This window comes from Gordonia sp. IEGM753 (genome assembly GCF_050321825.1).
In the GTDB taxonomy this organism is placed as follows: Bacteria; Pseudomonadota; Gammaproteobacteria; order Pseudomonadales; family Pseudomonadaceae; genus Aquipseudomonas.
The window spans coordinates 1868731-1976109 of sequence record NZ_JBNQGB010000001.1; the positions used below are offsets into that span (position 1 = coordinate 1868731).

The 107379-nt window shown below is 58.2% G+C and carries 95 protein-coding genes and 1 riboswitch (1 of these 96 only partly in view); of the genes, 48 read left to right on the forward strand and 47 right to left on the reverse strand.

Features of this window, described 5'->3' with window-relative positions; all coding sequences use genetic code 11:
• Positions 1-893, forward strand: partial view of an SbcC/MukB-like Walker B domain-containing protein gene (locus tag ACQR3R_RS08400; protein ID WP_428271548.1) — the final stretch only. Its footprint begins 2749 nt before the window's first position; 893 of the gene's 3642 nt are visible here — the last part of the coding sequence; its start codon lies beyond the left edge, outside the window; its stop codon occupies positions 891-893.
• A complete protein-coding gene (locus ACQR3R_RS08405; protein WP_428271549.1) occupies positions 890-1486 on the forward strand; it encodes a glutathione S-transferase N-terminal domain-containing protein in 597 nt (198 codons plus the stop codon). Before ACQR3R_RS08400 ends, ACQR3R_RS08405 begins: the two co-directional genes overlap by 4 nt.
• A 110-nt stretch (positions 1487-1596) precedes the next feature.
• On the opposite strand, the gene ACQR3R_RS08410 is transcribed toward ACQR3R_RS08405, so the two are convergent.
• The 6 genes from ACQR3R_RS08410 to ACQR3R_RS08435 all read right to left on the reverse strand — a co-directional run bounded on the left by ACQR3R_RS08410 (position 1597) and on the right by ACQR3R_RS08435 (position 7537).
• The gene (locus ACQR3R_RS08410) at positions 1597-1776 is read right to left on the reverse strand and encodes a hypothetical protein (protein ID WP_428271550.1); all 180 of its coding nucleotides are present in this window, start codon (positions 1774-1776) and stop codon (positions 1597-1599) included.
• 155 nt (positions 1777-1931) lie between these two features.
• Positions 1932-3101, reverse strand: coding sequence for a beta-propeller fold lactonase family protein (locus tag ACQR3R_RS08415; protein WP_428271552.1), 1170 nt, complete (start codon positions 3099-3101; stop codon positions 1932-1934).
• Positions 3094-3393 carry a DUF5629 family protein gene (locus ACQR3R_RS08420; protein WP_428271553.1) on the reverse strand — a complete coding sequence of 100 codons (300 nt, stop codon included), beginning with the start codon at positions 3391-3393 and terminating at the stop codon, positions 3094-3096. The genes ACQR3R_RS08415 and ACQR3R_RS08420 overlap by 8 nt, the downstream gene beginning before the upstream one ends.
• Before the next feature lie 86 nt (positions 3394-3479).
• Entirely contained in the window at positions 3480-5060 is a 1581-nt protein-coding gene (locus ACQR3R_RS08425) for an aldehyde dehydrogenase family protein (RefSeq protein WP_428271554.1), read from the reverse strand.
• Between the two features lie 10 nt (positions 5061-5070).
• Positions 5071-6063 (reverse strand): AraD1 family protein, encoded by a 993-nt coding sequence (gene araD1 / locus ACQR3R_RS08430; protein WP_428271555.1) that lies wholly within the window; start codon positions 6061-6063, stop codon positions 5071-5073.
• 151 nt (positions 6064-6214) lie between these two features.
• Positions 6215-7537 carry an MFS transporter gene (locus ACQR3R_RS08435; protein WP_428271556.1) on the reverse strand — a complete coding sequence of 441 codons (1323 nt, stop codon included), beginning with the start codon at positions 7535-7537 and terminating at the stop codon, positions 6215-6217.
• Between the two features lie 192 nt (positions 7538-7729).
• On the opposite strand from ACQR3R_RS08435, the gene ACQR3R_RS08440 reads away from it, so the two are divergent.
• Together ACQR3R_RS08440 and ACQR3R_RS08445 are read left to right on the forward strand one after the other, a co-directional pair.
• Positions 7730-9466, forward strand: a complete 1737-nt coding sequence (locus ACQR3R_RS08440) for a dihydroxy-acid dehydratase (RefSeq protein ID WP_428271557.1) — start codon at positions 7730-7732, stop codon at positions 9464-9466.
• A 202-nt stretch (positions 9467-9668) separates the two neighbouring features.
• Entirely contained in the window at positions 9669-10388 is a 720-nt protein-coding gene (locus ACQR3R_RS08445; protein ID WP_428271558.1) for an FCD domain-containing protein, read from the forward strand.
• 196 nt (positions 10389-10584) lie between these two features.
• Here ACQR3R_RS08445 and ACQR3R_RS08450 read toward each other — a convergent pair whose 3' ends face one another.
• The gene (locus tag ACQR3R_RS08450) at positions 10585-12969 is read right to left on the reverse strand and encodes an MMPL family transporter (protein WP_428271559.1); all 2385 of its coding nucleotides are present in this window, start codon (positions 12967-12969) and stop codon (positions 10585-10587) included.
• A 28-nt stretch (positions 12970-12997) separates the two neighbouring features.
• Complete coding sequence (locus ACQR3R_RS08455) at positions 12998-14050, reverse strand: YCF48-related protein (RefSeq protein ID WP_428271560.1); 1053 nt, start codon at positions 14048-14050, stop codon at positions 12998-13000.
• A gap of 365 nt (positions 14051-14415) precedes the next feature.
• Here ACQR3R_RS08455 and ACQR3R_RS08460 point away from each other — a divergent pair, with 365 nt between their 5' ends.
• Positions 14416-14955, forward strand: coding sequence for a dihydrofolate reductase family protein (locus tag ACQR3R_RS08460; RefSeq protein WP_428271561.1), 540 nt, complete (start codon positions 14416-14418; stop codon positions 14953-14955).
• A 152-nt stretch (positions 14956-15107) separates the two neighbouring features.
• Here ACQR3R_RS08460 and pepN read toward each other — a convergent pair whose 3' ends face one another.
• From pepN to ACQR3R_RS08490, 6 genes are read right to left on the reverse strand one after another with little or no spacing between them, the layout of a single operon-like run.
• Positions 15108-17765 carry an aminopeptidase N gene (pepN, locus tag ACQR3R_RS08465; RefSeq protein WP_428271562.1) on the reverse strand — a complete coding sequence of 886 codons (2658 nt, stop codon included), beginning with the start codon at positions 17763-17765 and terminating at the stop codon, positions 15108-15110.
• Between the two features lie 10 nt (positions 17766-17775).
• Positions 17776-18573, reverse strand: coding sequence for a DUF2797 domain-containing protein (locus tag ACQR3R_RS08470; RefSeq protein WP_428271563.1), 798 nt, complete (start codon positions 18571-18573; stop codon positions 17776-17778).
• Between the two features lie 29 nt (positions 18574-18602).
• Positions 18603-18863, reverse strand: coding sequence for a YeaC family protein (locus ACQR3R_RS08475; RefSeq protein WP_133836178.1), 261 nt, complete (start codon positions 18861-18863; stop codon positions 18603-18605).
• 31 nt (positions 18864-18894) lie between these two features.
• Positions 18895-19764, reverse strand: coding sequence for a rhomboid family intramembrane serine protease (locus ACQR3R_RS08480; protein WP_428271564.1), 870 nt, complete (start codon positions 19762-19764; stop codon positions 18895-18897).
• Positions 19761-20732 (reverse strand): metallophosphoesterase, encoded by a 972-nt coding sequence (locus ACQR3R_RS08485; RefSeq protein ID WP_428271565.1) that lies wholly within the window; start codon positions 20730-20732, stop codon positions 19761-19763. The genes ACQR3R_RS08480 and ACQR3R_RS08485 overlap by 4 nt, the downstream gene beginning before the upstream one ends.
• Positions 20732-21622, reverse strand: a complete 891-nt coding sequence (locus ACQR3R_RS08490; RefSeq protein ID WP_428271566.1) for an NAD(+) kinase — start codon at positions 21620-21622, stop codon at positions 20732-20734. The genes ACQR3R_RS08485 and ACQR3R_RS08490 overlap by 1 nt, the downstream gene beginning before the upstream one ends.
• Before the next feature lie 113 nt (positions 21623-21735).
• On the opposite strand from ACQR3R_RS08490, the gene ACQR3R_RS08495 reads away from it, so the two are divergent.
• The gene (locus ACQR3R_RS08495) at positions 21736-22686 is read left to right on the forward strand and encodes a DUF1853 family protein (protein WP_428271567.1); all 951 of its coding nucleotides are present in this window, start codon (positions 21736-21738) and stop codon (positions 22684-22686) included.
• Between the two features lie 58 nt (positions 22687-22744).
• On the opposite strand, the gene ACQR3R_RS08500 is transcribed toward ACQR3R_RS08495, so the two are convergent.
• Together ACQR3R_RS08500 and ACQR3R_RS08505 are read right to left on the reverse strand one after the other, a co-directional pair.
• Positions 22745-24028, reverse strand: coding sequence for an arsenical efflux pump membrane protein ArsB (locus ACQR3R_RS08500; RefSeq protein ID WP_428271568.1), 1284 nt, complete (start codon positions 24026-24028; stop codon positions 22745-22747).
• A 69-nt stretch (positions 24029-24097) separates the two neighbouring features.
• Positions 24098-25201 carry a DUF2855 family protein gene (locus ACQR3R_RS08505; protein WP_428271570.1) on the reverse strand — a complete coding sequence of 368 codons (1104 nt, stop codon included), beginning with the start codon at positions 25199-25201 and terminating at the stop codon, positions 24098-24100.
• A 95-nt stretch (positions 25202-25296) separates the two neighbouring features.
• Here ACQR3R_RS08505 and ACQR3R_RS08510 point away from each other — a divergent pair, with 95 nt between their 5' ends.
• The gene (locus ACQR3R_RS08510; protein WP_428271571.1) at positions 25297-25917 is read left to right on the forward strand and encodes a TetR family transcriptional regulator; all 621 of its coding nucleotides are present in this window, start codon (positions 25297-25299) and stop codon (positions 25915-25917) included.
• A 22-nt stretch (positions 25918-25939) separates the two neighbouring features.
• On the opposite strand, the gene ACQR3R_RS08515 is transcribed toward ACQR3R_RS08510, so the two are convergent.
• Positions 25940-26500 (reverse strand): NAD(P)H-dependent oxidoreductase, encoded by a 561-nt coding sequence (locus tag ACQR3R_RS08515; protein ID WP_428271572.1) that lies wholly within the window; start codon positions 26498-26500, stop codon positions 25940-25942.
• A 176-nt stretch (positions 26501-26676) separates the two neighbouring features.
• Between ACQR3R_RS08515 and ACQR3R_RS08520 the strand changes: the two genes are divergently transcribed.
• Together ACQR3R_RS08520 and ACQR3R_RS08525 are read left to right on the forward strand one after the other, a co-directional pair.
• Complete coding sequence (locus tag ACQR3R_RS08520) at positions 26677-26937, forward strand: hypothetical protein (RefSeq protein ID WP_428271573.1); 261 nt, start codon at positions 26677-26679, stop codon at positions 26935-26937.
• 88 nt (positions 26938-27025) lie between these two features.
• Entirely contained in the window at positions 27026-27919 is an 894-nt protein-coding gene (locus ACQR3R_RS08525; RefSeq protein WP_428271575.1) for a LysR substrate-binding domain-containing protein, read from the forward strand.
• On the opposite strand, the gene ACQR3R_RS08530 is transcribed toward ACQR3R_RS08525, so the two are convergent.
• The 5 genes from ACQR3R_RS08530 to ACQR3R_RS08550 form a co-directional block, all read right to left on the reverse strand.
• Complete coding sequence (locus tag ACQR3R_RS08530; protein ID WP_428271576.1) at positions 27885-28499, reverse strand: GNAT family N-acetyltransferase; 615 nt, start codon at positions 28497-28499, stop codon at positions 27885-27887. The genes ACQR3R_RS08525 and ACQR3R_RS08530 overlap by 35 nt on opposite strands.
• Before the next feature lie 14 nt (positions 28500-28513).
• A complete protein-coding gene (locus ACQR3R_RS08535) occupies positions 28514-30769 on the reverse strand; it encodes an Orn/Lys/Arg family decarboxylase (RefSeq protein ID WP_428271577.1) in 2256 nt (751 codons plus the stop codon).
• Between the two features lie 126 nt (positions 30770-30895).
• Entirely contained in the window at positions 30896-31654 is a 759-nt protein-coding gene (gene dnaQ, locus ACQR3R_RS08540) for a DNA polymerase III subunit epsilon (protein WP_428271578.1), read from the reverse strand.
• A 102-nt stretch (positions 31655-31756) separates the two neighbouring features.
• A complete protein-coding gene (rnhA, locus tag ACQR3R_RS08545) occupies positions 31757-32209 on the reverse strand; it encodes a ribonuclease HI (protein ID WP_428271579.1) in 453 nt (150 codons plus the stop codon).
• Between the two features lie 91 nt (positions 32210-32300).
• A complete protein-coding gene (locus ACQR3R_RS08550; RefSeq protein ID WP_428271580.1) occupies positions 32301-33059 on the reverse strand; it encodes a methyltransferase domain-containing protein in 759 nt (252 codons plus the stop codon).
• Between the two features lie 66 nt (positions 33060-33125).
• On the opposite strand from ACQR3R_RS08550, the gene gloB reads away from it, so the two are divergent.
• The 10 genes from gloB to ACQR3R_RS08600 all read left to right on the forward strand — a co-directional run bounded on the left by gloB (position 33126) and on the right by ACQR3R_RS08600 (position 47844).
• On the forward strand, positions 33126-33893 hold the full coding sequence (gloB, locus tag ACQR3R_RS08555) for a hydroxyacylglutathione hydrolase (RefSeq protein ID WP_428271581.1): 768 nt from the start codon (positions 33126-33128) through the stop codon (positions 33891-33893).
• Between the two features lie 99 nt (positions 33894-33992).
• Positions 33993-35432: a transglycosylase SLT domain-containing protein gene (locus ACQR3R_RS08560; RefSeq protein ID WP_428271583.1), complete on the forward strand. Its 1440-nt coding sequence runs from the start codon at positions 33993-33995 to the stop codon at positions 35430-35432.
• A gap of 174 nt (positions 35433-35606) precedes the next feature.
• Positions 35607-37439, forward strand: a complete 1833-nt coding sequence (locus tag ACQR3R_RS08565) for an ABC transporter substrate-binding protein (protein ID WP_428271585.1) — start codon at positions 35607-35609, stop codon at positions 37437-37439.
• Positions 37436-39277, forward strand: coding sequence for an ABC transporter substrate-binding protein (locus ACQR3R_RS08570; RefSeq protein ID WP_428271586.1), 1842 nt, complete (start codon positions 37436-37438; stop codon positions 39275-39277). Before ACQR3R_RS08565 ends, ACQR3R_RS08570 begins: the two co-directional genes overlap by 4 nt.
• A gap of 4 nt (positions 39278-39281) precedes the next feature.
• On the forward strand, positions 39282-40355 hold the full coding sequence (locus ACQR3R_RS08575) for a microcin C ABC transporter permease YejB (protein WP_428271587.1): 1074 nt from the start codon (positions 39282-39284) through the stop codon (positions 40353-40355).
• A gap of 1 nt (position 40356) precedes the next feature.
• Entirely contained in the window at positions 40357-41376 is a 1020-nt protein-coding gene (locus tag ACQR3R_RS08580; RefSeq protein ID WP_428271588.1) for a microcin C ABC transporter permease, read from the forward strand.
• Position 41377: 1 nt separating this feature from the next.
• A complete protein-coding gene (locus ACQR3R_RS08585) occupies positions 41378-42988 on the forward strand; it encodes a dipeptide ABC transporter ATP-binding protein (RefSeq protein ID WP_428271589.1) in 1611 nt (536 codons plus the stop codon).
• Positions 42989-43009: 21 nt separating this feature from the next.
• On the forward strand, positions 43010-43804 hold the full coding sequence (gene fabI / locus ACQR3R_RS08590) for an enoyl-ACP reductase FabI (RefSeq protein WP_008152082.1): 795 nt from the start codon (positions 43010-43012) through the stop codon (positions 43802-43804).
• A 158-nt stretch (positions 43805-43962) separates the two neighbouring features.
• Entirely contained in the window at positions 43963-47382 is a 3420-nt protein-coding gene (locus ACQR3R_RS08595; protein ID WP_428271590.1) for a hypothetical protein, read from the forward strand.
• Between the two features lie 36 nt (positions 47383-47418).
• Complete coding sequence (locus ACQR3R_RS08600) at positions 47419-47844, forward strand: VOC family protein (RefSeq protein WP_428271591.1); 426 nt, start codon at positions 47419-47421, stop codon at positions 47842-47844.
• Here the strand turns inward: ACQR3R_RS08600 and ACQR3R_RS08605 are convergent.
• From ACQR3R_RS08605 to ACQR3R_RS08615, 3 genes are read right to left on the reverse strand one after another with little or no spacing between them, the layout of a single operon-like run.
• Positions 47837-48409, reverse strand: coding sequence for a hypothetical protein (locus tag ACQR3R_RS08605; protein WP_428271592.1), 573 nt, complete (start codon positions 48407-48409; stop codon positions 47837-47839). The genes ACQR3R_RS08600 and ACQR3R_RS08605 overlap by 8 nt on opposite strands.
• A gap of 1 nt (position 48410) precedes the next feature.
• A complete protein-coding gene (locus tag ACQR3R_RS08610; protein WP_428271593.1) occupies positions 48411-50579 on the reverse strand; it encodes a molybdopterin cofactor-binding domain-containing protein in 2169 nt (722 codons plus the stop codon).
• 13 nt (positions 50580-50592) lie between these two features.
• On the reverse strand, positions 50593-51048 hold the full coding sequence (locus ACQR3R_RS08615) for a 2Fe-2S iron-sulfur cluster-binding protein (protein WP_428271594.1): 456 nt from the start codon (positions 51046-51048) through the stop codon (positions 50593-50595).
• A gap of 194 nt (positions 51049-51242) precedes the next feature.
• Between ACQR3R_RS08615 and ACQR3R_RS08620 the strand changes: the two genes are divergently transcribed.
• Positions 51243-51746 carry a VOC family protein gene (locus ACQR3R_RS08620; RefSeq protein ID WP_428271595.1) on the forward strand — a complete coding sequence of 168 codons (504 nt, stop codon included), beginning with the start codon at positions 51243-51245 and terminating at the stop codon, positions 51744-51746.
• Between the two features lie 33 nt (positions 51747-51779).
• Positions 51780-52613, forward strand: a complete 834-nt coding sequence (locus ACQR3R_RS08625; protein WP_428271596.1) for a helix-turn-helix domain-containing protein — start codon at positions 51780-51782, stop codon at positions 52611-52613.
• Here ACQR3R_RS08625 and ACQR3R_RS08630 read toward each other — a convergent pair.
• Entirely contained in the window at positions 52610-53197 is a 588-nt protein-coding gene (locus ACQR3R_RS08630) for a LysE family transporter (protein ID WP_428271597.1), read from the reverse strand. The genes ACQR3R_RS08625 and ACQR3R_RS08630 overlap by 4 nt on opposite strands.
• Positions 53198-53365: 168 nt before the next feature.
• On the opposite strand from ACQR3R_RS08630, the gene ACQR3R_RS08635 reads away from it, so the two are divergent.
• Together ACQR3R_RS08635 and ACQR3R_RS08640 are read left to right on the forward strand one after the other, a co-directional pair.
• The gene (locus tag ACQR3R_RS08635) at positions 53366-53986 is read left to right on the forward strand and encodes a LysE family transporter (protein WP_428271598.1); all 621 of its coding nucleotides are present in this window, start codon (positions 53366-53368) and stop codon (positions 53984-53986) included.
• Positions 53983-54585, forward strand: coding sequence for a DNA-3-methyladenine glycosylase family protein (locus ACQR3R_RS08640; RefSeq protein WP_428271599.1), 603 nt, complete (start codon positions 53983-53985; stop codon positions 54583-54585). Before ACQR3R_RS08635 ends, ACQR3R_RS08640 begins: the two co-directional genes overlap by 4 nt.
• Before the next feature lie 369 nt (positions 54586-54954).
• Here ACQR3R_RS08640 and ACQR3R_RS08645 read toward each other — a convergent pair whose 3' ends face one another.
• The 4 genes from ACQR3R_RS08645 to mntP form a co-directional block, all read right to left on the reverse strand.
• Entirely contained in the window at positions 54955-56052 is a 1098-nt protein-coding gene (locus ACQR3R_RS08645; protein WP_428271600.1) for an extracellular solute-binding protein, read from the reverse strand.
• Between the two features lie 2 nt (positions 56053-56054).
• Positions 56055-57179, reverse strand: coding sequence for an agmatine deiminase (gene aguA / locus ACQR3R_RS08650; protein WP_428271601.1), 1125 nt, complete (start codon positions 57177-57179; stop codon positions 56055-56057).
• Between the two features lie 100 nt (positions 57180-57279).
• Entirely contained in the window at positions 57280-58164 is an 885-nt protein-coding gene (locus ACQR3R_RS08655) for a LysR substrate-binding domain-containing protein (protein WP_428271602.1), read from the reverse strand.
• Between the two features lie 98 nt (positions 58165-58262).
• Positions 58263-58868 (reverse strand): manganese efflux pump MntP, encoded by a 606-nt coding sequence (gene mntP / locus ACQR3R_RS08660; RefSeq protein WP_428271603.1) that lies wholly within the window; start codon positions 58866-58868, stop codon positions 58263-58265.
• Positions 58831-59002, reverse strand: a riboswitch (yybP-ykoY riboswitch). Its footprint overlaps the gene before it by 38 nt.
• A gap of 150 nt (positions 59003-59152) precedes the next feature.
• Here mntP and ACQR3R_RS08665 point away from each other — a divergent pair.
• The 3 genes from ACQR3R_RS08665 to ACQR3R_RS08675 all read left to right on the forward strand — a co-directional run bounded on the left by ACQR3R_RS08665 (position 59153) and on the right by ACQR3R_RS08675 (position 60982).
• Positions 59153-59557 (forward strand): hotdog domain-containing protein, encoded by a 405-nt coding sequence (locus tag ACQR3R_RS08665; RefSeq protein ID WP_428271604.1) that lies wholly within the window; start codon positions 59153-59155, stop codon positions 59555-59557.
• Between the two features lie 46 nt (positions 59558-59603).
• Positions 59604-60092 (forward strand): GFA family protein, encoded by a 489-nt coding sequence (locus tag ACQR3R_RS08670; protein WP_428271605.1) that lies wholly within the window; start codon positions 59604-59606, stop codon positions 60090-60092.
• A gap of 101 nt (positions 60093-60193) precedes the next feature.
• Positions 60194-60982 (forward strand): MipA/OmpV family protein, encoded by a 789-nt coding sequence (locus tag ACQR3R_RS08675; protein ID WP_428271606.1) that lies wholly within the window; start codon positions 60194-60196, stop codon positions 60980-60982.
• A 14-nt stretch (positions 60983-60996) separates the two neighbouring features.
• Here ACQR3R_RS08675 and ACQR3R_RS08680 read toward each other — a convergent pair whose 3' ends face one another.
• The 3 genes from ACQR3R_RS08680 to ACQR3R_RS08690 all read right to left on the reverse strand — a co-directional run bounded on the left by ACQR3R_RS08680 (position 60997) and on the right by ACQR3R_RS08690 (position 63741).
• Positions 60997-62283, reverse strand: a complete 1287-nt coding sequence (locus ACQR3R_RS08680) for an ATP-binding protein (protein WP_428271607.1) — start codon at positions 62281-62283, stop codon at positions 60997-60999.
• Positions 62284-63030 (reverse strand): winged helix-turn-helix domain-containing protein, encoded by a 747-nt coding sequence (locus tag ACQR3R_RS08685; RefSeq protein ID WP_428271608.1) that lies wholly within the window; start codon positions 63028-63030, stop codon positions 62284-62286.
• Between the two features lie 102 nt (positions 63031-63132).
• Positions 63133-63741, reverse strand: coding sequence for a tRNA isopentenyl-2-thiomethyl-A-37 hydroxylase MiaE (locus tag ACQR3R_RS08690; RefSeq protein WP_428271610.1), 609 nt, complete (start codon positions 63739-63741; stop codon positions 63133-63135).
• 165 nt (positions 63742-63906) lie between these two features.
• Between ACQR3R_RS08690 and ACQR3R_RS08695 the strand changes: the two genes are divergently transcribed.
• Positions 63907-64770 carry a universal stress protein gene (locus ACQR3R_RS08695; RefSeq protein WP_428271611.1) on the forward strand — a complete coding sequence of 288 codons (864 nt, stop codon included), beginning with the start codon at positions 63907-63909 and terminating at the stop codon, positions 64768-64770.
• Between the two features lie 102 nt (positions 64771-64872).
• Here ACQR3R_RS08695 and ACQR3R_RS08700 read toward each other — a convergent pair whose 3' ends face one another.
• On the reverse strand, positions 64873-65343 hold the full coding sequence (locus ACQR3R_RS08700) for a DUF1289 domain-containing protein (RefSeq protein ID WP_428271612.1): 471 nt from the start codon (positions 65341-65343) through the stop codon (positions 64873-64875).
• Positions 65344-65736: 393 nt separating this feature from the next.
• On the opposite strand from ACQR3R_RS08700, the gene acnB reads away from it, so the two are divergent.
• The gene (acnB, locus tag ACQR3R_RS08705) at positions 65737-68361 is read left to right on the forward strand and encodes a bifunctional aconitate hydratase 2/2-methylisocitrate dehydratase (RefSeq protein ID WP_428271614.1); all 2625 of its coding nucleotides are present in this window, start codon (positions 65737-65739) and stop codon (positions 68359-68361) included.
• Positions 68362-68431: 70 nt separating this feature from the next.
• Here the strand turns inward: acnB and ACQR3R_RS08710 are convergent, their stop codons facing one another.
• Together ACQR3R_RS08710 and ACQR3R_RS08715 are read right to left on the reverse strand one after the other, a co-directional pair.
• Positions 68432-70081 (reverse strand): SulP family inorganic anion transporter, encoded by a 1650-nt coding sequence (locus ACQR3R_RS08710; RefSeq protein WP_428271615.1) that lies wholly within the window; start codon positions 70079-70081, stop codon positions 68432-68434.
• Positions 70082-70275: 194 nt separating this feature from the next.
• Complete coding sequence (locus tag ACQR3R_RS08715) at positions 70276-71556, reverse strand: serine/threonine transporter (protein ID WP_428271617.1); 1281 nt, start codon at positions 71554-71556, stop codon at positions 70276-70278.
• A gap of 268 nt (positions 71557-71824) precedes the next feature.
• Between ACQR3R_RS08715 and ACQR3R_RS08720 the strand changes: the two genes are divergently transcribed.
• The 6 genes from ACQR3R_RS08720 to ACQR3R_RS08745 all read left to right on the forward strand — a co-directional run bounded on the left by ACQR3R_RS08720 (position 71825) and on the right by ACQR3R_RS08745 (position 77265).
• Positions 71825-72208, forward strand: a complete 384-nt coding sequence (locus ACQR3R_RS08720) for a tautomerase family protein (protein ID WP_428271618.1) — start codon at positions 71825-71827, stop codon at positions 72206-72208.
• A 30-nt stretch (positions 72209-72238) separates the two neighbouring features.
• Complete coding sequence (locus ACQR3R_RS08725) at positions 72239-72823, forward strand: TetR family transcriptional regulator (RefSeq protein WP_428271619.1); 585 nt, start codon at positions 72239-72241, stop codon at positions 72821-72823.
• A gap of 111 nt (positions 72824-72934) precedes the next feature.
• Entirely contained in the window at positions 72935-73900 is a 966-nt protein-coding gene (locus tag ACQR3R_RS08730) for an NAD(P)-dependent oxidoreductase (RefSeq protein ID WP_428271620.1), read from the forward strand.
• A 144-nt stretch (positions 73901-74044) separates the two neighbouring features.
• Positions 74045-75112 (forward strand): phosphotransferase, encoded by a 1068-nt coding sequence (locus tag ACQR3R_RS08735; RefSeq protein WP_428271621.1) that lies wholly within the window; start codon positions 74045-74047, stop codon positions 75110-75112.
• Positions 75113-75143: 31 nt separating this feature from the next.
• Positions 75144-75911: an SDR family oxidoreductase gene (locus ACQR3R_RS08740; protein WP_428271622.1), complete on the forward strand. Its 768-nt coding sequence runs from the start codon at positions 75144-75146 to the stop codon at positions 75909-75911.
• 238 nt (positions 75912-76149) lie between these two features.
• Positions 76150-77265 carry a Gfo/Idh/MocA family protein gene (locus tag ACQR3R_RS08745; RefSeq protein WP_428271623.1) on the forward strand — a complete coding sequence of 372 codons (1116 nt, stop codon included), beginning with the start codon at positions 76150-76152 and terminating at the stop codon, positions 77263-77265.
• Positions 77266-77323: 58 nt separating this feature from the next.
• Here ACQR3R_RS08745 and ACQR3R_RS08750 read toward each other — a convergent pair whose 3' ends face one another.
• The 6 genes from ACQR3R_RS08750 to ACQR3R_RS08775 form a co-directional block, all read right to left on the reverse strand.
• Positions 77324-77545 (reverse strand): hypothetical protein, encoded by a 222-nt coding sequence (locus ACQR3R_RS08750; protein WP_428271625.1) that lies wholly within the window; start codon positions 77543-77545, stop codon positions 77324-77326.
• 167 nt (positions 77546-77712) lie between these two features.
• Complete coding sequence (locus tag ACQR3R_RS08755; protein WP_428271626.1) at positions 77713-77961, reverse strand: DUF1652 domain-containing protein; 249 nt, start codon at positions 77959-77961, stop codon at positions 77713-77715.
• A 135-nt stretch (positions 77962-78096) separates the two neighbouring features.
• Complete coding sequence (locus ACQR3R_RS08760) at positions 78097-79596, reverse strand: PAS domain S-box protein (protein ID WP_428271627.1); 1500 nt, start codon at positions 79594-79596, stop codon at positions 78097-78099.
• A 117-nt stretch (positions 79597-79713) separates the two neighbouring features.
• Entirely contained in the window at positions 79714-80616 is a 903-nt protein-coding gene (locus ACQR3R_RS08765) for a LysR family transcriptional regulator (RefSeq protein ID WP_428271628.1), read from the reverse strand.
• A gap of 6 nt (positions 80617-80622) precedes the next feature.
• Complete coding sequence (locus ACQR3R_RS08770) at positions 80623-82827, reverse strand: molybdopterin cofactor-binding domain-containing protein (RefSeq protein WP_428271629.1); 2205 nt, start codon at positions 82825-82827, stop codon at positions 80623-80625.
• Positions 82827-83291, reverse strand: coding sequence for a 2Fe-2S iron-sulfur cluster-binding protein (locus tag ACQR3R_RS08775; protein ID WP_428271630.1), 465 nt, complete (start codon positions 83289-83291; stop codon positions 82827-82829). The genes ACQR3R_RS08770 and ACQR3R_RS08775 overlap by 1 nt, the downstream gene beginning before the upstream one ends.
• 118 nt (positions 83292-83409) lie before the next feature.
• Here ACQR3R_RS08775 and ACQR3R_RS08780 point away from each other — a divergent pair, with 118 nt between their 5' ends.
• The 8 genes from ACQR3R_RS08780 (at position 83410) to ACQR3R_RS08815 (ending at position 92836) form a co-directional block, all read left to right on the forward strand.
• A complete protein-coding gene (locus ACQR3R_RS08780) occupies positions 83410-84300 on the forward strand; it encodes a LysR substrate-binding domain-containing protein (RefSeq protein WP_428271631.1) in 891 nt (296 codons plus the stop codon).
• A gap of 427 nt (positions 84301-84727) precedes the next feature.
• Complete coding sequence (locus ACQR3R_RS08785) at positions 84728-85657, forward strand: amidohydrolase family protein (protein WP_428271632.1); 930 nt, start codon at positions 84728-84730, stop codon at positions 85655-85657.
• A gap of 4 nt (positions 85658-85661) precedes the next feature.
• Positions 85662-86567: an amidohydrolase family protein gene (locus ACQR3R_RS08790; protein WP_428271633.1), complete on the forward strand. Its 906-nt coding sequence runs from the start codon at positions 85662-85664 to the stop codon at positions 86565-86567.
• Positions 86568-86915: 348 nt separating this feature from the next.
• The gene (locus tag ACQR3R_RS08795) at positions 86916-88301 is read left to right on the forward strand and encodes a UbiD family decarboxylase (RefSeq protein WP_428271635.1); all 1386 of its coding nucleotides are present in this window, start codon (positions 86916-86918) and stop codon (positions 88299-88301) included.
• On the forward strand, positions 88298-88912 hold the full coding sequence (locus ACQR3R_RS08800) for a UbiX family flavin prenyltransferase (RefSeq protein WP_428271636.1): 615 nt from the start codon (positions 88298-88300) through the stop codon (positions 88910-88912). The genes ACQR3R_RS08795 and ACQR3R_RS08800 overlap by 4 nt, the downstream gene beginning before the upstream one ends.
• Positions 88913-88947: 35 nt before the next feature.
• Positions 88948-89988: a GTP-binding protein gene (locus tag ACQR3R_RS08805; protein ID WP_428271637.1), complete on the forward strand. Its 1041-nt coding sequence runs from the start codon at positions 88948-88950 to the stop codon at positions 89986-89988.
• Between the two features lie 88 nt (positions 89989-90076).
• The gene (locus ACQR3R_RS08810; protein ID WP_428271638.1) at positions 90077-91432 is read left to right on the forward strand and encodes a solute carrier family 23 protein; all 1356 of its coding nucleotides are present in this window, start codon (positions 90077-90079) and stop codon (positions 91430-91432) included.
• A gap of 12 nt (positions 91433-91444) precedes the next feature.
• Positions 91445-92836, forward strand: a complete 1392-nt coding sequence (locus tag ACQR3R_RS08815; protein WP_428271639.1) for an amidohydrolase family protein — start codon at positions 91445-91447, stop codon at positions 92834-92836.
• A gap of 388 nt (positions 92837-93224) precedes the next feature.
• On the opposite strand, the gene ACQR3R_RS08820 is transcribed toward ACQR3R_RS08815, so the two are convergent.
• Together ACQR3R_RS08820 and ACQR3R_RS08825 are read right to left on the reverse strand one after the other, a co-directional pair.
• Positions 93225-94508 (reverse strand): allantoate amidohydrolase, encoded by a 1284-nt coding sequence (locus tag ACQR3R_RS08820; protein ID WP_428271640.1) that lies wholly within the window; start codon positions 94506-94508, stop codon positions 93225-93227.
• Positions 94509-94632: 124 nt separating this feature from the next.
• Positions 94633-96117: a cytosine permease gene (locus tag ACQR3R_RS08825; protein ID WP_428271641.1), complete on the reverse strand. Its 1485-nt coding sequence runs from the start codon at positions 96115-96117 to the stop codon at positions 94633-94635.
• Between the two features lie 552 nt (positions 96118-96669).
• Between ACQR3R_RS08825 and hydA the strand changes: the two genes are divergently transcribed.
• The 4 genes from hydA to ACQR3R_RS08845 all read left to right on the forward strand — a co-directional run bounded on the left by hydA (position 96670) and on the right by ACQR3R_RS08845 (position 102114).
• Positions 96670-98109, forward strand: a complete 1440-nt coding sequence (gene hydA, locus ACQR3R_RS08830) for a dihydropyrimidinase (RefSeq protein ID WP_428271643.1) — start codon at positions 96670-96672, stop codon at positions 98107-98109.
• Positions 98110-98264: 155 nt separating this feature from the next.
• On the forward strand, positions 98265-99632 hold the full coding sequence (locus ACQR3R_RS08835; protein ID WP_428271644.1) for an FAD-dependent oxidoreductase: 1368 nt from the start codon (positions 98265-98267) through the stop codon (positions 99630-99632).
• Positions 99633-100907, forward strand: a complete 1275-nt coding sequence (gene preA, locus ACQR3R_RS08840; RefSeq protein ID WP_428271645.1) for an NAD-dependent dihydropyrimidine dehydrogenase subunit PreA — start codon at positions 99633-99635, stop codon at positions 100905-100907.
• Between the two features lie 190 nt (positions 100908-101097).
• Entirely contained in the window at positions 101098-102114 is a 1017-nt protein-coding gene (locus ACQR3R_RS08845; protein ID WP_428271646.1) for an RHS repeat-associated core domain-containing protein, read from the forward strand.
• A gap of 44 nt (positions 102115-102158) precedes the next feature.
• Here ACQR3R_RS08845 and ACQR3R_RS08850 read toward each other — a convergent pair whose 3' ends face one another.
• Positions 102159-102779, reverse strand: coding sequence for a TetR family transcriptional regulator C-terminal domain-containing protein (locus ACQR3R_RS08850; RefSeq protein ID WP_428271648.1), 621 nt, complete (start codon positions 102777-102779; stop codon positions 102159-102161).
• 140 nt (positions 102780-102919) lie between these two features.
• Here ACQR3R_RS08850 and copC point away from each other — a divergent pair, with 140 nt between their 5' ends.
• Complete coding sequence (gene copC, locus ACQR3R_RS08855) at positions 102920-103285, forward strand: copper homeostasis periplasmic binding protein CopC (RefSeq protein WP_428271650.1); 366 nt, start codon at positions 102920-102922, stop codon at positions 103283-103285.
• Between the two features lie 3 nt (positions 103286-103288).
• A complete protein-coding gene (gene copD / locus ACQR3R_RS08860) occupies positions 103289-104149 on the forward strand; it encodes a copper homeostasis membrane protein CopD (RefSeq protein WP_428271651.1) in 861 nt (286 codons plus the stop codon).
• A 3-nt stretch (positions 104150-104152) separates the two neighbouring features.
• Here copD and ACQR3R_RS08865 read toward each other — a convergent pair whose 3' ends face one another.
• Together ACQR3R_RS08865 and ACQR3R_RS08870 are read right to left on the reverse strand one after the other, a co-directional pair.
• The gene (locus ACQR3R_RS08865) at positions 104153-105292 is read right to left on the reverse strand and encodes an HlyD family secretion protein (protein WP_428271652.1); all 1140 of its coding nucleotides are present in this window, start codon (positions 105290-105292) and stop codon (positions 104153-104155) included.
• Positions 105289-106953 carry an MFS transporter gene (locus tag ACQR3R_RS08870; protein WP_428271653.1) on the reverse strand — a complete coding sequence of 555 codons (1665 nt, stop codon included), beginning with the start codon at positions 106951-106953 and terminating at the stop codon, positions 105289-105291. Before ACQR3R_RS08870 ends, ACQR3R_RS08865 begins: the two co-directional genes overlap by 4 nt.
• Positions 106954-107379 lie beyond the last annotated feature (426 nt).

The following is a 107379-nucleotide window of genomic DNA, read 5'->3' on the forward strand; positions in this document are numbered from 1 at the left end:
CGCTGGAAACCGAAGACCATGAGCTCAGCGGCAAGATCGGCGAGTGGCGCGCCGCGCATCCAGAGCTGGATGACGCGGGGCTGGAAACACTGTTGAGCATTGACGAGCAACACCTCAACGGGTTGCGTCAGCGCTTGCAGCACAGTGAAAAAGCCACAGAACAGGGCAAGGTGTTACTCCAGGAACGCGATCAACGCCTGCTCAATCATCAGGCTCAGAACAACGGCAACCTTGATGCCGATCAGCTCGCTACCGCGCTCACCGACATGCAAACGCTGTGCACCGCAAGCGAACATCAATGCGCAGAACTGCGTGCCGAACAGGCTGAGGATCAGCGCCGGCAAAATGCCAACCAGGCGCTGGCGCAGCAAATCGCCGATGCCTATGCCCAATTCCAGCGTTGGGCGCGCCTGAGTGCGCTGATCGGTTCCGCCACTGGCGACACCTTCCGCAAGATCGCCCAGGCCTACAACCTCGATTTGCTGGTGCATCACGCCAACGTACAGTTGCGCCAACTGGTACGACGCTATCGTTTGAAGCGCGGCGGCAGCATGCTCGGGCTGTTGGTGATGGACACCGAAATGGGTGATGAACTGCGCTCGGTGCACTCGCTTTCCGGTGGTGAAACGTTCCTGGTGTCGTTGGCATTGGCCCTTGGCTTGGCGTCAATGGCGTCGAGCACGCTGAAAATCGAATCGCTGTTCATCGACGAAGGCTTCGGCAGCCTCGACCCGGAATCGCTGCAACTGGCAATGGACGCACTGGATGGCTTGCAAGCTCAGGGCCGCAAGGTCGCGGTCATTTCCCATGTACAGGAAATGCATGAACGGATTCCGGTGCAGATTCAGGTCCGTCGCCAGGGCAACGGCTTGAGCACAGTGGAGGTGAAATGAATACGCTGTACTCCTTCCGCCGCTGCCCGTATGCGATGCGGGCGCGCATGGCACTGAAGTATTCGGGGCTTGCCGTGGACATCGTCGAAGTCAGCCTGAAAGCCAAACCCGCCGAGATGCTCGCGTTGTCACCCAAAGGCACGGTACCGGTCCTGAACGCCGACGGTCAGGTGATCGATGAAAGCCTGGCAATCATGCGCTGGGCGTTGGCACAGCATGATCCACAGGACTGGTTGCTCAAGGATGATCCCGCCGGGCAAGCACAGATCTGCGCGCTGATCGAAGAGAACGATCAGGTGTTCAAACAGCACCTGAATCGCTACAAATACGCCGAGCGTTTTCCCGAGCAGCCGATGGAAGTTTATCGATCCGGCGGTGAGCTGTTTTTACTCAGGCTTGAGCAGTTGCTTGAAGGACGTGACTACCTGCTGGCCGGGTACCCTAGCCTGGCGGATGTCGCGCTGATGCCCTTCGTACGGCAGTTTGCACATGTCGACCGCGAATGGTTCGGCCAAACGCCGTACGTTCGATTGCAAGACTGGCTGCAGCGGTTTTTGCAGTCGCAGCTGTTTACCGAGGTGATGCGAAAGTAAAACCCAACAACGCGTTATGCAGGAGCGACATCACTCATGACTGCTCGACGTAATAGCTGTCGCGGTCAAAAGTGACTTCGCTCCTGCATAAAAGGTGCAGGGCTTGAATTTCAGGCTTGGGTTTTGTGATCCAGTGCTGCGTAGAAGTTGGCGCTCTGTTGCAGGTATTTCTGAGTGTAGCTTTGGGCGTGGGATTTTTTGCTGCTGATCTCGGTGTTGGCACTGGCTGGCAGGGCAACGGTGGCAGAGATAGCGGAAGCGGCGATGATGGAGAAGAGGTTGAAGTTCATGGCGGTATTCCTCGGAGTCAGTTGGCTTGCTTGCCCGGTTGGGCCGTGAAGCAAACTTAACCCCCGAGGGTCCGCGCTTGAAATCCTTTGTAGCATTAGCTGATATCAGCGTCATTAATACTAGGATGCAGGCCCCATCAATCGGGGCCTGCGGTCTATTGACGCAGCAAGAACTTCAGGTCGCTGGGGGCATCCATTGCCAGTTTTTGCACGGTTTTACCGAGCAAACCGGTTTTGGCATCACGCTCTACAACCACAATCTGGTTGCTCTTCTGGTTGGCAATCAGCAAGAACTTGCCACTCGGGTCGAGGCTGAACTCACGCGGGTGATCGCCCTCCACTGAGCGCCGTTGCAGCTCCTTGAGATGGCCGGTTGCAGGATCGATCGAGAACACCAGCATCTGATTGGCGGTGCCACGGTTGCTGACGTACAGGAATTTGCCATCGACCGAAGCATGCAGCGCCGCGCCGGCCTTGTCCGACGTCGGTTGGCCTGCCGCCAGCTCGACCATTTGCGTCTGCTCAAGCTTGCCGTCGTGATAATCGAACACCGCCACTTGCGCGCTCATTTCCATGGTCAGCCAGGCGTGTTTGCCATCGGCGCTGAACAGCAAATGACGCGGCCCGCTGCCGGGAGGCAACTGGACGAATGCCGGGTCAGCTGCAACCAACGGCAGGTCGGGATTGGCCTTGGGATCGAAGCGATAAACAAAAACCTTGTCGGCGCCCAGGTCCATCGAGAACACAAACTTGCCATCTGGCGAGGAAATCGTCGAATGCACATGCGCCGACGCCTGCCGCTCGGGATTAACCCGGCTGGAGGGGTGGCTGCTCATTTGCACCACGGTCTTGAGCTTGCCGTCGGCACCAATTGGCAACACTGCCAAGGTGCCGCCCGGGTCCTCAAGCACGCAGTAATTGCTGACGAACAGGTGACTGGCGTCGCCACTGATGCTCGAATGCGTGGGCTCGTTACCGAGGCTTTGCACCTGATTGACCAGGGTGATTTCGTGGTTTTTCGGGTTGATCGCGTAGCTGCTGACGCGCCCCACAGGATCGGTCTGGCCGGGCCCGTTTTCATTGACCACGAACAGTCGATGCTGATCCTTGGACAGGGTCAGCCATGACGGATTTTCGCTTTTTACCACTTGCAGTGGTTTGGGGTTGATCTGCCCGGTAGCGCTGTCGAAGTTCAGGCGATAGATGCCCTGGCTCTGACCTGCGGTATAGGAGCCGACCAACAATTCATGATTGTCGGCCGGCGCTGCCTGAACGCCCATTGCGCCGACGCTGCCAGCAATCAACAGCGGCCAGAGTTTACGCATCCTCATGCTCTTCTTCCTCGTCATCACCGCCGCCGAAAGCGGCCATGCATACCAACCGGTGTTCGCCGGAATCCCCGGTGATCAACCAGCTCTGAAGGGTTGAATCGTATTTCGCCGCCTCGACCTGAGCCATGCTGAACTCCGAGTGCTTGAGCACACGACCGTCCATGCACTCGATGTTGAGGCTGTCGTCTTCTTCATCGAGGAAAAAATCAGAGGCGTGCAGCCCGTCGATTTCCAGCATGTCACTGTTTTGGAGGGTCTGGAGCAAGGTGTCGGTTACGGCAGTCATGGCAGTTAATCTTTAATTGGAAAGAGCCAATGATAGCTCAATGTGGGAGCAGACCTGCTCCCACAGCCAGGCTTCATGCCGATGCTTCAGAGCGCCTCGCGCGAGGGTTGGCCGTCGACCAATCGCTGGATGCGCAACGGGTTGGCGTTTTTCAAGGCGTCCGGCAGCAGGCTGTCCGGGTAGTTCTGGAAACATACCGGGCGCAGGAAACGGTCGATGGCCAGCGTGCCGACCGACGTGCCACGCGCATCGGACGTTGCCGGGTATGGTCCGCCATGCACCATGGAATCGCACACTTCGACGCCGGTCGGATAACCGTTCAGCAGGATTCGTCCGACTTTCTGTTCCAGCAACGGCGTCAGCTCGGCGAACTGCTCGAAGTCCGCAGGCTCGCCAATGAGGGTCGCCGTCAGTTGGCCATGCAGCCCATTCAACGCAGCGGTGAGTTGCGCCTGATCCGCCACTTCAATGAAGACAGTGGTTGGACCGAACACTTCTTCTTGCAGCACTTCATCGCCGTTGAGCAGCAAACTGACATCGGCCTTGAACAATTGCGGTTGCGCCTGATTGCCTTGCTGGGCGCTGCCGGCCAAATGTTCGATGCCCGGGTGAGCCAGCAGCTTCTGCAAGCCTTTGCCATAGCTGCTCAAGGTGCCAGCGTTAAGCATGGTTTGCGGCGGTTGATCACCCATCAACTGCGCGACCTGTTGCGTGAAAGCGCTGAACTGCGGTGAACGAATACCGATCACCAAACCAGGATTGGTGCAGAACTGGCCACAACCTTGAACCACTGAAGCGGTCAGGTCACGGGCAACGGTTTCGGCTCGTGCGGCCAACGCCTGCGGCAACACGATGACCGGGTTGATGCTCGACATCTCGGCGAACACCGGGATCGGTTGTGGGCGTGCGGCCGCCATGTCACACAAAGCACGGCCGCCCTTCAGCGAGCCGGTAAAACCGACCGCCTGGATTGCCGGATGCTTGACCAGCGCTTCGCCAACGCCACCGCCGTAAATCATGTTGAAAACGCCTGCGGGCATGCCTGTTTTCTGCGCGGCGCGAAGGATCGCATCAGCCACCAGTTCGGCGGTTGCCATGTGGCCGCTGTGCGCTTTGAACACCACCGGGCAACCGGCAGCCAGCGCCGAGGCGGTGTCGCCACCGGCGGTGGAGAACGCTAACGGAAAGTTGCTGGCGCCAAACACTGCAACCGGGCCGAGGCCAATTCGGTACTGACGCAGGTCCGGGCGTGGCAACGGTTGGCGGTCAGGCAGTGCCTGGTCGATGCGCGCGCCATAAAAATCACCGCGGCGCAGCACTTTGGCGAACAAGCGCATCTGACCGCTGGTGCGTCCGCGCTCACCCTGGATACGACCGGCAGGCAATGCGGTTTCGCGACAGACCACGGCCACGAACTCATCGCCTAGCGCGTCCAGCTCATCGGCAACCGCCTCAAGAAATTGCGCACGACGCTCGGCGCTCAGGCTGCGATACGCCGGGTAGGCGGCCGCGGCCGACTTGGCGGCGGCGTCCACTTCTTCCGGTGTGGCTTGATAGAAATCGTGCGGCAGCGTTTCGCCTGTGCTGGCGTCCACGCTGTGCAGTTTGACGGTGCCAGCATTGCTGCGCTGGCCGCCAATGTAGTTGTGACCAAGAATCCGGGTCATGCTTGACTCCTTAAAGTGTGCCGACGGTGCCCGGTTCGAAAACCGCTTCGACCGGCGCGATGCCATTGATCAACGGTGCGCCAAATTCGGCCTGGCTTATTTCGAACACATCACCCGGTTGGGTGCGAATACCGTCGGCGAAGGACAGGGTCGCGGTGCCGAAGAAGTGAATGTGTACATCCCCGGCACGCAGGAACTGACTGTACTTGAAATGGTGATACTCGAGGTTAGCAAGGCTATGGCACATATTGGCCTCGCCGCTTAAAAACTCGTTCTGCCACAGCACCTCACCGTCGCGCAGGATGCGGCTGGTGCCTGCCAGATGTTGAGGCAATTCACCGACCCGAAGTTCCGGGCCATAACTGCAACTGCGCAATTTGGAGTGCGCCAGGTACAAATAATTCTTGCGCTCCATGACGTGATCAGAGAACTCGTTGCCGACCGCGTACCCAAGCCGATACGGTTTGCCATCGTGGCCAATCACATACAGACCACTGATTTCGGGCTCTTCACCCGCGTCTTCGGCAAAGGGTGGCAGCGGGAATGGCTGGCCCGGACGCACGACAATGCTGCCATCGCCTTTATAAAACCACTCCGGTTGCACGCCAGCCTGGCCTGCGGCAGGTTTACCGCCCTCCACGCCCCATTTGAAAATGCGCATGGTGTCAGTCATGGCCGCTTCATCGCCGACCTGCTGGTGCATTTTGTCCCGAGCCGAAGCGCTGCCCAAATGGGTCAAGCCTGTACCACTGACCAGCATGTGCGCGGGGTCTGGATGGTCCAGCGGCGGCAGGATTCGGAGTTGCTCCAGGAGTTTTGCATAGTCGTGACTGATGCCCAGCCCCAGGGTTTTCACCTGTTGCTGCAAATCGACGCCCGCCTCAATCGCAGCCAATGCCAGGTCTCGCACGGTAGCCGTCGCTAACACCTCGCGTACCTGATTGCCCTCGACCACGCCCACCCGGCGCTCGCCGTTACCCAATTCGAATTGAACCAAACGCATGTTTTTTCTCCTGTAAAACAAACTTGAAATCGGCATCGCACTTGGTGGGAGCGAGCCTGCTCGCGATGAGGCCATCACCCCGAACATCGATATTGAATGCGAGGCCGCCATCGCGAGCAGGCTCGCTCCCACAAGGGTTCAGGGTGGACGCTCAGGAGCGGGTAGCGCCGCGGGCGCTGGCTGCAAACTGATCCGCTGGCAGCACGTGTTTGCGCTCCAATAACCGATAAACCACGCCCGTCAACACCAGCCCGAACACCATCACCCCCGACAGGAAGTACAGGCCGGACGCCAGGTTGCCGGTGTATTCCTTCAGCGCACCGATCACGAACGGGCCGATGTAGCCACCGAGATTGCCCACCGAGTTGATCAAAGCGATACCCGCTGCCGCACTGGCACCGGCAAAGAACCGCCCCGGCAACGTCCAGAACACCGCCGTACAGGAAAACAGCGAAAACGCGACCAGGCACAGCGCTGCGAGTTGCAACACCGGCACCGTCAGCCAGGCGCTTAAAAACAAGCCGATGGCGCCCAACACATACAGCACTGCCAAATGGCCATACCGATCATTCAAACGGTCGGAACTGCGCGGAATGATCAGCAAACCAATGATCCCGAAGATATAAGGCACCGCCGAGACGAAACCGGTGGTGAGGTCACTGCCGCCAAACTGCTTAATCAGGGTTGGCAACCACAGGCCCAAACCGTAAATGCTTAACGTCACCGGCAGATAGAACAACGCCAGCAGCAGCACGCGTTTGTCTTTAAGGGCATGCAAGGGATTGCCATGGCGGGTCTGGCCATATTCTTCCAGATCCTTTTTCAGCTCACCGGCCAACCAGTCCTTCTCGGGTTGATCCATCCACTTCACATGCTGTGGGCCATCGGGCAAATAACGCAGTACCGGCCAGGTCAGCAGAATCGCCGGCGTACCGATGACGATGAACAGCCACTGCCAGCCGTGCATACCGAGTGTGCCGTCCATGCCGAGCAGGCCGCCGGATACCGGGCCGGTGATCATCATCGCAATGGGTTGGGACAGGATAAACAGCCCGAGGATCTTGCCGCGATGGCGAACCGGGAACCACTGAGTGATGTAGTAGAGAACACCCGGAAAAAAACCTGCTTCCGCTGCGCCGAGCAGAAAACGCATGACGTAGAAGCTGTGTGGGCCCTGGACGAATGCCATGCCGATGGTGATGGCGCCCCACGTCACCATGATCCGCGCAAACCAGCGCCGCGCGCCAAAGCGTTCGAGCATCAGGTTGCTGGGAATCTCCAGCAGGAAATAGCCAATGAAAAACAGCCCGGCGCCCAGTCCGTAGGCGGCGTCACCGATGCCTATATCGGCGCCCATGTGCAGCTTGGCAAACCCTACGGCGGAGCGATCCACATAGGCGATCAGGTACAACAGGATCAGGAAGGGAATCAGTTTCAACGTAATGCGGCGAATAAGCCGCAGTTCCTGGCTCATGAGGTCGGTCTCCGATTGTTGTTGTTATAGAACCTGAGGATGCCTCTCGCCAAAAATCTGCCAGGGCCATCCCTCTGTTGAAAGCGACTATATAGTAATACTAATTACCCAACAACACTTCCAAACCCGTGAATTTGCGCTTATGTTATGCCTTATCCGGAACAATATAGTCATACAATAAGAGAACCGATCATGTCTGATAAGAAACCCACCCTGCGCTCCGCCCAATGGTTTGGCACCGCCGACAAGAACGGCTTCATGTACCGCAGCTGGATGAAGAATCAGGGCATCGCCGACCACCAGTTCCATGGCAAACCAATTATCGGCATCTGCAATACCTGGTCGGAACTGACCCCGTGCAACGCGCACTTCCGCCAGATTGCGGAGCACGTTAAACGCGGGGTGATCGAGGCCGGCGGCTGGCCGGTTGAGTTCCCGGTGTTCTCCAACGGCGAATCGAACCTGCGCCCCACCGCGATGTTCACGCGAAACCTGACGAGCATGGACGTCGAAGAAGCCATTCGCGGTAACCCGATCGATGGCGTGGTGCTGTTGACCGGTTGCGACAAAACCACCCCCGCACTTTTGATGGGCGCCGCCAGTTGCGACGTGCCGGCCATCGTGGTCACCGGCGGCCCGATGCTGAACGGCAAACACAAAGGTCAGGACATCGGTTCTGGCACGGTGGTGTGGCAGCTCAGCGAGCAGGTCAAGGCTGGCACCATCACCCTCGACGATTTCCTGGCGGCCGAAGGGGGCATGTCGCGTTCGGCCGGCACCTGCAACACCATGGGCACCGCGTCGACCATGGCCTGCATGGCTGAAGCGCTCGGCACTTCCCTGCCCCACAACGCGGCGATCCCGGCCGTCGATGCGCGACGTTATGTGTTGGCGCACATGTCCGGCATGCGCGCGGTCGAGATGGTTCGTGAAGACTTGAAACTGTCTAAAATCCTCACCAAGGAAGCCTTCGAAAACGCCATCCGCGTCAACGCCGCCATCGGCGGTTCGACTAACGCCGTGATTCACTTGAAGGCTATCGCCGGGCGCATCGGTGTGGACCTGGAACTCGATGACTGGACGCGCATGGGGCGCGGCATACCGACCATCGTCGACCTGCAACCTTCCGGGCGCTTTTTGATGGAGGAGTTTTACTACGCGGGTGGGCTGCCAGCAGTGTTGCGCCGCCTGGGTGAAGCCAACCTCCTGCCGCATCCGAATGCCTTGACCGTCAATGGCAAAACCCTCGGCGAGAACACCAAGGATGCGCCGATCTACGGTCAGGACGAGGTGATCCGCACGCTCGACAATCCGATCCGTGCCGACGGCGGGATTTGCGTGCTGCGCGGCAACCTGGCGCCGCTGGGTGCGGTGCTTAAACCGTCCGCCGCCAATGCCGAGCTGATGCAGCATCGCGGTCGCGCAGTGGTGTTCGAGAATTTCGACATGTACAAGGCGCGCATCAACGACCCGGAACTGGACGTCGATGCCAACTCGATTCTGGTGATGAAAAACTGTGGGCCCAAGGGTTATCCGGGCATGGCCGAAGTGGGCAACATGGGGTTGCCGGCCAAGCTGCTGGCTCAGGGTGTAACGGACATGGTGCGCATTTCCGACGCCCGCATGAGCGGCACCGCGTATGGCACCGTGGTGTTGCACGTGGCACCGGAAGCCGCTGCGGGTGGCCCGTTGGCGACGGTCAAGGAAGGCGACTGGATTGAGTTGGACTGCGCCAATGGCCGCTTGCACCTGGATATTCCAGACGCGGAACTGGCGGCGCGAATGGCTGAACTGCAACCGCCACAACCGATGATCCTGGGTGGTTATCGTCAGCTGTACATCAACCATGTACTGCAGGCAGATCAAGGCTGTGACTTTGACTTTTTGGTCGGCTGCCGGGGGTCTGAAGTCCCACGCCATTCTCACTGACGCCATCGCTGGCAAGCCAGTCTCCTACAGATCGGTGGTGAAGCGCGGATTCATGGCGTGAACGCAGACCCGTAGGAAACCGGCTTGCCGGTGATCACGATTTCGGACATGGCGGTGTATCGAATTGGTGCTTTAGCGACCGTCCTCGTCGTGCCTGCTATCATGCGCCACATCCCCATCGCCCAGGATCGCGCCGTTTCCCATGGATTACCGTAAACCCTCCGACCGCAAAAGCATGCACTCGCGCATCGTCCAGGAACTGGGCATGCAGATCGTTTCCGGGCGCTTCAAACCGGACGACAAACTGCCCGCCGAAGCGCTGCTGTGCGAGGAATACGCGGTCAGCCGACCGGTACTGCGCGAAGCCACTCGCGTATTGGTCGCAAAGGGTCTGGTGTATTCGCGCCCACGCGTCGGCACGGTGGTCAAACAACGCCGCGAATGGCACATGCTCGACCCGGACGTCTTGCATTGGCTGATGCAGAGCAGCCCGCAAAACCAATTCTTCGACCTGTTGACCAGCGTGCGCAGCATCATCGAGCCGGCCGCCGCCGCCCTTGCAGCGCAGTTCGCAACCGACGACGACATCGCGTCCATCAGCGAAGCGTACCAGCGCATGGAAACCGCACCGACGCCGGAAGCATTGCTGCAACCGGACCTGGATTTTCACAGCCGCATCGCCGACGCAACTCACAACGACTTGTTGGCTAACTTGTGCAACATGCTGTCGGTGGCCATTGCCGAAGCGTTGAAGCATTCCAACCAAAGACCAAACCTGCATGAACTGGCGTTGCCACGGCACAAGGCGATTCTGACGGCCATCGAAAACCGTGATGCGCTTGGCGCTCGACATGCCACCCTGGTGCAGCTCGACGATGCGCGCAATGCGTTGAGTGTGGTGCTGGGCACCGATCACTCATAATCACCACAAATCCCTTAGGTTGCGTTAAGCCACGCGATGTTTGGAGCAACACGGATCCGTAGGAAACCGGCTTGCCGGTGATGAGGTTCTCACGGACGCCATCGCCGGCAGGCCAGTCTCCTATAGGGGTCTGGATGAAATTCGGGATGTAAAAAAGCCGCAACCAAGGTTGCGGCTTTTCTGTTTCAGCCAGCGGTCAGTGAGCGAACAGCGAGTTACCCTTTTGTCCGGCAAGTTTCTCCGGTTTGATCAGGAACCGCGCCAGTGCAGGCAGCAGCCACAATGCGCCGAACATGTTCCACAACAGCATGAAGGTCAGCATCAAACCCATGTCGGCCTGGAACTTGATGGCCGAGAAGATCCAGGTGCACACACCGATCGCCAGGCACAGGCCCGTGAACAGTACGGCTTTACCGGTCGACTTCAGGGTCTGGTAATACGCCTCTTGCAATGGCAAACCGGCACGCAGGAAGCTCTCAAGTCGGCTGTAGATATAGATGCCGTAATCCACACCAATCCCCACGCCCAGCGCCACAACCGGCAGCGTCGCCACTTTCACGCCGATGCCCATGAAGGCCATCAGTGCGTTGCCCAGCACCGAGGTCAGCACCAGAGGCAAGACGATGCACAACGTCGCGGCCCACGAACGGAAAGTGATCATGCACATGGTCGCAACACAGATGTAGACCAGGATCAGAATCGTCAGCTCGGATTCCTTGATCACCTCGTTGGTGGCCGCCTCGATCCCTGCGTTACCGGCAGCCAGGATGAACTCCAGGCCGTCCTTGTTGTTTTCCTTGGCAAAGTCCTGCACCGCATGAACCGCGCGGTCCAGCGTTGCGGCCTTGTGGTCGTTGAGGAAAATCAGCACCGGAGCCAGTGAGCAACTGTTGTTGTACAGCCCATCAGCCCGGGCGATGGAGTTGTTCAGCACGTCCGGGTTGCGCGACAAGGTTTCCCATTTCAGGTTGCCCTCGTTCATCCCCTTGATCATCTGCTTGGACACAGTCACCAGCGAGATCGCCGACTGCACGCCTTCGGTGTTTTGCATCTTCCACATCAGCTCGTCGATTGGCGCCATGGCTTCATAGCGCGAACAACCTTCGGGCTTGGTCTTGACCATCACCACCAACACATCAGAACTGGTGGAATAGTTGTTGATGATGAAGCTGTTGTCCTTGTTGTAACGCGAATCGGGACGCAGCTCCGGCGCGCCCTGATCGAGATCGCCGATTTTCAGGTTCTGGCTGTACCAAAGACCGCCACCAAACGCCAGCAACGCGAGAACGATGGAAACCGGAGCCACTTTTGGGCTGGCGAAATTCGACAGCAGGCGCCAGAACGGATGTTCGCGGTGCGCGTCTTTCTTGCTGCGCTCGACAGCTTTTTTACTGATACCGACGTACGAGATCGCTACTGGCAGCAGAATCAGGTTGGTGAACACAATCACCGCCACACCGATGGAGGCGCCGATGGCCAGTTCACGAATCACGCCAATGTCGATGATCAAAAGCGTAATGAAACCGACCGCGTCCGCGAGAATCGCAATCATCCCTGGCAGAAACAATTGGCGGAATGTCCGTCGTGCGGCGGTCAGTGCGTTGTCCGCTTCGCTGGACTGCAAGGCAATACCGTTGATTTTCTGTACGCCGTGGGAAATACCGATGGCGAAAATCAGGAACGGCACCAGCATCGAATAGGGGTCGAGTCCGAAGCCGAAAAAGTGCATCAACCCCAGTTGCCAGACCACCGCCACCAGCGTGGTGCTGAGTACCGCCACCGTGCTGCGCATGCAGTTGGTAAACCAGTACAACAGGATCAGGGTGATCACGAAGGCGATGCCGAAGAACATCACCACCATCACCAGCCCATCAATCAGGTCGCCCACTTTCTTGGCGAAACCGACGATGTGGATCTGGATGTTGGGGTTTTGTTTTTCAAACTTGTCGCGGATCTTTTCTTCAAGTTCATGAGAGAACTTGCGGTAGTCCAGCGCTACAAGCTTGCCTTGGTCTTGCGGGTCCGGGTAGGACTCCAACAGCGGAATATCGACAATGCTCGACTTGAAGTCGTTGGACACCAGACGCCCGACCTGACCGGACTTGAGTACGTTGTTGCGCAACAGGTCGAGGCTTTCCGGGGAGCCGTTGTAGCTCTGCGGAATCACTTCACCACCGGCAAACCCCTCCTCGGTGACCTCGGTCCAGCGCACACTTGGACTCCACAATGACTTGAGGCCGGAACGGTCGACACCGGAAATGTAGAACACCTCGTCGTTGATCTGACGCAGGGTTTCCATGTACTCCTTGGAGAAGATGTCGCCGTCGGTGGCTTCAACGGAAATGCGCACCGTGTTGCCCAGGTTCGCCAGATCGTTGCGGTGCTCCATCATCTTTTGAATGAAGGGATGCTCGAGCGGGATCATTTTCTCGAAACTGGTGGACGGGCGAATCAGCGTTGCCTGCCAGAACAGGAAAATACTGACCACCAGGCAGATGATGATGACTGCCGGGCGGTTGTTGAAGATCAGGCGTTCGAGAAACGTCGCCTTGTCTTGGTGATGGCTGCTTAGGGATGTCATAGACCCGCCTTCTTATTATGTGCCCGGCTCATTTGCCCAACTCGGCGCCCGATGGCGAAGTAGCGCGAACGCCGCCCTGTCCTGCCAGAATCAGATTGCCGTTACCTGCTGCTGTTACTGCCGAGACTGAAATACGATCCGGGCGGTTGAACACGCTGAAGGTTTCACCGTTGTCGCTGCTGCGGATCACCGAGCCGCCGTTGCCGACGATCACGATGGAGCCGTCATCGAGCAACGTGGCGCCAGACAAGCCAAATTCCAGCGCCCCGCGAGCAGCTTTTAGCTCGACAGGCTCCCACGTCGTGCCAAAGTCAGTGGAGCGAAACAGGTTGCCGCGCAATCCGTAGGCCAACAGCGTATTGGGCTGTGCGGTACCGATAACGCCGAACAACGAACCTTCATACGGACCTTCAAGTTTTTCCCACGTCTGCCCCCAATCGGAGGAGCGGAACATGCTGCCCTGCTCGCCGACAATGAACAGCCCGGCATCCTTGACTGCAGTGATTGCATTCAAGTGGTACTGGTCTTCGTTGTCGAGGCGGTCACTGACGTCTTGCCAATCTTTGCCGCCGTCGGTGGTTTCCAGCAGTGCGCCATACGCACCCACGGCAAAGCCGCTGTTGACGTCCTTGAACCAGACGTCGAGCAGCGGCGCTTCTCGTTTCAAATCTTCGAATTGCTTGGTCCAGGTGACGCCACCGTCCTCGCTGGCGAGGATCTGCGCATCATGACCGACAGCCCAACCGTGTTTGTCATCGACGAAAAACACCGAGGTCAGCAGTTGCCGGGTCGGCACTTTGGCCTGGGTCCAGGAGTTACCCTGATCATCGGAATACAGAATGTGCCCGCGGTCGCCGACCGCCACCAGGCGCTTGCCGGCGTGCACGACATCGAGCATCAGGCTTTTGCTGGCCTTGGCCGATTCAACGGCATAAACAACATCAGATGCCGGCGCCGCGGCGGCCAGCACGGGAGCCGACAACACGGCACAGCCCAACAGCGAGAGCGCTGTAGCCAGCAACGCGAATTTGCGTAATGCCGGCGGGCGGCAGATACCCACACCCATGACAGGCTCACTCATAGACCTTCCCCCATTATTATTGTTAGGTCGTTCAACCTTTCAGGGCGCCGTAAGGGTGTTCATCTTGATAGGCTGTTCTGGAGCATAGTCCTGAAATGCGCAATCTAGAGCCCCTTCGGAAGCTGGCTTATCCTATCGGGGTTTGGAAAGGTCTGACAATCGACGCCACGTTATCTTTTGTTAACTGGCGGGATAAGGGCTGGAGGTGAATGAGGAGGTATTCGGAGGAGTGATCGTGGGGGCTTGTGAGTACAGGTTCCATTGTATGAAATGTGCAGGAGCTGCGTACGAACGCCACTTTCCAAAGGAACTTTTTATTTACATTTTAGGGGCATTTGCCGCCTGAATGATGACAAGGAAAAGACATGTCGATGCTGGTCTATTACGTAGCCGCAACACTGGATGGTTATATTGCCACTCAACAACACAAACTGGATTGGCTGGAGAACTTTGCGCTAGGGGATGACGCAACGGCCTATGATGATTTTTATCAGACGGTCGGAGCAGTGATCATGGGGTCGCAGACCTATGAATGGATCATGTCGAACGCTCCCGATGAATGGCCCTACCGGGACGTACCCGCCTTTGTCATGAGCAACCGGAATCTGTCAGCCTCTGCCAATTTGGATATCACCTTCTTACGCGGCGATGCCGGGGCCGTCGCGGCCCGCGCCAGACAAGCGGCGAAGGGCAAGAATGTCTGGCTGGTCGGTGGCGGCAAAACGGCAGCCTGTTTTGCTGACGCAGGGGAATTGCAGCAATTATTCATCACTACAATTCCGATCTTTCTCGGCAGCGGCGTTCCCGTACTGCCCGTTGACCGCGCGCTTGAAGGCATTCTCAGAGAGCAACGAACGCTGCAGAGCGGCGCCATGGAATGCGTCTTGGACGTGAAAGCGGACTAACAACATCCGCAAGACGACCGCGTATCGAAACTCGCAACGTCGTATGATTTTTCTGTGATCTATAAATGCGGCGAGCCGCCAGTCTTCGCGCTACAGCGCGGCGCCGAAGACGTGGCGGCCCCTCCTACAGGTTCCTGCAATGTTCCAGGCCGTCAGGCCAGGCTTTTACTGACCACTTCGAACACATCGCTCGATAGCTGACCCGAAGCCCGAATCCGCTCCAGTTCACCTTTCATCAACGCCTGACGAGCGTCGTCGTATTTGCGCCAGCGAGTCAGCGGTGCCAGTTGGCGGGATGCAATCTGCGGGTTAAACCCGTTCAACTCAATCACCAAATCCGCCAGGAAGCGATACCCCGAACCGTCCGCCGCATGGAAATTGACCAGATTCTGCCCGGCAAACGCACCGACCAGTGCTCGCACCTTGTTCGGGTTCTTCATGTTGAACGCCGGGTGCTGCATCAGCTGACGAACCCGCTCCAGACCGCCCGGCAATGTGCTGCCGGCCTGAACGCTGAACCACTGATCCATGACCAGCGGGTTGTCTTTGAAGTGCTCGGCAAAACTGGCCAGCGCCTTGGCTTTCTCTTCGTCGAACGGTGAATTGACCAACACCGCCAAGGCCGTCAGGCGCTCGGTCATGTTGTCGCTGGACTCGAACTGTTCAAGCGTTGCCGCCAACACCTCAGCCTTGCCGCTCAACATCAAGTACGACAGCGCAATGTTCTGCAACGCACGGCGAGCGAAATGCTCGGCTTCGGCCACATACGGTGTCTTTTTCGACAGGTCGCGATTGGCCTGGTAACGCAGCCACAGCGGTTCGAAAAGGTGCTCCGCCAGTTGCTCGCGAGCAAACTCGCGGGCGATGTGGATGGCGTCAACGTCAGCCACTTCGCTGATTTCGGTCAGATACGCTTCACCCGGCAGCGAAAGCATTTCCGCGACCATGGCCTGATCCAGCGTCTCGTCGGTCAGCACCGAATGCAGGGCGGTGATCAGACGTTGATCCAGCACCAACTTCTCACCATTCTGGTGATCGGTGATCAGCTCTTGCAGCACTTGAACCGACAGTTGCTGGCCGGCATCCCAACGATTGAAACCGTCAGTGTCGTGCTGCATGAGGAACATCAATTGGTCGCGGCTGTACGGGAAGCTCAGTTTCACTGGCGCCGAGAAGCCACGCAGCAATGAAGGCAGCGGCTGTTCCACAACGTCAACGAAAGTGAAGGTCTGTTCGGCTTCGGTCACCGAAATCACCCGCGAAGTGCCCTGCGCGTTGGCTTCACCTTGCAGGCGCAGGGCAATTTCACCGCCCTTGCTGTCGAGCAGGCCCAGCTCGACCGGGATCACGAACGGCAGTTTTTCAACCTTGTCCGGGGTGGCCGGGCAGCTCTGGCGGAAGGTCAGGCTGTAGGTTTTCGCAGCCGCGTCGTAAGACTCGCTCACCGCAAGGCGTGGCGTACCGGCCTGGCTGTACCAGCGCTTGAATTGAGTCAGGTCGACACCGTTGGCGTCTTCCATGGCTTTGATGAAGTCATCGCAGGTCACCGCTTGGCCGTCATGGCGATCGAAATACAGATCGCTGCCTTTGCGGAAGCCTTCGGCGCCGAGCAAAGTGTGGATCATGCCGACCACTTCCGAACCCTTCTCATACACGGTGAGGGTGTAGAAGTTGGAGATCTCGATGAAGCTGTCCGGCCGCACGGCGTGCGCCATGGGACCTGCATCTTCGGCAAACTGATGGGTGCGCAGGTACGCCACGTCCTGGATGCGTTTGACCGTGGCCGAATTCATGTCGGCCGAGAAGCCAGAATCGCGGAACACCGTGAAACCTTCTTTCAGCGACAGTTGAAACCAGTCGCGGCAGGTCACGCGGTTGCCCGACCAGTTGTGGAAGTATTCGTGGGCAACGATGGCTTCAACACGTTGATGCGCGGCGTCGGTCGCAGTTTCGGCGCGGGCCAGTACGGCGCTGGAGTTGAAGATGTTGAGGCCTTTGTTCTCCATCGCGCCCATGTTGAAGTCGTTGACGGCGACGATCATGAAGATGTCCAGGTCGTACTCGCGACCGTACACCTCTTCGTCCCAGCGCATCGACTTCTTCAAGCTGTTCATGGCGTGCTGGCACTTATCGATGTTTTCTGGCTCGACGTAGATACGCAACGCAACCGAACGTTTGGTCATGGTGGTGAAGGTGTCTTCGACGCACCACAAATCACCGGCCACCAGTGCAAACAGGTACGCCGGTTTCTTGAACGGGTCTTCCCAGGTTGCCCAGTGCCGACCGTCTTCACCCGGCCCCGAGGCAATCGGGTTGCCATTGGAAAGCAACACCGGGTAGCTGTGCTGTTCGGCAACAACGGTGGTGGTGAACGTGCTCATCACGTCCGGGCGGTCGAGGTAATAGGTAATCTTGCGGAAGCCTTCGGCCTCGCACTGCGTGCAAAACATGCCGCTGGATTTGTACAAACCTTCCAGCGCAGTGTTGGTTTCGGGATGGATCTTGACGCTGGTGTCGACCGTGAACGTGGCGCTTTTCGGGTGCAGCGTCAGGTGACTTTCGCTTAACTGATAATCGTCGGCGCTCAACTCGCTGTCCGCCAGGTTGACCGACAGCAGTTCAAGTTGCTGACCATCCAGCACCAGCGGCGGCAAACCCGGGCCACGCGCAGGGTTGCGACGCATCACCAGTTGCGCATGAACCAGGCTGTGGTCCTCGAACAACTCGAAGGTCAGGTGCGTCTCGTCAATCAGGTATTCGGGTGCCTGATAGTCCTTCAGGTAGATCATCTTCGGTTGTTCGGTGCGCATGCTGAAGTCCTTACTGATGCACGGCGAGCTGATAGGCCGTGTATTTGCGAATATTGATCACGCCGGTGTCGAAGATCAGGTATTGGCCTTTGATCCCCAACAACGTGCCCTCGGCAATCGGGTTCTTGTCCAGGTTGAAGCTTGTGATCTTGGCCGGGTATTGCTCGACCGGAAAACTGATTTCCAAGGGCTCGACGTCGGCAATGGTCTGGATCGCCTGCAGGCCAAAACGTTCCTGCAAACCTTGCAGCCCTTCGGCGCAGCTCTCGAACAACTGATCGCGAACAGCCGCCAGGTCCACCGAAACCGCTTCGCCTTTGAGTAAAGCACGCCAATTGGTCTTGTCGGCTACCTGGCTGCGAAACAAATCTTCGACGAAACCGGACTGCTGGCGAGTTGAAACACGCATGATCGGCAAGGCTTGGCGCGCGCCTTGGTCAATCCAGCGCGTAGGCAGTTGAGTAGCCCGCGTAATGCCGACCTTCACCCCCGATGAGTTGGACAAATACACAACATGATCGGTCATGCAGAACTTCTCGCCCCACTCCGGCTCCCGACAGGTGCCAGCGTCGTAGTGGCAACGCTCGGGGCTCATGATGCACAGGTCGCACTGCGCCAATTTGGTCATGCACGGGTAGCAATAACCCTGGCTGAAACTGGTTTTGGTCTTGCGCCCACAATGGGAGCAATGAATCGCCCCCAGGTATTCAAGGCGTATAAAACTGCCGATCAACGGATTGACCGGCACCTCGACATCGTCCAGGCGAAAAGCGTATTGCACGTTAGGCCCGTCGAGACGCGCCGACATTTTGCTGATTGCACCGCGGCCAATCTCAATCAATGGATGGCATCCGACTTGAACAGAATGTTAGGCACACTGATTGATTTCGAACTGCATTCCTGCGGCCCCATGTAACCGGTGCGCTCTTCTTCGGGCAGGTTCTGGATTTCCCAGGCGATCATCGCCTGCAAAGACAACTCGCGTTGTTCTGCGGTGAGTTTGCCGCCGTCGGACCATTTGCCGATTTCCACCGCCAATTTCAGGCTCTGGTAGATATCGGGCGTAATGTTTTTGATCATTTCGTTAAAAGAGGACATCAAGGTCTCCGCGCTCTTCATTCATAACTGTTTAGACGGCCAGTTTACGGCGATTGTACAAACCGCCCAACAAACCGGTGAAGCATCCGATGAGCAGCCCGCCGACGTGGGCCGCGTTGGCAATTTCGCCGAAGCCGATCATCGAGACCAGTCCGGACAGGCACAACACCAGCCACACCAACATCATCACCAGCACCCCGCGCGGCAAGCGATAAGCCGGGTTGGGTGACAAAAGCTGGAATATCCAGCAGTGCCCGAGCAGGCCATACAGCACGCCCGACAAGCCGCCGAACAGGGTCGGACCGCCGAAATAGTACTGGGCGTAATTCGACACCAGGCTGAACAGCAACGTCAGGCCAATCAGGTTGATGCTGCCTTGACGCGATTCGATGCGTCGGCCCAGTTCCCAGTACCACATGCCGTTCATAGCCAGGTGCAGGATGCCGAAGTGGATCAGCATCGGCGTCACCAGACGCCACCACTGCCCTGCCCCGAGGCTGTCGGCCAACGGCGTGAAATGGATGTAGTCGCCGACCACTCGGAAGTCGAGGAACGTCAGCCAGCGCATTGTTTGCAGGTTTTCACCCAGCAGCGTCACTGCACCGACGATCATGCACAACAACAGCACCAGCGCAGTGGCTTTGGCATATCGCAGTTGCTCGACAATACCGGGACGGCGCTGGGTTTTCGGCACAGGAATATCGAGTTGCTGATCCGGGTCGCCGTGCGGAAAACGCGCATACAACGTGCGCACATCCTCGCTGATACTGGCCGGCACCCAGAGCACCTGTTCGCCTACCTCTTCGCTGACCCGATGCGGCACTTGCATGCGCTGCAGCAACTTGACGAACTCGCTCAAATCCACCGCCAACGGCAAGCGCAATACCTCGATATCCTTCATCGCAATGCCTCCGGCCGCTCGACATCGACCCACACAAATTTATGTGGATCGAGACGGGTTTCCTGATCCAGACGGTAAGCAACCAGTTTGCCGTACAGCACCGCGCTGTAATCCAGGCACGCCAGGTTCGGCCTGATCGGCGCCGGTTTACCGCTGCGCCAATAGTGGCCGACAAACAATAAAGGTTCGTCGGCGCCGTAACGCAACAGGGTGTTTTTTTCGGTCGACGACAGCGGCGTCAGGGCCACCGGTTCGGGCAACGCATCAGGTTGGAACACAATGTCTCCGTAGGTTTGCGGGTCGTCTTCCCAGAATTTGGTACGAAAGAACGAGCGCGTCAGGCCATCGCCGCTGGTCATGGTCAACCCATCGGGCAAGCGCATGTCGGTACCACGCAGCAACCGGTCAAACACCGTGCAGGCGAAGCTGCCAGGCACCGCCGAGGCTTGTAGAAAATGCTCATCGATGCAGCCATCCGGGAACTGCGCTCGCAGCGGTTCGATCAATCCGGCGTCCCAGCAGGCATGCACCACACGAAAGCGCGCGGCATCGACAAACAGCGGCAATTCATAAAACCATTGCTGGAAGTCGTGCCAATCCGCGGGGTGATGTTCGAACTGGCTCAGGGTTTCCCCCAGCAACCTTGCATGGCGCGGCGTGTGTTCACGCACAAACTGCTTGCCACTGCCGGGCGGTGCCGGAGTGCTCCAGCCGAGCGCGTTGAATTCATGGTTGCCCATGATGCACAAGGCCTGACCCGCATCGACCATGTCATGCACGATGTGCAACGCCTCGCGAATACGCGGGCCACGGTCGATGATGTCACCGACAAACACCGCCATGCGCGATGGGTGCCGCCAGACACCAGCGTGTTTGTGATAACCGAGTCGGTCGAGCAAGTGCTCAAGGGTCAGAGCGCAACCGTGCACGTCACCGATCAGATCGTAACTACGCGCGGGATCGAGCATCAATCGCCTCCACTACCCAAGCGGCTGCCCCAGCCGAGCTTGGTGCGGCACACTTCGTAATAGTTGTGGTCCAGCGGATGAATCAAGCGCAGCTTTTGCGCCTTTTTGCTGACGGTGATCGTGTCGCCGGGCGCGCAGGTGAAATGGTTTTGCCCGTCGCAAGAGACTTGCGGGTAAATCTGCATGTCTTTGGACACCACGATTTTCAGCTCACTGTTGCCATCGACCACAATTGGCCTGCTAGACAACATATGGGGGTACATCGGCACGATCACAATGGCATCCAGCTTGGGGTGCATGATCGGGCCGCCCGCCGACAGCGCGTAGGCTGTCGAGCCGGTGGGCGTGGCGACGATCAGACCGTCGGCCTTTTGGCTGCAGACAAACTGACCGTCGATATACAGCTCGAACTCGATCATTCGCGTCGACTTGCCGGGGTGCAGCACCACGTCGTTAAGCGCATCACCCTGGCCAATCGCCTCGCCGTGGCGGCGCACTTCGGCCTGCAACAAGAAGCGGTTTTCGACCAGGTAATGGCCGTCGAGGACCTTGGCCACTTCGACTTCCAACTCGTCCGGGCGTATATCCGTCAGGAAACCGAGGCTGCCCCGGTTGATGCCCAGTACCGGAATATTATGCCGTGCCAGCGCCCGTGCGGCGCCGAGCAGGCTACCGTCACCACCGACCACAATCACCATGTCACACACTTCGCCGAGCATCTTGCGGGACGATGTTTGCAGGCCATGACCGGGCAGCACTTCAGCGATGGTGTCTTCGAGGATCACGTGCAGGTGACGATCCAGCAAAAAGCGTTTCAGTCGGCGGACGGTATCCAGCACCTGCGAACTGCCCAGGCGACCGATGATGCCGATATTACGAAATTGCTCCATGGTGTCCCTACAGTCTGCGACGGCGAAAAGCACGATTATGGGCGAAAGCGCGCGATAGAACAAAATCCTTTCAGCTGCAAAGGTCCACTCATGTTTAGGGCTATGCTCGCAAGATGATCCTATTTCCCGATTTGCTTCAGTTACCCCATCAGTTGCGCCACCCGGAGGTGCGCGACCTGGCCTGGGTCATCCTCGCGCCGCCAATGCTTGGGGTGACGCCGTGGCCGCAACGCCATCCGTTGGCCGGCAGTGACTGGGTACAGGCGCCGGAACGCCTGGAGCTATGGCTGCGCCAACTCGATCGCGACAGTTATGATTTGCTGCATTGGTTGGCACAGGCCCGAACAAGACGCTTGGGGCTTTATTACGAGCGACTGTGGCAATACGCCGTACGCCATGCACCGGGTATCGACTTGATCGCGGCCAACCTGCCGATTCGCCGCGAGGGCCACACACTGGGTGAGCTGGACATGCTGCTGCGCGACCGCGAAGGCGTGCATCACCTGGAGTTGGCGATCAAGCTGTACCTGGGGCCGCAGGATGGCAACGGGCATGACACCGCGCAATGGCTGGGGCCAGGTTGTCATGATCGACTGGATCGAAAACTGGCGCACCTGACGCAGCATCAATTGCCGATTTCGGCACGTATCGAAAGCCGTGAAGTGTTGGCCGCACTCGACATCCAGCAGTTCAGCGCGCACTTGTGGCTGGGTGGCTATCTGCTGTATCCATGGCCCGGGCATGCCGATTCCCCCAGCGGCGCCCATCCGCAACATTTGCGCGGCAGTTGGCTGCATCAGAAAGACTGGGCGCAGTTTGTGCTGCAACGACCGTTTGGTCGATGGCAGCCGCTGCCCCGTCATGCATGGCTGGCCCCGGCGCACTACCCCGCCGAACAGACCTGGAATGCCCAACAGTTGGCGGCATGGATCGATGCACTCGAACCGCTGGCGCCTGCACAATTGCTGGTGCGGCTGGTCGAGAACGGAGATGGCGACTGGGAGGAAGCAGAGCGCTTGTTTCTGGTGGCCGATCTTTGGCCGAATGTACCGGGCAACGGCTGAGTCTGGCGGTATGGATCAACCACAGAAAGCCAACCTGTTCGCGACAGGCCCACCCGATTCAGATGGACAACCGCACCACCAGCGCCGCCAACGTGACCAACAACACGGGCACCGTCAATACAATCCCGACCTTGAAATAGTAGCCCCAACCGATCCTGATGTTCTTGCGCTCCAGCACGTGCAACCACAGCAAGGTCGCCAAACTGCCAATCGGCGTGATCTTCGGCCCCAGGTCGCTACCGATGACGTTGGCGTAGATCATCGCTTCCTTCACCACACCCGACGCCTGGCTTGCATCGATGGACAGCAAACCAATCAGCACGGTCGGCAAATTATTCATGACCGATGACAGCAACGCCGTCAGCACGCCCGTGCCCATCGCTGCGCCCCAGATACCGTAATGTGCGAACCCGTCCAGCCAGCCCGCCAGATAATCGGTGAGCCCAGCATTGCGCAAGCCATACACCACCAGGTACATGCCCAGCGAGAAAATCACGATGTGCCACGGGGCCTCTTTCATCACTTTTCGCGTGGATATCTTGTGGCCACGCGCGGCGATACCCAGTAGCAATGCCGCACACACCGCAGAGATAGCACTGATCGGAATACCTAGCGGCTCCAGGGCAAAGCAACCCACCAGCAGAATCACCAACACGACCCAGCCGGCGTAAAAAGTCGCCTTGTCATGAATGGCGGTGGCCGGATGCGCAAGCTGTTGCGGGTCGTAATCCTGTGGAATGTCGCGACGAAAAAACCACATCAATACCGCAAGCGTTGCGGCAACGCTCACCAGGTTCACCGGAATCATCACCGCCGCGTAGCGGTTGAAGCTGATATGGAAGAAATCGGCCGAAACGATGTTCACCAGGTTCGAGACCACCAAGGGCAGGCTCGCGGTGTCGGCAATAAAGCCTGCGCCCATGACAAATGCGAGCGTTGCCGTCGGCGAGAAGCGCAATGCCAGCAACATCGAAATGACGATGGGCGTCAGGATCAGTGCCGCACCGTCGTTGGCAAACAACGCCGAGACCAACGCCCCAAGCAACACCATATAAGCAAACAGCTTGCGCCCGCTGCCACGGCCCCACCGTGCTACGTGCAAAGCTGCCCAAGCAAAAAAACCTGCCTCGTCCAACAACAGGCTGATGATGATCAGCGCGATGAAAGTGCCGGTGGCGTTCCAGATGATTTGCCACACGACGGCAATGTCAGCCAGTTGCACCGCGCCAAAAATCAGCGCCAGAACAGCGCCGAGTACAGCGCTCCAGCCGACGTTAAGCCCTTTGGGTTGCCAGATCACCAGCGTAATCGTCAGCAGGAAAATCAGTGACGCTGTGATCATTTCAGATGCCGCAAGAAAATAAGGGCGACCAACATAACGCAGATTCGCCCATGCTTGCAGCCGCTGATGTCATAAACGAATCACATGCCCTTCCACGGGTGCGACTTGCCCATGAAACAGTCGAGAAATCACGCTCTGCGCCGGCTCATAACCTGTACTTTCGACCACTTCAAGCAATGGGTTTTCAACCGCTGTCACGTAACGGTAAAAGCGCAGCATGCGCTCTCCGATATGCTGGCTGACGCCTTCCGGACCCCAATCTGCATTGCGTTTACGGATCTGGATCGGGGCAAAGAAAAACACCGGTTGTGGACCTTCGATAGCGGTCAGCCGAGCTTCGTCAGTGCTTTGCGCCGATCCGGCAAAACAGCTGTACACCATCTGCCCGGCAAAATGCTGATGCACCCGATCACGCAAATCCAGATCGCCGGAAAAATCCACGTACAACGTCGGCCGATCCGCCGGCACGCTGGCCAACTGCGCGTAGGAAATCGTCCGTTCATAGCAACCAAGTTTTTCGACAAACGCCTTGTTGTTCGCCGAGGTCAGCGCCACCCGTTGTATCTCTGGATGATCGGCCAGGCAGACTGCCGTGCCATACGCGGTTTTGCTCGAAGCGCTGGAGAACACCAGCCGAGTCGCACCGAAAAACTGATGATCCTGAAGAAAATCCGCAAGCATCGATGACGTTAAAAACAGCGGCTTGAGTAGAATTTGCAGGTTCTCGGCTTCAGGGCTGTAGTACGAATCCCAACTGCAACGGGTGTACTGGTTGTAAGCCGACGTCAACGCTTGCCGATGCTCTGCCGCATCGTAAAAACCTCGTTCGCTCACCCGCTCTGGGCGCATCCACACATGGCTGGCAATCGGAAAATAACCATAAAAGCGCTCACCCACGGAAACACCCGCAACATCAGAAGCCACCACATCAGCGAAACCCCACGCGGGGATGTGGCCCCACTCCTCTAGCCCTGTAGGAAAAAAACCCCAGTAGTTCATCGAATCGCCATAGGCTGCGTAGGTAATATTGTTGGTGGTCAACGCGCATCGATCGACCTTTAAAATCACCTCTCCGGCGCCGGGAACGGCATCGCGCTGCGCGTGTTCTACCCGACTTTGATCCAGGGCGTTTTTGCGGGTAAGCAGCCGTGTTACGGTAATTGGGCTTTTCATCTTCCAGACTCCAGCTGCGCATTGAGTGGCGGGTCGCACCAGAGTAATAAAAACCAATGAAGCGTGGGTTCGGAAACGAAAAGGACGGTATATCCGTGCTCAATCCTCGCGCCAAGCCCCTGAAACGGCCTCGTCAGGCACGAGCGATTTTTACCGTAGAGGCGATTTACGAGGCATTTGTTCGGATTTGGCAGCGTGACGGCTGGTCGGCACTGACCACTCGTGCAGTGGCATTGGAGGCCGGGGTTGCTGTAGGCACGCTGTACGAATATTTCCCGAGCAAGGAGGCTTTGCTGTCCGGCTACATTCGCCATTGCCTTGAAGCGCTGTTGGTGAACCTGGATGAACAGGTTGTGCAGGCGCACCCATTGCATTGGTCAGTGCGCATCAAACGCCTGATCCGCCTGACATGCGACCCAAACGATGCGTTGCAGCCACTGTTCAATGGCGAAGTAATGGCGATTGAACACCTGATAGCCGAACCCAAACATCACCACAGGGCCTTTCAGGAACTGTCGAAAAAGTGGCACCAGGCCTTCGCGGCCTGCACCGACCTGCCGCTACCACCCTCCGCCACCAGCATCGATGCCTGGGTGATAATGGCCTGGGGCGGTCGTCGTTATTGCGTCACCGCTCAACCTTCGCCAGAGCAAACCGCTGCCTGGCTATCGGAAATGGAAACCATGATCTGTAGTCGGTTACTCGGCGCCACGTAAGCCGTGGCGCAAGGCAAACCCATCAGACCTTCTTGTGTTGCTCAACAAACTGCGCATAGGCATTGATGAAGCTTTGCAGAAACGGTTTTACCGACTCTGACAATTTGCCGGCCTCATCAAACGCTGTACCGGCCCCTCCCAGGTAAGCTTCAGGCTGCTGCATGCAAGGCACGTTGAGAAATACCATGGACTGACGCAGGTGATGGTTGGCACCAAAGCCGCCGATGGCGCCCGGCGAAACGCTGATCACCGCACCAGGCTTTGCGCTCCAGGCACTTTTGCCATAAGGACGGGACCCGACGTCGATGGCATTCTTCAAAGGGGCCGGCACGGAACGGTTGTATTCCGGCGTCACAAACAGCAACGCGTCGGATGAACTCACTTGTTGCCGGAAAGTGCTGTAGGCTGCCGGCGGTGAAGCACCGTCGATGTCTTCGTTGTAGAGCGGCAAATCGCCGATTTCGACGATATTCAGCTTGAGATTGGCCGGTGCCAGCTCGGCCAGGGCCAGAGCAACCTTGCGGTTGATCGATTCCTTTCTCAAGCTGCCGACGATTACGGCGACCGTATGGACGTTGCTCATGGAGGATTCTCGACTGTTCAGCGGAAAGAACTTGTAGTTATAGATGACGATTCAAGCAGTGGGCGACTTAAAATTTACGCTCCTGACTATTTTTTTCTTGTAGGAAAACTTACTTCGCTTAACCACGGTCTACAGAACCGCAAATTGAGTGATTTATCTCCAGAGGTTCTAAGCAGATGGCAGCAGTACTCGTCGGTCAGTTCCATGCAAGAGACGCGGAAGGCCGTGTTTATTCCGTGCATGAGTTCCAGGAATCCACCCCGTCGGCAGACGGTCTCACCGGCTCCGTGCCTGTTACCACCTACAAATTGGCCATTGGCGACCGCGTGAAGAAACTCGACGACAATCAGTTTCTGCTGATTCAATCGGACGTCACCATTGTTCGCGAGCCTGACACTTATGTCGGCAGCAAGCCGGAAACAACCATTGCCTCATAACCACGCGTTATGAGCAGAAGTCATATGCGCGCACTTGAGTTAGGATTCAGTCACTGACTCCCTCACCTGCTGAACATGGACTTCACGCATGCGTTTACGTCATATCGAAGTGATCCAGGCGCTGTTGCAGACCGGTCACCTCGGCACCGCCGCCGAATGGCTGCAGTTGCCGGTGGCCGACGTCGAAAACATTCTGCGCGATGCCGAGGATCAATTGGGTTTCATGCTGTTTGCAAGCGTGCGCGGACGCTTGCAGGCGACGCGCGAGGCGCGCCAGTTACAAGTCGAAATTGCCCACATCTATGAAGCGCTTGAGCCAGCCCTGCGCCTGGCCAGCAGCCTGAAACACTATCATGCGCCGCCTCTGAAAATCATTTGTACGCCGCCGCTGGCACAACAGTTGTTGCCACAAAGCCTTGCCGTCCTGCGTCGACGCTTCCCTGATGCACCTTGCACACTCAATGGCCAACCCACGCGCGAAATCGTCAGAAGCCTGCTGTTACGCGAAAGCGAGCTGGGATTCAGCCTGCACGATCCCGATCACGCCGACATTGATTGCCAGGTGATTGCCCAAGGGAAACTGCAATTGTTGGCGCCCCATGGCTGGCTACAACCGAAACAGAAGTACATCGCGCTGCAAGATCTGGCCGGACAGTCCATTGTGGGCCTTGAAGGTCACGACCCGTTAAATCCGGCTCTGGACAATAAACTGCACGCCTTGCGTCCCGCCCCGGTTATTCATACCCGCGTGCAAACTCACCAAATGATGCGCAGCATGGTCGAAGCAGGTGAAGGCCTGGCGATCGTCGATCCGTTTACCGCACTCGGCGCCAAATCGGCCGGGCTGGATGCATGCCCGCTGGCCCCTGCGGTACCGATCAGCCTCTACGCGTTAAGCCTGAAAAATGCCGAGCACAACCCGGCGAGCCATGCATTACTGGAAATCGTCACGGAACAAGCCTTGGCGATGCTGGCGAGCTGAACGGGGTTTCGAGAGGGTTATCGAACAGTCGATACCAAAACAGCGCCACTTCGGCGGTATTCGGGTCGATGCCGCGATAACGCAGGTAATCGATCCCGCCAACCGAATAACCGCAACGCTCATAGAGCCTGCAGGCCCCCGGGTTGTTGTTTTGAGTTTCGAGCATGATGCCCGGGAGTTTTTTCTTGCGGCTCCAGAACTGAGCCACATCCAGTAAAGCCTTGGCCACTCCATGCCGACGTGCTGGCACGTGCACCGCCAACTCATCAATGTGAGCGAAACCATTCCAGTTGGTGCTGACGACTATATGGCCAACGGGTTCGTCGTTCAGGTAGGCCATGAAAATCGCACTGTCTGGCGCATCGCGGAAACTGCTGAATTCTTCCGGATCGATGCCATAGCATTTGCGGTAAGGCGTGATGCGCGTCACCGGCCATTGTTCGACGGGTGCGCCTATTTCGGCCGATAAATACGCCGCGACTTCAAAACTGAAATCACTGCCCCAGATGTAAGCGGGGAAACCATCGTCGGCAACACGTACCGAGAGCCCTGGGTATTTCGGATTAGTGACCGGTTGCATACTGGGAAAAGTCCTCACGCCTTGATGCAATCGACGGTGTAATGCCGCCCATTGCCCTCATCATCATGTTGCAAGCCATGCACATCGGCGACAAACCCCGGAAAGCTGCTATCGAAAGTTCGGGCAAACGCCAGATAATCGATGATGGAGCGCGTTGCATCGGTAAAGCGCTCGCCGGGCATGATCAAAGGAATCCCCGGTGGATAAGGCACCAACATCACGGCGGCAATACGTCCTTGCAGGGCATCGATGGAAACCGCCTCCACTTCGCCGCGCACCAACTGATCATAGGCGTCAGACGGCTTCATGGCGATTTCCGGCAGCACGGTATACATGCGTTTGAGGTGCTTGGCCGTCGCGTTGCTGCGATAACAGGCGTGCAATTGATCGCACAAATCCCTGAGCCCGAGCCCCTTGTAACGTGCGATGTCCTGTTGCGCCACGCAAGGCAAACACGTCGCCAGACTGATGTTGGCATCGTAGCTGCGCTTGAACTCCAGTAACTCGGTGAGCAATGTGCTCCATTTACCTTTGGTAATGCCCATCGAGAACAGCACCAGAAACGAATACAGCCCGGTTTTTTCGACCACCAGGCCGCGCTCCCACAGAAACTTGCTGACCACCGCAGCCGGAATGCCACGATCGCTGAGGGCGCCGCCTGCAGTGAGCCCCGGCATTACCAGCGTTACTTTGATCGGGTCAAGCAGCACATAATCTTCAGTTACTTCGCCAAAGCCATGCCAGTCAGCATCCGGCTGCAACAGCCAGTCGCCGGTGACCACTCGCTCGATGCCCGTCACCGACGGCGGTTGCCAAATGGAGAACCACCAGTCCTCAGGCGCAATGTGCTGACGTAAATTGGCCAGCGCGCGACGAAAACTCAAAGCCTCGTCGAACATTTCCTGCAGCAGCGAGCGCCCTGCCGGCCCCTCCATCATGGCTGATGCCACGTCCAGCGAGGCGATGATGCTGTATTGCGGCGAAGTGGAGATATGCATCATGAATGCTTCGTTGAAACGATCACGGTCCAGTTGTCGCGCGCCGCCGTCCTGCACATGAATCATTGATGCCTGGCTGAAGGCAGCCAACAATTTGTGAGTGGAATGGGTGGTGAACACCAGAGGGCTGTCTTCGCTACGCGAGGTGCCCATGCCATAGCGCCCGGCGAAAAACTCGTGGAACGCTGCATAGGCGTACCAGGCTTCATCAAAGTGCAACACCTCGACACTGTTGCCCAGCGTCTGCTTGATCAGCTCAGCGTTGTAACAGAGGCCGTCGTAAGTCGAGTTGGTGACCACGGCAAGCTTGACCACAGGTGCGCGACCCTTGGTCAGCGGGCTGGCGTTGATCTTGGCCTGAATGGATTCGCGACTGAACTCACTCAGCGGAATGGGGCCGATAATCCCCAATTCGTTACGCTCCGGGCACAGGTACAACGGAATGGCACCGGTCATGATGATCGAGTGCAACACCGATTTGTGGCAGTTGCGGTCTACCAGCACCAGGTCATCGCGGGCGACCATCGAGTGCCAGACAATCTTGTTGGCGGTCGAGGTACCGTTGATGACAAAAAAGGTGTGATCGGCCCCGAAGTTTCGGGCGGCGCGGGCCTCCGCTTCCTCCAGCGGACCGGTGTGATCCAGCAACGAGCCAAGTTCGGGTACCGATACCGACAAATCCGAGCGCAGGGTGTTTTCGCCAAAGAACTGATGAAACGCCTGTCCCACCGGACTTTTGTGATAGGCCACACCGCCGCCATGACCTGGCGTGTGCCACGAGTAATTAGAATCGGCGGTGTGTTGCACAAGGGCTTTGAAGAACGGCGGCAGTAAACCATCCAGGTACTTGCGGGCGGCCCGCGCAACCTGCCGGGCAAGGAACGGCACAGTGTCTTCGAACAGGTACAAAATGCCGCGTAACTGATTAAGTTCGGCCATGGCGTCGGCCGGAGCATTTTCCAGCGTGACCTGCTCACCCAGCGCAAAGATTGGCAGGTCTGGCGCACGAACCCGCGCCAGCCCGATGAGTTCGGCCATGTTCTGGAGCAAATGGGAGTGAGCGCTGGCATCTTCGGAGGCAATCAACATGCAGGAAAGGCCGTGATGCGTCGAGGCGACCAGTCGACCTTCGGTGTAGTCCACCGCTGAAACAATGCTGAAGCCTTCTTGCTCCAACTCACGGGCGATGCCGCGCACGCGATCACCGGCCACCGTGTCGGCCTTGATGTCTCGATGGACAATCAACACCGGGAATTTCAAATCTTTATACATGGGACTCAGAATCCTGAGGCGGCGCACCAAAGTGCGCCAATAACCTCAGGGTAGAGGGTTGTAACGGATGTGGCGAGTACGCCGCCCCGATACAGGTCAGCCCACGCACCATCGTGCAGCAGAAAATCAGGCCTGGGCCTTGGCGTCCGCCAATTGCTGCCACAGCGAAGGAGCCCCGGCAGACTTGGCGATAGCGTCCAGGCGCGATACGTGTTGGGCGAGGTCGTCTTCGCTGGCGCGGATGATGCGGGTAGGTTGCCGATCCGCAGGCAAGCGACGGATTTCGGTGGCGGAGTTATCCGCGCCTTCACCTGAACCATTGCCATCGGAGGCGTTACCGGCCAGAGACAGGCTGGTCTGGCCGCCAGTCATGGTCAAGTAAACGTCAGCGAGAATCTCGGAGTCGAGCAAGGCGCCGTGAAGCTCACGGCCAGAGTTGTCGACGCCATAACGTTTGCACAAGGCATCGAGGCTGTTGCGCTGCCCCGGGTGACGCTCCCGCGCCATCATCAACGTGTCGAGGATCGAGCAGTGCTGCGTGATGTCTGCGCGATCCTGCTGACCCATCAAGGCAAATTCGTTGTTGATGAAACCAACGTCGAACGCCGCGTTGTGGATGATCAGCTGCGCACCCTTGATGAATTCGAAGAACTCATCAGCCACTTCATTGAAGCGCGGCTTGCCTACCAGGAACTCATTGGTAATACCGTGGACGCCGATGGCGCCTTCGTCACTTTCGCGATCCGGTTGCAGGTAAACGTGAAAATGCCGACCGGTCAGGCGCCGACCGATCAACTCGACACAGCCGATTTCGATAATCCGGTGGCCGTCGGTCACCGGCATGCCGGTGGTTTCGGTATCGAGTACAACGGATCTGGTGGCCATCAGTGCTCAGCTCTCAACGGGTCATTCTTGCAAAAGCGGCGATGTTAACACGCTCGCCGAGGTGTTTCAGGTGGACAGTGTTGTGCTCATCGCAAGCGCTCATCAAGCCTGCTTGTACCCGCGCACTTCATCCACGCCACGGTTGGCCAATTGGTCGGCGCGTTCGTTGCCGTGATGGCCAATGTGCCCGCGCACCCACTTCCAGGTAACGTTATGACGGTTGACCTGTTCGTCCAGCAGCTTCCATAAATCAGCGTTTTTGACTGGCTCTTTCGCGGCAGTTTTCCAGCCGCGTTTTTTCCAGTTGTCCATCCACTCGTTGATGCCTTTCATGACGTACTGCGAGTCGGTCACCAATAACACATCGCAGGAGCGCTTGAGCTCTTCCAGTCCGCGAATCGCGCCCATCAGCTCCATACGGTTGTTGGTGGTGTTGGCTTCGCCGCCCCATAGTTCTTTTTCAACGCCCTTGCACACCAGCAACGCGCCCCAGCCGCCTGGGCCAGGGTTACCTTTGCAGGAGCCGTCGGTGAAGAGTTCTACGCTATCGCTCATGCCAATCTATCCAGAAAATGCGGTGGCTCGACGATCCGACGATCGACGACGCCCGAGGCCGGGACAACCCGACCGGAAAATTAAACACTGTTTACGGCTCGATGCGACGACGATTGACCTTGGCCATCGGAAGTGGAATCAGCTTGCCCATCGGTTCGCGCCGTTCCTGACGCAAAGGTCGAAGGCCGACCACGATCTTGCGCGCAACCAATAAATAGAAGCCGCCGCCAGACAGTTGCCAGTCACCGGCCTTGCGTTCCCAGCCCGCCAGACGGGCTTGCCATGCTGGGGACGCAATCGGCGGACGATAGCATCCGAAGCGGCGTTTCTCCAGCGCAAAGCCCAGCAGGTTCAGCCAATCGCCGACGCGTGAAGGGGAAATGCAACGTGCCTTGCGCAACGCATCGTGCGCGAATACATGGCGCAATCCCCAACTGCTCCAGGGATTGATCCCGATGATCAACAGGTGGCCACCGGGGCGCACGCTGCTCGCAGCTTCACGCAACAAGCCGTGGGGCGACAGGCAAAAGTCCAGCCCGTGCTGCAACACCACGACGTCGGCGGCGTGCTCGCTCAGCGGCCAGGCCTGTTCTTCACAGACGATCTCGACGCCCGGCAGCGGTGCGCCCAATCGAACGTTACGTTGAACCTGCGGCGCCGGCGGCGGCGTCTGTGCCGAGGGCCCGTAATGCACCAGGTAGCCACCAAAAAAACGCCCCAGCTCGTCTTCGAGCATGCGGCGTTCTTCGTCCAACAAAAATTGCCCGATTGGACCAGACAGCCATTCACGGGCTGCACCGATCAGTTCGAGCCAGTCAGGATCGGCCTGAGCGAACGCTTTATCGGTCATTTGCATTCTCCAACGCGCCGGGAAGTTCTAAGATGCGCCATTGTTTTCTGCTTGGCGAATCCGACGATGATACAGATCAGTGCCCTGCCCGCCTTCACCGACAACTACATCTGGTTGCTTCAAGACCCGCAAACCCATCGTTGCGCCGTGGTGGATCCGGGTGATGCCGCGCCGGTGCAAGCCTGGCTCAACGCCAACCCTGAGTGGACATTGAGCGACATTCTGATCACTCACCACCATCACGACCATGTGGGCGGTGTTGAACAACTGAAAAAAACTACCCGAGCCACTGTCTACGGGCCGGCCAGCGAAACCATCCCTGGGCGCGATGTTGCCTTGAAGGACAACGACCGCGTTCACGTGCTGGGCTGCGACTTCGACGTCATCGAGGTGCCTGGCCACACGTTGGGACACATTGCTTTTTATCACAAAGGCCTGCTGTTTTGTGGCGACACCCTGTTCGCTGCGGGTTGCGGACGGTTGTTTGAAGGTACACCTGAACAAATGCATACCTCGCTCACCCGTCTGGCGGCCCTGCCCGACGATACGCTGGTGTACTGCACACATGAATACACGCTGAGCAATCTGCGCTTTGCGGTGGCGGTCGAACCCGGCAACGCCAACACCGTCGATCGCCTGGCCACTGTTACCCGGCAACGCGACGCCGGGATCATCACGCTACCGTCGAGTGTTGGCCTGGAAAAACGCACCAACCCGTTTTTGCGGACAGGGGAAACATCCGTTAAAGAAAAAGTGGACGAACGGAATGGGGTCGTTAACCGGGCCCCGAGCGAGGTTTTTGCTGCCCTGCGTGCTTGGAAAGATACGTTCTAAGCAGGCTACCTATTGGTACAAAAATTCTGAATGGTTGACCGCAGGGGGTGCGCTTTCTAGAATCGCCCGACATTTTTGCCCGGAACTTACTTCCAGCCAATGTCGTCATCTATTCGTAAAGCCATCAATTCAGACGCATTGACCCGCCTGGCTCAAGCCATAGCGGTGGCTGTGTCCGCCACATTGGCGGGCTGTTCAAGCCATGTGCCGCAAACCGAAGCGGCACACACGCCTAATATTGCAGCTCGAGCCAAACAGAAACCTATCTGGCTCAGCGAAAAACCCACTCCGCAAGTACCACAAGACGTTTGGGAGCGCATGCGCCAAGGCTTCCAGCTGCAAGATGGCTTGGGCGTCAACCCGCGTATCGAGCAACAGCGCTTGTGGTTTGCCAGCAACCCGTCATTCCTTGAAAACGCCAGCGAACGCGGCAGCCTCTACATCCACTACATCGTCGAGCGCCTTGAGGAGCGCAACATGCCGCTCGAACTGGCATTGCTGCCAGTGATTGAAAGCGCCTACAACCCGATGGCCTATTCGCGCGCCGATGCCGTGGGCTTGTGGCAATTCATCCCGTCCACCGGCCGCTACTTCAACCTGCGTCAAACGCGTTTCTACGATGGTCGCCGTGACATTACGGCCTCGACCACTGCAGCCATGGATTACCTGACCCGCCTGCATGACATGTTCAACGGCGACTGGCTGCTGGCGCTCGCCGCATACAATGCTGGCGAAGGCACCGTCAGCCGGGCTATCGAGCGCAATGAAAAGCTCGGCCTGCCAACCGACTACTGGAACTTGCCACTGCCCGCCGAAACCCAGGCCTATGTGCCAAAGTTGCTGGCATTGTCACAAGTGGTGTTGTCGCCGGAAGCCTACGGGGTAAACCTCAACCCGATTGCCAACGAGCCGTATTTCCAGGTCGTCGAAATCAACCAGCGCATGGACCTGTCCAAGGTTGCTGCGGTGGCGAACATCGACGAAGACGAACTGTTCCAGCTCAATCCAGCGTTCAAACAGCGCACGACCATCGACGGCCCTCAGCATTTGCTGGTGCCAACGTCCAAGGCTCAGTTGCTGACCGCCAGCCTTTCAACCATGCGTCCCGACGAGCTGATCAGCAAGAAGCCGCTGAAACCGGTCTTCGACGGTGCAGACGACGTGCGGCTTGCCAGCCTCAAGCGCTCTTATCGGGTTAAACGTGGCGACAACCTTGGCACCATTGCCAAGGCCAACAAGGTCGACGTCAAAGACCTGCAGCGCTGGAACAAACTGACCGGCAAAAACCTCAAGGTGGGCCAGACGCTGGTGATGCAGGACACCGCCAAGCGCAGCGGCCGGGTCAATACCGTTGTAGCGTCGAATAGCAAAACCGGGAAAAAGAAGCCGCAAACCCAGTACAAGGTCCAACAAGGTGATTCGCTGTACATGGTCGCCAAGCGTTTTAACGTCGAGATGCAGCACCTCAAACGCTGGAACCCGCGCGTTGGCCAAGCGTTAAAACCTGGGCAAATGCTGACGGTTTCGTCCCCGCGATAAAAAATCCCCCTGAATTCAGGGGTTTTTTTGCCTGTCTTTCGGGGCGCCTTGTGGTGAGTCGTGGATATCTTTTGATTGATCGGCATCAGCACCAGGCCCCTGTCTTTTTCCTGTCCATACAAGCTGTTACTGTACGGCGCATAAAGCCCAAGCCGCCTGGATCGGATCTCTGACTTGAAGCGTCCCCTCCTCCTGTTCCTGATCAGCCTGGCCTTGAGCTCAACCGCAAGTGCAACGATCATCGAAAGCCATGGTTATGCGCAATTCGGCACGCTCAAGTACCCGGCCAGATTTACCCACTTCGACTGGGTCAACCCGCAAGCGCCCAAGGGCGGCACATTGCGGGTGATGGCGTTTGGCACCTTCGATACGCTCAATCCTTACACTTTCAAGGGTACGAGCCCGGTTACCACCGCTAATTTCCTGCAATACGGCATCAACGAGCTCAATGAGCCGTTGATGGTCGGCACCGGCCAGTACGCGCCCTCCGGCGATGAGCCTGCCTCCAGCTATGGCCTGATCGCGCAGACCGTCGAATACAGCGAAGACCGCAGTTGGGTGGTGTTCAACCTGCGCCCCGAAGCGCGCTTTCACGACGGCACGCCGATCACTGCCTACGACGTCGCATTCTCCTATCGCTTGCTGCTCAAGGAAGGGCATCCGCTGTACCGCACCAATCTGCAAGAAGTGCTGCGCGTGGACATTCTCAACCCGCATCGCATTCGCTTCGTCTTCAAACGTGCCGGTAATCCGTTGCTGATCCTGCGCCTGGGCGAATTACCGGTGTTGCCGCAGCATTACTGGAAAGGTCGCGACTTCAAGGCCACCACCTTCGAACCGCCACTGGGCAGCGGCCCCTACCGCATCACTTCGGTAACACCCGGGCGTCAGATTGTGTTCGAGCGCGTCAAGGATTACTGGGGCAAGGATTTGGCCGTCAACAGCGGCAAATACAACGTCGATCGCATGGAAGTCGAGTTCTACCGGGACAGCGACGTCGCCTTTGAAGCGTTCAAGGCTGGGGAGTTCGACATCTACATCGAGCATCAGGCCAAGAACTGGGACAACGGCTACAACTTCCCGGCGGTCACCCGCGGCGATGTCATCAAGGCGCAAATCGCGCATAAGATCCCGACACAAACCCAGGGCCTGTTCATGAACACCCGGCGCGCGACCTTCGCAGACACCAGGGTCCGTGAAGCGCTGGGGCTAATGTTTGATTTTGAGTGGACCAATCGCGCGCTGTTCAGCGGCGCCTACAAACGTGCGATGAGTTATTACCCCAACAGCGAATTCGAGGCGACCGGGCTACCGGTGGGCCATGAATGGCTGATGCTCAAGCCCTATCGCGAACAACTGCCCGCCAAACTCTTTACCGAACCTTTCAGCTTGTCGCAGACCGACGGCCGTGGAATCCCCCGGGAAACCCTGCGTAAAGCGCTTGGTTTGCTCGCCGAGGCGGGCTGGAAGCTCAATGGCCAGCGCTTGCAGAACGCTGCCGGGCAACCGTTGCGCCTGGAAATCCTGCTGGTCAATCCCAATCTGGAACGCATTCTTCAGCCCTACGTCGAAAACCTTGCGAGCATCGGCGTTGACGCACGGCTGCGCACCGTGGATCGAGCCCAGTACAAACAGCGCCTCGACCAGTTCGATTTCGACATGATTCTGATGACGCTCAACCAGACACTCAGTCCGGGCCTGGAGCAATGGCAGTATTTTCATTCGAGCCAGGCCGGGGTCAAGGGCAGCAAAAACTATGCAGGCATTGCCAATCCGGTGGTCGATCACTTGCTGGAACAACTGCTGAGCGCCCAGACCCGCGATGAGCAGGTTGCGGCCGGCAAAGCCTTGGACCGGGTGCTGTTGTGGCAGCACTACATCATTCCCAACTGGTACCTCAATTATCACCGACTGGCTTATCGCAACCGATTCGCCTTTGTCACCACGCCGCCCTACACCCTGGGCCTGAGCGCGTGGTGGTTGAAATCTTCGGAGAAAGATCAATGAAGCCCCTACATTCCCTGCTACTGCAGGCCAGCGGCCTGCTGTTTGCGGGCCTCGCCTGCGCGGCGCCGCAACATGCATTGACGCTTTACAACGAGCCGCCGAAATACCCGGCCAATTTCAAGCATTTCGATTACGTGAACCCGGATGCACCCAAGGGCGGAATTTTCCGCCAAGCCGGTTTTGGTGGCTTCGACAGCCTCAACCCGTTCATCAGCAAAGGCGTGGCGGCTGACGACATCAGCATGATCTACGACACGTTGGCCAAACAGGGGCTGGATGAACCGTTTACCGAGTACGGGCTGATTGCCGGCAAGATCGAAAAAGCCCCGGACAATAGCTGGGTACGTTTCTACCTGCGGCCCGAAGCGTATTTCCACGACGGCCATCCGATACGTGCCGAAGACGTGGTATTCAGCTTCGACACCTTGATCAAACAAGGTGCGCCGCTTTATCGCGGCTACTACAGCGACGTGTCCGAGGCCATCGCTGAAGACCCGCTGACCGTGCTGTTCAAGTTCAAGCACAGCAACAACCGCGAACTGCCGCTGATTCTGGGTCAGTTGCCCGTGTTGCCCAAACATTGGTGGGCCACCCGCGACTTCAACAAGGGCAATCTGGAAATCCCGTTGGGCAGCGGTCCTTACAAGGTCAGCGAGGTCAAGGCCGGGCGGTCGGTGCGCTATGAGCGGGTCAAGGATTACTGGGGTAAGGATTTGCCGGCCAACGTCGGTTTTTACAATTTCGACGTGATGACCACCGATTACTTCCGTGACAACACGGTAGCGCTGGAAGCCCTGAAGGCCGGGCAGTTCGATTACTGGCTGGAAATATCTGCAAAAAACTGGGCGAATGCCTACAACACTCCGGCGGTAAGCGAAGGCCGGTTGATCAAAGAGCAAATCGCCAACGGCAATCCCACCGGCATGCAGGGCTTTGTGTTCAACCTGCGCCGTCCAATGTTTCAAGATCTGCGCGTGCGCCAGGCGCTGACGTTGTTGCTGGACTTTGAATGGACCAACAAGCAGTTGTTCAACGGCGCCTATTCGCGTACTCGCAGCTACTTCGAAAACTCGGAAATGGCCGCGACCGGCCTGCCGGATGCCGATCAACTGGCAATCCTCGACCCGTTTCGCAGCCAGCTGCCTGCTCAAGTGTTCAGCGAGGCTTTCGAAAACCCGGTCACCGACGCCAGCGGCATGATCCGCACCCAGCAGCGCAAGGCTTATCAATTGCTGCAGGAGGCCGGCTGGAAAATCGTCGACGACAAAATGGTCGATGCCACCGGGAAACCCGTCACCATCGAGTTTTTGCTGGCACAAACCGAATTCGAGCGGGTGCTGCTCCCCTTAAAACGCAACTTCGCCGACCTGGGCATGGACCTGGTGATCCGTCGCGTCGACGTCTCGCAGTACATCAACCGGGTCCGCTCACGGGACTTCGACATGATCGTCGGCAGCTTCCCGCAGTCCAACTCGCCGGGCAACGAGCAGCGTGAGTTCTGGATGTCTGCCGCCGCCGACAAACCCGGCAGCCGCAATTCCATGGGCCTTAAGGACCCGGTGGTCGACCAGCTGGTGGAGGAACTGATCAACGCCGATTCGCGCAAAAGCCTGGTAGCACACGCTCGGGCGCTGGACCGCGTGCTGCAATGGGGTTATTACGTGATCCCCAACTGGCACATAAAAACCTGGCGCGTCGCTTATTGGAACCACATCGGCCATCCGAAAATCTCACCGACGTACGACATCGGGATCAATACCTGGTGGATCAAGCCAAACGTCACACCGGCGATAGAAGTCGAAACCAAACTGCAAGCCGACCCTGCGGGCACGGAGTAATCAGATGCTGGCGTATATTTTTCGGCGACTGCTGCTGATCATCCCGACCTTGTTCGGCATTTTGCTGATCAACTTCGTGATCATCCAGGCCGCGCCCGGTGGTCCAGTGGAACAAATGATCGCCAAACTCGAAGGCTTCGAAGGCGCCACCAGCCGAATTGCCGGTGGCGGTGCCGAAGTCTCGGTGGCGGGCTCCGCTTATCGTGGTGCCCAAGGCCTGGACCCGGCCCTGGTCAAAGAAATCGAGCACATGTACGGCTTCGACAAATCGGCACCGGAACGCTTGTGGATCATGGTCAAGAACTACGCCACGCTGGACTTCGGCGACAGTTTCTTCCGCGATGCTAAGGTCATCGACCTGATCAAGGAAAAGATGCCCGTGTCGATCTCCCTCGGCCTGTGGAGCACGCTGATCATGTACCTGGTGTCGATCCCGCTGGGGATCGCCAAAGCGACCCGGCACGGCAGCCATTTTGATGTCTGGACCAGTTCATTGATCATCGTTGGTTACGCGATCCCCGCGTTCCTGTTCGCTATCTTGCTGATCGTGCTGTTTGCGGGCGGCAGTTATTTCGACTGGTTTCCACTGCGAGGGCTTACGTCCAACAATTTTGATGAGTTGAGCATGGGCGGCAAAGTGCTCGACTACTTCTGGCACTTGGTATTGCCGGTGACAGCGCTGGTGATTGGCAACTTTGCGACCATGACCCTGCTGACCAAAAACAGCTTCCTCGATGAAATCAACAAACAGTATGTGGTCACCGCCAAAGCCAAAGGCCTGACCAACCACCGCGTGCTTTACGGCCACGTATTTCGCAACGCCATGTTACTGGTGATCGCTGGTTTTCCCTCAGCCTTCATCGGTATTTTCTTTACCGGTTCGCTGCTGGTCGAAGTGATTTTTTCTCTGGACGGCTTGGGGCTGATGAGTTTTGAGGCCGCCATCAACCGCGATTACCCGGTGGTGTTCGGTACGCTGTTTATCTTTACCTTGCTCGGATTGGTGGTGAAGCTCATCGGCGACCTGACGTACACCTTCGTCGATCCGCGCATCGACTTCGAAAGCCGGGAGCATTGAGATGAACTTATCCCCTCTCAATCGACGACGTTTCGAACTGTTCAAGGCCAACAAACGTGGCTGGTGGTCGCTGTGGCTGTTCTTGCTGCTGTTCGGCCTCAGCCTCGGTGCCGAATTGATTGCCAACGATAAACCGCTGGTGGTGCATTACGACGATGGCTGGTATTTCCCGGCGCTCAAACGCTACCCGGAGACCACGTTCGGCGGTGAATTCCCGCTGGAAGCCAACTACAAAAGTCCTTACATCCGCGAGCTGCTCAAAACCAAAGACGCCTGGGTGCTGTGGGCGCCTATCCCTTACAGCTACCAAAGCATCAATTACGACTTGAAAGTGCCGGCGCCCGCCCCCCCCTCTGCCGACAACCTTCTGGGGACCGATGACCAGGGGCGCGACGTGTTGGCCCGGGTCATTTACGGCTTTCGCATCTCCGTGCTGTTTGCCCTGACACTGACAGTCCTGAGCTCGATCATCGGCGTGATTGCCGGTGCCCTTCAGGGGTTTTACGGCGGCTGGGTCGACCTCGCCGGTCAGCGATTTCTCGAGATATGGTCCGGATTGCCGGTGTTGTACCTGCTGATCATCCTCGCCAGTTTCGTCCAGCCCAATTTCTGGTGGTTGCTGGGGATCATGTTGCTGTTTTCATGGATGAGCCTGGTGGACGTGGTGCGCGCCGAGTTCCTGCGCGGGCGTAACCTGGAATACGTACGTGCGGCGCGAGCGCTAGGCATGCAAAACGGTGCAATCATGTTCCGCCATATCCTGCCCAACGCGATGGTCTCAACCATGACCTTCATGCCGTTCATCCTCACCGGCGCCATCGGCACCCTGACCGCACTCGACTTCCTGGGCTTCGGCTTGCCGGCCGGCAGCCCTTCGCTGGGTGAGCTGGTGGCCCAGGGCAAATCCAACCTTCAAGCGCCTTGGCTGGGCATGAGCGCGTTTGCGGTATTGGCGTTGATGCTGAGTTTGCTGGTGTTCATCGGCGAGTCTGCTCGCGATGCCTTCGACCCGAGGAAGTAAAATGAATCAGGACAATCTGATTGAAGTGCGCGACCTCGCCGTCGAATTTGTCGTCGGCGAACGCTGTCAGCGCGTGGTTGAAGGCGTCAGCTTCGACATCAAACGCGGTGAGACGCTGGCCCTTGTCGGCGAAAGCGGCTCCGGCAAATCGGTGACCGCCCACTCGATCCTGCGCCTGCTGCCCTACCCGCTGGCCCGGCATCCGTCAGGCACCATCGAGTATTCCGGGCAAGACCTGCTGAGCCTGAAAGAGAAAACTATTCGCCACATCCGCGGCAACCGGATTGCGATGATTTTCCAGGAGCCGATGACTTCGCTTAATCCGCTGCACTCGATTGAGAAGCAGATCAACGAAGTGTTAAGCATCCACAAAGGCCTGATCGGCAAAGTGGCGACCAAACGCACCCTGGAATTGCTGGAGATGGTCGGCATACCTGAACCACACAAACGCCTGAAAGCATTGCCCCATGAGTTGTCTGGCGGCCAGCGTCAACGAGTCATGATTGCGATGGCACTGGCCAACGAGCCGGAACTGTTGATCGCCGATGAGCCGACGACGGCACTGGACGTCACTGTTCAGCTTAAAATCCTCGAATTACTCAAGGAATTACAGGCGCGCCTGGGCATGGCGTTGCTGCTGATCAGTCACGATTTGAATCTTGTTCGAAGAATTGCGCATCGCGTATGTGTCATGCAGCGAGGTTGCATCGTCGAACAGGCATCTTGTGAGGAGTTGTTTCGTGCGCCGCAGCATCCGTACACTCGGGAACTGCTGGCAGCGGAGCCCAGCGGCAAGCCGGCGACCAATGTTATTGGGCCGCCCTTGCTGCAGGTCGAAGACCTTAAAGTCTGGTTTCCGATCAAGAAAGGCCTGCTGAAAAAGACTGTCGACCACATCAAAGCGGTCGACGGCATCAATTTCAGCCTGCCTCAGGGTCAGACGTTGGGGATTGTCGGCGAAAGCGGTTCCGGCAAATCGACACTCGGTTTGGCGATTTTGCGGCTGATTGCCAGCAAAGGAGCGATCCGTTTTGAAGGCAAACAGCTAGACTGCCTGACGCAACAACAGGTACGGCCGCTGCGTCGCGAGATGCAGGTGGTGTTTCAGGACCCATTCGGCAGCCTGAGCCCGCGAATGTGTGTCGGCCAGATCGTCGGCGAAGGCCTGCGGATTCACAAGATGGGCACCGACGCGGAACAGGAACAAGCGATTATTGCGGCACTCAAGGAGGTAGGCCTGGACCCGGAAACCCGGAACCGCTACCCACACGAATTTTCCGGCGGGCAGCGGCAGAGAATCGCCATTGCCCGGGCTTTAGTGTTAAAACCGGCGCTGATTCTGCTGGACGAGCCGACTTCGGCCCTCGACCGGACAGTGCAACGCCAAGTGGTGGAGCTGCTGCGGTCACTGCAAACCAAGTACAACCTGACGTATTTGTTTATCAGCCATGACCTGGCTGTCGTCAAAGCGCTGAGCCACCAGTTGATGGTGGTCAAGCATGGCCAAGTGGTCGAACAGGGAGACGCGCAAAGTATCTTTGCCGCCCCCCAACATCCGTATACACAGCAGTTGCTGGAAGCCGCTTTTTTGGCACCGGCCACTGCGCAATAACCTGAAAGAGAGGAGCAACACATGGGTTTTCTCGCCGGTAAGCGCGTACTGATCGTCGGTGTCGCCAGCAAGCTGTCCATCGCATCCGGCATCGCTGCCGCCATGCATCGCGAGGGCGCTGAGCTTGCCTTCACTTATCAGAACGACAAACTCAAGGGTCGTGTCGAAGAGTTCGCACAGAGCTGGGGTTCGAACCCGGACCTGTGTTTCCCGTGCGACGTGGCCAGCGATGAAGAAATCGCCAAGGTCTTCGTTGAACTGGGCAAGAAGTGGGATGGCCTGGATTGCATCGTGCACTCGGTAGGCTTCGCTCCGGGCGACCAACTGGACGGCGACTTCACCGAAGCCACCACGCGCGAAGGTTTCCGTATCGCTCACGACATCAGCGCCTACAGCTTCGTGGCCCTGGCCAAGGCCGGCCGCGAAATGATGAAAGGCCGCAATGGCAGCCTGCTGACCCTGTCGTACCTGGGCGCCGAGCGCACCATGCCTAACTACAACGTCATGGGCATGGCCAAGGCTTCCCTGGAAGCTGGCGTACGTTACCTGGCAGGCTCCCTGGGCCCGGACGGCACCCGCGTCAACTGCGTATCGGCCGGCCCGATCCGTACCCTCGCCGCTTCCGGCATCAAGAACTTCCGCAAGATGCTGGCCGCCAACGAAGCGCAAACCCCGCTGCGTCGCAACGTCACCATCGATGAAGTCGGCAACGCCGGCGCGTTCCTGTGCTCGGACCTGGCGTCTGGCATCAGCGGCGAAATCATGTACGTGGACGGCGGCTTCAACACCACCGCCATGGGCAGCCTCGAAGAGTAATCTTCAGCTGTAACAAAAGAACCCGCCTCTTCAGGCGGGTTTTTTTATGCCTGCACACATCTCAAGAGCGGGTGCACTACATAGGTACCACTTGTACCTCCAGGCTTCATTGAACAATAGGCTCCAGCCGTTTTTCGCGGCCTTAATGGAGAATTGGCATGGAAGAAACATCACACAGTGCGCCCGCGATGACGCCTATTCAGGCAACGGTTCAAGCCATGATCGAGGAATTGTCCGTTGTTCCCGTTATCGGCCCTGAAGCAGGACCGCCGCGCACCCTGACAATTCCCGATAGCAGTCTGCTGTCCGCATGGATGGAGCTTTTCAGTATCGCACTCGATCACTCGAACTTTCTTGAGTGGATCAATCCATACGATTTTGAGTTAGAGAGTTTGCTTATCAAGGGCGATACCCTGCACGTGTCCACTTCTACGGCTGGCGAGAGGGAAGTTCGCGTGTTTACGCTGCAAGACAATTCTGGCTGGTGGAAGGTAGCGCCACCGATTCTGGCGATAGCGCGCAACATTGATCCAGCGGGAATTGGACTGCGGTATGCAGATGTAAAATCGACGGATCAGGGTGATATTTTTCCCCGTCAAATTGTGCTGTCATTTTACGGTTATCCGGAGCCGGAAAACCCTATGCAAGCCCGCATTATTGTTGATGAGCTGAAAACAACAGGGCTCGCCAGCATCGGAGATAACGCACGAACTACTTCAGCCATCGTCGATGAGCGCAGCGCTCAAATTCAGGACTATGGTGATATATCCACCGCGATCACCCTGTTCATCAATACCTGCAAACAACAAAAACAAACTTACAACCGCGCACGGTTAGGTCTTACCCGCTTGCAACTCTGCTCCGGGTCATATTTGGCAAAAAATATGGCGCTCGGTGCCGACGCGCTTGGCAAGCTGATTCGAAATGAGCAATTCATCGCCTTGGCAGACTTGACGGCTCCTGTGTCGACCTGCAGCTATTCTTTTCAGCTGCAAACGTTCTTTTTTATTCATACTGATGGTTCGAACACTGAAAAACCTTACTCAGTATTTGCCGACAGCTTGGCGCAAGTCGAGTTGGCGCAACTGACACAAATAGCCGAGAGACTTGGAACGGCTGTCTACAGCACTCAATACTTCAGCCTTGACCAACTTGTAGAACGCTACGGATTACAATTGCCCGCAACCTTGCCAGAGGCCGAGGCTCTGGCGACACAGCTACTTCATCATACTTGGGCACCACTGCCTTACGTGAGCGAGTACATCCAGAGTAGAAACACCTTACGCGGTTACCTGCGTGATTTTGCCGACTCTGAGGAATTGCGTCACATCATCCGGCGACTTGAAGCCATCAGTATTCCCATGGATGACGCTGATCCGATTGTCTTGTCGGAATTGAGTCACCCACTCCAAAGCTCATCCCTTGCTGAGCGCATCGAGAAAGAAACTCACGAACTATTGGCATTCCGGTCGATTCCTGCCTTTCAAGACCTGCTGGAGAGGAACGGATTGTCGGCTCGAAGCAGCCTTTGGTTGTCCGCTAACGGCAGAGTCAACGCAGATGACCTGGAAAGCACTTCGGTCGACCTGACCAGGCAGATCGAAAACGACAGCGCTCTGAAAGCTCAGAGGGATCGTCTTGTGCACCTCGCGCAGGCGGCGGATGGAATCATCCGCACGAGCGGCGCAGTGACACTCAGGCAACTTCTGCTCTTTTACGTCATCCCGCTGCCCATCACCGCCGGTGATGCTTATTTGACAGCGCAGTGGTTGAAACCCTTCCAACGGTTACAGCCAAGTTTTCAGGATCACTGGTATCTGTTAGGTCGCCATGGAGAAGGCTCGCAAAAAATCACTGACGACAATCGACAAGCAATTATCAGCACCACTGCCGCATTCCTGCCTCAGGACTCGCTAACCTTGATCGACTATCTAAGCGAAGGACTGATGCCCGACCTCGACCATGCAACCCTGCGGGTAAAAGCTGATGTGTTGATGAGCCAGGTTTTGATCTCGCCGCGCGCATGCGAACTCGGCACACGGTTACTGCAGCAACTGGCCCCCATGGGTTGGAAGGACATGGAGCTGGTGGCAGCCAATCGGGAACGGTTGGTTGCGACAGCGATAATTCTCAGCCTGGACCCCACTGCCGGAAAGCGCCCTGAAAGTGTTGTCGACCATCCGCTGACCGACCATTTTTTTTGGGGTGAGTCGTACAGGGAAGTTCGTCGCTCGATTGACCATCTGTTCGGATTTCAATCGGTAAAAAACAAGACACTCGCAACGCATATATTGTTATCGGGTATCGCGCCCGAATTTATGGTGCGTGATATCCCTGATTCACTGGCTTACATGAGTTCGAGCGACTGGGTTCAATTCAAGCAGATGGTCTTTTACATCGAATCGAGTGCGCCCGGCTTAGCACGCATGATGGACTACAGCGAACTGAAAACACTGATTGAACTGCCTGGCACGCCGGCCGTTCTCACGTCGTACGCACGAGAGACTAGCGCCTCTTGCTCAGTCGACTGGGGCATCGCCAGGGGCGTTATCGCAAACGAGCCCCGGCCGTATAGCAACGCTACATTATCAAGCGCAAATACCGCATACGTCGCCCACAACCGGCAGATGTCCTCACAGCTACTAGAGGCGTTCAATGTATCTTTTCCGACGCCCTACACTGTGGCACTCGACGCATTGCGTAACGTGCTTCCCGACAGTCCGCACCTGGAAGACAAAGTGCTGGAGCTGAGTTCGGTTACCCATTCTGTTTTACAACGCAAGTATTCGCTGGTCGAGCTACATGTGGAAAATCGGCTGGCAAACTATGCGAATAGCTGGAGCACGCCTGTCGAAGAGGTACAACGCTCGTTCACCCAGGCAGGACCATCACTTTCACATCTGGCACCGATATCCAAGCAGTTCCTCGTTTTACTGGGTCGCAGGCTCAGGGCAATAAAAGTTGCCTACATCGCAATGATCAAGGAATCACTTTGCAAGCTGCCACTGCAGCAACGAGTGGATCTGGAATCAGGTCAGATTGAATTATTCACGTTGCACCCCGAAACAAACGACGCCACACCCCCTTCGGCGGGACGCTTTGCAATCATCATGTCTTCCCAAGGCAGTTTTTCCAGAGTCTATGAAGTATTCGTCAGAGGGATGAACGTCGTGCTGCGCCGGGATATTCACTATTCAATGCTGACAGCGTCCTCTACGGGCGCTTCTGCGGGTGTACTCCCCTTTGACGAGCAAGCGTATTTGCACGGAACAGTTCCGAACCCGGCGAACACTTGTCGAGGCACCCTCAAGCGTCTCGTGATCGAAGGTGGACCATTGGTAGCAACGGATTTGGAGGCTGTACCCGCCACCTTCACCTCAGACACTGCCGGTGCTATTGCCATTACCGCAGTAAAGCAACTGTTTGACGAATATGAAGCAACCGCGCTGCGACTTGCGAGCACCTCGTTCGACGAAGAGGTTATTGATGGCAATCATGAGCAATGGTTGGCGTTTTTTGTGTCATTGAGTCCGCTCGATGCAAAAATATCGTCCTTCAATCAAATGTCGCAGCGCTAAACTAAAAGCCAATGCCCTGACCTGCGAGTACACCTCATGCCGCTTTCCCCTTTTCATTTAGCCATCCCGGTATACGACCTGGCCGCCGCACGTAGTTTTTATGGCGAAGTGTTCGGACTTGAGGAGGGTCGCTCGAGCGAGCACTGGGTGGACTTCAATTTCTTCGGCCATCAACTGGTGATTCACCTGGCGCCGAAAAACGCCTCACAGGAAGCCGCTCACACCAATGCGGTCGATGGTCACAACGTTCCGGTGCCGCACTTCGGTGTGGTGCTGGGCATGGCGCAATGGGAAGCGTTAGCTGAACGTCTGACTTCACTGAATACGCGCTTCGTGATCGAGCCCGGGATACGCTTCCAAGGCCTGGTAGGCGAACAGGCAACGATGTTTCTGTTCGACCCTTGCGGTAACGCCCTGGAGTTCAAAGCCTTCAAGGACATAGGACAGTTATTTGCTAAATGACCGGGCAAGGACCTCCTGCATCCGCCCACAGTTTGAATTGAGTGACGAAAATATCGTGTGGCACCGGAACGGGTGCCCGATTTCCCCCAGGGTTCCAGCCCCACAGCACTAGCTTGTCGTCGCTGACATGCTTGATCAACGCCGCGAAATCACGGTCACCGTTACTGGATCGATCCTTGATGAGCGCACACAACTTGTCGGCTGGCAGACCTATCCAGGCCATTTTGTGTGCAGCGGGCGGCAAGCTCCAGTGCGGTGCTCCGGGCGGCGCGTGCGGTCCATAACTGTCCGGCGGATTGGTGTCGGCATGACACGTTGCGCAAGGCAAACCCGCCGCCCCCTTGCCGTCCATGCCTCGCACCACGTTCATAGCGTGGGGAATACCGGCATCAAATTGCAAAGGTGAATCACCGGGGATATGGCAATTCTGGCATCGCGGGCTCTGGAACACCTTCTGCACGGTCTCAAAGGCTTTCAGCGCTTGTTGATCCTCGGCAAACAGGTCTGAGGCGTAGCCGCCGAGGCCCACCAACACCACGGCGCCAAGAAACAGATGTCGTTTCATCTCACACCCCCGACAATTGCAGTGGCAGTTCGCGCAGGCGTTGCCCGGTGAGGGCGAACAACGCGTTGGCAACCGCCGGCGCCACGGGTGGCACGCCGGCTTCACCGATGCCGCCCGGTTTATCGGTGCTTGGCAGGATATGCACTTCCACCACCGGCATTTCGTTAAGCCGCAGTACCTGATAATCGTGGTAATTGGATTGGACGACCTTGCCATCCTTGAACGTGAGTTTGCTGTGCAGCGCGAAGCCCAAGCCAAACGTGATACAGGACTCCATTTGTGCCTCGATGCTCTTCGGATTGACCGCAATGCCGCAATCCACCGCACAGACCACACGGTGCACACGAATCGCCAGATTGTCCTGGGATACCTCGGCGACGTGCGCCACATAACTGCCAAACGACTCATGCACCGCGACACCCAATGCATGCCCATCCGCCAATGGCGCGTGCCAGTCGGCCTTTTCGACGGCCAGGTTGAGCACGCCTAAATGCCGTGGATGGTCCTTGAGCAACATTCGTCGGTATTCCACCGGGTCTTTGCCGGCGGCTTCTGCCAGTTCATCGATCAAGGACTCCATGACAAAACCAGTATGGCTATGCCCCACCGAGCGCAACCACAACACGGTGATACCGGTTTGCGGAGAGTGCAAATCCACCTGGTGATTCGCCAGACCTTCGACATATGGGCTGTCGACCACGCCCTCGACCGACGTCTTGTCCACGCCGTCCTTGACCATGGTGGCTTCCATCAACGTTCCGGCCGCAATCGATTGCCCCACCAATACGTGTTTCCACGCCACAGGCATGCCGTGCGCATCCAGCCCTATTCGAGCCTGGTGCAAAAACGCCGAGCGATAATACCCGCCACGAATATCATCCTCCCGCGACCAGACGGTTTTCACCGGCATACCCGCAGCTTTGGCAACCTGCACCGCCTCGCTGACGAAGTCGGAAGTGGGATTGGCGCGCCGGCCAAATCCTCCGCCTAGAAATTCGGTATGAATGTAGACCTGCTCAGGTTTTAGCCCGGTGATTTTGCCGACGATCATTTGATCCAGCGTCTGAAATTGCGTACCGGTCCAGATTTCGCATTTATCTTCAGTGATTTTCACCGTGCAATTAAGAGGTTCCATCGGCGCGTGTGCCAGGTAAGGCACGCTGTATTCGACGTCAATGGTCTTTGTCGACGTGTTCAAAGCGCCATCGACATCGCCGGCCTTACCGGCAGAAATCCCCGGCGTAGCGGCAAGCCTGCGAAATTCGTTCAGCAGTTGAAGGCTGTCCAGACCGGTATTCGGGCCAAGATCCCATTCGACATCAAGCGCATCGCGGCCAAGTTTCGCCGCCCAGTAATGATCCGCGATGACGGCGACCCCGGTAGGCACTTGCACCACTTTGCGCACGCCCGGAACCGCCAGTGCCGCCGCACCTTCGAACGATTTGACACTGCCGCCCAGCACCGGAGGACGGGCCACCATGGCCGTCATCAAGCCATCGAATTGCACATCAATACCAAACGTTGCCCGGCCGGTGATTTTCTCCGGGGTGTCCAGACGTGGAGTGGGTTTGCCGATGACGGTCCAGTCTTTGGCATCTTTGAGCTTGATCGAGGCGGGTTCGGGCACTGCAAGCTTACCGGCGTCATCGGCCAGTTCGCCGTAAGTAGCGCGGTGGTCACCGGCAATCACCACACCCGCTTCGGTACGAATGTCGGACGGTGCAATGTTGAAGCGCTGGGCCGCAGCGCTGATGAGCATCAAGCGTGCCGCAGCGCCAGCCTGGCGATAACGATCGAATTCCATCCAGGTGGAAGTCGATCCACCGGTAATTTGCATTCCGCCAAAACCGGCCATGCCATAGTCGGCCGCTGACGCTGGGGAATGTTCAACGCGAATTTTCGACCAATCGGCATCCAGCTCCTCGGCGATCAACATGGTCAGGCCGGTCCAGATGCCCTGCCCCATTTCCGAATGCCCAAGCAGTACCGTCACACTGTTGTCGCTGCCGATGCGCAAGAACGCATTGGGGGCGAAAACCTGGCCCTGATTCTCGGCACTGAAAGCGAACCGATGAGCACCGGGGATGACAAAAGCCACCACCAGACCGCCGCCCAGCAACGCACTGTTTTTAAGAAAGCCACGCCGTGATAACGAGGTGATGCTGTTCATGCCTTAACCCCCGTCAGCTGAGCTCCGCAGCGCGTTTAACCGCTGCACGGATCCGTGGATAGGTACCGCAGCGGCAGATATTGCCGGAAAGCGCCTGGTCGATGTCACTGTCAGTGGGGTTAGGGATTTTCGCCAGCAATGCGGCGGCGGACATGATCTGCCCAGACTGGCAATACCCGCACTGAACCACGTCTAGCTCAGCCCAAGCCTGTTGCACCGGGTGCGTACCGTCCACCGACAAGCCCTCGATGGTGAGAATTTTTTGGCCATTGGCCACTGCTGTAACGGGCGTAATACAGGAACGCAACGGCGCGCCATCAATGTGTACGGTGCACGCGCCACATTGGGCCATGCCGCAGCCGAACTTGGTTCCGGTAAGGTGCGCGACATCACGCAGAACCCATAGCAGCGGCATGTCGGCGGGCACATCCAGCGCTTGATTCTTGCCATTGATGTTAAGGGTCAACATGGTGAACTTCCTCAGACTCACGGTTACGCCGTTATCGTTGGATTGCATCGGCGCTGTCTTTTCAGCTAAGCGCAATTTACCGGGCAAGTGAGGTTCATCGACCACCGGTCATATCAGGCACGGTGCAACAGGGAACCCGGCAAAGTACTGGCTACGCTGAAAACTGGAGGTCATCACCGACGAGGAACGCCGCCATGCAACGCCTTCAGAAAATCACCCCGTGCCTGTGGTTTGACGATCAGGCCGAAGAAGCCGCGCAGTTCTACTGCTCAATCTTCGAAGATTCAAAAATTACCGACACCACGTATTACGGCCATGCGGGTTTCGAATTTCATGGCCGGCCCGAAGGTTCGGTGATGACCATCGGCTTCGAGCTCGACGGCCAGCGTTTCACCGGTCTGAATGGTGGGCCGATGTTCAAGTTCAGTGAAGCCACGTCGTTCCAGGTCAATTGCCGGAACCAGGCAGAAATCGACCATTTCTGGGACGCACTCAGCGTCGGCGGTGTGCCTCAAGCGCAGCAATGTGGCTGGCTCAAGGATCAGTTCGGCCTGTCATGGCAAATCGTTCCGATGGCATTGATGGACATGATGCAAGACCCCGACACGGTGAAAACCCAGCGAGTGATGGAGGCATTGCTGCAAATGAAAAAACTCGACGTCGCAGCGTTGCAACGAGCCTTTGACGGCGGGAGCTAATACACTGGGCGCTGACCTGCCGAGGACATGATGATGAAGCACGTGGTTGCCAAAGATGCCGATAAAGCGCCCGTTTTCTGGCGCGACGATGCGCTGCCCTTTATCGAGGCGCGCTCCATCGCCGATGGCCGCGAAGTCTGCTACACCCGGCATTCCCACGAGCACTTCTCCATTGGTGCGGTGACCGCAGGTCGCAGTCTCTACATCCACGAACAATCGCAATTCCAGGTCAGCGCCGGCACCGTGGTCTTGATGAACCCGGGGGACGTTCACGCCTGCAACCCGATTGATGACCAGCCTTGGTCCTACTTGATGTTGTACGTTGATACACCTTGGCTGACCGATCTGCAGCACTCATTAGGGTTCGGCCACGACCTGGGGTTCCGGCGGTTTTCGATCACGCATAATCGCGATGTCCAACTCTTTTCCGGTTTGAATGCGCTTTACCAGGTGCTGGTCGATCAACAGCAAGACGTATTGCGAAAACACAGCGCCGCTGTCGAGTTTTTTACCGAGGTCCAACTGCGCCTCAATCCGGTCGAACAGTCCTTGCGCGAGCCTAACTTCAAACTGGCGCGCGCCGCCGACTTCATCCGCGACCACTGCACTCAGATGCTGAAGCTCGAAGACATTTGCCAGGCGGCGCAACTGTCCCCGTCCTACCTGATACGCGCGTTCAAGCAGCATTACGGCATGACGCCCCACGCGTTCCTGGTCAACCGGCGCATTCAATTCGCCCAGGACCAGTTGCGCAGCGGCAAACTGATAGCCGACGTTGCTCTGGAGGCCGGGTTTGCCGACCAGGCGCATTTCCAACGGGCGTTCAAGCAGCACCTGGCGGCGACACCGGGGCAATATCGCGGTTAGGGCAGGAGCAGATAAACCGCGCTCGCCGTTAACAACAACGCCATGGCGCGGTTAAACCAGCGCATGCCCGCCGGGTTGTTCAAATAACCGCGTAAAAACGTCCCGGCGTAGACCCAGCAGCCGACAGATGCATAACAGATCACCAGGTAAACCGCGGCAAATTGCCAAACCAGTCGCGCTTCACCGTCGGCGACGAACGCCCCCATGCCCGCCACGCACGCCAGCCATGCCTTGGGGTTGAGCCATTGCATTACCGCGCCATAAAGCATCGACGGTGCCTTGGCGGATTCTTTTGCATCCAGATGGCCGTCGTCTGCGGCCAGTTTCCAGGCCATGAACAGCAAAAACGCCACCCCCGCCCATTGCACCACTTGCGTCAGGCTGGGCCATCGCTGCAAAACCTCATGCAACCCAAGTCCCATCAGCACCAGCAACAATACAAAACCGAGCGTTGCCCCGGCCACGTGCCGTTGACTGGCGCGAAACCCGAACTGCGCGCCGGAACTCAATGCCACGATATTCACCGGCCCCGGGGTGATGGAGGCGACCAGTGCAAACGCCGCCATGGAGATAATCAGACTCATTGCCTACCTTCTTCAATTCAGTTGAACCAGGCGTCAAAGTAAGGGCCGATCAAAAGGCTGTATTGAACAAAACAACCCTCGCCTGTACTGCGACTGCGGCGCCCCACTGTATGGGTCCGACGCAGCACCTCTGTGCTAAAAATAATGTTCTCATTGATGGAGCCGATCATGGACCTCGCCACTCTGGCCCTTTTTCTACCGGCCTGCTTTGCGCTGAATATGGCCCCCGGGCCGAACAATTTGCTGTCGGTCAGCAACGCCAGCCGCTATGGCTATCGTCGTGCATGTGTCGCCGGCATTGGCCGCCTGCTGGCATTCGCCGCGATGATCGCATTGGCTGCCGCCGGCCTTTCCGTGGTGCTGCACACCTCGGAGTGGCTGTTCTACGCGATCAAGATACTGGGTGCCGGTTACTTGCTGTACCTGGCCTGGCAGCTATGGCGCGCCAACCCCGAAGCCGAACAGCATACCGCTGGCGCACCCATTGGCATCATGGCGTTGGCGCGCCAGGAGTTTTTGGTCGCGGCGGGCAACCCCAAGGCCATTTTGCTGTTCACCGCGTTCCTCCCACAGTTTGTAGACCCGACCCAAGCCGTAGCACCGCAATTTGCCGTGCTCGGTGCGTTATTCCTGATGCTGGAATGGATCGCCATCAGCGCCTACGCCTACATGGGCGTGCACATGCGCCGATGGTTTACCGAGCCACGGGGCAAGCGCCTCTTCAATCGCTGCTGCGCCGGCCTGCTGTCAGCGGCGGCGTCTGTGTTGTTGATGGCACGTCGCGCATGAACCCGAGCGAGTTCCTGTCGGCCATCGATGACGACTGGCAGCGTCACATCGCTGCGATCGGCCCATGCCTGCATAAACCTCATCCGACCCGCGACCCTTATGAATCGATGGTTCGCGCGATTGCCTACCAGCAACTGCACGCCAAGGCTGGGGACGCGATTCTCGCCAGGTTGCTGGCGCTCTATCCGCACGGTTCGTTTCCAACACCCGAGCAAGTGCTGGCAACGGATTTCGATCAACTGCGCAGTTGCGGGTTTTCGGCGCGTAAAATTGCGACCATTCAGGGTATTGCCCAGGCAACGCTGAGTGGGGTGGTGCCCGATTACGCGACGGCGCTGGCCATGGACGATGAAGCGCTGATCGAACGATTGGTCAGCTTGCCGGGCGTCGGTCGCTGGACGGTTGAGATGCTGCTGATCTACAGCTTGCAACGGCTGGACATTCTACCGGCCGATGATTTTGGCGTACGCGAAGGGTATCGACGACTCAAGGGGCTGGAAGCGCAACCCACGCGCAAGCAAATGCTCGAGATCGGCAGCGCCTGGCGTCCGTTTCGGACGGTGGCTTCCTGGTATTTGTGGCGGGTGCCTAACCGGTAGACCGCATCACCGTTCTTCGCGAGCAGGCTCGCTCCCACAGGGGACTGATGCCATATACACCACGTGTATTCACTGAAGGTCCTTGTGGGAGTCTGGCTGGGGGAACATCAGTGAGATCGCCATCACCGGCAAGCCGGTTTCCTACGGATCCGCGCCAAGCCCAACATCCCGAATACCCTCACTTCCCTGTGGGAGTCTGGCTTGCCAGCGATGGCGTTCGTGTGATCGCCATCACCGGCAAGCCGGTTTCCTACGGATCCGTGCCAAGCTCAACATCCCGAATACCCTCACTTCCCTGTGGGAGTCTGGCTTGCCAGCGATGGCGTCCGTGTGATCGCCATCACCGGCAAGCCGGTTTCCTACGGCCAATCACAAACCCGACTTCAACCGGCTGAACGCCCGAATCAGTGCCCGGTTGAACACCTTGCCGTTGTCGTTCTTGCTGTACAACGATGCCCGCACTTGCGCTGACGGATACGTTCCCGGGTCGTTACGAATCGCCGGATCAATCAGGCTATCGGCAGCCGTGATCGCGTTGGCGTAGTGGATGGTGTCTGTGATCGGCGCAATGACTTGCGGCGTCATCAGGTAATCCATCAACGCCAGCCCGGCCTCGGGATGCGGCGCGTCCTTGGGGATGACCATGGCGTCGAACCAGATCAACGTGCCTTCCTTGGGAATACGGTAACTGAGCGTGAACGGTTTTTTCGCCGCTTCTGCCTGACCTGCCGCGATGGCCACGTTGCCATTCCACGACATTGCGACGCAGGTGTTGCCGTTGGCCAGGTCGCTGATATTCAAGTCATTGTCGAAGTAACGTATGTACGGCCGAATCTTGGCCAACTGCTGCTCGGCCAGCTTCAAATCATCAAGGTTCTGACGGTTGATATCCAGGCCCATGTATTTCATGACCGCAGCAAAAACTTCGTTGGGATCGTTCAACAGACTGACCCCGCAATCGGCGAATTTGGAGACCACCGCTGGGTCAAACAGCATCGCCCAACTGTCCAATGGCGCATCAGGCAGGCGTTTGCTCACCGCCTCCTGCTGATACCCCACACCCGTGGTGCCCCACGCATAGATACCGGCGTAACGATTGCCCGGATCAAACACTGCCATGTGTTGACGAAACTCCTCGCCAACACCGGCAAAATGCGGCAGTTGCTGATGATCGAGCGCCTGGATTGCGCCGTTCTGAATCGCCCTCGACAGGTGCTGACCCGCCGTCAGCACCAAGTCATAACCGCTGCGGCCCGTGAGCAGTTTTGTCTCGACGGTTTCCAGTGAATCAAAGTGATCCGCTACTACTCGAATGCCGGTTTGTTTCTCGAAATTGGTCAAGGTATCCGGGGCCAGGTACTCACCCCAGATGTACAGGTTAACCACCGGTTTAGGGGTGTCGGCGGCCTGCACACACAAGGGTGCGAGCACCAGCAATAATGCTTGAGTCAGTTTGTGCAGGCGCATGATCAGGCTCCCTTTTGGTTGATGGCACTGCCGGCATATTGCGGCATGGTGATGCACGCGACGTTGCCGCCACCCAGCAGAATTTCTCGGGAGTTTTCGATACCGACGATTTTGTGGTTCGGGAACAGTTCGGCCAGGGTTGCCTGCGCGGCCTGATCGTTGCGATCGCCAAACAGCGGCACCACAATCGAACTATTGCCGGCGTAGTAGTTGATGTACGACGCGCAGATTTGGGTTCCTGCCTGGCGGGTATGGGTACTGTCCTGCAGGTCCAGACCTTCGGCCTCTTGCGCTGTCCACTCCAGCACATCCGGCTGCGGCAGTTTATGCACTTTCAATGCACGGCCACGGCTGTCGCGGGTGCTGCGCAGGATGTCGTAGGCCTCCTGATAGATTTCCCACTGAGGATCGTCACGGTTATCGGTCCATTGCAAAACCACTTCGCCAGGACGCACGAAACAGGCAAGGTCATCGACATGACCATCGGTCTCGTCAAACTTGCAGCCGCGTGGCAACCAGATTATTTGTTCGGCACCGAGGTATTCGGTCAGTCGACGGGTGACCTCTTCCTTGCCCAGATGCTGGTTGCGATTACGGTTAAGCAGGCATTGTTCGGTGGTGAGAATGCTGCCTTGACCGTCACTCTGAATACCGCCCAGCTCGGCAATCAACGGCGCGCGATATCGGTCGAAGCGCTCGATCTCAAGTATTTTGCTGGCGATCTGGTCGTCCTTGTCCCAGGGGTAGTACAAACCACCGTCGAGACCGCCGTAAGCGTTGAACTCGAAGTCGACACCACGCACCTCGCCACTGTTGTCGTTCACCACGAAGCACGGCCCGCTGTCACGAAACCACGTGTCGTTGCAGGTCATTTCGACCACGCGTACCTGGGGCGGCAACTGGCGGCGAGCGGTGGCGAACTGCGCGGCAGAAGCGCAAACGGTTACCGGTTCACTGTGGGAGATAGCGGTCACAATCTGTACCCAAACCTTCTGCGCAGGTTTGGCGCCGTTGCGCCATACATCGGTGCGCTCTGGCCAGCCGAGCCAGCAACCGGATTTGGTTTCGAACTCGCCGGGCAGACGAAAGCCGTCTTGTTTGGGCGTGGTTTCTAGCAAACGTGCCATGGTCAAACCTCATCAGCAGGGACTGGAATGACCACAGGCTAAGGGCGCGGGCACTCTCCTCACCAACGATGAATATTGCGGAACACTTGAATTTAACTCATCAATCAATCAACTGATCGTTGAACCATTGCAGCATCTGCGCGACTGCCGGACGCTCCAGGCGCACCCGTTCGCACACCAACGCGTACTGGCCGAGTGCAGTCATGCTTGAAGTAAAAGGACGCACCAGCCGACCACTCAGCAAGTCTTCCTGGGCCGTCAGATTGTCACCCATGGCCACACCCTGCCCTTGCGCCGCCGCTTCGAGCGCTAAACCCGCGTGGGCAAAGTACAGTTGCCGCTCCGGGCGCTGGTCACCGGCGTGGCTGGTGAGCCAGGCAGTCCAGGTCTTTCCGTCCTGATCGTCATGCAGCAAGCAATGACGCGCCAAGTCCTTCGGCGTTTTCAGGGTGCCCTGGTTGAACAGGCCGGGACTGCACACCGGGAAGAATTGCAGCGCCGGCAGCGGCCGGACAAAATACGCGCTGCTGTCCACCGGACCGGTGCCATAGGTGATCGCCAGGTCGATGTCTTCACCCGGCGCCGTCGCGTCAATCGGCTGTTCGTAAAGGTGCAAGGTGATGTGCGGATAGCGCGCATAGAAATCAGTCAGGCGACTCATCAGCCACTTTTGCGCCAACTCGGCCGTCACCGCCAAGCGCAAGACCGCCAGCGACGACGGGTCACGCAGCTCATCACAGGCATCGCCGATCAGCTCAAACGCTTGCTGCAGGCTCTGCATCAACCGTCCCGCCGCCATGGTCGGACGAATCTGCCGCCCCTCGCGAATGAACAATGTCACGCCCAGTTGTTCTTCGAGCTGGCGGATCTGATGGCTGACCGCACTGTCGGTGACGCATAACTCAGCGGCCGCCCGGCCAAAATGAGCATGACGGGCGGCGCATTCGAAGGTTCGAAGCGCCGCCAGGGAAGGTAGTCGTCGCATGAGAAGTGTCCCGATTTAAGGACGCCCATGCTGCCACAGAGGACATTCGATTAGCGCAGAACATAGGCCCTGCGCAGATCAAATGTGGGCGTTGGTTATCAGGCCGACAGGTGTTCGTAAAGAATGGTTGCGCCGACAATGATCAGCACTACGCCACCCAGGATTTCTGCGCGCTTGCCCATCACGCTGCCGATCACTCGACCGAGCATGACGCCCAGGGTGACCATGGTCAGGGTTGCCAGACCGATCAAACCCGCAGCCAGCCAGATGTTCACGTTCACAAAGGCCAGGCCAACGCCCACGGCAAGTGCATCGATGCTGGTGGCAAAACCGGTGACCGCCAGCAACCAGAAGCCATGCTGCTTGGGCTTCTCGACTTCTTCCTCGGCTTCGTCTGTTTTAACGCCGTTGTAGATCATGTGCAGGCCGAGCACCAGCAACAGGGTGAACGCGATCCAGTGGTCCCAACTGGACACGAATTGCGAAGCGGCCTGACCGATAAACCAACCGACAATCGGCGTGATGGCTTCGATCACGCCGAAGATCACACCGACACGCAAGGCTTCGAAAAATTTGGGTTTGTGCAGGCTCGAGCCTTTACCGATCGCTGCCGCGAAGGCATCGGTGGACATGGCGAAAGCAAGGAAAACAAGAGAGGCTAGGTTCACGCTGAAAACATCCGGTCGGGCTTGAGTCCACGACATACCCACGCGCCCGACTTCAGCACAGGTATATCGATGGTCTCACCAACCAGAAGGTGCCCGCACCACGGCATGTTGCCGAGAATGTTGATACGGGCGCTTGCGACGAATCGCAAACAGGCTACTCCCCAAAGAGGCGCGCAGAATAACCGGGGTGATGTGAAAATTCCATCAACATCATGCGGTGTGCATTCAGCGCCAAATCACCGTCCCATCACCCTCCTTTATCGAACATGACAGCACGCATTCAACAGCCCATGTTGAAGCCTCAATCGGAGGGAATCGTGATGTTGAACACACTCAAACACATCAACGCTACGTCGGCTTTCAATCGCTGGGCCGGCTTCGAAGTCACACATGCCGCCAGTGGTGAAGCGGAACTAAGCCTGGCTTTTCGTGAAGCGGACATGGCGCAATACGCGGGTTTTCTGCACGCCGGCATGATCGGTGCGTTACTTGACACCGCCTGCGGATTTGCCGCAGGGACAGTTGCCGGCAACGTGTTGGCTTCGCATTTTTCGGTCAACTGTGTAGCACCCGCCATCGGCGAGGTGTTTGTGGCTCGGGGCAAAGTGATCAAGGCTGGCAAAAAACAGGTTTTCGCCCGCGCCGAGTTATTCGCGCAAACCGGCGACCAGCTGAAACTGGTGGCCACTGGCGATGCGATTCTGGTGCCGGTCGAAGCGCGTTAACGGTCTAGGCTGTTCTGGAGACGTTCCAGAACAGCCGGAGGTTTTCATGCAGCTCGAAGGTTCCTGCCATTGCGGCGTGGTGTCATTCAGTTTGACCACCGCCCATCCCTATCCATACCAGCGCTGCTACTGCTCGATCTGTCGCAAGACGCAAGGCGGTGGCGGCTATGCGATCAACCTTGGCGGCGACGCCAAAAGCCTGAAGGTTCGCGGGCGCAAACACATTGCGATTTACCATGCACGGCTCAAGGACGATGGCGATAAACGCGCCCACAGCAGCACGGCCGAGCGACACTTCTGTGCGCTTTGCGGAACAGGTTTGTGGCTGTTCAGCCCTGAATGGCCTGACTTGATTCACCCCTTTGCATCGGCCATCGACACGCCGTTACCGGTGCCTCCAGAACACACGCACTTGATGCTGGGTTCCAAGGCGCCGTGGGTGGAAGTCGACGTGCACCCGGGTGATCAGCAATTTGAGGTGTACCCCGAAGAATCCATTGCCCAGTGGCATGAGCGCCTGGGTTTGAGCCGCTAAGCGCGTTCACAGTCTTTGACAGTTTCCCGACAAAGCTCTCAAAGATTCAGGCCGCCCGGCCACCTAGCATGGTCGCATCCAACCTCCCACAGGATGCTGCCATGCTGCGCTCAATCTGCCTGTCGTTCACTTTGCTGTGCCTGCTGTTGCCCGCCGATGCCATTAAAGCTGAAAGCTGGCGCTATACCCTAAGAGCCGGCGCTGCAACCGTGCCGCGTTACAGCGGCAGCGACGAGCGTGCCGTGGTGCCTTTGGCCAGTGCCGAGATCAGCAGCCCCTCCGGTTTTGTTCTGGACACCGAAAAAGGCTTGGGCTGGGTGTTTGATGAGGCCGATTTCGGCCTAGGCGTTTACATCGGCGCAAGTGACGTGCGCAAGGATCGAAGAACCGGTTTCAGAGGCTCGAATGAACTCAATGGCATGGGCTCGATCAAGTCACGCCCGGTGATGGGGCTGGAAGGAGGCTACACCCTTGGTCCAATCGTTTTGGGTGCCCGTTTTGAACATGCACTGGAGAAAAATGATGACGATCGCGACACCGGCTCGGCATGGAGCCGGTTGAAGTTGAGCGTGCGCGCGCCGCTTTATTCCGGTCGCTATGGCCAGGTTATCGGCAGCCTTAACAGCCAATTCGGCGACGGCAACTATGTTCGCACCTGGTACGGCGTCAGCAACGCGCAAGCATCGCGCAGTCAGTTTCGGGCGTATGACACGCACGGCGGGCTGATCAGTCGCGGAGCGGATTTGACCTGGTCGCTGCCGATTGATGATGCCTGGCGCTTTACCACGGTATTGGCGGTGCAGTACCTGGCTAATGATGCAGCCGACAGCCCGCTGGTCGAACGTCGGCTGCAAACCTCGTTGGCGGGGTACGTGGAATACACGTTTTGACGGTGTTGCAAACGTTAATCCAGATGCGCCCAGGTCATCAGAAACGAAGCCCCGCCCCACGGTGACTCGGCCACTTCCACACGACCACCGTGGGATTGCGACACGCGGCGCACCAACGCCAAACCCAGACCAAAGCCACCGGTGCGCCGATCACGGCTGGCATCGAGCCGCGAGAACGGTTCAAAAATCTTTTCGCGGCCATCAATCGGCACGCCCGGCCCATCGTCGTTGACCCGCACCTGATAATCGTCACCGGTGCGCACCAACGACACTTCCACGCGCTCATCGGCATAACGAATAGCATTGCGCAGCAAGTTGATCACCGCACGCGCCATAAACCGCGGCTCAATGCGCACTTCGTCCACCTGACACTCGACGATCAGCAACTGCACACCCGCCGCATCAGCCTCCAGCGCAACACTGCCAACGACGCTGTCGAGCCAGCTGCTGGCCTGGATATTTTCCCGGCTGATGACCGTAGCGCCGCGCTCAAGGCTGGCATAGGTGAGCAATTCGGAGACCATTTCCTCAAGCTCACCAAGGTCGGCGTACATGTCGGCGATCAGTTCATTGTTCTGCGTTGGGTCAGTTTGCTGCTTGAGCTGGTCCAGCTCGAATGACAACCGCGCAATCGGCGTACGCAATTCATGCGATACCGCGTTGGTCAGCTCGCGCTGATTGGCAATCAGGCCTTCAATGCGCGCAGCCATCTGATTGAAGTGGTCGGCCAGGTCGCGAATATTGGAGCGTTTGGACAACTGGATTCGTGACGACAAATCGTTATCGCCAAAGCGCTCAGCCGCCAGGCGCAGTTTTTCCAGATCGCGCCAGTGCGGCCTCACCCAAAAAAACAGCACGATGCCCAACAGAACGCCGAGCATTGAATAGGCGGCGATCATATAAAACGTATTCAGACGGCCTTCTTCAGGCATCTGGATGCTGAGCAGCTGCGCGCTGTCGTCAATGCGGGAGTAGAACCTTGCGTAACTTTCGCGAACCACCAACACATTGTTTGCCAGTTGTTCTTTCTCGGCATCGCTCAGCGCCAGTGTGCCGGCATCCACCAGGCTCAATCGCAGCCCGTAATGCGGCTGCAGGGTTTTGATCTGTTGCTCGCGTGCCTCGCCAGCGAGCGGCCGCAATAGCTCAACCAGCGAATAAGCCGGCCCGCGTACGGCTTCGCGGTTATACGTTTTCAGGGCGCCATCGAGCAACGCGTTGAACGTGCGATCAACCACCTCCAGCGAGGCAATCAGCCCCACCGCCAGCACAATGAATAATCCGCAGAAAAGACGCAGCATCTACAGCTCCCACGCAAACGGATTGAACAGATAACCTTTGCCCCAGATGGTTTTGATGCACAGCGGTTCGCGCGGGTTGTCCTTGAGCTTGCCGCGCAATTTACTGATGTACACATCAACGCTGCGGTTGAGGCCGTCGAAGGCAATTCCGCGCATGCGATTAAGGATGTCGTCGCGCGACAGAATCTTGCCGGCAGCGCTGGCGAGCAGCCACAGCAGCTCGAACTCCATGGTGGTGAGCTCAATGCCCTCGCCCGCCAATCGAACCTCGCGACAACTGCGGTCGATGCTCAGTCGCCCGAAATCGAGTGAATTGCACACCGTGCTGTCCGGCACCTGACGCCGTTGCAAGGCACGCAGGCGAGCAAGCAACACGGGTGGTTTGATGGGTTTGATCACGTAATCGTCGGCGCCGGATTCCAGGCCCAGGATGTGATCGAGGTCATCTTCCTTGGCGGTCAGAATCACGATTGGCGTGTCGGACACGCTGCGAATCTCGCGGCATACGTGTAAACCGCTCTGGCCTGGCAGCATCAGGTCGAGCACCACGACTTTGGGTTTGAACTCAAGGAACTCGGCCAGCGCGAGATCGCCGCGGTGTACTTGCCGGACCTCAAAGCCGTGTTGCGACAGGAAATACGCGATCAGCCCTGATAGCTTTTCATCGTCTTCCACCAGCAGTACTTTGCCAAAACCCAGGTTATCCATAACGAACGTCTGCCAAGCCTTGAGTGAAGTGGCCAGCATTATGGCGGCAATTAGTGGCAGGACGGTGATGGCAGGCAGCAAAAACCGGCCTCAAGGGCCGGTTTTCGTGGATGTTTCATCTTCTTAAGAGTTTTTTACATTTCAGGCGGCGCAAGGCACACCGCTGTGGAAGCGAAACTCCACGTCCGGTGACTCGATCAGTTCCTGCTCGGCGGCCCGAACCCGCTCGATGACCTGTGCGATGTCCTTGGCATCACCGTACTGGTAAGCGAGTTTCAGGTAGCCCTGAAAATGACGCGCCTCGCTTTTCAGCAGGCCGAAATAAAACGTGCCAAGTTCTTCGTCGAGGTGCGGTACCAGCGCCTCGAAACGCTCGCAACTGCGGGCTTCGATAAAGGCGCCAACCACCAGGGTATCCACCAGTTTCACCGGTTCATGACTGCGCACCACTTTGCGCAGGCCCGAGGCATAGCGGCCGGCGGACAGCTGGCGCAGCTCGACCTTGCGCTTTTTCATCAAGCGCATGACCTGTTCGTGGTGCACCAGCTCTTCCCGCGCCAGGCGCGACATCAGGTTGATCAGGTCAACGTGCGAGTGATATTTGGCAATCAGGCTTAGCGCGGTGCTGGCAGCCTTGAATTCGCAGTTCTTGTGGTCAATCAGCAGGGTGTCCTGATCAGCCAGCGCGGCCTGGACCCAGCCGTCAGGGGTGCGGCAGCCGAGGAACTGGTGAATGTCGGGAAGGATCATGGGGCTCACGGAAAATGGGTTCAAAACGAAGGGCGCCGATTATACCGGGCTGACGCCATACCACCAGTCGCTGTCGTTGATATGCATCAACTACGCGGTTGGCGGCCAGCAACTATAGTTGAGCAACGCCCTGCTTCTTTAGCCGTTTATGGAGGTTCCCCGATCATGCAATCCATTCGCAGCATACTGGTGGTCATCGAACCGTCGTCAGACGAAAGCCTGGCCCTCAAGCGCGCCAAATTGATCGCCGGCGTCACGCAGGCGCATCTGCACCTGCTGGTGTGTGACAAGAAGCATGACCATAGCGAACACTTGCGTGAGCTCAAGCAAAACCTGCTGGAGGAAGGCTACAGCGTCACCACCGAACAGGCCTGGAACGAAAGCCTGCACGAAACCATCGTCGATGTGCAGCAGGCCGAAGGCTGCGGGCTGGTGATCAAGCAACACTTCCCGGACAGCCCGCTTAAGCGAGCCTTGCTGACACCCGACGACTGGAAACTACTGCGCACCTGCCCGGCACCGGTGTTGCTGGTCAAAACCTCTAAACCCTGGGCTGGCGGGGTCATTCTGGCGGCTGTCGACGTGGGCAACACCGATGGCGAACACCGCCACTTGCATGCCGCTATCATTGATCACGGCTACGACATTGCCATTCTGGCCAAGGCGCAACTGCACGTTATCAGTGCGCACCCCTCACCGATGCTGTCGTCCGCCGATCCGACGTTCCAGCTCAGTGAAACCATCGAAGCGCGCTACCGTGACCAGTGCAGGGCGTTTCAGGCCGAATTCGATATCGATGACGACCATTTGCACATCGCCGAAGGCCCGGCGGATGTGTTGATCCCGCACATGGTGCATCAGCTGCAAGCGTCGGTAACCGTCATCGGCACGGTGGCACGATCAGGGCTGTCAGGGGCGTTGATCGGTAATACGGCGGAAGTGGTGCTGGATGCGGTGGAGAGTGATGTGCTGGTGCTGAAGCCGGATGAAATCATGGATCACCTGGAAGAAGTGGTGACCCGGCATTGAGATTTTCGATGTTGGTTTAGATCGCCTTCGCGAGCAAGCCCGCTCCCACAGTTGAAATGCATTCCCATGTGGGAGCGGGCTTGCTCGCGAAGCTCTTAAGCTTTAGCCGCCGAAGGCGTCTTTCAGAAAGCCCGGGGCGATATAGCGCTCGTAATGGGCCTCGGACAACAAAAAGAACTCGCGATCGATTGCATCGCGCAACTCAGGCAGGTTCCAGTCGCGAAACTCCGGTAACAGCACCATTCCGTAGGCTTCCAGGTTGTTGATCACCCGCGCGCCCCGTGCGATCAACTGGTACGCCCAGCAATACTCGGACTGATGCGGCACGAAGCGAATCTTGCGTTGCTCCAACTGCATTCTCAGTTGCGGCGGATCAAAAATTTCAAGCTTACTGGCCATCACCTGGGACAACAGTTGCTCCAGACGCAGCCACACCGCGCGTTTTTCCTCCTCGTTGTAACCGTTCCAGTTGATCACTTCGTGGTGGAAACGCTTGCAGCCACGGCACACCAGATCACCGTAAACAGTGGAGCAGAGGCCGACGCAGGGGGTTTTGATGGTCTGATTGGACATAGGTAAGGAAAACACGGGAAAGCAGAACAGATCGGCATGTTAGCCCTTTGTCTAACATTGATCACCCCTCAAAGTTCAGAGCCTAACTTACCTTTAAATTATTTTTGCCGTAGAATCAGCCAGCCTTTTAAGGCGCCAATGTCCGTTAGAAGCTGTTTTCAAAGCGTCACGAGCACAGTCGTTCCTACAGAGCGGTGTTGGCGATGGGTTTTTCCAGCGGGGAAAAGCCCAACGCCAACCCTCATCAGCTCCCCGTTCTGCAGGCGTAAAACTTTGAAAGCAGCTTCTGTAAGGGATTGTCGGTAATTCTGGCTAAGTGGCCCACAACGCCACGCAGCGCATGAGTACGGCAATTTCGGGATGAGCGTCCCGGACACCCATTTGGGACCACTGATGAGGGTAATAACTGTGCTTGAAGCCTACCGCAAACATATCGAAGAGCGTGCAGCACTGGGTATCGTTCCCCAGCCGCTTAACGCCGAACAAACTGCAGGCCTGGTCGAGCTGCTGAAAAATCCCCCGGCTGGCGAAGAAGCTTTCCTCGTTGACCTGATCACCAATCGCGTTCCGCCAGGTGTGGACGAAGCGGCCTATGTAAAGGCCGGTTTCCTGTCTGCCCTCGCCAAAGGCGAAGCAACTTCTCCCCTGATCGACAAAAAACGCGCTGTTGAACTGCTCGGCACCATGCAGGGCGGCTACAACATCGTGACCCTGGTCGATCTGCTCGACAACGCCGAACTGGCGCCAGTCGCAGCCAAAGAACTCAAGCACACCCTGCTGATGTTCGACGCCTTCCACGACGTCGCGGAAAAAGCCAAGAACGGTAACGCTCACGCCAAAGCCGTGCTGCAATCCTGGGCTGACGGCGAGTGGTTCAGCAACCGTCCGACCCTGGCCGACAAGATCAGCCTGCGCGTATTCAAGGTCACCGGCGAAACCAACACCGACGACCTGTCCCCTGCTCCGGATGCCTGGTCCCGCCCGGACATCCCGCTGCACGCCCTTGCCATGCTGAAAATGGCCCGCGAAGGCATCGTGCCTGACGTGCAGGGCGTTACCGGCCCGATGAAACAAATCGAAGAAATGCGCGGTCAAGGTTTCCCTATCGCCTACGTCGGCGACGTGGTCGGTACCGGTTCCTCGCGTAAATCGGCAACCAACTCGGTGCTGTGGTTCTTCGGCGACGACGTTCCTTACGTGCCGAACAAGCGTGCCGGCGGTTTCTGCTTCGGCAGCAAAATCGCTCCGATCTTCTACAACACCATGGAAGATGCTGGCGCACTGCCAATCGAATTCGACGTTACCAACATGAACATGGGCGACGTGATCGACCTGTACCCGCATGCTGGCAAAGTCTGCAAACACGGCACCGACGAAGTCCTGACCACCTTCGAAATGAAGACCCCGGTGCTGTTGGACGAAGTCCGTGCTGGCGGCCGTATCCCGCTGATCATTGGTCGTGGCCTGACCGACAAGGCTCGCGCCGAATTGGGCCTGGGCCCTACCGACCTGTTCAAGCTGCCTGAAGCACCTGTCGACACCGGCAAGGGTTTCACCCTGGCACAGAAAATGGTCGGCAAGGCGTGCGGTTTGCCAGAAGGCAAAGGCGTTCGTCCTGGCACCTACTGCGAACCGAAGATGACCACTGTCGGTTCCCAGGACACCACCGGTCCAATGACCCGTGATGAACTGAAAGACCTGGCGTGCCTGGGCTTCTCGACCGATCTGGTGATGCAGTCGTTCTGCCACACCGCGGCTTACCCTAAGCCGATCGACGTGACCACCCACCACACCCTGCCAGACTTCATCATGACCCGCGGCGGCGTTTCCCTGCGTCCGGGCGACGGCATCATCCACTCGTGGCTGAACCGTATGCTGCTGCCGGACACCGTCGGTACCGGTGGTGACTCGCACACCCGTTTCCCAATGGGCATTTCGTTCCCGGCCGGTTCCGGTCTGGTAGCGTTTGCTGCGGCCACCGGCGTCATGCCGCTGGACATGCCGGAATCGATCCTGGTGCGCTTCAAAGGCAAGATGCAACCGGGCGTCACCCTGCGTGACCTGGTTCACGCCATTCCTTACTTCGCGATTCAGGCTGGCCTGTTGACCGTTGAGAAGAAAGGCAAGAAAAACGCCTTCTCCGGCCGCATTCTGGAAATCGAAGGCCTGGACAACCTGAGCATCGAACAGGCTTTCGAGCTGTCCGACGCCTCGGCCGAACGTTCGGCTGCCGGTTGCACCATCAAGCTGTCGAAAGATTCGATCACCGAGTACCTGAACTCCAACATCACCCTGCTGCGCTGGATGATCGGCGAAGGCTACGGCGATGCGCGTACCCTGGAACGTCGTGCTCAAGCGATGGAAGCCTGGGTTGCCAACCCTGAGTTGATGGTGGCCGATGCTGACGCCGAATACGCTGAAATCATCGAAATCGACCTGGCCGATATCAAGGAGCCTGTGCTCTGCGCGCCAAACGATCCGGATGACGCCCGTCTGCTGTCCAGCGTTGCTGGCGAGAAGATCGACGAAGTGTTCATCGGTTCGTGCATGACCAACATCGGTCACTTCCGCGCTGCCGGTAAACTGCTCGAGCAGGTCAAAGGTCAGCTTCCAACCCGTCTGTGGCTGTCGCCGCCGACCAAAATGGATGCTCACCAGTTGACCGAAGAAGGCTACTACGGCATCTACGGCAAGGCCGGCGCGCGCATGGAAATGCCGGGCTGCTCGCTGTGCATGGGCAACCAGGCACGTGTAGAGCCGAACTCGACTGTTGTGTCGACGTCGACCCGTAACTTCCCGAACCGTCTGGGTGACGGCGCGAACGTCTACCTGGCTTCGGCTGAGCTGGCGTCTGTTGCTTCCATCCTGGGTCGCCTGCCGACCGTCGAGGAGTACATGGAATACGCTGGCAAGATCGACAGCATGGCGGCCGATGTTTACCGCTACCTGTCCTTCGACCAGATCGCCGAGTTCCGTGAAGCTGCTGCGAACGCCAACATTCCGGTCGTTCAAGCCTAACGTTACAACGCCATGAAAAACGCCGCCCATCGCAAGATGAGCGGCGTTTTTTTATGCCTGCAGGTTGGCACTATGTGTTTGGCTTCAGGGCTTGTTGTACAGCGCCATCGACGCTCAGGCCGCTGAGCGTGACCTGCTGCAGTTCCAGGGCCGGCAACTTCGACAGAACGGCCTGAGCCTTGTGCTTCAGGCGCGCCAGAATCAGTAACTGGTCGTTGGCACGCACCTGTACAAAAAACGCTTCCAACGCCTCAATGCTGGTGCCATCCAGGTCCGGAGATTCTTCCAGGCTGAGGATGATCGTATGCACCGGTGGCGAGGCGTGGCGAGCCAGACGCAAAGCACCGCCCAAAATGCGCTCCACGTTGGCAAAAAACAGCGCTTCGCTCGGTCTGAGGATCAGCAAGCCCTGGATTTCCCTGGCCTCTGGATGTCGTCGCAATTCGACAAAATCGTGGCCACCGGCCATTTGCCCCAGCACCTGAATATCCGCTGACGACATCTGTTTGAGCATCAGTACCACGCTGATCGCCACCGCCACCAACAGGCCATCCAATACCCCCAGTACCAGCACGGCGGCCACCGCACAGATCACCAACAAGCGGTCGCGGCGCCAGATGAAATACCGGCCCAACGGTTGCAAGCTCAAGCCTCGCGCCAAGGCATGGATGACAATAGCCGCCAGCACCGGTTCGGGTGTCAACGCAATGTACGGCAACGCCGTCAACACGATCAGCAACACCACCGCCGCCGCGACTGCACCGGACAGGCGTGAACCTGCGCCGGCAGCTTCATTGGCCGAGGTAGCGGAATAGCCGGCACCGGCCGGCATACCCTGAAACAGCCCCGATAACAGGTTCGCAGCGCCGAGGGCCAGTAAGTCTCGATTGGAAGAAACCCGGTCACCGTGTTTGAGCGCGAAGGCGCTGATCGAACCGTAGGACTCGGCGTACAAAATCATCACCATCGCAAACGCCAGCTCCCCCAGTCGTAACCAATCAGCGAAGGGCAACACCGGAAGATGCGGTACGTCGAGGCTCAGGTCGATAACGCCGATCAGCTTCACGCCATACGCCTGCAGATTCAGCCATTGACCGGCGACGATCCCGACGGCGACCACCAGCAAACCGCCTGGCACGCGCCGCAACCGTGCGCATACCCAAAGCACCAGCAACGCCACCGCCGCCACCAGCGCACCTACCTTGTTCCATTGCGGCCATTGCTCCAGTAACTGCGGCAGGAAACGGATCAGATTGCCGGTGCTCAACGACACACCCACGGCGCTCGCCACTTGCTTGAGGATAATGGTGATTGCCAGCCCCAGCGCGAAGCCGCGCAACACCGGTTTGGCGATGAATGAGGTAATGCTGCCGAGTTTGAGCAACCCGGCCAGCAGGAAGAAACCACCCGTAACCAATACCAGCCCGATCGCCAGAGTGGTGCGTAGGCCCACATCGCCATTCGCCAGCGTAGCGGTGGCTGCCGCCAGCACCGCAGCCGATGACGAGGTGGCGGAAACGATAGCGAAACGGCTGGTGCCCAACAGGCCATAACACAACAGGCCAGCAAACAGCGCGATCACGCCCGCCTGAGGCGGCAACGCAGCGATGCTCGAATAAGCGACCGCTTCAGGCAGCAACAAACCGGCGATCGATAGCCCGGCCAATACGTCCAGCCAGCGGTTCGGTGCAGCCGTCGATTCGTTGTTAGCACCGGCCATGAATCGACTCCAGAGAAAGATCAACACGCTCTACGACGCGTAAATTCAGGCTGTAGCGTAGCCGTTAACCCGTTTCGATGTATGCCGCGGATCATTGCGCTTGCCATAAAAAAACGCCGCCCCTTTTTGCAAGGAGCGGCGTTTTCTACGTCGGCATGAAGCCCAACCCATAGGGCATCGGCGCGTCCTGCGTCTTAAGCTGTCAGCGAGTAGACCAGCGCCGTAATTGCTACCAGGCCCACCGCTGTCACGAAGACGTTGGATGCCTGGCCGCGATAGCGCGCCATGGCCGGCACTTTGCGGATGGCGTACATCGGCATCAGGAACAGGATCGCCGCGATGATCGGGCCACCGAGGGTTTCGATCATCCCGAGAATGCTCGGGTTAAGCGTGGCAACGATCCAGCACACCACCAGCATGAACGCCGCGGTCATGCGGTCGAGTGTCTTCGGTGCCGGGCGCTTGCCGCTTTTCACGATCAGGCCTTTAAGGCCTTCGCTGGCACCGATGTAATGGCCCAGAAACGACTTCGAGATCGCCACGAAAGCAATCAGCGGCGCTGCAAATGCGATGGTCGGGTTACTGAAGTGGTTGGCCAGGTATGACAGGATCGACAGGTTCTGCGCTTTCGCTTCCGCCAGTTGTGCCGGCGACAAGGTCAGCACGCAACTGAACACAAAAAACAGCACCATCACCACCATCAGCATGTGCGCGCGGGAGAGGATTTGCGCACTGCGCTCCTCGGCGTGTGCACCGTAACGGCGCTTCTGGTCGACGGCGAATGCCGAAATGATCGGCGAATGGTTGAACGAAAACACCATCACCGGAATGGCCAGCCACAGGGTGTGCAGTAGCGCCGACGGCGCGGGCACTGTTGACGCCGTGGCCAGAATGCCGCCATTCCAATGCGGAATCAGGAACACCGCCAAAAACAGCAGCGCGACAATGAACGGGTACACCATCAGGCTCATCGCCTTGACGATCGCCTGTTCGCCACAACGCACCACGGCCAGCAGCCCGAGGATCAACACCAGCGACAGCACGGCACGTGGCGGCGGCATGATGTGCAGTTGATGTTCCATGAAACTGCCGACGGTATTGGTCAACGCGACGCTATAAATAAGCAGGATCGGAAAGATCGCGAAAAAATACAGCAACGTAATCAGCGCACCGGCCTTGATGCCGAAGTGCTCCTCAACCACTTCAGTGATGTCTGCACCTTCGCGCCCCGATAGCACGAAACGAGTCAGGCCACGGTGTGCGTAGAACGTCATGGGGAACGCCAACAGCGCCAGCACCAGCAGCGGCCAAAAGCCACCCAGCCCGGCGTTGATGGGCAAAAACAAGGTGCCAGCACCAATCGCCGTACCAAAAAGGCCGAGCATCCAGGTGGTGTCATTGCGATTCCAGCCTTCAAGGCTTACCGGTTTCGCTGCTGCATAGCGTTCGTCGACGCTATTGGCCTGATCATTCATCCGGTGGGATCTCCGCATTCCGGTCAGTTGCTACCCGGTCGAGACGCGTCAGAAAAATCCGACAAACAGCGCCCGACCGAAACAGGGGCGCGATTGTCCGGGATTATTCAGCGCAAGCAAAGACTTAGCTGAGGAACGGTGTTGCGGATCAGTTGTAAACCTGGCGCCTGACACCCTTTTAGTGGCTGAAAAATGCACAAACTCATTTTTTAAAGTTTGCTCGTCATGTATTTTGATTGCACCTGAAACCTGCCCGGAGTTCCATCCAATGCCACTGGTACGTGTCGACATCAAAAAGCATCAGGACCCCACGTTCGCAAAACGCGTGGGCCAGTTGATTTACGCGGCGATGCACAGCGCCATCGGCGTTCCGGAACATGATAATTTCCAGATTCTGGCCGAGCACGATGAACAACATTTCATCTTTGACCCTGAGTACTTGGGCATCATTCGCACAGACCAATTGGTTGTGATTCAGATCACCCTCAATGAAGGCCGTAGCACCGAGCAGAAAAAGCTGCTGTACAAAACCATCGCCGAAAGCCTGAACACCGAATTAGCGGTGCGCCTTGAAGATGTTTTCATTAATCTGGTGGAAGTGAAGAAAGAAAACTGGTCCTTCGGCAACGGTGTCGCGCAATACGCCGGTTGATTCCCCGCCCTGACTATCTGTGAGCCGCCAATGCCTCGTGTTTCCCGCAAGCAAGCCGACCTCAACCGCGAAATCATCGTCGAGGCGGCCACGCGACTGTTTCGTGAGCGCGGTTTACACGGGATCAGCGTCATTGAGGTCATGGCGGCTGCGGGGCTGACGCATGGCGGTTTTTATGGCCACTTCGAGTCCAAGGAAACCCTCGCGCAAGAGGCCAGCGAGCGGGCCTTCAAACAGTCACGGGAGCGCTGGAAGGAACGGATTGCGGCACACGACACCAAGGATGCCGCACGCGCTGCGTTGGTCGAGCCGTATCTGTCAGCAGAGAGTCGCGACAATCCCGGGGAAAGTTGCCCGGTCGCCGCATTCGTCGGGGACATGTGCCACGAATCTACCGAAAGCCCTGTGCGCCAGACATTTATCGAAGGTCTGGAGCGATTGATCGAGGCGTTCGGCGCGCTTATGGAAACCGGTGACGAGGCGCGCGATCGCCAGCAAGCGCTGGTGCATTATTCGCTGATGATCGGAGCGCTGACGCTCGCCCGGGCAACCCGAGGTGAAGCGCTGTCAGATGAAATTCTCGACGCGGCACGCCGCTTTCTTGCAACGCCCTAGCCTGCCTGTTCGGCTGCGCTATGATCATCTCCAGGGCTGCGAATTTTGGCCATTGCCAAAGCGCTTTGAACCCAGCAATCTCAAGGGATATTCGAGCCACAGGAGCCCAGCATGCCCGCAACCGTTCTGGTACTGGTTGAAACCATCAATGATTACCTGCCAATTCTTGAACATCAGGGCTTCCACCTGATTCTGGCCCCGACGCCTGCGGAGCGCGCCCAGGCCATTGCCACTCATGGCGGGCGGATTGACGCGGTGCTGACCCGAGGCCCACTCGGTTTATACGCGGACGAAATTGCAGCCCTGCCAGCACTTAAAATCATCTGTGTGATCGGCGCAGGTTATGAGCATGTCGACCTGCAAGCCGCTGCCGACCGAGGCCTGACGGTCACAAACGGCGCGGGGGTCAATGCGTCCTCCGTCGCCGACCACGCGATGGCCATGCTGTTATCGCTGGTGCGTGACATCCCCCGCTGCGATGCCGCCGTGCGGCGCGGTGAGTGGCCCAAAATCATGCGCCCGTCCCTCTCCGGCAAGCGGTTGGGCATTCTTGGCCTCGGCGCGGTGGGCATGGCCATCGCCAAACGTGCTGCAAACGGTTTCGACATGACGGTGAATTATCACAACCGCCAGCGTCGCAACGACGTGCCTTACACCTTTTGCTCCACGCCGACCGAACTGGCGCGGGCCTCGGACTTTCTGGTGGTGGCCACTCCCGGTGGGCTTGGCACCAAAAGCCTGGTCAATCGCCAGGTCCTCGATGCCTTAGGGCCTAATGGTTTTATCGTCAATATCGCCCGAGCCAGCGTGGTAGTGACCGCCGACCTGATCTCAGCGTTAGAGCAACGGCGCATTGCCGGCGCCGCGCTCGATGTGTTCGATGCCGAACCGCAGGTGCCGCATGCGCTGAAGTCGCTGACCAATGTGGTGCTGACTCCGCATGTGGCCGGGCTGTCACCGGAGGCCACCCAAGGCACGGTCGAGTTGGCGGGTCGTAACCTGATGGCGTTTTTTTCCGGTCAACCGGTTCTCACGCCCATCAACCTTCCCGTGGCCGTGAGCAATGCGCCGATTTGAGTGAAATTCAAACAGGTGTATCAAAAGCAATGATTGCCCGGCAACACGCTCGCCTATAAGGGTGGTTGGTGGTTGTGGCTGCCGGGAGCGCGCATTAGATTAGCCCGTAGTTTCAGGCCTCCAGAACAAGCAGAAGGGATAAGCATGGCGCTTACTGACCAGTCCACCCGTATCCGCACCGGCGAAGAACTCGATGCCAGCCTGATCGATCCTTACCTCAAGGCACACATAGCGGGCCTCAGCGGCGAGCCGCGAATCAGCCAGTTCCCCGGTGGCGCCTCCAACCTGACCTACCTGCTGGAGTACCCCGAACAAGAGTTCGTGCTGCGCCGGCCACCGTTTGGTCACAAGGCCAAATCCGCTCACGACATGGGCCGCGAATTTCGCATCCTCAACCAATTGCGTGATGGTTTTCCGTACTGCCCAAAGGCGTATGTGCACTGCACCGATGAGTCGGTAATCGGTGCCGAGTTCTACGTCATGGAACGGGTCAACGGGATCATCCTGCGCTCCGAACTGCCACCAGAGCTGGGCCTGGATGCGGCAAAAACCGAAGCCTTGTGCAAGAGCTTCATCGACAAGTTTGTAGAGCTGCATCAAGTCGACTACAACGCCTACGGCCTGGGCGACCTGGGCAAGCCCGAAGGTTACGTGGCGCGTCAGATCAAAGGCTGGACCGACCGTTACGAAAAAGCCATGACACCGGATGCACCGCATTGGAGTCAGGTGAAAGCCTGGCTTAACGACAAGATGCCGGCCGACCATCCGACGTCGAGCATCGTCCATAACGACTACCGCTTCGACAACGTCATCCTCGACCCGAACAACCCGATGCAGATCATCGGTGTACTCGACTGGGAACTGACCACGCTCGGCGATCCGCTGATGGACCTCGGCAACACCCTCGCCTACTGGATCGAAGCCGGCGACCCGGCACCGGCACAACTGCTGCGCCGCCAGCCGAGCCATGCGCCGGGCATGCTCACCCGCCGCGAGTTTGCTGATTACTACGCAGAGCGCTCAGGCATCCAGATCGATAATTTCGACTTCTACTACACCTATGGCCTGTTTCGCCTGGCCGGCATCGTGCAGCAGATTTACTACCGTTTCTTCCACGGCCAGACCCAGGACAAACGCTTCGCGCAGTTCATTCACATGAACAAACTGCTGGAGCAGATGAGCCTGCAGGTCATCCAGACATCCAGCCTCTGATCGCGCCCCGACTCAATAACAAGGAAAAACCATGTCCAAGACTCAGTTGTTCGACCTCGACGGCAAGATAGCGTTTGTGTCTGGTGCCAGCCGTGGCATCGGTGAAGCCATCGCCAAACTGTTGGCTCAGCAAGGCGCGCACGTGATCGTATCGAGCCGCAAACTGGAAGGCTGCCAACACGTTGCCGACGCCATCATCGCTGCCGGCGGCAAAGCCACTGCCGTTGCGTGCCACATTGGTGAGATGGAGCAGATCAGCCAGGTGTTCGCCGGTATTCGCGAACAATTCGGCCGCCTCGATATTCTGGTCAACAACGCCGCCACCAACCCGCAATTCTGCAATGTCCTGGACACCGACCTCAGCGCCTTTCAGAAAACTGTCGACGTCAACATTCGCGGCTATTTCTTCATGTCGGTCGAAGCCGGCAAACTGATGCGCGACAACGGTGGCGGCAGCATCATCAACGTCGCGTCGATCAACGCCATCTCGCCCGGCATCTTCCAGGGCATCTATTCGATGACCAAAGCGGCCGTAATCAACATGACCAAAGTCTTCGCCAAGGAATGTGCGCAGTTCGGCATTCGCTGCAATGCGTTGCTGCCGGGCCTGACCGACACCAAGTTTGCATCGGCTCTGGTCAAGAACGACGCGATCCTGAAAACCGCTTTGGCGCAGATTCCCTTGAAACGCGTGGCGGACCCAAGCGAAATGGCCGGTGCAGTGTTGTACCTGGCGAGTGATGCATCGAGCTACACCACCGGCGTTTCGTTGAACGTGGATGGCGGCTTCCTGTCCTAACGCAGGCCGGGAATTCGCAATGATTGGCTTAACATAAATCCCGTAGGAAACCCGCTTGCCGGTGATGGCGATTCCGAAGACGCCATCGCTGGCAAGCCAGGTATCTACAGCGTTGCGTGCGCCTCCATTCCGGGGCATCTGGCCAAACCGAAGTGAATTTATATTCCAGTATTTGCAATAAGCGAATATTTATTCCATAAATGACCTTCTGACAATAAAAATCAAAAGGTCTTTTCTCATGCGCGAACTCGGTATCGGACTCATCGGCACAGGCTTCATGGGCCGCGCTCACGCGTTGGCGTTTCGTAATGTGAGTGCGGTGTTCGAGTTGCCGCTGAAAATCAAACTCGCAGCGCTATCCGACGCCGACCCGCAGCGCGCCCGGCACTGCGCCGACGCCTGGGGTTTCGACACCGCGCACAGTGACTGGCAGCAATTGATCAATGACCCCAACGTCAACCTGGTCGCCATCACCACGCCCAATCACCTGCATTACCCGATGGCCATGGCCGCCCTCGCTGCCGGTAAACCGGTGTATTGCGAAAAACCGCTGGCGGTAAACCTCGAACAAGCGAATGCCATGCGCCTGGCCGCCAAAGCCGCCGGAGTGGTCACCCGGGTTGGCTACAACTACCAGCACAACCCCATCATCGGCCTGGCCAAAGCGCTGATCGACAGCGGGCAACTGGGGCAAATCATCAGTTTCCAGGGCGAATTCAGCGAAGATTTCATGGCGGATCCGGCTTCGCCATGGTCCTGGCGCTGCGACCCCCACCACGCGGGTGGCGCGTTAGCGGACCTGGGCAGTCATTTGCTGGCGATGGCGCGCTACCTGGTGGGCGATGTGGAGGCGGTATGCGCAGACACGCACACCGTTCACCCACAACGCCCCGCGACAGCGGGCAGCCAGCAGCAACGGCAGATTGCGGTGGACGATCAGGTTCATGCCCTGCTGCGATTCGCCAACGGCGCGCGTGGCACCTTCAGCAGTAGTTGGCTGAAACACGGTTACAAGAATCACCTGAGCTTCGAAATCAGCGGCACACAAGGCACGCTGGCTTTCGATCAGGAACGCTTGAATGAACTGCGGTTTTATCGCGCCTGCCTGGACGGTTTCCAGCGTCTATTGGCAGGACCAAACCTGCCAGGTTATGCGGCATTCAGCCCGGCAGCAGGTCATCAGCTGGGGTACAACGAATTGAAAACACTGGAAGTGCACAACCTGGTGATGGCCTTGGCTGGCAACGCCGAGGGTGGCACCGACTTCGAACAAGCCTGGGAAGTCGAACGCCTGGCCACGGCTGTGCGCAGGGCGGCGCACGAAGCACGCTGGGTGAATGTGGAGGAAGTTTGAACGCCTGAACCGGTTAGCCGCCAGCAGCACCGTGCTGCCGGCCTGGCTACTGCGCCCGTTACTGAGTAATGCAGCGGGTCAACGTGGTCATACGGGTCACTTGCCCGTCTGCTCGTGCGTCTCCCTGCACATCGGTGCTTTCGGTCGTTGCGCAGGTACGCACCAACGGTGGTGGTGGCGCAGGTGGTGGCGGTGGTGGCGGACTGGCGCAACCGCCCAGCACCACAGCAAAAAGGACTAGCGACAGTGGCGAAAAAGCACGTTTCCCAAGATTGTTCATAGGCTGACCCGCGGTAAGTAATCGACACTTTCCGCGACACGACAGATACACCGCGAAATCGCGGAACGGTCACAGAAAATAATACCCTCGTGTTTCTTATAGCCCAGCCACCAGCCAATGCCAGTAAATGGCCACTTGGGGGCCATTGGGGGTTGCTCACTCGGGAATTACAAAGGCCCCAATTGGCTCAGGTTATTACTCTCGAGTTCGTAGCGCAGCTCTTCAATCAATGCCGCCACGGCATCGGGTGTGCGCAGGTGAGTCACACTCAATCCACTGACCACCAGATCAACCTGCCCCGACACGGGATGGTAAAGCTTCACCGTCAGCGAGTTATCACCGGTGATGGTGCAATCACACGCCAATGGCGAAAAACTTTGATCGAGTTGCGTACGCAGTTGCGCCAGATTGATCATCCTGCTGTTCCTTGAGCCTGAATCGAAGGGGACGCAATAGCCAGTGGTAGGCCGCTATTGCACCCTTGCAGACTAAGAAAACGAGCGCGGCGCCAAAACATCAATTTGCACCCTTCACGGTAGTGCATTTGCACCTTAACGCTGGCCCTTGGTGCGCCAATCACCCGAGAACAAACCTCGCTCACGCGCCCACACGATGGCCTCGCTACGACTGTGCACATCCAGTTTGGAATACACGGTGGACACGTGGTTGCGCACCGTATTAGGCGCGAGTTTCAGGCGTGCAGCGATCTCTTTGTCGGCCAGCCCCTCGCAGATCAGGCTCAGCACGTCGCGCTCGCGGGCGGTCAAATCGGTGAACGACACGCTCGGCAACTGCGGTGAATTAACGTTCTTCACGTTGGCCAGTTTTTCGATGAGGGTGCGGCTGAACCATGACGCATCCTTCATCACTTCTTCGATTGCCGCGACCAGCTCAAGCTCGGTGCGTTTGCGCTCGGTAATGTCCATCAGCACCAGTAAATAGCAGGGTTTGTCCTGGATATTCACAGTGTCGGCTGATACGGCGCACTCGATCAGCCCGGTGTCTTTCTTGCGGATACGCACATCGATACGATCAAGATTGCCGGCCTTTTCCAGTGCCGAGAACAACCGCGCACGCGAACCTTTGTCATCTATAAAGTCGATTTCGGCAATGGTTTTACCCAGCACTTCTTCACTGGGATAGGCCAGGGAATTGAGGAAAGCTTCATTCACGTCGATCACGACCTGATCCTGTGCGCTGCACACCAGCGTCGGCACCGGCATCAGGCGGAAGGCCTTGGCAAAGCGCTCCTCGCTTTGACGCAGCGCCACTTCAACTTTGCGCCGTGGCTCCATGTCGACGAAGGAAAACAGCATGCAGTCTTCTTCATTGAACTCCAGCGGTTGGCCGGCGACGATCACCTGCTTGCTGCCACCGTCAGGCAATTTCAACTCAGCCTGCATCTGCGGAATCGTCGCGTGCTCACGCAAGCGCTCAATCGCCAGGTCTTTCTTTTCCGCGCCTTCGAGGATGTCCAGCTCGTAGGTTGAAACGCCGATGACCTGGTCGCGGGTATAGCCGGTCATTTCCAAAAAGCCTGCGTTCACCTTGATGTAACGCAAATCGCTAAGGCGACAGATCACCGCCGGCGCAGGGTTGGCGTTGAAGGTTTTTTCGAAGCGTTGCTCGGCGCTGGCCCACTCGGTGACGTCCGCCATGATCAACACCAGCGATTCCGGCTCACCGGCGCTGTCGGCCAACACCATGCTGCGCACGCTGTGCACCCAGGTGCGCGGGGCCTCTTCATCAACCGGCGTCATTTCAACCAGCACGTCGCTGAAGGTTTCACCGCGCGCCACACGGTTGATGGGGTAGTTGCTGGCAGACACTTCATGATTGTTGCGATAGCGCAAGGCAAAGCGCTTGGCGTATTCCTTGGCATTCGCGCCCAGGTCGCCAATGCGGGCCACGCCGTGCATGGCGAGTGCGGCGTCGTTGGCCCAGAGGATGGTCTGGTCAAGCTCAAGCAGAATCACGCCGTCGGACAGGCCGGCGATGATCTGCTGTAACTGGCGGCGATTGGTTTCGGTGGTCAGGACGTCCTGGCTCATTGGGTCTCCACTAGGCTGGCCGCGCCAACGTGTGGCGCTCTGTGAAGATTACGACCGCAGGGGTTTGCGATAGTGCAAAGCCTTATGTCGCGCCTGACGAGTCAGCGCAGGCCTGCATCAGCCTGTTGAACCGGCACTGTCCTGCAAAACCAGTTCACGCAGCGTATCCAGGAACAGCTTAAGCACCGGCGAGGCATCATCGGCACGGTACGTGGCATACAGCGGCACTTCTGGCAGCGCCGGGGTCAAACGACGAAATACCACGCCCGGCGGCGCCATTTGCTCGATGGACGCCGGCAACAACGACACCCCGAACCCGGCCCGCACCAGGCTGAGCAAGGTTTGTACCTCGATCACTTGCTGGCGAATCTGCGGCGTGAAACCGGCCTGCAGGCAACACTGGTACAAAAAATCGGCGAAGCGCGATTGTTTCAGCTCAAGCGCCACGAACGGTTCCTGCGCCAGGTCTGCAGGCGCCAGTGTTTGCCGCTGCGCCAACGGGTGATCCGTGGGCATGACCACGCGAATCGGCTCGTAAATCAGCAATTCATTGCGCAGCAACGGGTCGTCGTAACCCATGCGAAATACACACGCATCAATGCGTTTTTCCTTCAGGGCTTTGACCTGCAATGCCGGGGTCATTTCGTGCAGGCGCCAGGTCACGTGCGGGTAACGCTCACGAAACAGGTGCAAGGCTCGCGGCAGCACGCCGACCATCACCGAGCTGATCATGCCGATTTCCAACTCGCCCAACTGACCGCGCCCGGTTTGACGCGTCAGGTCCAGCGCGCGGTTCAATTGCTCGAACACCAACGGCGCCTGCTCCTTCAGCATCTGCCCAGCCGCCGTCAGTTCAACCCGATGGTGGCTGCGCTCGAACAGCGGTGTGCCGAGTTCCTCTTCCAGCAACCGGATTTGCTGGCTCAGCGGCGGCTGACAGATGTGCAACCGGGTGGCGGCCCGGCCGAAATGCAACTCTTCAGCCAGCACGATGAAGTAGCGCAGCAATCGCAAATCCATGGCGATTTACCCCAAGGTCAGTGGCGTCGAGCGCTGGCGCACCCCGGTCAGGTTGAACAACGCATTGGCAATCGCCGGCGCAACAGAGGGGCTGCCCAGTTCACCGACACCGCCGGGTTTACCCGGTTCGCCCTCGACCACCAGGATATCCACCGCCGGCATGTCCGACATCCGCGTTACCCGGTAGTCATGGAAGTTACTCTGCACCACCCTGCCCTGTTTGATGTCCAGCCGATCGAACAACGCATGGCCAAGGCCCCACATCAGGCCGCCGTAGAGTTGCTCTTCGACACCGCCCGGCGACACGGCCAAGCCGCAATCGACGACACAGGTCAACTTGTCGACTGTGGTCACGCCGTCCTTTTTCGAGACCCTGGCAACCACGGCAATAAAACTGGTGTACCCCTGATTGGTGGCGATTCCCAGCGCCGTCCCTTCAGGTAGCGGCTGGCCCCAACCGGCATGTTCAGCGGCACTTTTGAGCACCGCCACATGCCGTGGGCGGTCCTGCATGTTGGCCAGGCGAAACGCCAAGGCATCCTGGCCGGCGCCATGGGCCAATTCATCCATGAAGCTTTCCACGGCGAACACGTTGGGAATGAAGCTGACCGAGCGGTACCAACCGCTGGGCACGTTGCTTTCATGCTTGACCCACACCAGGTTCAGGTTGGGTGGCCGATAGGCAAAATCCCACGCGGTGATGGCTTCCGTGGTGCTGTAATCCATTTTGTCAGGGCGCTCAAAATAGCCTGGCTCCCACTGCTCCGGCGAGGCCGGTGACACGGCGTCAAGCTGCAATGCAGTCAGGCGGCCCTGAGCGTCGAGTGCGCCCTTGGCCCGGTGCAGCGTGGCCGGGTGCATGAACAGCGCTCGCATTTCATCTTCGCGGCTGTTCATCAACTTGACCGGTACCTTGGCCTGTTGTGCCAGATAAGCCACTTCGAACAGCCAGTATTTGGCCTCCCGCGCACCGAAACTGCCACCGGACACCAACTCGTTGATCGTGACCTTGTCCTTGTCGATCTTGCACACGGTTTGTGCGGCCTCCAGGGCCGACGACGGCACCTGCACACCGCCCCAATAGGTGATCGCGTTGTCTTTCACCTGCGCCGTGATGCAAATCGGCTCCAACGGATTTTGCACTTTGTACGGCATGCGGTACTCGGCCTCGAGCAGCTTCGCAGCCGTTGCCCACTGCGCCCCGACATCACCGGCGGCCATTGCCGTGACATGCTGAGCACTGTTGTCATCAATCGCTGCCGCTTGTGAAGCGGCTAATTGATCGCTGTCGAAACCCGCCAGCGGCGAATCACTCCATTTCACATTGAGCTGCTCACGTCCCTGATGGGCTGCCCAGTAGTTATCGGCCAGCACTGCCACGCCTTCGACATTGCCGCCGAGCACGTCCGGCCGACCGGGAATGGCCAGCACGTTACGCACACCCGGCACTTGCAATGCTGCCGCTGAATCAACCGATAGCACGGTGGCACCGACTACCGGCGCACGTTGAATAACGGCCACCAGCATGTCCGGTAGCACCACGTCGATGCTGTATTTGAAGCGACCACAAACCTTGGCCGCAGCGTCGCGTTTGTGCCGCAGTTTGCCGATGTATTTGAATTGCGAAGGGTCTTTCAACACCACGTTCGCCGGTGCTGGCAAGTGCGCGGCGACACCCACCAGTTCGCCGTAACCGAGGCTGCGTTTGCTGGCGGGATGCACCACGCGACCTTCTTCGGTGGCGCAACTGTCGACGCTGACCTTCCACTGCCTGGCGGCGGCAGCAATCAACAAAGCGCGCGCCGTGGCGCCGGCCATGCGCAGACGATCGTACTCCAGCGACACGCTGGTGCTGCCGCCCGTGGAGAAGACTTTCCAGAGAGGGTGAATATAGGTTTCAAAAAACGGATTTTCCGGGGTGATCACCTGCACGGTCATCGGATTCACGTCCAGCTCTTCGGCTACGCACGCCGCCAGTGCGGTTTGCGTCCCGGTGCCGGAATCGTGCTTGTGCACCACCAGTTTTACCGTGCCGTCGGGCAGCACACGTACCCAGGCGTTGGGCTCGAACTCGATAGTCGGTGCCGGTGCCTTGGGGTCGGTCGCCGCTGCACCCGAAGGCAAATAGAACGCTATCGCCAGCCCTGAGGCGACCGTCGCTGCTTGCTTGAGAAAGACCCGGCGCGGCAACCCGACTTGATCCATAGTCATCACGCCTCCTTCGGCGCATTGGCTGCGCGCTTGATGGCTTTGTTGATGCGCCCGTAAGTGCCGCAGCGGCACACGTTGCCGGACATCGCATTGCGAATAGACTCGTCCGTGACCGCCGCCCCGGTGTTAAGCAACGCGGCGGCAGACATGATCTGGCCGGATTGACAGTAACCGCATTGCGGGACATCTTCGGCAACCCACGCCAGTTGCAGCGGATGTTGCTCGGTGGGTGACAAGCCTTCGATGGTGGTGATGTTGTGCCCGGCCACGGCGGCCACCGGCAGTTGGCAGGAACGCACCGCAACACCGTTCAAGTGCACGGTGCACGCACCGCACAGGCCCATGCCGCAGCCAAACTTGGTGCCGGTGAGTTTCAACTGATCACGCAATACCCATAACAAGGGCATGGAGGGGGACGCCTCTACCAGCTCGCGTCGTTCGCCGTTTACCGTGAATTCGATCATTGTCAGGCTCCAAAAGAGCGGCCCGTCTTTATGCAGGCCTGGTGACCGATTATTGGGAGCCTGCGCAACAGTGGGCCAGCGACGATTTCTGCCATCCTGTGTAAGTAGGACTAACAGCATGTACAAGCGATACCCGTCGGTGCAGTCCATGAGCGCGTTTATCCAGGCTGCGCGCAGCGGCAGTTTCTCTAGCGCTGCGCGCAAACTCGACCTGACCCACAGCGCAATCAGCCAGCAAATCCGTTCTCTGGAAGATTTCATCGGCCAGCCATTGTTTGTGCGCGAGGGCGGCGGCAGCAACCTGACGGACGCTGGCCAGTTGTTTGCCAGCGTACTGTCCGATGGACTGGCGCAGATCGATCGAGCGTTGTCCTCGGTAAAAAACCGCAGCGTGACGCAACGGCTGACCATCGATGTCGATAGCGAACTGGCGCAGAGTTGGCTCAACCCTCGTTTGCCGCAATTACTCGACGCCTTGCCTGAGGTCGAAGTGGTGCTGCTGTCGATGCCGCGCTCGGACCGCAGTGCGTTTGAACGGGTGGACCTGGCGCTGCGCTATGGCTACGGCGACTGGGAAGACTGTGAGATGACGCAGATTTGTGGTGACCGGGTCACGGCCGTGGCATCGCCTGCGCTGCTCGAACGGCACGGACTGCAAGTGCCCATCACGCCGGCGCAGATACTGCAACTACCGCTGCTGGGGTATACGCGACGGTCGTGGATTCCCTGGCTGGATGCGGCCGGAATGCCCCCGACCGAGCCGGCGGCGCGAGTGATTTTCGATAATGCCGCCAACCTGATAGCGGCTGCCGAGGCCGGAGTGGGCGCAGGCTTGGTGCGAGGGTTATTGGCGGCGGATGCGTTGCGTGCAGGGCGATTGGTCGAATTGAACGATGCGCAAATCGCCGCGCATTACAACCTGTACGCAGTGTGGCCGATTGGACACGGAGAACGGGTGGCGCCGGTGGTTGAGGTGATCAAACAGTTGGCTTTGCGTACACAATCCTGACCCCTTCGCCAGCTGGCTGGCTCCCACATTGGCATGCAATCCCCTGTGGGACACAGCCCGCTGGCGATGAGACCTGGCCAACTAGCCATTTCGCGCCCATCAAACTACACAGTCCCGACGCCATCGCCAGCCAGCAGGCTGGCTCCCACATTGGCATGCAATCCCCTGTGGGAGACAGCCTGCTGGCGATGAGGCCGGTGCAGCCAACACGAAACCATATCGAGCAGGTATCAACACCCCACCCATTTAATATTGTACGAACCCCAACCCCTCTTCCAATACTTGCCCCCAAGCAGCCAGCGTCCCGAGCCGGATGCGACCAGGCGAGGGAATGCGCAGCCACTTGCGCATAGAAATGGCCGATTGCCCGGACGTGGCTGCTGAGAACCGCAAGGTTCCCTTCCCCGCTATCAGGAGATCGACTTCAATGATCATCGATATCAGTTGCTATCCCACCGACCTGGTGGACCTCGCCTGGAGGCATGACGGTGACCCGTTCACCGGCGAGCGTCTGCTTGCGATGATGGATGGCCCCTACATGATCAACGGCAAACCTCGCCGCATCGACAAAGCCTTCATCCAACCGCCGCAAGGCAACACCATTTACACCTGGACCGACGGCGATCTGACCGGCCGTGAATCCATCGACGCCTACATGGCCTACACCCTGAAAATGGTCCAGACCTACCCGGACCGGTTTATCGGTTGCTTCGTTTACAACCCGCGTTGCGGGGTGCAAAACGGCGTCGAAGCCATCGAACGCTACGTCAAGGAACACGGCTTCAAAATGGTCCAGATGCAGGCCAACATGCACGCCTACCGCCCGGACCGGGCGTTGGACTGGGTACGTCCGTGCTTCGAAAAATGCGCCGAGCTGGGCATTCCGGTCAAGCTGCACACCGGCGATGGGCCTTACAGCATCCCTTCGGAATGGGTGCCAATGATCAAGGAATTCCCCAACGTCGATTTCATCATGGCGCACTTCGGCGTGCAGACCGGCGGCGTCTACGTGTTCGAACCGATGCAATGGGCGATGGAGTTACCAAACGTCTATTGCGAGTCCGGTTGGTGCCTGCAATCGCGGATCGTTGAATTCGCCAAGGTGCTGCCGACGCACAAGATTCTGTTTGGCACCGACACCCCGCCCAACGAACCCGGCATGTGGCTGCGCCTGCTGGAAGTGCTGTGTCACGAGCCACCACAAGGCCTGAACCTCGACGAAGACACGCTTGAGGACTACCTGGGCAACAACACTGCTCGGATGATCGGCCTGGAACCGAGCCCGCCGCCGCGCTCGGTTTCCGAAGCCGAGGCGCAGTTGAAGCGCCCTGTCACCACCCAATTGGCCAAGAGCTGAACCGATGATTATCGATACCCATCTGCACCCCACCAATCTGGTCGACGAGGCCTGGCGCCATACCGGCGAACCCTTCACCGGCGAGCGCATGCTCAAGCTGATGGACGGTCCGTACATGATCAACGGCAAACCCCGCCGCATTGACATGGGTTTCATTCAGCCGCCACCGGGCAACACCGGTTACCGCGACGGCAACCGTCGGGGCCGTGAAGGCGTGCGCGACTACATGTCGTACATCGCCGAACTGTGCGTGAAGTACCCGGACCGCTTCATCGGCAACTTCAACTTCAACCCGCGCTGGGGACCGGAAAATGGAGCCGCCGAGCTGGAATTCCACATCAAGGAATACGGCTTCAAGATGCTCAAGCTTCACGCCAACATGCACGGCTATCGCCCTGATCGCGCGCTCGATTGGCTGCGGCCGGCAATGAAAGTCTGCGCCAAGTACAACATTGTGGTGCTGATTCATACCGGTGACGGGCCGTACACCATCCCGACCATGTTCTACCCGATCATCCGTGAGTTCCCGATGGTCAACTTCGTGATTGGTCACTTCGGCATTCAAACCGGTGGCAACTACTCGTTCGAGGCGTTCTGGATGGCCATGGACACGCCGAACGTGTACTGCGAATCGGGCTGGTGCTTCCAGTCGCGCATCGTCGAATTCGCCAAGGAGTTACCGCGCAACAAGATCGTGTTCGGCACCGATTCGCCGCCCAACGAGCCGGGGATGTGGCTACGCGAGCTGGAAGTACTGTGCTCGCCGGCACCGCAAGGGTTGGGCATTGACGAGGATCACCTTGAAGATTACCTGGGCAACAACATTGCCCGGTTGTGCGGGATCGAACCGACCCCCCCGCCCAAGGACCTGATCGAGGCGGACATCCGTCTGACCACCACCTATCTGTAGCCACACACAGAACCCTGGTTCATGAGGGAATGAGGGAATGAGGATATGAGCTCATCCCGTGGCGAGGGGATTTATCCCCGTTGGGTCGCGAAGCGACCCCGAAAATCTGCAACCGCGTTGTATCAGGCAGGCCGCGTTTGCCGGTTTTACGAATGCGTCGCAGCCGAACGGGAATAAATCCCCTCGCCACAAAAGCCCGTAAATCCATACGTCCCCAGGTGACAGTGCAACAACACAGCGACTTTACAGGCGCGAAGATGAACCGGCGTTCGATCGACCGGCGGGCCAACGGCTTGTCGATCGAACGTCGCCCTCAACCCTGCGCGCCTGCTTTTACGAGGTGAAACCATGACCGTCTCTACGCTCGGCGATACCCAGGACTTCCACGATTTCATCGACGCCTATCGCCGGCAATACCCGGACGATGTACTGACGATTCAGCAACCGATTTCCGCCGACCAGGACGTCACCGCACTGGTCGATGCCCTGGCCGCGCAAGGACGCGACCCTCTACTGATTTGCGAACAGGTCGGCACCCTCGGCGTGCCGGTAGCCACCAATCTGTTCGCCTCCCGGACCCGCATCGCGCGGATCTTCGGCGTGACCCCGGCGCAGTTGCACGAAACGTTTCAGGCCCGCGCCAACAACCCCATTGCGCCACGCTACGTCGAAACCGGCCCGGTGCTCGACGAAATATTCGAAGGCGAAGCCGTCGACCTCGCGCTGCTGCCGATGCTCAAGCACTTCGACAGTGACCGCGGTCCGTACATCACCAACGCGATCATCATTGCCGAAGACCCGGTCACCGGGATTGCCAACATGAGCTATCACCGCTCGATGCGTCACGCCCGGCAAACCCTCGCCACCAGCCTGCATTCACGCGGCCACCTGTGGCGCATGCTGCAAACAGCACGTGAGCGCGGCGAAGAGTTACGCGTGGCGATGGTGGTCGGCGCGCACCCGTTGTTCATGCTGGCAGCAGCGGCGCGTTTACCGTTTGGCAGCGATGAACGCGCCGTGGCGGGCGGCCTGTTCGGGGCGCCACTGGAGTTGGTCAAGACGCCTCGCTACGGGATCGGCGTGCCGGCGTATGCCGAGTTTGTGCTAGAAGGCGCCATCGACCCGGCAGCCTATGCCGAAGAAGGACCGTTCGGCGAGTTCAGTGGTTATTCCTCCGACCGCTCGACCAACAATGTGCTGCGCATCGACACGCTGATGCGCCGCAAAAATGCCTGGTTGGTGGACGTAGTGGGCGGTCGTTACGCCGAACACCTGACCTTGGCGCGGCTGCCGCGTGAAGCCGAGATGAGCGAAAAGCTCAAGGCGCGTTTTCCGGCCGTCACTGCCGTGCACTACCCCAATTCCGGCACGCACTTTCACTGCTATGTCGCGCTGGACCAGAGCCGTGATGGCGAAGCACGGCAGATCATGCTCGCGCTGCTTGGCTGGGATCCCTACCTGAAAACCGTGATGGCGGTGGACAGCGATATCGACATCACCGACGACAGCCAGGTGTTATGGGCGCTGGCGACACACTTCCAGCCGCATCAGGATATTTTCGTCATCGACGGCTTGCCCGGGAGCCCGTTGGACCCTTCATCGTCGGTCAACGGCACGACCTCACGGATGGGCCTCGACGCCACACGCGGCTCGGGTTTTGACGGCATCAAGGCGCAACTGGATCAGGACGTGGTCGAGCGAGCGCGCACTCTACTCAAGAGCCATCAGTCATGAATCGCCAGCGGATGGTGGTCGGGATCAGCGGCGCTTCGGGGTTCATCTACGGTGTTCGCTTGCTGGAGTTGCTCGCCAGCCTGAACATCGAAACGCACCTGATCATCAGCCGCGCCGCGCTGCTGACCATGGCCCATGAAACCGACTACAAACTGGCGGACGTCACCGCGCTCGCCAGCCATTACCACCGCGCCGACGACGTCGCGGCGGGCATCGCCAGCGGTTCGTTTCGCTGCCTGGGCATGGTGGTCGCACCCTGCTCGATGCGCACCCTGGCAGAAATTGCCACGGGCACGTCTTCTGGCCTTATCGGTCGCGCTGCCGACGTCACGCTCAAGGAACGGCGCACGCTGGTGCTGATGGCGCGGGAAACACCACTGACCCTCGCGCACTTGCGCAACATGACGGCTGTCACGGAAATGGGCGGGATCATCGCCCCGCCAGTGCCAGCCTTTTACGCCCGCCCGCAAAACCTTTCGCAGATGGTCGATCACAGCCTCGGGCGCGTTCTCGACCTGTTCGGCCTGGACGCCGGCACCGCACTGCGTTGGCGCGAACCATCCGTCACACAAATCCCCTGTGGGAGCCGGCCTGCTGGTTCCCACAATTGATCGCATTTCGGCAAAACACAGGTAAGGAGCAACACATGAACAGTCCATTCAACGCCCCGACCCCAAACCGCAAAATCCCGGTGACCATCCTCACAGGCTTTCTCGGCGCCGGTAAAACCACGCTGCTCAACTACATCCTCAAGGAAAACCACGGCCGCAAGATTGCGGTGATCGAAAACGAATTCGGCGAAGTCGGCATCGACGGCGACCTGGTCCTGAGTTCCGAAACCGAAGAGATCTACGAGATGGTCAACGGCTGCGTGTGCTGCACCGCCGAGGTCCGCGAGGACCTGGTGCGCATCGTGCGCGAATTGGTAGCTCGCCCGGTGCGGCTGGACCACATCCTGATCGAAACCAGCGGCCTGGCTGATCCGTACCCGGTTGCGCAAAGTTTTTTCATCAACGATCCAATTGCCGATGAAGTCGAACTGGACGCGATTGTGACCATGGTCGATGCCAAGCATATCGCCCAACACCTTGAGGATTTGCAGCTCGACGGTGTCGATAACCAGGCTGTGGATCAGATTGTCTGCGCCGACCGTATCGTCATCAACAAGATCGATCTGGTCAGCAGCGACGAGGTCGAGGCACTGCGCGGCAAGATACGTGGGCTCAACGCAACGGCCGATTTGGTGACGTCGAGTTACGCCGAAATCGACCTGACTAAAATCCTCGGCATCGGCGCTTTCGAATCCACGCAAAAACTGATGGAGATCGGCTCGGAGCACGATCACCACGCCGATGAGCATCATCACGATGAACTCGACCATGACCACGACCCGAGCGTGTCTTCGGTCGGCATCGCAGTGGACGGCGCGGTAAACCTGGGCGCATTCCACCGCTGGATCAGCACATTGCGCACCGAACAGGCCGACAACCTGTACCGCATGAAAGGCGTACTCGCGGTGCAAGACCAAGACCAGCGCTATGTGTTGCAAGGCGTACACAGCCTGGTCGAGTTTCGCGCATCCACCTCGTGGGGCGCCGAGCCGCGCAGCAGCAAAATTGTGTTCATCGGCCGCGACCTGGACCGCGCCGCGCTTAACCAGGGCTTTGCGGCCTGCCTGGCAGGCTGAAAATGGCATCGGAGCCGGTGGATGGCGGTTCCGGGCATCAGAACGAATACCCCTCTCTACCGAATAAAAACAGCAAGAGGTGTTTCCCATGTCGTCAGCCACTCCCGCTTCCACCGTACATCCGGTCGACCAGATTTTGCCGGTCCGACAAATGCTCACCCTCGGCCTGCAGCACATGGCCGTCTCGTACATTGGCGCTATCGCCGTGCCGTTGATTGTCGCCAGTGCCTTGAAAATGTCCCAGGCCGATACCGTGGTGCTGATCAGCACCACGCTGTTCTGTTCGGGCATCGCCACACTGTTGCAAACCGTGGGTTTCTGGAAGTTCGGCGTGCGCCTGCCGATTCTGCAAGGCGTGGCGTTCAGCAGCGTCGGGCCAGTGATCGCCATTGGCACTAACCCGCAGGTGGGATTCGCCGGGGTGTGTGGAGCGGTGATCGGGGCCGGGATATTCACCATGCTGGTGGCGCCGTTCGTGGGCCGATTGCGGCGCTATTTTCCGCCGGTGGTCACCGGGTGCATCGTCACCGTGATCGGTTTGCAACTGTTTCCGATTGCCTACGAGTGGGTCGGCGGTGGGCGCAACGCCAGCAATTACGGCGCGCCAGCGTACCTGGCCGTGGCGGCAGTGGTGCTCGCGACCATTTTGCTGGTCAATCGCTACGGCAGCCCGATGATGCGCAACATGGCCGTGTTGGTCGGGATGTTGGTGGGTGCGGCGCTGGCCTACGGCTTGGGCATGGGCAGTTTTCAGAGCGTGCAGGAATCGCCTTGGTTGACCGTGCCCTACCCGTTTTACTTCGGCTTGCCAACCTTCAGCCTGATCCCCATCGCGACCATGGTGGTGGTGATGATCGTGCAGATGGTCGAGTCCATGGGCCTGTTTGTGGCAATCGGCGACATCGTCGACAAACCCGTCGAAGAAAAACAAGTGATCAACGGCCTACGCGCCAATGGCCTGGCCAGCACCATCGCCGGGATGTTCGCCGCGTTCCCGTTCATTGCGTTCATGGAAAACGTCGGCTTGGTGATCTTGACCGGTGTGCGCAGCCGCTGGGTAGTCGCAATCAGTGGCTTGTTGATGTGCTCGGTGGCCCTGGTGCCGAAGGCCGGCGCAATCATCGCCTCGATGCCGACCGCGGCCCTCGGCGGCGCCGGCATCGCGATGTTCGGTGTGGTGGCGGCCGCCGGTATTCAAACCCTGGCCAAGGTCGATTACGAGCGCAATCGCTACAACGTCTTGATCGTCGGTTTCACCATCGCCGCCGCCCTGGTGCCGGTATTGGCACCGGCGTTGTTCAAGCAAATGCCCGAGTGGTCGCAGCCGTTCCTGCACAGCAGCGTGGTGATCGCCTGCTTGGTGTCGGTGCTGCTCAACGCCGCACTCAATGGCGTCAGCGTGCCGGATGCCGCCGCCAGCAAATCCGCTTCGCACATCCTTTGACTGGAGCTGCCCATGACTCAACTTCAAAATATTCTGATCAAAAATCCGTTGGCGGTGATGACGGGCCTGCGGGGCCCGCGTGCCCGCGCCGGCAACGTTGACATTCGCATCATCGACGGCCGTATCGCGGAAATGGCGGTCGGGCTCGTGGCGCAACCCGGAGAGCGGGTGATCGATGCGCGCAACTCGGTGGTGTATCCGGGCTGGATCAACACTCACCATCACCTGTTTCAGAACCTGCTGAAAGCGGTCCCTGAGGGTTTGAATCAGGACCTGCAAGGCTGGCTGGCCAGCGTGCCCTACCCGCGCCTCAACCGGTTTACGCCTCAACTGACGCGCATTGCCGCACGGCTGGGCATGGCTGAGTTGCTGCTGTCGGGCGTTACCACGTGCGCCGATCACCATTACCTGTACCACGCCAACGGCAGCACCGAGAGCGGCGATACCCTGTTCGACACGGCGGATGAATTCGGCATGCGCTTCGTATTGTGTCGGGGCGGCGCACTGGAGTCGGCCAGTGCTCATCCGGGCTTCTCAAAAACCGCATTGCAACCAGAAACGCTCGACCAGATGGTCGGTGATATCGAGCGGTTGAAATCGCTGTATCACCAAGACACGCCTGACGCGATGCGCCGGGTCGTGGTGGCGCCCACTACACCAACGTTCTCGCTGCCGCCAATGTTGCTCCGTGAACTGGCGCACACCGCACGAGGCCTGGGGCTGCGCCTGCACACGCACCTGTCGGAAACGCAAAATTACGTCAATTTCTGCCGAGAGAAATACAACTGCCTGCCGGTCGAGTTTGTTGCCGAACACGAATGGCTCGGCCCTGACGTCTGGTTCGCCCACGCCGTGCACTTGCAGCCCGGTGAAATCCGCATGCTGTCACAAACCGGCACCGGCATTTCACACTGCCCGGTGAGCAATGCCCGGCTCGGCAGCGGCATTGCGCCAGTGCCGCAGATGTATGAGGCCGGCGTCCCGATTTCGTTGGGTGTGGATGGCGTGGCGTCCAATGAATCGGGCAGTATGGTGGGCGAAGCGCACACCGCATGGCTGATTCATCGCGCGGAACAAGGAGCGTCCGCGACCACCGCCGAAGACGTCATTCATTGGGGCACGGCCGGCGGCGCGCAGGTTCTCGGCCTCGGTGCGGTCGGCACGTTGGAGCCAGGCCAGGCTGCCGACCTGGTGATTTATGGCCTGGACCATCCACGGTTTTTCGGTTTCCACGACATCGCAGTGGCCCCGGTCGTTGCCGGCGAACCGATTGCAGTGCGCTACAGCCTGGTCGGTGGTCGCGTGGTGGTGGATGACGGGATCATTCCGGGACTGGACATTGCGCAGATGCGCGCACAGGCCTGGGACGGCGTGCAGCAACTGATGGCGCAGGATGTCGACTGACGAGCAAACGCGATGGCGATTTCGAGGACGCCATCGCTGGCAAGCCAGTCTCCTACGGATCGGGGTGATGCCGGGATTGATGCCTCGAACACAAACCTGTAGGAAACCGGCTTGCCGGTGATGGCGATTCTGAGGACGCCATCGCTGGCAAGCCAGTCTCCTACGGGTCGGGGTGATGCCGGGATTGATGCCTCGAAAACAAACCTGTAGGAAACCGGCTTGCCGGTGATGGCGATTTTGAGGACGCCATCGCTGGCAAGCCAGTCTCCTACGGATCGGTGGAGGCTGCCGAAATTGATGGCGTTAAAGCAGGCCTGTAGGAAACCGGCTTGCCGGTGATGGCGATTTCGAGGACGCCATCGCCGGCCAGGTTGCTTTCAATTGATCTTCATGCCGCCATTTGGCCTTTCGCAATCGCCGCCGAGGCCGCCAACATTGCCCGCAACAACACCGCGCATCCGTCCGCCAGGTCCTGCGGTGCGGCGTTTTCGATCTCGTTGTGGCTGATACCCCCTTCGCACGGAACAAAAATCATGCCTGCCGGGCCAAGTTCCGCCAGGAAGATTGCGTCGTGGCCGGCGCCACTGACGATGTCCATGTTGGAAAGACCCAAACCTTGAGCAGCGCCGCGTACCGCTTCGATGCAGCCCTTGTCGAAGTACAAAGGAGGAAAATCGGCGGTGGGCGTCAGCTCAAACGTCAAGCCGTGCTGCTCGCAGGTGCTTTCAATGACGGCGCGAACTTCTGCAATCATCGAGTCCAGACGTGCCGGCTCCAAATGCCGGAAATCAAGGGTCATGCGCACTTCACCCGGAATGACGTTGCGCGAGCCCGGGTAAGCCTGCAGGCAACCCACCGTGCCGCAGGCATGCGGTTGATGGCCGAGGGCAGCACGATTGACGGCGCCGACGATTACCGCAGCGCCGACCAGCGCATCCTTGCGCAAATGCATCGGGGTCGGGCCGGCGTGGGCTTCGACGCCACGCAGCTTGAGGTCGAACCATTTTTGTCCCAACGCGCCCATGACCACGCCAATGGTTTTGTGCTCGTCCTCCAGAATCGGGCCTTGTTCGATGTGGGCTTCAAAATAAGCACCCACCGCATGCCCGCTGACCTTGCGCGGGCCAGCGTAGCCTATGGCATTCAGCGCTTCGCCTACGGTGACACCTTCAGCGTCGACTTTGGCCAGGGTTTCTTCAAGGGTGAATTTTTCAGCGAATACGCCTGAGCCCATCATGCACGGCGCGAAACGCGAGCCTTCTTCGTTGGTCCAGACCACCACTTCCAGCGGTGCTTCGGTTTCAACGCCGAGGTCATTCAGCGTGCGCAGGACTTCGACACCGGCAAGTACGCCGAAACAGCCGTCAAACTTGCCACCAGTAGGCTGGGTGTCGATATGACTGCCGGTCATCACGGGTGGCAGGTCCGGATTGCGACCCGGCCGGCGCGCAAAGATATTGCCCACCGCGTCGATGCTGACGGTACAGCCAGCCTCCTTGCACCAACCGACAAAAATGTCCCGCGCCTGGCGGTCGAGGTCAGTCAGGGCCAGGCGACATACACCGCCCTTGACCGTGGCGCCGAGCTTGGCCAATTCCATGAGCGACTGCCACAAGCGGTCGCGATTGATGTGCTGATGGGTGGACTGCAGAACGTCTACAGCAGCGTTCATGATGATCTCCTCAGGCTGTTGTTATAGGTTTTTCAGGCGTTTTGCGGGTGCTCGCAAAACCCGCTCCCACATTGGGAATGCGTTTCAAATGTGCGAGCGGGCTGACTCGCGGAGGTGACATCCGCTACACCGACGTTTTCACAACGGATGGGTTGCTGCGCATCGTGCACAACCCGTAATAAATCAACCCGCCCAGCGCCGAGCCGGTGAACCAGCCGTAGCTGTAGAACCAGCTGAACGCATCGCTGCCCAAGGACAGCAGCGTGAGCACTACCGGCACCCCGAAGGCGATAAAACCGAACCAGTTCCATGCCGGGTACACGTCATCGAGGTACAAGCCCGCCAGGTCGAGTTGTTGTTTCTTGATCAGGAAATAGTCCACCACCATGATGCCGGCGATAGGCCCCAGCAGGCTCGAATAGCCGAGCAGCCAATTGGAGTAAACGGTTTCCAGGCTGACGTCCGACACGATCAAACCAAGCTTTTTCAGCAGTTCATGCCCCATCAGCAGCAGCCCGACCAAACCGGTAAGCAACACGGCTTTGGTGCGGTTGATGACTTTGGGGGCGATGTTCTGGAAATCGTTGGTGGGCGACACAATGTTCGCCGCGGTATTGGTCGACAGCGTGGCAATGATGATCAATGCCATGGCCACCGCGACCCAGACCGGGCTCTGGATATGGCCGATCAGGCTGACCGGATCCGAGACCGTAACGCCGACCAGTTTCACCGACGCCGCCGTCATGATCACCCCCAGCGAGGCGAACAGGAACATGGTCAACGGCAGGCCAAAAATCTGCCCCAGTATCTGGTCTTTCTGGCTTTTGGCGTAACGACTGAAGTCCGGAATGTTCAGCGATAACGTAGCCCAGAACCCGACCATCGCAGTCAGGCCCGCAGCAAAGTAGCTGACCACGCTAGCGCCTTCCGGTCGCTTGGCCGGTATCGCCAGCAACTCGGTCATCGAAACATTGGGCATCGCCCAGACCAATAGGCCGATTCCGACCGCCACCAATAACGGTGCGGACAGTGTTTCCAGCCATTTGATGGACTCTGCGCCGCGCAGTACTACCCAGAGATTCAGCGTCCAGAAAATCATGAACCCAATGACCTCGCCGGTACCGCCAAGGGCTTTCCAACCCTCGAAAATCGACCCCAAAAACAAGTGAATGGCCAGGCCACCGAACATCGTCTGAATACCAAACCAGCCACACGCTACCAGCGCCCGAATCAGGCACGGTACGTTGGAGCCGAGGATGCCAAAGGAGGAGCGCAATAACACCGGGAACGGGATTCCGTACTTGGTGCCAGCGAATGCATTTAGCGTCAGCGGGATCAGCACGATGAGGTTCGCGAACAGAATCGCCAGCAGTGCTTCGCCGACGCTCAAGCCGAAATACGCGGTGAGTACGCCACCGAGGGTGTACGTGGGCACGCAAATCGACATGCCGATCCACAGTGCGGTGATGTGCCATTTGTTCCACGTTCGCTCACGGACCTTGGTCGGTGCCATGTCATGGTTATAACGGGGACTGTCGAGTACGTCGCTGCCGGCTTCGAGCTCGAACAAGCCGTCGCGCTCGGTCACTTGCGATCTGATCTGTTGCATGGCCGCTCCACTGTTCTTTGAATTATTTTTTGCTCATCAAGGGCTGGCGGCATCAATAAACGTGCCGGTTGCCCCGAACAAGCATCGGGCAGTTCCATAAAAACTTTGCAACTAACTGATGTTAATCAATTTTATTTATAGCCCCGGTGATCGGGCGATAACCTGTTTAACCACTCAGGCCGAATGGCGGGCAAGTTGTCCGAACCGTCAGGACTCAATCTGGTGCAACACACTTTTTTTCAACGTAGCGCATCAACCATAGACGTTCCTCAAGCGGCTGATTTGACATAAGAAATCTCGTCTATTTTTACAACCTGTCAAGTGCGTCAAAATGGTGAGCGGTCGAACCATTTTGGTGATTTTGCTATTTAATCTTTATATTTCAATTAGTTAAAACCGTAATAAGCTTATAAAAAATATTCTTGCTCATTTCCTGAACTGGGACTAGTTTCTATTCCTGACAGTGATGACAGGAATACACCTGTTAGCGTCAGCTGCCTATAAAACATTTAGAACCGGCACAAACCGGTCATTGCCTGCGAGGAACTCGGAATGTCTCTGTTGATCCGTGGCGCCACCGTTATTACCCATGATGAAATTTATCGTGCCGACGTCTATTGCGCCGACGGCGTGATTAAAGCCATCGGTGAAAAACTTGATGTACCGGCAGGTGCCGAAGTGTTGGACGGCAGCGGCCAGTATTTGATGCCGGGTGGTATCGATCCGCATACGCACATGCAACTGCCCTTCATGGGCACCGTCGCCAGCGAGGACTTTTTCAGCGGCACGGCGGCAGGCCTGGCGGGCGGCACCACCTCGATCATCGACTTTGTGATTCCCAACCCGCAGCAATCACTGATGGAAGCGTTTCACCAGTGGCGCGGCTGGGCCGAAAAATCGGCCTCCGACTACGGTTTTCACGTAGCGATTACCTGGTGGAGTGAACAGGTACGTGAAGAAATGGCCGAGCTGGTCAGCCATCACGGCATCAACAGCTTCAAGCATTTCATGGCGTACAAGAATGCGATCATGGCCGCCGACGACACGCTGGTAGCCAGTTTCGAGCGCTGCCTGGAGCTGGGCGCCGTGCCGACCGTGCACGCGGAGAATGGCGAACTGGTGTACCACCTGCAGCGCAAGTTAATGGCCCAGGGCATCACCGGCCCCGAAGCTCATCCGCTGTCACGGCCATCACAGGTTGAAGGCGAAGCCGCGAGCCGGGCGATCCGTATCGCCGAAACCCTGGGTACGCCGTTGTACCTGGTGCACGTATCGACCAAAGAGGCGCTGGACGAAATCACCTATGCCCGCAGCAAGGGCCAGCCAGTTTACGGCGAAGTGCTGGCCGGGCATTTGCTGCTGGACGATAGCGTGTACCAGCACCCCGACTGGCAGACCGCCGCCGGTTACGTGATGAGCCCGCCTTTCCGTCCACGTGGTCACCAGGAAGCACTTTGGCAGGGCTTGCAATCGGGCAACCTGCACACCACCGCCACCGACCATTGCTGCTTCTGCGCAGAGCAAAAAGCCGCTGGTCGCGACGATTTCAGCAAGATCCCGAACGGCACCGCCGGCATCGAAGACCGCATGGCGCTGCTGTGGGATGAAGGCGTGAACAGCGGCCGGTTTTCGATGCAGGACTTCGTTGCGTTCACCTCCACCAATACCGCAAAAATCTTCAATCTCTACCCTCGCAAAGGTGCGATTCGTGTCGGCGCCGATGCCGACCTGGTGCTGTGGGACCCGCAAGGGACACGGACCATTTCAGCATCGACCCACCATCAGCAGGTCGACTTCAACATTTTTGAAGGCAAGACCGTACGCGGCGTACCCAGCCACACCATCAGCCAGGGCCGAGTGGTGTGGGCCGACGGTGATTTGCGCGCCGAGCGAGGTGCCGGGCGGTATGTCGAACGGCCGGCGTACCCGGCAGTGTTTGATTTGCTGAGCAAGCGGGCTGAGTTGAATCAGCCGGTTGCTGTGAAACGCTGAAATCGAGGCCTTCGGCCTCATCGCCAGCAGGCTGGCTCCCACAGGGGTATGCATTCCAAAGTGGGAGCCAGCCCGCTGGCGATGAGGCCAGGTCAGACACTGCGAAAACCAATGCCCATCAGAGGCAGTACCTCAATAACCGTGAGGCAAAAACCGTGATCAAGACCCTCGACCATCTCCCGCATCCCTATGAAAATGCGGCCGCCCTCGCCGGCCACTTCACCGATCTTGCACCGCCACTCAACGACCGCCAGGCGCATCTCGAAGCCTCGCGCTGTCTGTATTGCTACGACGCGCCGTGTGTGAACGCGTGCCCGAGCGATATTGATATTCCGTCGTTCATTCGCAATATCCATCAGGAAAACGTGCAAGGTGCCGCGCATAAAATTCTCTCGGCGAACATCCTCGGCGGCAGTTGTGCGCGGGTTTGCCCGACAGAAATTCTTTGCCAGCAAGCTTGCGTACGCAACAACGAGCATGAATGCGCGCCGGTATTGATCGGCCTGCTGCAGCGCTATGCGGTGGACAACGCGCACTTCAGCGCTCATCCATTCCAACGCGCGGCCATCACCGGTAAGCGCATTGCCGTGGTGGGCGCCGGGCCTGCAGGGTTGGCCTGCGCGCATCGCAGCGCCATGCATGGGCATGACGTGGTGATTTTCGAGGCACGAGAAAAGGCTGGCGGCCTTAATGAATACGGGATCGCCAAGTACAAACTGGTGGACGATTACGCGCAAAAGGAACTGGAGTTCCTGCTGCAAATTGGCGGCATAGAAATCCGTCACGGGCAAAAACTGGGTGAAAACCTGACCTTGAGCGAACTGCACCAGCAATTCGACGCGCTGTTCCTCGGCCTCGGTCTTAACGCCAGTAAAGCGTTGGGCCTGCCCCACGAAGAAGCGCCGGGGCTGCTCGCCGCTACCGACTATATTCGCGAACTGCGCCAGGCAGACGACCTGACGCAACTGCCGCTCGCCGACCGCTGCATTGTCCTCGGCGCCGGCAACACCGCCGTCGACATGGCTGTGCAAATGGCCCGGCTCGGCGCACGCGACGTCAATCTGGTGTACCGCCGTGGCGTCGAGGAGATGGGTGCCACCGGCCACGAGCAGGACATCGCCAAGGCCAATCAGGTGCGCTTGCTGACCTGGGCGCAACCCGAAGAAGTGCTGCTGGATGATCAGGGCCACGTGCGCGGCATGCGTTTCGCCCGTACCCGATTGGTCGAAGGTCGGCTGCAAACCACCGGCGAGACATTTGAACTGGCGGCCGATGCCGTCTTCAAAGCCATCGGCCAGGCCTTCGACGGCAATGCCCTCGCCGACCCGATGGCCCGTGAACTGAAACGCCAAGGCGATCGTATCCAAGTGGACGAACAGCTGCGCACCAGCATTCCCGGGATCTACGCCGGGGGCGACTGCACCAGCCTCGATCAGGACCTGACCGTGCAAGCGGTTCAGCACGGCAAATTGGCGGCGGAAGCGATCAACGCCCAACTCAAGCTCAACGTGGAGGCTGCGTAAATGGCCGATCTATCGATTGTTTTCGCCGGCATCAAAGCCCCCAATCCGTTTTGGCTGGCCTCGGCCCCTCCCACCGACAAAGCCTATAACGTGGTGCGCGCTTTCGAGGCTGGCTGGGGCGGCGTGGTCTGGAAAACCCTGGGCGAAGACCCGGCGGCGGTCAACGTTTCATCGCGTTATTCGGCGCTTTACGGCGCCAACCGTGAAGTGGTGGGTTTTAACAATATCGAGCTGATTACCGACCGTTCACTGGAGATCAACCTTCGAGAAATTACCCAGGTCAAAAAGGACTGGCCAGACCGCGCAATGATCGTCTCGCTGATGGTGCCGTGCGTTGAAGAGTCGTGGAAGTTCATCTTGCCACTGGTCGAAGCCACCGGCGCTGACGGCATCGAGCTGAACTTCGGCTGCCCACACGGTATGCCGGAACGTGGCATGGGCGCAGCGGTGGGCCAAGTGCCGGAGTACGTCGAGCAGGTCACGCGCTGGTGCAAAACCTATTGCTCGCTGCCGGTCATCGTCAAACTCACGCCCAACATCACCGACATCCGGGTGGCTGCACGTGCGGCTCATCGGGGCGGCGCAGACGCGGTGTCGTTGATCAACACCATTAACTCGATTACCAGCGTCAACCTTGAACGCATGGTCGCCATGCCCACGGTCGGCAGTCAAAGCACCCATGGCGGTTATTGCGGCTCGGCGGTCAAGCCGATTGCCCTGAACATGGTCGCCGAAATCGCCCGCGACCCGCAGACCCAGGGCCTGCCGATCTCCGGCATTGGCGGCATCGGCAACTGGCGCGACGCGGCTGAATTCATCGCACTCGGCAGCGGTTCGGTGCAAGTCTGCACGGCAGCGATGTTGCACGGGTTCCGGATCGTCGAAGAGATGAAAGACGGCCTGTCACGCTGGATGGACAGTCAGGGCTACGCCAGCATTTCGGAGTTCTCCGGACGTGCGGTCAGCAATACCACCGACTGGAAGTACCTGGACATCAACTACCAGGTAATCGCCAAGATCGATCAGGAGACGTGCATTGGTTGCGGGCGTTGTCATATTGCCTGCGAAGACACGTCGCACCAGGCCGTTGCCAGCATCAAGCAAGCGGACGGCACGCATAAATATGAAGTGATCGACGACGAATGCGTCGGCTGCAACCTGTGCCAGATCACCTGCCCGGTGCAGGACTGCATAGAGATGGTGCCGATGGACAGCGGCAAGCCGTTCCTGGACTGGAACCATGACCCGCGCAATCCCTACCATGTCGCCGTTTGAGACCTGCGGCGTCTGAACAGACGCCTTCGCGGACAAGCCCGTTCCCACACATTGAAACGCCTTTCAGTGGTAGGAGCGAGCCTGCTCGCGATGGGGGCTGCATTGTCAACCTAACAGTTCTGATAGTAGACGCCCGCCTTATAAAGCAGGACGCTGATAGTTCAGCAGACTCACCAAGAAGCCCCTGCCCATGTCTACTCCGCCGACGAATTTATTACGCCATTATTACTACGACCCATTGGATCAACTCTCCGGAGCCCGGCCTTCAGCCTTGGCAAGCTTTCAGCGCTTCTATCAAAACGAGCACCTTGTGACCGAGTTGGGGGAGCATGCGCAGCGAACAATCATTCGCCATGAAGGCCTACCGCTGGCGCAGCAACAAAGCACGGCCGGTGCCATGCAAACCCGGCTGCTGGCGACAGATCAGGCCCATTCAGTGCTGCTGACCGAGAAGCAGCAACTGTTTTATACCGCCTACGGCTATCACCCTTTGCACAGTGGTTTAAGTGGTTTGGTTGGATTTAATGGCGAGAGTCCTGACTCAGTAACCGGTCACTATTTACTGGGACGAGGCACACGTGCTTTCAATCCAGTATTGATGCGATTTAACAGTCCGGATGAATTGAGTCCTTTTGGTGAAGGGGGTATCAATTCCTATGCTTATTGCGCAGGGGATCCGATCAATCGCTTTGATCCAACCGGCAATGCTCCCATTTTCCTTCTTCCCCGTTTCAAAAACGCTGCCATGGCGGGTCCGAGTTCAAGTCAACGAGCTTCCGTCATCGTAAAAAATCCGCTTAATGCTATTAATCCAACAAGCGTCGCAATCAATCGAAAAAACAACATCACCAACAATTCAATGTCTGCGGGTAGTCGCTCACAAGGGCAACCTTCATCCATACCCTTCCCTCACAAACTGCCCACTACTTTGATATATTCTCCAAAGCCCGGAGCAAGGCTTACACCCCAATTAGAAGACGCAATAAGCTATGACCGGCAAAGCACTCACAATATGGAGTTTATTCCTATGGCTAGCCCGGACTTATTAGCCGGGTGGGAAAAACAGAAAAACCTTGTTCAAACCATCAATGAAAGAACCTTGCCAAAAAAAGAAATTAACAAACGAAGAGCACAATTGCGAAAGATCGAGCTTGGAATAAAACAATTCAGTATTAGACAACACGAACTGAACTTCCCTGGAAGATGAGTCCTGGTAAACCAACGCTGCGCCATGTTTGAACGCAGCGCGATTTATGGCTCCAGCCCAATCCCGCGCAAGATCACGCTCGTCACTGTTTGCACCGCGCGCTCGAACTGCATGTCGGACAGCGGCTGATGATCGTTGAGGATATTCACCTGATGGTCGAAGTCGGCGTAATGCTGGGTCGAGGCCCAGATCATGTACAGCAGGCTCGAAGGTTCTATCGGCAGAATGCGTTTGTCTTCCACCCACTGGCGAATTTTTGCTTCTTTCATCTTCGCCCAGTCATACAGGCTGGCATCCAGCGCCTCACCCAACGTCGGCGCGCCGTGAATGATCTCGTTGGCCCAGACTTTCGAGCCATAAGGACGGCTGCGTGAGTGATTCATCTTGGCGCGGATGTAGCTGCTGAGCACCACGCGCGGGTCATCGAACATCTCGAAGCACAAGGCGTCCTGCTTCCACACTTCCAGCAAATCGAAGAGCACGGCGCTGTACAGCTCGCTTTTGGTGCTGAAGTAGTAATGCAGGTTGGAACGCGGCAGCTGCACTTCGGCGGCGATGTCAGCCATGGCGGTGCTACCGAAACCTTTTTCGGCGAAGACCTTCTCGGCCCCCAGCAGAATTTTTTCGACGTTACTGCGGCGAATCTCAATCTTGTGATTGCCCATGAGGGCTCCCTGACAACAGCGTTGGCCAAGACTAGCATCCGCTCTACGTCGCGGCGACAGGCTAAAAACGAAACTTCGTATGCGCGACTCGTCGAAGGTAAACTGAGGGCCTCATCGATCCTGCCTCAGAGGTATTCACCATGCTGCTGAAGAAAATCCTGACCACCGCTGCCCTCCTCGGCGCCCTGTTCACCGCCTCGTCGGTATTTGCCCATGCGCACCTGAAAAGCCAGACACCCGCCGCCGACAGCACCGTCAGCAGTGCACCGCAACTGCGCCTGGTGTTCTCCGAAGGCGTCGAGTCGACCTTCTCCAAGGTCACGCTCACCAAGGATGGCAGTGAAGTACCGGTAAAAAGCCTTGCCACTGAAGGCAATGACAAAAAGACCCTGGTCGTCACCCCGGCAGCGCCACTGGCACCCGGTGCCTACAAAGTGGAATGGCACGCGGTATCGGTCGACACCCACAAAAGCGAAGGCGCTTACAGCTTCAAGGTAGGCCAGTAATTCATGACGAGCGCGATGGTGCTGTGCCGTTTCCTGCATTTCACTGTGGTGCTGATGCTGTTTGGGGCCTGGGTATTCAGGCCCTTGCTGTTAGGCCATGGCACGTTGGTGCTGGACCGGCACCTGACGCGCCTGACACGCTGGCTGGCAATCATCGCGCTGGTCAGTGGCGTCTGTTGGCTGCTGCTGATCACCGCCAGCATGGCCGGCGAGTGGGAGGCCGCGTTCGATCCGTCGACATTGCGCCTGGTGCTGAGCAACACGTTCTTCGGCCGGGTCTGGACCTGGCACTTGCTGCTGAATGCGTTGCTGGTGGCGCTGCTGCTGACGCGTCTTAACAACAACACGCCGCTCAAACTGATACTTGGCGCGCTGTTAGTGGCAACGCTGGCACCGGTCGGTCACGGCGCCATGCTGGATGGCTGGAGCGGTCAACTGCTGATCCTCAACCAGATCATTCACCTGACCTGCGTCGGTGTATGGCTCGGTGGTCTGATGCTGCTGGTCATGATCTTGCGCGATCCGGCTGAGCATTCCGTCAAAGCGGTTCTGCAGCGTTTCAGCGGCGTTGGCTATGCACTGGTGGCGGGTTTGGTGATCACCGGACTGATTAATGTGCGGGTCCTGACCGGGCAATTCTGGCCAACACCGTTACTGTCCGGATTTGCCTTGATCTTGTTGATCAAGGTCGGGTTGGTGCTGCTGATGTTGAGCCTGGCACTGTTTAACCGGCTCAGAATCAACCACTGCGAGCAGCGCCTCGCCAGTCTGAAAACCAGTGTGATTGCCGAATGGTTACTGGGGATCGGTGCCGTCGCAGCCGTTTCGTTGCTGGGCACCTTGCCGCCGATGATTGCAGGCTAACGATCAGTTCGGGTCACCTTCAGCGGCGGTATCGATACTCACCACCACCGACATGCCCGGGCGCAATCGCTCGCTTTGCTCCTGATCGTCATCCACGGTAATGCGCACCGGTACCCGCTGCGCAATCTTGACGAAGTTACCGGTCGCATTATCGGCCTGCAGCAAACTGAATTCCGAACCGGTGGCCGGCGAAATACGTTGCACCCGACCCTGAAATTTACGATGGTTGAGCGCATCCACCGTAAAGGTCACCGGTTGGCCAACCCGCACGTTGTCCATCTGTGTTTCCTTCATGTTGGCGATCACCCACAACTGGTGCGGCACCAACGCCATCAACTGCGCGCCCGAATTCACGTAGGCGCCAAGACGCACACCGATCTGCCCCAACTGGCCGTCTCGCGGGGCGATCACCCGCGTGTTGGACAAGTCGATTTGTGCCAGTTGCACCGCTGCCTCCGCGCTGGCGACGGCAGCTTCCAGCGAGCCGCGATTGACGATCACGGTTTGCAGATCTTGCCGGGCAATCTCCAGATTAGCCTTGGCTTGAGCGACAGCGGCAATGCTCTGCGCATTGGCTGCCAACGTGACATCCAACTCGCGTTTAGACACCGAACCGTCTCGGACCAGCTCATTGTTGCGGCGCAAATCCGCTTCGCTTTTACGCGCCTGGGCTTCGGCATCGGCGACGCCAGCCTGACGTAACTTGATGGTTGCCTCGGCGCTGTTGCGTTGCTGCACCACATTGGCCAACGCCGCTTTTTGCACAGCCAGTTGCGCCAATGACTGATCGAGATGCTGGCGGTAAATCCGGTCGTCGAGGCGCACCAGCAAATCACCGGTTTTGACAAACTGGAAATCCTGCACCGGCACCTCAAACACATAACCACTGAGCTGCGGGCCGATGATCGTCACCTGACCGCGCACCAATGCGTTTTCAGTGGTTTCCACGGCACTGCTGAACGGCGGCAGTTGCCAGGCGTATAGAACAATCAGCACCCCGACGATGGCAATCGCTGTAAAGCCCAAGGACGAAATCACCCGCACGCGCAAAGAACGGGGCGCTGTGGCGGGCGTGGACGGCGGCGCGACACCTTCAGGCGTCGAGGCAATGGCGTTGGTGGTAGTCGTGGTCGGTTCAGTCATGAAGAAGTGGCACCGCTGGGTTGTACGGAAGGAGCGACAGGCGCTGGGTCGACGTTTTTGGTGGTGCTCATCAGCCACAGGGCGCGAATGGAAATCCAGATCATGGTCAGTACGGCGATCACTGCGATCAGCATGAACACATCGTTGTACGCCAGCACGTTGGCCTCGCGCGTAGCAGCGGCCGCCAACGTGCGAATGCCCTGCAGATTGCGCAAACCGGGGTCGGCAATCAATGAGCCCACAGCATTGCCACCACTCTGAACCCGTGCGGCAACACGTGGGTCCATCATTGTCAGGTGCTCGACGATGTTGCTGGAATGAAATTTCTCGCGAACGATCTGGAAGGTGCCCAGTAGCGCCGCACCAATCAAACCGCCGAGGTTCTGGCAGATCCCGAACATCACCGAAAAACTCACCAGGTTACGCGGGTTGGTCAATACATTGCGCGTGCCCAGAACCATAGTCGGACCGAGGAAAAATGTGCCGCCGAAGGCCAGCAAAAACTGGCTGAAGTACATGTTTTCGGGACGTGTCAGGTTGTTCGAATGACTGTCGATCACCGAGCCGACAGCCATCAGCGCCAACGACACAATCAATGGCATGAACAAGTGTTTGGGATTGATCGTCAGCGCACTCGTGGCGAGGCCCGCGACGCTGCCGATCAACATCACCACATACAGGCTGTGTAATTGCTGGCTACTCATGTTGAGCATCTGCATGAAACCCACGGCACCAGTGGATTGCTCCGAAGTGACCATACGAATCAGCACCACCGCCAACGCCAGTCGAATCATCACCCCGCTGCCCAGCCAACGGGTCATCAGCATCGGGTTGCTGCGGTTATGCTCGATGGCCAGGCCGGCGAGGATCAAGGCAATGGAGGCGGCCGACGCCACGCCAATCCACGGAGCTTCCAGCCACCAGTCGATACGCCCCAGCGACAACACAGCACACAATAACGCCACACCGCTGGCGAGAATGGCGAAGGTCAGGAAGTCGAGTTTTTCGAAGGTTTTGAAACGGTCACCGGGCGGCAGTTTCAGCAGGAAAACGCAGCCCAGGGTCAGCAGCGCCATGCCCAACTCGAACAGGTACAACCCGCGCCATTCGGCGATTTGCAGCAAGTCTTCGGAAAACAGCCGGGCCAGCGGGAGCGCCAGTTGCGAGGTGCCCAACCCTAACACCAGCGCTTTCATCCGCCACTTTGCCGGGAAGGCCTGGATCATGTAATACAGCCCCAACGAACTCAGCGCCGCGCCGACCATGCCGTGCGCAGCCCTCACGGCGATTGCCGAGTTCAGATCGTTGACGAACAAGTGAGCGAAGGTCACCAGCGCGTACAGCACCAAAAACACTTCGGTGAAGGCGCGCAACCCGAACTGTTGGCGGAACTTCACCAGCAGCAGGTTCATGGAGACGTTGGTCATCACGTACGCCGCCGGTAACCAGGCCATTTCGGCCGTGGTCGCACCGAGCGCGCCTTGCAGATAAGGCAGGTTGGCGATGACCAGCGAGTTACCCAAACCGCCGGTCAGTGCGACCAGCAACCCGACCAGCGCATACGCCAGCCGCTTGGGGTTGGAGTGCAGCGGCGTCGAGGGGGAACCGGGCAGGCTGGGCCGTTCGTGAGGCTGCCAGTTGCGCGGTGCGTAGCGATCCATTCATTGGCCTTGATTTGGAGGTGGCGATAGTTTGCCGCATAACTGTAGCTAAGCATAAACCTTGATCCGGGTTTGATCTGGATCCGGTGGTTTGTGGTTGTGGTGTATATCCGTTGTTGGGTGATGCTGAGACTCAGGTATCAACACAACCCCGTAGGAAACCGGCTCGCCGGTGATGACGATTTCAACGACGCCATCGCTGGCAAGCCAGTCTCCTACGGATCGGCGGTGAATCACGGATTTATGCCGTTAACACAACCCCGTAGGAAACCGGCTCGCCGGTGATGACAATTCCGAAGACGCCATCGCTGGCAAGCCAGTCTCCTACGGTTCGGGGGTGAATCACGGATTTATGCCGTTAACGCCACCCCGTAGGAAACCGGCTCGCCGGTGATGACAATTCCGAAGACGCCATCGCTGGCAAGC

Excerpts from the sequence above, each read along its gene's own strand:
- ACQR3R_RS08535 (WP_428271577.1), bottom strand. The coding sequence starts at position 30,769 with ATGTATAAAGATTTGAAATTCCCGGTGTTGATTGTCCATCGAGACATC.
- ACQR3R_RS08700 (WP_428271612.1), bottom strand. The coding sequence starts at position 65,343 with ATGTCCAATCAGACCATCAAAACCCCCTGCGTCGGCCTCTGCTCCACT.
- ACQR3R_RS08530 (WP_428271576.1), bottom strand. The coding sequence starts at position 28,499 with ATGCAACCGGTCACTAATCCGAAATACCCAGGGCTCTCGGTACGTGTT.
- ACQR3R_RS08845 (WP_428271646.1), top strand. The coding sequence starts at position 101,098 with ATGTCTACTCCGCCGACGAATTTATTACGCCATTATTACTACGACCCA.
- ACQR3R_RS08600 (WP_428271591.1), top strand. The coding sequence starts at position 47,419 with ATGCCGCTTTCCCCTTTTCATTTAGCCATCCCGGTATACGACCTGGCC.
- ACQR3R_RS08765 (WP_428271628.1), bottom strand. The coding sequence starts at position 80,616 with ATGGATTTGCGATTGCTGCGCTACTTCATCGTGCTGGCTGAAGAGTTG.
- ACQR3R_RS08630 (WP_428271597.1), bottom strand. The coding sequence starts at position 53,197 with ATGAGTCTGATTATCTCCATGGCGGCGTTTGCACTGGTCGCCTCCATC.
- ACQR3R_RS08560 (WP_428271583.1), top strand. The coding sequence starts at position 33,993 with ATGTCGTCATCTATTCGTAAAGCCATCAATTCAGACGCATTGACCCGC.
- ACQR3R_RS08850 (WP_428271648.1), bottom strand. The coding sequence starts at position 102,779 with ATGGGCAATCACAAGATTGAGATTCGCCGCAGTAACGTCGAAAAAATT.
- ACQR3R_RS08710 (WP_428271615.1), bottom strand. The coding sequence starts at position 70,081 with ATGGCCGGTGCTAACAACGAATCGACGGCTGCACCGAACCGCTGGCTG.
- ACQR3R_RS08770 (WP_428271629.1), bottom strand. The coding sequence starts at position 82,827 with ATGACTATGGATCAAGTCGGGTTGCCGCGCCGGGTCTTTCTCAAGCAA.
- gloB (WP_428271581.1), top strand. The coding sequence starts at position 33,126 with ATGATACAGATCAGTGCCCTGCCCGCCTTCACCGACAACTACATCTGG.
- ACQR3R_RS08485 (WP_428271565.1), bottom strand. The coding sequence starts at position 20,732 with ATGCTCGATCCCGCGCGTAGTTACGATCTGATCGGTGACGTGCACGGT.
- ACQR3R_RS08645 (WP_428271600.1), bottom strand. The coding sequence starts at position 56,052 with ATGCGCCTGCACAAACTGACTCAAGCATTATTGCTGGTGCTCGCACCC.
- ACQR3R_RS08805 (WP_428271637.1), top strand. The coding sequence starts at position 88,948 with ATGAACAGTCCATTCAACGCCCCGACCCCAAACCGCAAAATCCCGGTG.
- ACQR3R_RS08515 (WP_428271572.1), bottom strand. The coding sequence starts at position 26,500 with ATGAGCAACGTCCATACGGTCGCCGTAATCGTCGGCAGCTTGAGAAAG.
- ACQR3R_RS08735 (WP_428271621.1), top strand. The coding sequence starts at position 74,045 with ATGGCGCTTACTGACCAGTCCACCCGTATCCGCACCGGCGAAGAACTC.
- ACQR3R_RS08785 (WP_428271632.1), top strand. The coding sequence starts at position 84,728 with ATGATCATCGATATCAGTTGCTATCCCACCGACCTGGTGGACCTCGCC.
- ACQR3R_RS08550 (WP_428271580.1), bottom strand. The coding sequence starts at position 33,059 with ATGACCGATAAAGCGTTCGCTCAGGCCGATCCTGACTGGCTCGAACTG.
- ACQR3R_RS08470 (WP_428271563.1), bottom strand. The coding sequence starts at position 18,573 with ATGTCGGCGCGTCTCGACGGGCCTAACGTGCAATACGCTTTTCGCCTG.
- ACQR3R_RS08755 (WP_428271626.1), bottom strand. The coding sequence starts at position 77,961 with ATGATCAATCTGGCGCAACTGCGTACGCAACTCGATCAAAGTTTTTCG.
- preA (WP_428271645.1), top strand. The coding sequence starts at position 99,633 with ATGGCCGATCTATCGATTGTTTTCGCCGGCATCAAAGCCCCCAATCCG.
- ACQR3R_RS08670 (WP_428271605.1), top strand. The coding sequence starts at position 59,604 with ATGCAGCTCGAAGGTTCCTGCCATTGCGGCGTGGTGTCATTCAGTTTG.
- ACQR3R_RS08820 (WP_428271640.1), bottom strand. The coding sequence starts at position 94,508 with ATGAACGCTGCTGTAGACGTTCTGCAGTCCACCCATCAGCACATCAAT.
- acnB (WP_428271614.1), top strand. The coding sequence starts at position 65,737 with ATGAGGGTAATAACTGTGCTTGAAGCCTACCGCAAACATATCGAAGAG.
- ACQR3R_RS08690 (WP_428271610.1), bottom strand. The coding sequence starts at position 63,741 with ATGATCCTTCCCGACATTCACCAGTTCCTCGGCTGCCGCACCCCTGAC.
- ACQR3R_RS08715 (WP_428271617.1), bottom strand. The coding sequence starts at position 71,556 with ATGAATGATCAGGCCAATAGCGTCGACGAACGCTATGCAGCAGCGAAA.
- dnaQ (WP_428271578.1), bottom strand. The coding sequence starts at position 31,654 with ATGGCCACCAGATCCGTTGTACTCGATACCGAAACCACCGGCATGCCG.
- ACQR3R_RS08625 (WP_428271596.1), top strand. The coding sequence starts at position 51,780 with ATGAAGCACGTGGTTGCCAAAGATGCCGATAAAGCGCCCGTTTTCTGG.
- ACQR3R_RS08415 (WP_428271552.1), bottom strand. The coding sequence starts at position 3,101 with ATGCGTAAACTCTGGCCGCTGTTGATTGCTGGCAGCGTCGGCGCAATG.
- ACQR3R_RS08675 (WP_428271606.1), top strand. The coding sequence starts at position 60,194 with ATGCTGCGCTCAATCTGCCTGTCGTTCACTTTGCTGTGCCTGCTGTTG.
- ACQR3R_RS08695 (WP_428271611.1), top strand. The coding sequence starts at position 63,907 with ATGCAATCCATTCGCAGCATACTGGTGGTCATCGAACCGTCGTCAGAC.
- ACQR3R_RS08810 (WP_428271638.1), top strand. The coding sequence starts at position 90,077 with ATGTCGTCAGCCACTCCCGCTTCCACCGTACATCCGGTCGACCAGATT.
- ACQR3R_RS08865 (WP_428271652.1), bottom strand. The coding sequence starts at position 105,292 with ATGACTGAACCGACCACGACTACCACCAACGCCATTGCCTCGACGCCT.
- copC (WP_428271650.1), top strand. The coding sequence starts at position 102,920 with ATGCTGCTGAAGAAAATCCTGACCACCGCTGCCCTCCTCGGCGCCCTG.
- ACQR3R_RS08425 (WP_428271554.1), bottom strand. The coding sequence starts at position 5,060 with ATGACCCGGATTCTTGGTCACAACTACATTGGCGGCCAGCGCAGCAAT.
- mntP (WP_428271603.1), bottom strand. The coding sequence starts at position 58,868 with ATGTCGTGGACTCAAGCCCGACCGGATGTTTTCAGCGTGAACCTAGCC.
- ACQR3R_RS08640 (WP_428271599.1), top strand. The coding sequence starts at position 53,983 with ATGAACCCGAGCGAGTTCCTGTCGGCCATCGATGACGACTGGCAGCGT.
- ACQR3R_RS08500 (WP_428271568.1), bottom strand. The coding sequence starts at position 24,028 with ATGATCACAGCGTCACTGATTTTCCTGCTGACGATTACGCTGGTGATC.
- aguA (WP_428271601.1), bottom strand. The coding sequence starts at position 57,179 with ATGGCACGTTTGCTAGAAACCACGCCCAAACAAGACGGCTTTCGTCTG.
- araD1 (WP_428271555.1), bottom strand. The coding sequence starts at position 6,063 with ATGCGTTTGGTTCAATTCGAATTGGGTAACGGCGAGCGCCGGGTGGGC.
- ACQR3R_RS08450 (WP_428271559.1), bottom strand. The coding sequence starts at position 12,969 with ATGACATCCCTAAGCAGCCATCACCAAGACAAGGCGACGTTTCTCGAA.
- ACQR3R_RS08615 (WP_428271594.1), bottom strand. The coding sequence starts at position 51,048 with ATGTTGACCCTTAACATCAATGGCAAGAATCAAGCGCTGGATGTGCCC.
- fabI (WP_008152082.1), top strand. The coding sequence starts at position 43,010 with ATGGGTTTTCTCGCCGGTAAGCGCGTACTGATCGTCGGTGTCGCCAGC.
- ACQR3R_RS08815 (WP_428271639.1), top strand. The coding sequence starts at position 91,445 with ATGACTCAACTTCAAAATATTCTGATCAAAAATCCGTTGGCGGTGATG.
- ACQR3R_RS08685 (WP_428271608.1), bottom strand. The coding sequence starts at position 63,030 with ATGCTGGCCACTTCACTCAAGGCTTGGCAGACGTTCGTTATGGATAAC.
- ACQR3R_RS08440 (WP_428271557.1), top strand. The coding sequence starts at position 7,730 with ATGTCTGATAAGAAACCCACCCTGCGCTCCGCCCAATGGTTTGGCACC.
- ACQR3R_RS08435 (WP_428271556.1), bottom strand. The coding sequence starts at position 7,537 with ATGAGCCAGGAACTGCGGCTTATTCGCCGCATTACGTTGAAACTGATT.
- ACQR3R_RS08495 (WP_428271567.1), top strand. The coding sequence starts at position 21,736 with ATGATCCTATTTCCCGATTTGCTTCAGTTACCCCATCAGTTGCGCCAC.
- ACQR3R_RS08420 (WP_428271553.1), bottom strand. The coding sequence starts at position 3,393 with ATGACTGCCGTAACCGACACCTTGCTCCAGACCCTCCAAAACAGTGAC.
- ACQR3R_RS08585 (WP_428271589.1), top strand. The coding sequence starts at position 41,378 with ATGAATCAGGACAATCTGATTGAAGTGCGCGACCTCGCCGTCGAATTT.
- ACQR3R_RS08825 (WP_428271641.1), bottom strand. The coding sequence starts at position 96,117 with ATGCAACAGATCAGATCGCAAGTGACCGAGCGCGACGGCTTGTTCGAG.
- copD (WP_428271651.1), top strand. The coding sequence starts at position 103,289 with ATGACGAGCGCGATGGTGCTGTGCCGTTTCCTGCATTTCACTGTGGTG.
- ACQR3R_RS08480 (WP_428271564.1), bottom strand. The coding sequence starts at position 19,764 with ATGAAGGATATCGAGGTATTGCGCTTGCCGTTGGCGGTGGATTTGAGC.
- ACQR3R_RS08620 (WP_428271595.1), top strand. The coding sequence starts at position 51,243 with ATGCAACGCCTTCAGAAAATCACCCCGTGCCTGTGGTTTGACGATCAG.
- ACQR3R_RS08800 (WP_428271636.1), top strand. The coding sequence starts at position 88,298 with ATGAATCGCCAGCGGATGGTGGTCGGGATCAGCGGCGCTTCGGGGTTC.
- ACQR3R_RS08870 (WP_428271653.1), bottom strand. The coding sequence starts at position 106,953 with ATGGATCGCTACGCACCGCGCAACTGGCAGCCTCACGAACGGCCCAGC.
- ACQR3R_RS08595 (WP_428271590.1), top strand. The coding sequence starts at position 43,963 with ATGGAAGAAACATCACACAGTGCGCCCGCGATGACGCCTATTCAGGCA.
- ACQR3R_RS08795 (WP_428271635.1), top strand. The coding sequence starts at position 86,916 with ATGACCGTCTCTACGCTCGGCGATACCCAGGACTTCCACGATTTCATC.
- ACQR3R_RS08760 (WP_428271627.1), bottom strand. The coding sequence starts at position 79,596 with ATGAGCCAGGACGTCCTGACCACCGAAACCAATCGCCGCCAGTTACAG.
- ACQR3R_RS08520 (WP_428271573.1), top strand. The coding sequence starts at position 26,677 with ATGGCAGCAGTACTCGTCGGTCAGTTCCATGCAAGAGACGCGGAAGGC.
- ACQR3R_RS08580 (WP_428271588.1), top strand. The coding sequence starts at position 40,357 with ATGAACTTATCCCCTCTCAATCGACGACGTTTCGAACTGTTCAAGGCC.
- ACQR3R_RS08665 (WP_428271604.1), top strand. The coding sequence starts at position 59,153 with ATGTTGAACACACTCAAACACATCAACGCTACGTCGGCTTTCAATCGC.
- pepN (WP_428271562.1), bottom strand. The coding sequence starts at position 17,765 with ATGCGCACCGAACAACCGAAGATGATCTACCTGAAGGACTATCAGGCA.
- ACQR3R_RS08605 (WP_428271592.1), bottom strand. The coding sequence starts at position 48,409 with ATGAAACGACATCTGTTTCTTGGCGCCGTGGTGTTGGTGGGCCTCGGC.
- ACQR3R_RS08745 (WP_428271623.1), top strand. The coding sequence starts at position 76,150 with ATGCGCGAACTCGGTATCGGACTCATCGGCACAGGCTTCATGGGCCGC.
- ACQR3R_RS08410 (WP_428271550.1), bottom strand. The coding sequence starts at position 1,776 with ATGAACTTCAACCTCTTCTCCATCATCGCCGCTTCCGCTATCTCTGCC.
- ACQR3R_RS08445 (WP_428271558.1), top strand. The coding sequence starts at position 9,669 with ATGGATTACCGTAAACCCTCCGACCGCAAAAGCATGCACTCGCGCATC.
- ACQR3R_RS08780 (WP_428271631.1), top strand. The coding sequence starts at position 83,410 with ATGTACAAGCGATACCCGTCGGTGCAGTCCATGAGCGCGTTTATCCAG.
- ACQR3R_RS08570 (WP_428271586.1), top strand. The coding sequence starts at position 37,436 with ATGAAGCCCCTACATTCCCTGCTACTGCAGGCCAGCGGCCTGCTGTTT.
- ACQR3R_RS08740 (WP_428271622.1), top strand. The coding sequence starts at position 75,144 with ATGTCCAAGACTCAGTTGTTCGACCTCGACGGCAAGATAGCGTTTGTG.
- ACQR3R_RS08525 (WP_428271575.1), top strand. The coding sequence starts at position 27,026 with ATGCGTTTACGTCATATCGAAGTGATCCAGGCGCTGTTGCAGACCGGT.
- ACQR3R_RS08490 (WP_428271566.1), bottom strand. The coding sequence starts at position 21,622 with ATGGAGCAATTTCGTAATATCGGCATCATCGGTCGCCTGGGCAGTTCG.
- ACQR3R_RS08405 (WP_428271549.1), top strand. The coding sequence starts at position 890 with ATGAATACGCTGTACTCCTTCCGCCGCTGCCCGTATGCGATGCGGGCG.
- ACQR3R_RS08775 (WP_428271630.1), bottom strand. The coding sequence starts at position 83,291 with ATGATCGAATTCACGGTAAACGGCGAACGACGCGAGCTGGTAGAGGCG.
- ACQR3R_RS08790 (WP_428271633.1), top strand. The coding sequence starts at position 85,662 with ATGATTATCGATACCCATCTGCACCCCACCAATCTGGTCGACGAGGCC.
- ACQR3R_RS08725 (WP_428271619.1), top strand. The coding sequence starts at position 72,239 with ATGCCTCGTGTTTCCCGCAAGCAAGCCGACCTCAACCGCGAAATCATC.
- ACQR3R_RS08720 (WP_428271618.1), top strand. The coding sequence starts at position 71,825 with ATGCCACTGGTACGTGTCGACATCAAAAAGCATCAGGACCCCACGTTC.
- hydA (WP_428271643.1), top strand. The coding sequence starts at position 96,670 with ATGTCTCTGTTGATCCGTGGCGCCACCGTTATTACCCATGATGAAATT.
- ACQR3R_RS08635 (WP_428271598.1), top strand. The coding sequence starts at position 53,366 with ATGGACCTCGCCACTCTGGCCCTTTTTCTACCGGCCTGCTTTGCGCTG.
- ACQR3R_RS08750 (WP_428271625.1), bottom strand. The coding sequence starts at position 77,545 with ATGAACAATCTTGGGAAACGTGCTTTTTCGCCACTGTCGCTAGTCCTT.
- ACQR3R_RS08730 (WP_428271620.1), top strand. The coding sequence starts at position 72,935 with ATGCCCGCAACCGTTCTGGTACTGGTTGAAACCATCAATGATTACCTG.
- ACQR3R_RS08655 (WP_428271602.1), bottom strand. The coding sequence starts at position 58,164 with ATGCGACGACTACCTTCCCTGGCGGCGCTTCGAACCTTCGAATGCGCC.
- rnhA (WP_428271579.1), bottom strand. The coding sequence starts at position 32,209 with ATGAGCGATAGCGTAGAACTCTTCACCGACGGCTCCTGCAAAGGTAAC.
- ACQR3R_RS08455 (WP_428271560.1), bottom strand. The coding sequence starts at position 14,050 with ATGAGTGAGCCTGTCATGGGTGTGGGTATCTGCCGCCCGCCGGCATTA.
- ACQR3R_RS08610 (WP_428271593.1), bottom strand. The coding sequence starts at position 50,579 with ATGAACAGCATCACCTCGTTATCACGGCGTGGCTTTCTTAAAAACAGT.
- ACQR3R_RS08460 (WP_428271561.1), top strand. The coding sequence starts at position 14,416 with ATGTCGATGCTGGTCTATTACGTAGCCGCAACACTGGATGGTTATATT.
- ACQR3R_RS08505 (WP_428271570.1), bottom strand. The coding sequence starts at position 25,201 with ATGAAAAGCCCAATTACCGTAACACGGCTGCTTACCCGCAAAAACGCC.
- ACQR3R_RS08575 (WP_428271587.1), top strand. The coding sequence starts at position 39,282 with ATGCTGGCGTATATTTTTCGGCGACTGCTGCTGATCATCCCGACCTTG.
- ACQR3R_RS08680 (WP_428271607.1), bottom strand. The coding sequence starts at position 62,283 with ATGCTGCGTCTTTTCTGCGGATTATTCATTGTGCTGGCGGTGGGGCTG.
- ACQR3R_RS08475 (WP_133836178.1), bottom strand. The coding sequence starts at position 18,863 with ATGTCCTCTTTTAACGAAATGATCAAAAACATTACGCCCGATATCTAC.